This window comes from Streptomyces sp. NPDC088812 (assembly GCF_044750285.1).
In the GTDB taxonomy this organism is placed as follows: domain Bacteria; phylum Actinomycetota; class Actinomycetes; order Streptomycetales; family Streptomycetaceae; genus Streptomyces.
The window spans coordinates 1-114,124 of the sequence record NZ_JBIVJP010000011.1 but is presented as its reverse complement, the minus strand read 5'-3'; the positions used below and the strand labels follow the sequence as shown (position 1 = coordinate 114,124).

Genomic DNA, 114,124 nt, shown 5'->3' with positions numbered 1-114,124 from the left:
CGCTGCCCGGGCCGTGCGGCCGGCGGACGGCCCCCCGGTTGAACCGCTCGAAGACGCGGCGCCACTCCGAGCGCGGGATGCCGGGCCCCTCGTCCAGGACCTCCAGCTCCAGCGACTCCGGCAGCGGCCCGCGCCGTGCCTTCACCGTGACCCGGCCGTGCGGCGGACTGTGCTTGACCGCGTTGTCGATCAGGTTGGCGACGACCTGGTGGATGCGCTCGGGGTCCGCGTGCGCGGTGAGCTCCGGCGGCGAGACGTCCAGGTGCAGATGGACGTCGGTGCGCGTGTGACTGCCGCCCGAGCCCATGGTCGCGCGCGCGGAGGCCACCATGTTGGCCTCCTTGAGCACCCCCGACAGGTACGGCCACACCTCGAAACGCCGCTTGCGCAGCGGTACGACGCCGTTGTCCAGCCGGGACAGGTCCAGCAGCGTCTCCACCAGCCGGCCGAGCCGCTCGGTCTGTTTCAGGGCCGTGCGCATCGTCTCGGGGTCGGCCTCGGCGATGCCGTCGACCACGTTCTCCAGGACCGCGCGCAGACCCGCGATGGGGGTGCGCAGCTCGTGCGAGACATTGGCCACCAGCTCCTTGCGCTGACGGTCCTGCGCCTCCAGCTCGTCGGCCATGACGTTGATCGTCTGGGCGAGGTCGCCCAGCTCGTCCCGGCGGTTCTCGCGCACCCGGCGGGTGTAGTCGCCGTGCGAGATGGACCGGGCGACCGTGTTCATCTCGTCCAGCGGCGCGGTGAGCGAGTGCGCCACGAACTGCGTGATGAGCAGGGTGGCGATCATCGAGAAGATGGTGATGAAGCGCAGTTCGGTCGCGGTGCGCAGGGCGATCAGCACCAGCCCGGTGGTGATCAGCACCGAGATGACGACGAGCGCCCCCAGCTTGGTGTTGACCGAGAACGGTCGTACGCCGCCCCAGGGCTCCCCGGGGCCTCTCGGTGCGTCCGGCCCGCCGCTCATGGCGTCGGCGTCTCCAGCGCGTAGCCGACGCCGTGCACCGTGCGGATCCGCTCGGCGCCGATCTTCCGGCGCAGTGCCTTGATGTGGCTGTCGACGGTCCGGGTGCCGGAGGCGTCCGCCCAGTCCCACACCTCCGCCAGCAGCTGCTCACGGGAGAGCACCGCACGCGGGGTGTTCGCCAGGCAGACCAGCAGGTCGAACTCGGTGGGCGTGAGGTGCACGTCCTCGCTGCGCACCCGCACCCGGCGCTGGGCGTGGTCGATCTCCAGCTCGCCGAGGCGCAGGATGCCGGAGCGGGGCGTGGCCGCCGCGAGCGCCGCGCGCTCCACGCGGCGCAGCAGCACGTGCACGCGTGCCGCCAGCTCCCGCATCGAGAACGGCTTGGTCATGTAGTCGTCGGCGCCCACGCCGAGCCCGACCAGCATGTCGGTCTCGTCGTCGCGCGCGGTGAGCATCAGCACCGGCACCGGGCGGGCGGCCTGCACGCGACGGCAGACCTCCAGGCCGTCGAAGCCGGGCAGCATGATGTCGAGGATCAGCAGGTCGGGCTGCCAGGCCTCGGCCGTGTCGACGGCCGCCGGGCCGTCGCCCGCCGTTTGCACGAGGAATCCCTCCGCGCGCAGGCGGGCCGCGATGGCGTCGACGATCGTCGGATCGTCCTCGACCACCAGAACGCGGCGCTGTGCGCCCGGGGTCGCCGTCGTGCCGTTGTGCGAGGTGTGTGTCTGCTCCATCGCCCGCCCCTGAGGTGTGCTTTTCCGGGACCAGTGGGGTGATCCCTTGATTGCGCATGACTGCGGTTGACGCCTCAATGATCGACGTCAGGGCAGCAGCGTACGGGGAGTCACCGCGCCTTTGCTATCCGGGTACGACGGCGAGGTGCACGACGTCCGGCACGCCTCGGGCAACCGGGATCTCTTCGGTACGCACCCGTTGGAACCCGGCATTTCTCAAGGTTCCTTCGAATTCAGGCGACGGCTGGGCGGACCACACGGCCAGTACCCCTCCGGGCCTCAACACCCTTGCGCAGCCCGCGAGTCCGGCCTCCGAGTAGAGTCCGCCGTTGCCTTCGGTGACGGTCCAGTCGGGCCCGTTGTCGATGTCGAGACAGAGCGCGTCGAACGTGGCGGAAGTCTCATTGACAGTCTTTTCGACGTAGTCGAGCAGATCCGCTTCCACGATCGTCGTGCGCGGATCGGCGAGGGCGGAGCGGGAGATCGCGGCGAGCGGGCCGTCGAGGTGCCAGTCGATGACGGCGCGTTCCCGCTCCACGACCGTGACGCCTCCCCAGCGGGGGTCGGCGGCGGCGTGCGCGAGCGAGAACCCGACGCCCAGGCCGCCGATCAGCACGTCGGGTGCGGGGCGCCCGTCCAGCGCGGTCAGGGCGGCGTCGACGAGCAGCCGCTCCGAGCGGCCGTCGGAGGTGTCCATCAGGAAGCAGCCGTTGGCGATGATCTGGAGCAACTCCCCGTGCCGGCGCAGCACGACCTCGCCGTACGGGCCCTCACGACGGTCCAGGACTTCGGGTCGGCCGCCGGGTTCGGGGGACATGTCGCGGGAGAGGGGCATCGCCCCATCCTGGCACCGGAGGCGGGGGAGGGCGGGGAATTCCGCGGGGCCGGTCTTGGGCCGGCTGCGGGTTCCGGCGCCGGCCTCCGGTCCCGGCCCCGGTTTTGGCCGCGGTCCCGGTCCTGGCCGCGGTCCCGGTCCTGGCCGCGGTCCCGGTCCTGGCCTCCGATCCCGGCCCCGGTCCCGGTCCTGGCCGCGGTCCCGGTCCTGGCCGCGGTCCCGGTCCTGGCCTCCGGTCCCGGCCCCGGCCTCCGGTCCCGGCCCCGGCCTCCGGTCCCGGCCCCGGTCCTGGCCGCGGCCGCGGTCCTGGCCTCCGGCCTCCGGTCCCGGCCCCGTGGCCCCCGCCTCCCGGTCCTGGCCCCCGGCTCCCGGCCCCGGTCCCCGGTTCCGGCCCCCGGCTCCCGGCCCCGGCCCCCGGTCACGAGTCGCTGTCCCCGCCCGCCCCCAGGAACTTCGCGCTCGTCAGCGGCGCCACCGCCGTCCAGTCCAGCGACTCGTACAGCGCACGCCCCGCCGGCGTCCCCGCGAGGACGCCGGTCTCGGTGCCCTCGGCCGCAGCGGCGGCCGTGAGCGTCCGCATGACGACGCTGCCCAGGCCGCGGCGGCGGTGTCCGGGTGCGGTCTCGATCTGGTCGAAGACGGCGGTCGCGCCGGTCGGAGCCACCTGGCCCCGCGCGGCGAAGGAGCCGTCGGGCGCGGCGACCATCACGCGCGTGACGCCGCCGCGCGTCCACGCGCGCAGCCGATAACCGTCGGGCGCCCGGGCCGGCCCCGCCTCCGCCGGTCCCGGCCTCGGTCCCCCTTCCGCCGCCGTGCGCAGCGGCAGCGTCATCAGCCATCCCGGCTCCGGGTCCACCCACCAGCCGGGGCCGAGCCATTCCGCGGTCACCGCCGGGTCCTGGAAGACCTTGAGCCACACACCGGCCCCGGTCACCCCGTCCGCGACCTTGCGCACCACGCCTTCCTCGACGTCGTCCCCGATCCGGGCGAGGACGTGCCGCGACACGTGCGCGGACTGCCCCACGTCGACGGTGAACCCCCAGGGCCGCCGCACGGGCGGAGCGGCTCCGCGCGACACGACCCACCCGTCCACCCAGGCCCGCACGATCCCGTCCACACGACCTCCGTAATAGCCAGTCAGCACATTCGCCACTTACGTGAGGCGACTGTACGGTGCCACGTGCCGGACCCGGCAGACGTGATCGCTCACAGCGAACGACCACCCGGGAACATTCGACGCCGCCCGTGCATTGAGTCGGCATAACTCAACTTGACTGCCGAAGGGGAGATCATGGCTGCTGAGTCCGCAGCGTTCACACCGCTCACCCTGCCCGTACTGCCGCTCGACGACGAGGTCGTGCTGCCCGGGATGGTGGTTCCGCTGGACCTCAACGACGCCGATGTGCGCGCCGCGGTGGAAGCGGCCCAGGCCGCCGCCCGCTCGGAACCCGGGAAGCCCCGGGTACTCCTGGTGCCGCGCATCGACGGCACGTACGCGAGCACCGGCGTGCTCGGCACGGTCGAGCAGGTCGGCCGGCTGGCCGACGGCGACCCGGGCGCGCTGATCCGCGGCCGCGGCCGCGTCCGGATCGGCGCCGGCACCACCGGCCCCGGCGCGGCCCTGTGGGTCGAGGGCACGCGGCTCGACGAGAAGGTGCCCGAGCCCCTGCCCGGCCAGGTCGCCGAACTGGTCAAGGAGTACAAGGCGCTGGCCACCGCCTGGCTGCGCAAGCGCGGCGCCTGGCAGGTCGTCGACCGCGTCCAGGCCATCGACGACGTCTCCGCGCTCGCCGACAACTCCGGCTACTCGCCGTTCCTGACCACCGAGCAGAAGGTCGAGCTCCTGGAGACGGCCGACCCGGTGGCCCGTCTGAAGCTCGCCACCCAGCAACTGCGCGACCACCTCGCCGAGCAGGATGTCGCCGAGACCATCGCCAAGGACGTCCAGGAGGGCGTCGACAAGCAGCAGCGCGAGTTCCTGCTGCGCCGTCAGCTGGAGGCCGTCCGCAAGGAACTGCGCGAGCTCAACGGCGAGAGCGAGGGCGAGGAGTCCGACGACTACCGCGCCCGTGTCGAGGCCGCCGACCTGCCGGAGAAGGTCCGCGAGGCCGCCCTCAAGGAGGTCGACAAGCTGGAGCGGGCGAGCGACCAGTCGCCCGAGGGCTCCTGGATCCGCACCTGGCTCGACACCGTCCTGGAACTGCCGTGGAACGAACGGACGGAGGACGCCTACGACATCCAGGGCGCCAAGGCGGTCCTCGACGCCGAGCACGCGGGCCTGGAGGACGTGAAGGAGCGGATCACCGAGTACCTGGCGGTGCGCAAGCGCCGCAGCGACCGGGGCCTGGGCGTGGTCGGCGGACGGCGCGGCGGCGCCGTGCTGGCCCTGGTCGGCCCGCCCGGCGTCGGCAAGACCTCGCTGGGCGAGTCGGTCGCGCACGCCATGGGCCGCGCCTTCGTCCGCGTCGCCCTCGGCGGTGTCCGGGACGAGGCGGAGATCCGCGGTCACCGGCGTACGTACGTCGGCGCGCTGCCCGGCCGGATCGTCCGCGCGATCAAGGAGGCCGGTTCGATGAACCCGGTCGTCCTGCTCGACGAGATCGACAAGGTCGGGTCCGACTTCCGCGGCGACCCGGCGGCGGCCCTGCTGGAGGTCCTGGACCCGGCGCAGAACCACACCTTCCGCGACCACTACCTGGAGGTCGAGCTCGACCTGTCGGACGTCGTCTTCCTCGCCACCGCCAACGTCCTGGAGGCCATCCCCGAGGCCCTGCTCGACCGTATGGAGCTGGTCCGCCTCGACGGCTACACCGAGGACGAGAAGGTCGTCATCGCCCGTGACCACCTGCTCCCGCGCCAGCTGGAGCGGGCGGGCCTGGACAAGGAGGAGGTGACCCTCGACGAGAGCGCCCTGCGCAAGCTGGCCGGCGAGTACACGCGCGAGGCCGGCGTGCGCACCCTGGAGCGGTCCGTCGCCCGGCTGCTGCGCAAGATCGCCGCGCAGCACGAACTGGGCCGGCGGGAGCTGCCGTTCACCGTCACCGAGGCGGACCTGCGTGACCTGATCGGCCGGCCGCACCACGTGCCCGAGTCCGCCCAGGACCCGGCCGAGCGGCGCACCTCGGTGCCCGGTGTGGCGACGGGGCTCGCGGTCACGGGCGCGGGCGGCGACGTGCTGTACGTCGAGGCGTCGCTGGCCGACCCGGAGACGGGCGCGGCGGGCCTGACCCTGACCGGTCAGCTGGGCGACGTGATGAAGGAGTCGGCGCAGATCGCGCTGAGCTTCCTGCGCAGCCACGGCGCCGAGCTGGAACTGCCGGTCGCCGACCTGAAGGACCGGGGCGTGCACATCCACTTCCCGGCGGGCGCGGTCCCCAAGGACGGCCCGAGCGCGGGCATCACGATGACGACGGCCCTCGCGTCCCTGCTGTCCGGACGGCTGGTCCGTACGGACGTGGCGATGACCGGCGAGGTCTCGCTGACCGGCCGGGTCCTCCCGATCGGCGGTGTGAAGCAGAAGCTGCTCGCCGCGCACCGCGCCGGGGTGACCACCGTGATCATCCCCAAGCGCAACGAGCCCGACCTGGACGACGTCCCGGCGGAGGTCCTGGACAAGCTGGACGTCCACGCCGTCACCGACGTCCGCCAGGTCCTGGAACTGGCGCTCGCCCCCGCGACCAGCGGGGTGACGCCGGAGGTTCCGGTCGCGGCGTGACGGACGCGTCCGGAGGGGAAGGCCCGGGTCCCGTGAGGGAGGCCCGGGCCTTCGCCCGCCCGGGGCCACCGGCCACGGCGTCACGGCGTCTTGGCGTCATGGGTCATGGCGTCATGGGTCATGGCGTCATGGGGCAGGTGCATGCCACGACCCTCGGCCCGGGGTGCGGCTACGCACGTAGAATCGGCACGGAACCGGATCAGGAGCGCTGACGTGCACGAGGACGGAAACGGCGACGGACGCGGGGGCGCATCCGAGGTGTCGCGAAGAGGTGTGGACCAGGAGTTCCTGTCCCTGGAGCGGGAGCTGACGGTGCTGCTGCGCCGCGCCCGGGCCAATCAGGGCGAGATGGCCCGCGAGGTGCACCCGGACCTGGAGTCCGCGGCGTACGGCCTGCTCGTCCGGCTGGAGGAGTGCGGGCGGCAGCGGGCGACCGAACTCGCCGCCTACATCGGCGTCGGCAAGGCCACCATGTCCCGCCAGCTGCGCGCGCTGGAACAGCTCGGCCTGATCGCCCGCGCGCCGGACCCGGCGGACGGACGCGCCTGGCTCGTCGACCTGACCGAGGAGGGCCGCACCCGGGTCGGCCGGGTCCGCGAGGCCCGCCGGGCACGGTACGTCAGCCAGCTCGCCCACTGGGACCGCGGGGAGGTGGCGGAGCTGGCCCGCCTGCTCCACGAGCTGAACCAGGGCATGGCCAAGCAGGCCTGAACCGGCGACCGGCCGATCGGGTCTGGACCGGCGACCGTTCGAGAGCAGGCCCGATGCCCGGCATGGTCCGTCAGGCCAGAACCAGCGGATGGCTCATCCCGCCCGAACCAACGCGGGGCCGAAGGCCCGGGCAGGCCCGAGCAGGCCCGACCCCCGGTGTGGTCCGTCAGGCCAGATCCGGTGGATGGCTCATCCCGCCCGAACCAACGCGGGGCCGAAAGGCCCGAGCCAGCCCGAGCCAGCCCGAGCAGGCCTGAGCCGGCCCGACCCCGGCGTGGCACAGCCCGCCCGAACCAGTGCGCGGCCCAGGTCCCGGCCCCACCTCACAGCTCCACGAAGACCGCCGTCGCGTCGTCGTGCCGTTTGGCGCGGCCCAGGAACTCCCGCTCGGTGTCCGCCCGCTCCAGCTTCCGCACGCGCTCCACCAGCGTGCGAGGGCCCTCCTTGCGGACGCGGCCGAACAGGTCCGTCCAGTCGCCCTCGCGGAACGTGTCCACCCACCGCGTCACCCCGTCGCTGAGGGCCGCGAGGGCGGCCACCTCGGTGCGCGGGACGGCGCCGGTGACCGCGCGGGCCGCCACCGCCGGGTCCGCGGCAGCGGTGAAGAAGCCGCCCTCCTTGTTGCGGACCCGCGTGTCGCAGACCTCCGCGCTCGCCAGCAGCGCCGGCGGGACGAGCGTCAGACGGTCGTCCAGGACGGGGGTGACCGTGCCGTCGGGGGAGGCCAGGAGGAGCGCCGAGTCGGACAGGACCAGGTACTCCACCGAGTCCGGGGACCAGCGGGCGAGAACCACCGTCGCCTGCGGCGTACGCGGGTGAGAAAGGTCACAGGTGCCGGAGTGGGCGTCGGCGGTACGCGCCAGAGCGAGGGAGAGCGCCTCGGCCAGCGGAACATCCGGGAGTGAAACGGTCAGTTCGGTCAGGGCGCCGCCCAGCCGCGCCGTGTACCAGGGGACCGAATGGAGACAGCCCGTGCCGCTCCGGGGCGGCGTCACGCCGTCCAGCAGGACGAGTGAACCGCCCTGACCGGAGGCGGGAAGTCCGACGCTCGCGAAGTCCTCGTTGGGGTAGGCCCGATCACCGGGCTCCGACACAAGTTCCGTGCGCATCCCGCCAGTCTGCACGACCCCTTCACACCCTTCGCGAAAGGCTGGCAACACTCCTCGGGTGGGCGCACCGTCGCAGGTCAGGCGCCTGTTTTGGGAGGGAATAACGCACTCCGGGAAGGCGTGGCGGCGAATATTGCCAAAGCCCGCCGCCCACGTCCAACCGGCGCCCCGTGCAAAGGCCTCGCAGGTGCCGGAGTGACTTGCCCCTCAACTCTCCTCCGATGTTCACTCCTTCGGGTGGCGGGGCAGTCGATGCGCGACCCCTGCCCACCGGCACTGGGAGGGTCGGGGACCGTACCGGACGTACGCACCCGTTGACGGAGCGTCATCCGGCCCATGGGTAACACGAGTCAGGAATGCGAGCACCGGTGCAGAAGACGCGGCCTCGGCGCACAGGCAGCAAGACGGCCTCCGAGGGGGGCGCGGAGCGCACCCCTGTAGGGAAGGGCCGTCCGACCCACGTACGCAACCGGCTGATCGTCGCGGTGGCCGTGGTGGCCGCCGCCGTCGCGGGCGCCGGAGCCCCCTCCGTCCTCGACGCCTCCGGGCAGTTGAAGGACGCACAGGATCTGGTGACCCTCGCCGAGCGGACCCAGGACGCGCTGGTCCTCGCGCAGTCGATCGCCGACGAACGGGACGAGGTCACCGTCTACGTCGCGGCTGGCCGTACCAAGGCCTCGGCGCCCTCGACGCAGAGCAGTACCCGTGTGGACCGGCAGGTGCGGGAGCTGACCGCCGACGCCGACACGCCCGCCGGGCTCCGTGCGGAGCTCGACGGCCTCGCCTCCGTCCGGCAGACGGCCCTCACCGGCAAGAGCACGGCGCTCGAGGCGCACCAGGCCTACTCCGCCGCCATCACCGCGCTGCACGGTCTCGCCGAGCGGCTCGCGGAGCAGATGCCGCCCCGCGCGGGCTCCGGCGCCCACGCCCTCGCCGACCTCGACACCGCCGTCCAGCAGGCCGACGCGGCCCGCGGACTGCTGCTGGCCGCGCTGAACGTGCCGACGTCCACGGAGAGCGTCTACGACCCGGTCACCGGCCTGTCGTCCACCGAGACGGTCTCCTCCGGCGGCGACGCCAAGCGGCGGGACGCCCTCACGGCCGCCGCCCAGCAGGCCCGGCTGCGCTCCGACGCGGCCCTGACCGCCTTCCGGGAGAACGCCCCGCAGCAGGCCGTCGACTCCTACGACTCCACCGTCACCGGCGGTGACGTGGAGGCCGCCGAGAAGTACCTGGCGGCCCTCACCGACCAGCCGGAACTCACCGACGACGAGCTCGACACCAGCCTCAAGAAGCTGGACGCCGCGCTCTCCGCCCGGGTCGACCTGATGCGCGGCGCCGAGTCGTCGCTCTACGACCGCCGCACCAAGGACCTCGCCCAGCTGCGCGACGACGACGTCACCGCGCTGGAGATCCGCATCGCCCTGCTCGGCGCCCTGGTACTGCTCGCCATAGGCATCGCCACCGCCATGGCCCGCAGCCTCACCCGCCCGCTGGCCGTGCTGCGCCTCGGCTCGAAGCGGCTGGCCGACGCCGAGAACCCGGCGGCCGAGGAGCCGCTGCGGTTCACCGGCCGCAACGACGAGTTCGCCCAGGTCGTCCGCTCCGTCAACGCCCTGCACGAGCACGCCGTCGCCCTCCACGAGCGCGTCACCACCCTGGAGTCCGACCGCAAGCACCTTGTCGGCCAGCGCCAGAAGATGGCCGACGCCCGCGAGGGACTGCGCGCCGAACTCGCCGACGCCGCCGCCCGCCTGGAGCGGCTGCGGTCCAGCATCAGCGGCACCTTCGTCAACCTCTCCCTGCGCACCCTGGGCCTGGTCGAGCGCCAGCTCGCGGTCATCGAGGGCCTGGAGGAGCGCGAGCAGGACCCCGACCGCCTGGCCACGCTGTTCAAGCTCGACCACTTCGCCACGGTCATGCGCCGGCACAGCGAGAACCTGCTGGTGCTGGCGGGCACCGAGCACGTCCAGCAGCACGCCGGCCCGATCCCGCTGGTGGACGTGGTCCGCGCCGCGGTCAGCGAGATCGAACGCTACGAACGCGTCCGCATCTCCGCGCTCCCGCCGCACGCGCACGTGGCCGGCTTCGCCGCCGACGACCTCAGCCACCTGCTGGCCGAACTCATGGAGAACGCCACCTCGTTCACCCCGCCGGACCTGCCCGTCGAGGTCTCCGGCTGGCTCCTGGAGAACGGCGAGGTCATGCTCTCCGTCCAGGACGAGGGCATCGGCATGACCGAGGAGCGCCTGACCCGCCTCAACAGCCGCCTCACCGAGTTCGACCCGGAGACCCCCTACGACCAGGAGGGCGAGGAGGGACTCGGCCTCGGCCTCTACGTCGTGGCCCGCCTCGCCCACCGGCACGGGGTGCGGGTGCAGCTGCGCGAGCAGAAGAAGGGCGGTGTCGCCGCGGTCGTCGTCGTCCCGACGCCGCTGCTGGCCACCGCCCCGGCCGCCGCGGTCCAGGCGTCCTCACCGGCGTCCGCCGCGGGCCAGTCGTTCTCCCTCCCCGGCGCGGACGCCGAGGCCAACTCCAACGTCCTCCCGGGCCGGGCCAAGGAGAACGGCGACAGCGGCGACCCCCTGGTCGCCCTGGCCGAGAAGGCGGTCCGCGAGGCCGAGTCGTCCACCGGCGACCAGGTCCCGGACCGGTCCCCGGCCGCCCCGCCCGCCGAAGCGCAGGTCCCGGCCCAGCCCCCGGCCGAGTCCCGCACCGATGAGCGGACCGATGAGCGGACCGATGCGCGGACCGATGCGCGGACCGACGCGCGGACCGTGCCGGAGCCGCACTCCCGGGCCGAGACCACGATGGAACTCCTGCTGCCGAACCCGCCCGGGGAAGCGGACGGCACGCCGGAGGGACACCACCCCGCCGCACCGGCCACCCCGCGACCCGGAGCCGCCGACGGCGAGAACGCCCCACAGGGATCACCCGCCACCGACCCGGTCACCTCACCAGGTGCACCCGCCGCAGGCCAGGACGCCCCCCAGGGACGGCCCGCCCCCGGCGGCGGCGCGGACGGCACGGACGGGAACGGGCCCGACCCGGGCGAGGCCGAGGCGGAACGCACCCGCACCCCCGACGCCCCGGAAGAGCTCCTCACCGACAAGGGCCTGCCCAAGCGCACTCCCAGGATCACCGCACCCACCACGGCCCCCCGCCAGCGGACCGGCTCCGTCGACGCCGACGCCCTCCGCCGCCGGCTGGGCGGCTTCCGTCGGGGGGCGGAGGCCGGATACCGCGACGTCGAGGCGGAGATCGCCGAACAGACGGGGCAGAACACGGCACCGTCACCTCAAGCAGCACCCGCACACGCCGAAGAAGACACGGGGGGCACAGTCGAGGAGGCAAGCAGTTGACCGCGCCCAGTACCTTCGGACTGAGCAGTGAAGCCCGTAACCTGCACTGGCTGTTGACCAACCTCGTGGAGGAAGTGCCGGGGATCCAGTCCGTCGCGGTCGTCTCCTCCGACGGCCTGCTCCTGCTCTCCTCCGACCCGGGGCTCCCCCACGCTCGGACGAGCTCGCGCGGGGGGACCCCCACCGACGCGGCCCGTCAGGTCCAGGAGGCGAAACCGGCGGGCCCGCGCGGGTCCGCCGCCGACCTCGCCACCATCGTCTCCGGCATCGGCAGCCTCACCATCGGGGCCGCCAAGCTCATGGACTCCGGCCCGGTGAAGCACACCATGGTCGCCATGGAGGAGGGCAGCCTCTTCGTGATGTCGATCAGCGACGGCTCGCTGCTCGGCGTCCACGGCTCCGCCGACTGCGACATGAGCGTGGTGGCGTACCACATGGCCCTCTTCGTGGGCCGCGCCGGCCACGTCCTGACCCCGGAGCTCCGCAGCGAGCTACGGCAGTCCCTGGAGACCGCGACGGCGGGGAGTACCCGATGAGCAGCTCTCCGAAGAAGGCCGCCGCGCTCCCGGTCCGCGGCGGCGACCGCAAGCCCGCCCGGGTACGCCCCTACTCGCTCACCGGCGGCCGCACCCGCTTCGGCCACGTCCTCCTCGTCGAGACGTTCGTGGCGACCACGGCCGAACTCGAGGCGCCCGAGGAGCGCAGGGAGCTGACGAACGGTTCCCTCACCACCCGGGTGATGCCGGAGCTGCGGGCCATCGTCGAACTGTGTGGCCGTATGCGTACGGTGGCGGAGATCGCCGCGCTGCTGAAGATGCCGCTCGGCGTGGTCCGCGTGCTCCTCAGCGACCTCGCGGACCAGGGAAAGATCCGTGTGTACGGCACCGGGACCGGTCACGGTACGGGCCGTCCCGACCGCGCTCTGCTGGAAAGGGTGCTGAGTGGACTCCGTCGTCTCTGACGCCGCTCGTGGCGTCTCCCCGTTCGTCGAGGCCGCGCCCGACGAGCCGTTGCAGCCCTGGCAGACGGACCGCACCCGGGCCCCCATCGCCACGAAGATCGTGGTGGCCGGCGGCTTCGGTGCCGGAAAGACCACCCTGGTCGGCACCGTCTCGGAGATCGAGCCCCTCCAGACGGAGGCGCTGATGACCGAGGCCAGCGAGGCCACCGACGACCTCACCGGTACCCCGGAGAAGGTCACCACCACGGTGGCCATGGACTACGGCCGCCTCACGCTCGACGACGACCTGGTGCTGTACCTCTTCGGCACGCCGGGCCAGCAGCGGTTCTGGTTCATGTGGGACGACCTGGTGCGCGGTGCGATCGGCGCCGTCGTCCTCGCCGACACCCGCCGTCTGAAGGACTGCTTCCCGGCCCTCGACTACTTCGAGAGCTGCGGACTGCCGTACGTCGTCGCCGTCAACCACTTCGACCACAGCGAGCGGTTCGATCCGGAGGACGTGCGGGAGGCATTGACGATTCCGCCGCACATACCTGTAATGATCATGGATGCGCGCCGCCGGATCTCGGTGATCGAGACCCTCCTGGCCCTCGTCGGCCACGCGCTCGACGAAACCCCCGAGTAAGGCCCCCGGGCCACCTAGGAGACACCCCCGCATGCGGAAGATACTCGTCGTCGGAGCCGGTCAGTCCGGTCTTCAGCTCGCCCTCGGCCTCCAGTCGCACGGGTACGAGGTCACCCTGATGTCCAACCGGACCGCGGACGAGATCCGGTCCGGCCGGGTGATGTCGACGCAGTGCATGTTCCACACCGCCCTCCAGCACGAGCGCGACCTCCAGCTGAACTTCTGGGAGTCCCAGGCCCCGAAGATCGAGGGTGCCGGTGTCTCGGTGGCGGCCCCCGGCTCGCACGACCCGGGCCCGACCCAGCGCGTGATCGACTGGGTCGGCAAGCTCGACGGGTACGCCCAGTCGGTCGACCAGCGGGTGAAGATGGCCGGCTGGATGGAGACGTTCGCCCAGCGCGGCGGCCAGCTGGTGATCCACGGCGCGGCGGTCTCCGACCTCGACTACTTCGCCCGGGCCTACGACCTCGTGCTGGTCTCGGCGGGCAAGGGCGAACTCGTGCAGATGTTCGGCCGCGACGCGTCCCGCTCCCCCTACAGCGAGCCGCAGCGCGCCCTCGCCGTGTCCTACGTCCACGGTCTGGGCCCGCGCCCGGAGCACCCGGAGTTCGACGCGGTCCGCTGCAACCTGGTGCCCGGCGTCGGTGAGCTGTTCATCATGCCGACCCTGACCCTCTCCGGCCGCGCGGACATCCTGTTCTGGGAGGGCATACCCGGCGGCCCGCTCGACGTCTTCAAGGGCGTCAAGGACCCGGCGGAGCACCTCTCCCTGACCCTGGACCTCATGAAGAAGTTCACGCCCTGGGAGTACGCGCGGGCCACCGAGGTCGAACTGACCGACGCCGGCGGCACCCTCGCCGGCCGGTACGCGCCCACGGTCCGCAACCCGATCGGCCGCCTCCCCGGCGGCGGCCTGGTGCTCGGTGTCGCCGACGTGGTCGTCGCCAACGACCCGATCACCGGACAGGGCTCCAACTCGGCGTCCAAGTGCGCGGCCGCCTATCTCGCCTCGATCCTCGAACGCGGCGAGAAGGAGTTCGACGAGGAGTGGATGCAGGCGACGTTCGACCGGTACTGGGAGACCGCCCAGCACGTCACCAAGTGGACCAACGCGATGCTGGCCCCGCCGCCGGAGCACATCCTCAACCTCATCGGCGCGGCCGGTCAGCTCCAGCCCGTGGCGAATCGATTCGCCAATGGGTTCAACAACCCGGCGGACTTCGAGAACTTCTTCTACGACCCGAAGAAGACCGAGGGCTACCTGATGGAGGTCTCGGGCGCCGCGGGCGCGTGAGACCTCGACGGAGCGTCCCGGTCGGGCCGCCGACCCCGGCCGACGCCCTCGGGCCGCCGACCCCGGCCGACGCCCTCGGGCCGCCGACCCCGGCCGACGCCCTCGGGCCGCCGACCCCGGCCGACGCCCTCGGGCCGCCGGCTTCGGCCGACGGGCCGTTCGACCACTGCCGCTGTTCGACCACTGCCGCCGTTCGGCGACCGTCCCGGGTCGGCGACCGTCCCAGGTCGGTGTGCCGTGCCCGGTCGGCCACCGCCGCCAGGTCGGTGTGCCGAACCCCTGCCGCCGGGGCGGCGGGCAGCTCCGCCACCACCCCTCACCGTCGGGTCACGGGGTCTCCGTTCGCGGTCCGGGCGTGGGGCGGTGTGTCAGCTGGGCTTGGCCGTTCGGTCGCCGGGCCGGTCGACTGCTGCCCCGGCCTGGCGGGTGAAGCCGCGTCGTCAGGGCGGCGGAGAGCTTCGCCACCACCCCCGGCCGTCGGGTCACAGCGCCTCCGTCCCCGGTCGGCCGTCGGGTCACAGCGCCTCCGTCCCCGGTCGGCCGTCGGGTCACAGCGCCTCCGTCCTCGGTCGGCCGTCGGGTGGCACGGCCTCCGTCCCCGGTCGGCCGTCGGGCCGTACGGCGGCCCCGGTCTCCGGTCGGCCGCCGGGAAGTACGGCCTCGGTCACCGGTCGGCCGTCGGGAAGTACGGCCTCGGTCTCCGGTCGGCCGTCGGGAAGTACGGCCTCGGTCTCCGGTCGGCCGTCGGGAAGTGCGGGCTCGGTCTCCGGCCGTCCGTCGGGTGGCACGGCTGCCGTTCCCGGCGGGGTGTCGGGCCGGACGGCCCCTGTCCCCGGCTCGCTGTCGGGGTCGGCCCCCGCCCAGGCGTCGGGTCGTACGGCTCCCAGGACCGGGTTGGCGGCGAGCGGTGAGACCTTGACGCGGCCGCCGGGGCGCGGGGCCTGGACCACGCGGCCCTTGCCCAGGTACATCGCCACGTGCGTGGCCTCGGGAAAGTAGATCACCAGGTCGCCGGGGCGCAGCTCGTCCAGCGGGACCCTGGGCAGCCGCGCCCACTGCTCCTGGCTGGTGCGGGGGATCGGTGCCCCGGCGGCCCGCCACGCCTCGGACGTCAGGCCCGAGCAGTCGTAGGACGCCGGACCCTCCGCGCCCCACTCGTACGGCTTGCCTAGTTGCCGCACGGCGTAGCGCACCGCGCGGCCGCCCTCCTCGGAGGGGGTGCGGTCGTCGCTCAGCGCACCCGACGCCATGAGCGTCTTCTGGGCCTTGGCGACGCCGTCGCGCTCCAGCTCGGCGAGGGCGGTGAGCTGGGCGGCGGTGAGGGAGGCGAGCAGTTTCTCCACGGCGTGCAGGCGGCGGCGCACGTCGTCGCGTTCCTTCTTCCGGCGTTCGGTGAGGGTGAGCTGGGCGTCGAGGGCCGCGCGCGCCCGGCGGGCCAGCCCGTCGGCCTTGCGTTCGCTGCCCTCCAGCCGCCCCACCGTCTCGGCCCGCTCCCGCGCCAACTGGCCGATCACATGCCCCTGGTCGAGGGCGTGCTGCGGATCGCGGGCCAGCAGCAGTCGTACGTAGGGGGAGATGTCGGTGGTGTTCTGGTACTGCTGCCGGGCCAGGCGTCCGGCGGCGCCCCGGCTGTCCAGCAGCGTCAGACGGGTCCTCGCCAGTTCGTCGCGGAGCCGGTCGGCCTCGGCGCGCCGTTCCTTCAGTTTCTCCTCGGTGGCGTTGTAGGCCTCGGTGGCCTGCTCGGCCTCCCGGTACAGCCGCTGAAGGTCCGTCAGCAGCCCGGCCACCGACCGCTCGGCGGGCTCCGGGGGCCGGGGAACGGCCGTGGCGGCCTCGGGGATCAGCAGGCTCTGCGCGGCCAGCGCCGCCGTGCAGACCGTTCCCGCCAGACGAGGCATCCTTCCTGACACGTCATCATCACCTCCGGCGGGGCGGCCCCTCCACCCCGCAGGGTGAGCATCAGGGGTGCGTGGGCGGGTCGCGTGGCAGGTCTGCGCGGTTCGGCCCAACGGGTTCACCCGTCGGCGTCACCCCGCTTGCGGTCCGGGGCGGTGCCGGGCTTGGACCACGGCCACCTCGGCCGGCCGGCCGCCCGTCCCTCGGGGTCGTACTCGTACTTCCAGCCGCGCGGCAGTCCGAGCCGGCCGCCGTGCCCGCGGGGCACCCGCCGGTAGACGAGGACGGTCGGCGGACCGCCCGCCGCGTCGGGGACGGGGATGCGGTACGTCTTCGGCGGCTGCCCGGTGGGACCCAGCAGCACGGGGAGGACGCGGCCGTCCATGGGCCCGCCCTCGAAGGGGGTGTCTTCGCTCTTCACGGCACCAGTGTCGATCAGGTCCCCGCCGCGAGCGCACCGTGCACCACGTCGGCGGTCTGCGCGTCCCGGGCCGCGGTCACCGTCAGGACGGCCACGAACTGGTCCACCAGCCAGTCCCGCAGCTCCTCGGCGGGCGGCTGCTTGTCCTCGTCGAGCCAGATGAGCGAGGCCGCCTCGACGGCGGTGATCCACATCCGGACGGTCATCCGCAGCCGGGGGCCGGGAGCGGCCACCCCGAGGTGGCTGTAGATGTGCTCGGCCGCGGCCCGCCGCACGCCGTCCACGAGGGCGGTCGTACGGGAGGTCTCGACGACGCTGCCGCCCTGGAGGAGGGCGCTGAACCCGGCGTCGTGCTGGTCGACGAAGGCGAGATAGCGGTCCAGGGCGCGGGCGAGGCGGGGGAGGAGGGGGCCGTCCTGGGGTTCGTCGAAGCAGTGCTGGAGCACTTCGGCGGCGGACCGCAGCGCGGCCTCGTACAGCTGCTGCTTGCCGCCGGGGAAGTACCGGTACACCAGGGGCCGGGAGACTCCGGCCGCCTCCGCCACGTCGTCCAGCGAGACGTCCTCGGGGGCGCGGTGCGCGAAGAGGGAGAGCGCGGCGTCGAGCAGCTGACTGCGGCGCTCCTCGACGCTGAGCCTGCGGTAGGCGGGGGCGGCGGGGGTCATGACGTGCAGCGTAATCGCCCGCCCCCGCCGGGCGCCCGGCCAGGTGGCCAGGAAAGCGAGGTCAGGCCAACAGTCCCGACGACCGCCACAGCCGCCGTCCCACTCCGCGCAGCACGCCGATGTCGTCCAGGAAGTCGGTCAGCTTCCTCGCCCCGTTCTGCATCACCTCGCGGCGGTGGCCGCTGGCCTTGACCTGGGCCATCGCCTCCCGCCTGTCGAGGCCGACGTTGGTGTAGACCTCGGGGTTGACGAAGGCGACGGAGAACACGCGGGCGAACTCCCCGGAGGTCACGCGCGTGAACTCCTGGGACCACTTGGGCGCGGTCATCATCTGGCGGCGCAGCTCCTCACGGGCGTACCGCACGTGCCGGGCCTCCTCCACCACATGGATGCGGGTGACGCCCCGGATCAGGGTCTGGACCCGCTCGTCGGGGAAGGTCAGCCGCTGCATCCAGTCGAGGACCTCCTCGCCGAGCAGGGTCGCGGTGAACGACCCGGGCGTGGTGGAGATCGTCTTGAACAGGCGGCCGAGGTTCTGGTGGACACGGCTCACCGGGTACCACGGGGTGCCGCCCTGCGCGATCAGCCGGGCGAACATCTTCGAGTGCCGGCACTCGTCCTCGATCTCGGTGAGCGCGTACCGCACGTGCGCGCTCGTGGCCGACTTGTCGTAGATGTGCCGGCACAGCAGCTGCATCAGGATGATCTCGAACCAGATGCCGAGCGAGGCGAGCGCGGCCGCCTCGTGCTGGGAGAGCAGGATCCGCTGCTCCTCGCTCATCCGTTTCCACATCGGCGTGTCGTACAGCGACACCAGCTCCGGCGGCCAGAACCACTTGCCCTCCTCGAAGGGCGCGTCCCAGTCCAGCTCCTTGTCCGGGTCGAACGAGTGCTTGGCGGAGGAGGCGAGGAGCCGCTCGGCCACCTGCTCCCGGTCCTTGAGCAGCCCGAGCGCATCGCGCAGCCCGTCGAGCGCGTCGGCTTCCGTGAGGGTCGTCATGGCTCTTATGAGACTGCTTGTCAGCAAGGCCGTCAATCCCTCGCGCAGGACTTGTTGACTTGGCGTCTACCCGGTCGCGCTCGCGGCAACGGACGAGCGGATCGGAGCATCCGCCCGTCGTCAACGGGACGGCCTACGGTCACTCGATCGAGCGCGGGATTGGCGTTCCCCCTGGGTAGGCTGGTCATGTCTGCCACGCTCCGCCCCATGGGAGTGATCATGAGCGCCGCACGCGAGTACGGGCTGGATGAGGACTACGAGTGGGCCCGTCCGCCGGCCGGCGGCTGGACGGCGGACGACCTCGACCGGCTCCCGAACCTGCCTGCGCACACGGAGCTGATCGACGGGAGCCTGGTTCTCGTGAGTCCGCGGACGTTCTTCCACGCGCGCACGCTGCGCCTGCTGGAGAACGCGTTGCTGGACCAGGCGCCGGACGGGCTGGACGCCATCCGGGAGATGACGGTCAAGCTCGACAAGTCGAACCGGCCCGAGCCGGATGTCCTGGTGTACCGGGCCGACGGCGACGCCGACACCGGTCCCGGACAGACCTGGTTCCGCCCCGAGGACGTCGTCCTCGCCGTCGAAGTCGTCTCGGCGGACTCGGTGGACCGGGACCGTGAGGCCAAACCCCGCAAGTACGCCGCCGCGGGCATCCGGCACTACTGGCGGGTGGAGGAGGAGAAGGGCCTGCCCGTCGTGTACGTCTACGAGCTCGACCCCGCCACCCGGGCGTACGTCCCCAACGGGGTCCACCGCGAGCGCCTCAAGCTGACGGTCCCGTACGACATCGACATCGACCTGACGGCGCTCGCACCGCGCGGCCGCTGACCGTGGGCGGGACGCCGGTGCCGGCTCCGGCGCCCCCGTCCGTCTTCCCTAGGCCGAGCAGCCCAGCCCCTCCGGCACCTCGAACGCGACCGGCTGCGCCCCCTGGGCCGGGAACGACGTGCGCAGGGTGAAGGCGTACGGCGTCGGGCCGTGCGCGCGCAGGTGCAGCAGGCGGGCCTCCGCCTCCGCGACCGTCGGGCGGTGGCCGGCCGGGACCCACCACAGGGTCGTCATCGCCTCCTGGACCCGCCCAAACCACTCGCGGCGCCGGGAGAGCATCTCGCGGTGCCGGCCCTGGTACATGTAGGCGGTCAGGGCGTCGGTGTCCCGCCACACCGACATGTTGACGATCAGCCAGTCGTCGCCGAAGACCGGGATGTCGGTGGCGTCGCCGGCCTCCGACTGGAGCCGCCACACGAAGCCGGCCGCCGCGTCCGCGTCGGCGTTGACGGGATCGAGGGCGTCGACGAAGTCCTTCAGTTCGGGCGAGTCCAGCGGGAACTTGAGCCGGGCGAGGTTGACTTGGGCGAGCTCGAATGCGATGGCGTCGGTCATGACCGAACGGTAGGACGCACCTGTTCGGTCCGGAACCCCCCCGTCTCACGAGGTGAGCACCGCCTCCATCACCGCCCGCGCGATCGGCGCCGCCAGCCCGCCCCCGGTGATGTCCCGCCGGTTCGCCGCCGAGTCCTCCACCACCACCGCGACCGCCACCTTCGGCTCCGGGTCCCGGTCGCCCTGCGCCCAGGACACGAACCAGGCGTACGGCGTGCCCGCGTTGCCGATGCCGTGCTGGGCGGTGCCGGTCTTGCCGCCGACGGTCGCCCCGGGGATCGCGGCGTTGGTGCCGGTGCCCTCCCGCACCACGTCCGTCATCAGCTGCCGCAGCCGCCGCGCGGTCGACGGGTACATCACCTGCCGGGCCGGGCGCGAGCCGGCCGTGGCGACCGTCGTCCCGCCCCGCCGGGTGGTGCGTTCCACCAGGTACGGCGTCCGCATCTGCCCCCCGTTGGCGACGGCCGCCGCGACCATCGCCATCTGGAGCGGAGTGGCCCGCGTGTTGTACTGCCCGATCGAGGACAGCGCCAGCTGCGCCCGGTCCACCGAGGTGTCGAACGTGCTCGGCGCCACGGAGAACGGGATGCGCACTCCCCCGGAGGAGGTTCCCCCGGGCGCGTCGAACCCGAACGCCTCCGCCGTGGCCGCCATGTTCGCCACCCCCACATCCACGCCCAGCTTCGCGAACACCGTGTTGCACGACCACATGAACGCGTCCCGCAGCGAGGCGTCCTCACACCCCCTGGACGCGTTCGCCAGCCGGGTCGTCGTCCCGGGCAGGGTGTAGGGGGCGGGGGAGTCGGTCGGTGCGTCGAGGTCCCGGATCACGCCCGCGTCCAGCGCCGCCGCCGCGGTCACCACCTTGAACGTCGATCCCGGCGGATACGTCTGCCGCACCGCCCGGTTCAGCATCGGCCGGTCCGGGTCGGCGTTCAGCCGGGTCCACTCCCGTTCCACCGCGGGCCCGTTGCCCGACAGCACGGCCGGGTCGTACGACGGCGCCGAGAACAGCGCGAGGATCCGTCCCGTCGCCGGCTCCACCGCCGCCACCGCGCCCTTGCGCCCGGCCAGCCCTTGGTACGCCGCCCGCTGTGCCCCCGCGTTCAGGGTCGTCACGACGTTCCCGCCGGCGGGCCGCGACCGGGTGACGTCGTTCCACAGCGGGAACGGCCGCAGCAGCGGGTCCGCGCCGGAGAGGACGCCGTCCTCGGTGTGCTCCAGGAACGTCGTCCCGTACACCTGCGAGGCGAACCCGGTCACCGGCGCCCACAACGGCCCGTTCGTGTACGTCCGTTCGTACCGCAACTGCTCCCCGCTGTCCCGGGAGCCGGTGACCGGCTCGCCGCCGACCAGGATGTCGCCGCGGGGCTGGCCGTAACGGGCGATGGAGGCACGCCGGTTGGCCGGGTTGTCCTCGTAGGAGGTGGACCGGACGACCTGGACGCGGGCCGCGTTGACGAGCAGGGCCACCAGGAGCAGGACGCAGAAGACGGCGGCGTGCCGGATGTGGCGGCTCACGGTGCCGCCTGCCCGTCGTACTGCCGCCGTGCCGAGTCGCTGATCCTGATCAGCAGCGCCACGATCGCCCAGTTGGTGACGACCGACGAGCCGCCCTGGGCCAGGAACGGCATCGCCATGCCGGTCAGCGGGATCAGCCCGGTCACCCCGCCGGCGATCACGAAGACCTGGAGCGCCACGATCGAGGCGAGGCCGATCGCGAGGAGCCGGCCGAAGGGGTCGCGCAGGGCGAGGCCGGCCCGGTAGCCGCGCTCCACCAGCAGGCCGTACAGGAGGAAGAGGGCGGAGAGGCCGGCCAGGCCCAGTTCCTCGCCGGCCGTCGCCAGGATGAAGTCGGACTTCGTGGCGAAGCCGATCAGGGTGGAGTGGCCGAGGCCCAGGCCGGTGCCGAGCATGCCGCCGGCCGCGAAGGAGAACAGCGACTGGGCGAGCTGGTTGGGGCCCTGGCCGGCCTCGATCGACGCGAACGGGTGCAGCCAGTCCTCGATCCGGCTGTGCACGTGCGGCTCCAGCCGGCCGACGGCGACCGCGCCGAGCGAGGCCAGCAGCAGCCCGACCGTGATCCAGCCGGTGCGGCCGGTGGCGACGTAGAGCATGACGACGAACAGGCCGAAGAAGAGCAGCGAGGTGCCGAGGTCGCGTTCGAGGACCAGGACGCCCACGCTGAGCAGCCAGATCGCGACGATCGGACCGAGGACGCGGCCGGTGGGCAGCTGCATCCACCAGATCTTCCGGCCCGCGTACGCCAGCGCCGTGCGGTTGGCCGCCAGGTACGCGGCGAAGAACACGGCGAGCAGCACCTTCGCGAACTCGCCCGGCTGGATGGAGAAGCCCGCGACGCGGATCCAGATGCGGGCGCCGTTGACCGCGGGGAAGAGGATCGGCAGCGCCAGCAGGCCGAGCGCGGCGACCACGCTGACGTACGCGTACCGCTGGAGCAGCCGGTGGTCGCGCAGCGCGGCCACCACGAAGGCGAACAGGGACACGCCCAGCGTGGACCAGACCAGCTGGGTGGGCGCCGCCAGGTCGCCGGGGGTCTCCAGGTCCAGCCGGTAGATCAGCACCAGTCCGATCCCGTTGAGCAGCACCGCGATGGGGAGCAGCAGGGGATCGGCGTACGGGGCGCGCAGCCGTACCGCCAGGTGCGCCAGGAGCGCGAGCACGCCGAGTCCGGCGCCGTAGCCGGCGGCGCCGGGCGGGACGGTGCCGTTCCGGGCGACCCCGACGGCGCAGTACCCGTACACCGACAGCAGGACGGCCAGGAGGATGAGGGAGAGTTCGATGCCGCGGCGCCGGGGGAGGCGCGCGGCGGGTGCCGGCGTCTCGACCGCCCTGGCGATGGCTTCGGCTCCGGCTCGCGTCATGTCCGGAACCTACCCAAATGAGGCTCCTTGTGAGCCCTGGTGTGAGCCCTGGTGTGAGCTTCGGTGTGGGGTTCGGTAGGGGCTTCGGTGGGTGCTCTCGTGCGAGTCCCGGCTCCCGGGTTCCGGGCGGTGGGCGGGCACGGCCGGGCGGGTGCGGGCGGCGGAGCCCGGGCGCATGGTCACCTCCACGCGGGCGCACACGGAACCGATCTGACTGTTCGCCACATTAGGTGCGATGTGTGCGGGGCGCCCGTCGCACTGGGCCATCGGAGGGCATGCGGGGAGAAACGATTACTCGGTCAGCTCCTCCAGCAGCCGGGCCGTCGGCAGGCCCGCCCTCAGGTAGGCGACGAACAACTCGTTGTGCAGGGCCCAGGGTGAGCGCCGCGACCGGATCAGGCGGATCGCCTCCTCCGCCGCGAGGCCCCGGCGGACCAGGGTGTGGGCGACGACCAGCCCCGAGCGGTTGTAGCCGTGCCAGCAGCGGACCAGGACCGTGCGCCCCTCGTCGAGCGCCTCGCCCGCCGCCTGGGCCAGCCGTATCACCCCCGCGAGCTGGGTGCCGTCCAGCGGTCCGTCGGGGATCGGCCACACCTGGTGCCGGACACCCCGGTCGGGCCCGTGACCCGGCACCCGCAACAGGGTCTGGACCAGATCGAACTCGTCCCGGACGACGGCGGACTCCCGCTGCCCGGTGCGACCGCGGAACTCATGGCCGCCCATCCACAGACCGGGCGTGATCTCGTTCCACGGAGCGTCCGGAGCCGGTACGTCGGGTTGCTTCCTGCGGGTCCGCAACGGCGCCTCCCCCACCACGTCCCTGACGGCATTCCCAGCTCTTCCCCCGGGCAACCGCCTTCTTGCCCCTGGAGCGCCCCACCTGTTCCCATGGTCATAGGGGTGATGGTGCATGACCGGACTGCGCGTCGTACCGACCTGGCGCCACGGCCGGGAACGGCTCTACGTCTGCCTGACCGACGGCCGGAACATCGCCTGGTACGACCGGGAGGCCGGCCGGGTCAACGTCCTCGCCGACGACCGCAGGGCCGACGTCCTGGAGGCCCTCGGCCCCTTCCTGACCGGCCCCGTCACCGTCGGCCCGCCCCCGGTGCCCACCCCCGCGGAGCTGGCCCGCCTCGCCCTCCACCCGGACGACGACCTGGCCCCCAACCGCCCCGGTGAGGCCCTGCTGGTCGCCCTGGAGCGCGACCCCGGCCCCGCGCACCGGCTGCGTCCCGACCCGCGCCGCCGCGCGCTCGCGGCCGAGCAGGCCGTCGGCGAGGTCCTGGACCGGCTCGACGGCGCCGGCTGGCACACCCTGCACTCCGTCCCGCTGCCCGGCGGCGACCGCATCCACCACCTGGTCATCGGCCCCGGCGGCCTGTTCGCCGTCCACGCGCTGTACGCCCGCCGGCAGCGGGTCCTGGTGGCCGACCCGGAGGTCGCCCTGGGCCGCCACGACCCGTCCGCCCTGCTGCGCCGCGTCCGCGCCGACGCGGACCGCGCCTCCTACGTCCTGACCGCCGAGGTCCGACCGGTCCTCGCCCTGGTGGCCCCGGCGGACGTCCGGATCACCGCGCCGCCGCGCGAGGTCCGCGTCCTGCGGGACACGGAACTGGCCGCGCTGGCGCGCGCGGGCGGCGTGCTGAAGCCGGCCGACGTGGAGGCTCTGCACGCCATGGCCCGGGACCGCGGGACGTGGAGCGCCGCCGGCTGACACGGCGGCGCCGGGACCCGTCGCCGCGGCTGACACGGCGGCGCCGGGACCCGTCGCCGCGGCTGACACGGTGGCGCCGGGACCCGTCGCCGGTGTGACGGGCGGCCCGGCCGTGGCGGTGGGGTGGCTTCGCCGGTCTGCCGGTGTGATGGGCGGCCTGGTCGCAGCCATGGGGGCGTGCCTCGCCGGTGCCGGCCGCGGCCGCTGACCGGAACGCTCAGGTCACCTCGCCGGCGGCACGGTCGTCGAACAACTGGTCGAGCAGGTCTCCGTGGTCGTGGACGCGCGCGATCACGTCCTGCGCGCGGAACGCCAACTGCTCCGGTGCCCCGCACTCCTCGACCTCCTCCCAGGTGACGGGCGCCGACACCGTGGGCTCCGGCCGGGCCCGCAGGGTGTAGGGCGTGGCGGTGGTCTTGCGCGCCGCGTTCTGGCTCCAGTCGACGAAGACCTTGCCCGGGCGGAGGCTGCGCGTCATCCGGTGGACGACCAGGCGGGGCATGGTCCGCTCCGCCTCGACCGCGAGCCGTTTGGCGTAGTCCGTGACCCGTTCGGAGGATGCCCCGCGCACCGCCGCCAGCAGGTGCAGTCCCTTCGCCCCGGAGGTCTTGGCGTATGCGGTGATCCCGTCCGCCGCCAGCCGCTCCCGCAGCCACAGCGCGACCTCGCAGCACTCGACGACGGTCGCGGGCGCGCCGGGGTCGAGGTCGAGGACGAGCCGGTCGGCCTCCTCGGCGTTCCGGATCACCCACTGGGGCGTATGGAACTCGGTGACCAGGTTCGCCGCCCACATCAGGCTGGCCAGGTCCTGCACGAGCACCATCCGGGAGGGCCCCTCCGCGCGCGGCACCTCGGCGGTGGTCACCCACCCGGGCGTGCCGGGCGGCACGTTCTTGGCGAAGAAGAGCTGTCCGTCCGGCCCGTCCGGGTAGCGCAGGAAGGACAGCGGCCGGTCCCGCAGATGGGGCAGCAGGGCGTCCGCGACCATCGCGTAGTAGTGCAGCGTCTCGCCCTTGGTGAAGCCGGTCGCCGGATACAGCACCTTGTCCAGATTGCTCAGCGCGAGCCGCCGCCCCTCCACCTCGGTAATCGGCGTCATACGATGAGAATCACACGAATCGCCGGAAATATTCTCTCGTATCGCATTCCTCACTGAATGCCGGGAAAGGTGCCGCACGTGCGATCCATATGGAACGGTGCGATCTCCTTCGGCCTCGTCAGCATCCCGATCAAGCTGGTGAACGCCACCGAGAATCACGCGATCTCCTTCCGCCAGATCCACACCGAGGACGGCGGCCGCATCCGCTACCGCAAGGTGTGCGAGCTGGAGGACCGCGAGGTGAGCCAGGCGGAGATCGGCAAGGGGTACGAGGACGCCGACGGCACGATCGTCCCGATCACCGACGAGGACCTGTCCCACCTGCCGCTGCCCACCGCGAAGACGATCGAGATCGTCGCCTTCGTGCCGGCCGACCGCATCGACCCGCTCCAGATGGACGCCGCGTACTACCTCCAGGCGGGGGGCGCCCCGGCGGCGAAGCCGTACACCCTGCTGCGGGAGGCGCTGAAGCGCAGCAACAAGGTCGCCATCGCCAAGTACGCGCTGCGCGGGCGGGAGCGGCTGGGCATGCTCCGCGTGGTCGGCGACGCGATCGCGATGCACGGTCTGCTCTGGCCGGACGAGGTGCGCGCCCCCGAGGGCGTCGCCCCGGACACCTCCGTCAGCGTCCGCGACAAGGAACTCGACCTCGCCGACGCCCTGATGGACACCCTCGGTGAGGTCGACCTCGACGACCTCCACGACGAGTACCGCGAGGCCGTGGAGGAGGTCGTCGCCGCGAAGGCGGCCGGCGAGACACCCCCGGAGACCGCCGCGCCCGAGGCCGGCGGCAAGGTGCTGGACCTGATGGCGGCCCTGGAGAAGAGCGTGCGGGCGGCGAAGGAGTCGCGCGGCGAGGAGCCGGCGGCGCAACCGGAGCAGGCGGCGGAACCGGAGCAGGCGGAGGTCAGACGCCTTCCGCAGCGGCAGTCGGCCCGTACGGCGCCGAAGGAGACGGGCGGCAAGAAGTCGACGTCGACCGCGAGGAAGACCGCCTCCTCCTCGACGAGGAAGTCGACGGCCTCCAAGAGCACCGCGAGCACGGCCAAGGGCGCGACGAAGAGCACGGCGAAGAGCACGGCGAAGAGCACGGCGGCCGGCCGGGGCGCGTCCGCGAAGAAGACGGCGGCGAAGACCGCCGGGAAGAAGACGGCGGACAAGACGGCGGAGAAGGCGGCGGAGAAGGCGGCGGAGAAGGCGGCGCCGGAGAAGGAGGCGCCGGAGAAGGAGGCGGCGGGGAAGGCGGCGGAGAAGAAGACGGCCGGCCGCAGGCGTTCGGCCTGACCTTGACCTCGGCGCGTGGATGGTCTGAACTTGTGATCACTACCGACGGGGGGCGTCCGGTGGGACGTGCAGCGGCCGGCCGGGCCGCGGTCGGCGCCCCCGCCCGCCGCCTTCCCGCCCAGGAGTGACCGCCCCCCATGCCGCCGCCGCGCTTCGACCGACGAGTCCGCACACTGGTCGAGGTCCGGGGCGGGCCCGACGACTGGGAGGAGGCGGAGCAGCGCTTCCAGGCCCACGGCTGGCCGGTCCGCGGCTCCTCCCCGGCCGGGCAGGAGCCGTACGGCGCGGGCCTGGACCCCGACCCCGGGGCGCGGGTCTTCGACGTCGAGGTGCGCCTGTTCGGCAAGGCGGCGGGATGCGAGCGCGGGGCGGCGGCCAGGGTGCGCAAGGCCCTGCGCGGCGCCGGCCTCGAAGCCTACGTCCGGTTCGCCCAACTCCTGCGCCGCGACCGCGAGATGTACACGCAGTGGCGGATCGTCGACTCCGCCGCCCGGCGGTCCGCCCCGCCGCACTCCTGGCGTCGCCGCGCCGCCCGGCTCGCCACCCGCTGCGGCCGCCATGACGCCGGCGGCGTCGTCACCGGGCAGCCGGGGCACGCCCTGCGCGTCGCCAGGGCGCACACGCCCGGCGTGCCGCAGACGGGGGTCCGCCCGCTCGACGGGCGCTGGCGGGTCCCGGGGAGCTACTGGCCGGAGGAGGAGACGGAACGCCGGCTGACCCACGTGGTGGCCTGGTCGCTGTGCACGGCCGCCGCCCTCGTCTTCGCGGACGGCCGCACCGGGTTCGCCCGGTGGTTCTGGCTCGGCGCGGCACTGGCCGGCGCGGTCTGTGCCGGACGGGCGGGCGCGCGGCTCTCCCAGTTGGGCTGGCGGCACGGCACCGTGACCGCCCTGGTGCTGTGCGCGTTCCTCTCCGCGATCGGCCTGGGCCTCCTCGACGGCGAGGGCCGGGGCTGGACCCCCACGCAGATCCTCATGACCGCGCTGGTCGGCGGTGTGGTGGGCGGCCTGTGGCTGCTCGTACGGCAGTGGACCTGGGGCGAGTGGGTGGCCTGGGCGGTCCCCCTGGCCGTGACGCTGGCCCTGTCCTCCTTCCTGGCCGCGGGGTCCGTGCTGCACACCCTCTACGCCGACGGGCTGTCCTTCACGCCGGGCGACTTCGAGGTGCCGGCGGTCTGGCAGGTGCTCGCGGCGGTCAAACTGCTCACCCTCCTCAGCCCGGTCCTCGCGGTCCCCGCCTGGTGGGGGATCGCACGGCACCGTCACCACTTCTACGCGATGCCGGCCGACCGCATGAACGTCGCCCTGAACGTCTGCGTGTTCGTCTTCGTGCTGCTCGGCGGGGCCCTGCTGGCCCTGCGCTCGGCCGAGACCGCGGTGGACCGGACGGTCGCCGCCGCGGAGCGGTACGACCCGCCGCCCTCCTACTTCGGCGTGGAACCGGAGTGGACGTGCGTCCAGCCCGTCGTCCCGCCGGCCCGTCTGTCGGGCGAGGGCGACCCCCTGGACCCCGCCCGTCCGTACCTGTCCTTCGGGGTCTCCGGCGGCACCGCCGTCCTCTGGGACCCGAGGACCAAGGAGCCACTCACACTCCGGGCGTCCCAGGTACGGCTCGTCCCGGACGAGACGCCGGCCGAGCCCTGCCCGACGGAGTGAGCGGAGGGGCAGGCCACGGCACCGCTGCCCTTCGACCTCAGGCGGCCTCCTCCACCTGACGCCCCTCTCCAGGACCCTCGGCCGCGGCCGCCCCACCCGTGTCCCCCGGAGAGGCCGGCGGGCCCCCGCCCGCCCGTCCCCCGAACAGCAGCAGCCCCGCCCCCACCGCCAGCCCCACCGCGGCCGCGACGGGAAACCGGCCGCCGTCGGTGAACCCGTGCCCGGCGAAGAACGCCAGCGCCCCGGCGCTCACCCCCACACCGGCCCACATCCGCCACGCCCGAGCTCCCCGCAGCCCGGCCTCGGGCCGCACCCGCCCGGCCCATGCCGACAACGCCCGCTCCAGCGGCCGCAGCACCCGTAGGACCCCCACCAGGACGACCGCGAGCACCACCAGCCACGGCACCCGCATCCCCCACCAGGCCGCCGAACCGTAGCCGGGCTCGGGGGCGAGGCCGGTCAGGTAGAAGGCCGCGGCGACCACGAGCACCGGCAGCATGTGCCACAGGTAGAGGGTCATGCTGACGGCCCCCAGACCCCGCACCGCGCGCCACACCCGCTCCCGCTCCAACAGCCGCCGCACCGCGGGCGCCACGAGCAGACACACCCCGACCTGCGCGACCGCCCACGCCAGCATGGCCGCCGACGGAGGGTCCGTGTTGCTGGGCTCCTGGCCGGTCACCAGGATCAGGCTGACCGGGAAGGGCCCGAACCCCACCAGCGCGGCGAACCCGGCCCCGCCGCCCACCGCGAGGACGAGCGGCAGCGACCGCCGCCCGTCCAGCCGGCCGTCCAGCCGCCCGTCCAGCCGGCCGTCCCGCCAGCAGAAGCCCAGCTGGTAGACCACGCCCCACACCAGTACGTAGTCGAGCGCCCCGACGTACGGCGCGTCCGCCGCCACGTCCAGGACGCCGACGACGAGGGCGGCGGCGGCCAGCCCCGCCGGGACGCGCAGCCGCCACCGCCGGTGCAGGGCGTGCAGTGCCGGGGTCAGCGCGCTGAGCAGCAGGTAGACCGGCAGGAACCAGAACTGCATGGCCATCGCCCACCCCACCAGCGCCAGCGTGACCGGGTCCACGCCGAGCGCCGAGCACACCCCGACGGCCACCAGGACGAGCCCGCTGTAGACACCGGCCGGCAGCAGCAGCCGTACCGCCCGCCGCCCGACCCACCCGGCGGCCGTCCCCCCGTCGGCCCGCGCCCGCGCCCAGGACCCCGCCGCCGCGTGCCCTCCGGCGAGGAAGAACAGCGGCATGATCTGGAAGCCCAGCGTCAGCCACTGCGTCCAGGGAACCGCCACCAGCAGCTCCGGCGCGCCGATCGTCCCGTCCGGATGCCGCACCAGCCCGGTGATCAGCCAGTGCCCGAGCACCACCAGCAGGATCGCCCACGCCCGCAGGAGATCGACGTACCGTTCCCGTCCCATGTCCGGCATGCTCCCGCACCCCCGACTCTCCTACGCCACCCGTCACTTGTCGCAACCGATCCGTGGCCGTCACGACATCTGCCGATACCGCTCAGGGGCGCGGAGAGGGCCACTTCGCGACGCTGCGGACGGTCCGCCACGGTCACGTGACGGTCCCTCAGGTATCTCGCCACTCCTTCCTTCCCGTCCCTTCGCAGGGGATCTTGACGCCCCGAATGTTACCGGTAACATCACCTGGCGTCGGAGTTCGTCATTGGCCGCCCACGCCGTCGTGGGCCTTCCCCTGGAGCCCGCGTGACCGACCGGACGACACAGCGTCGCGCCCCCGCCACCACCCCGGCCTTCACCCCCACCGCCGTCGTCGCGTCCTGTGCCGGCTTCGTCCTCATCGGCGCCCTCCAGGCCTTCTACGGCCCTGCGATCCCGGCGCTGCGCGAGGAGTTCGGCCTCGCTCCCTCGGCCGCCGGTCTCGCCCTGAGCGCCCACTTCATCGGCGGGGTCGTCGGCGTCCTGCTCTTCGACCGTCTGTACGGCCGGACCGGCAACCGCCGGATCCTCGGCGCCTCCTACCTGCTGATGGCGCTCGGCGCGGCGGGCTTCGCGCTCGCGCCCACCTGGCCCCTGGCCCTCACCGCGGCCCTCCTCGCGGGCCTCGGATTCGGCGGCATCGACTACGGCCTGAACCAGCTGTTCGCCGTCGGCTTCGGCCATCGGTCCGCCGCCCTGCTCAACATCCTCAACGCCCATTTCGGCGTCGGGGCGATCCTCGGCCCGGCCCTGATCGGCGCGGTCGGCGCCGACCGCCACGAGGTGGTCTTCCTGGCCTTCGCCCTGGCCAACCTGCCTCTGCTGCTGTGCCTGAAGGGCGTACGCGACCGAGCTCCCCGACCGGGCGAGGCCGATGCCGACGCCGACGCCGAGTCCGCGGCCGTCCCCGGGTCCCCGGCAGTGGCCCGCAGCCTGGCCTCCGTCCTGGCCGTCTTCGTCGCCCTCTACGTCCTGCACGTCGGCATCGAGGCCGGCGTCGGCGGCTGGGAACCCACCCACCTGGAAGCCGTCGGCTACGGCGCCGGCATCGCCGCCACCGCCACCTCCGTCTACTGGCTGATGATGACCGCCGGCCGCTTCCTGGTCGCCCCGCTGGCCCTGCGCTTCTCGGCGCCGGCCATCGTCACCGTCTCCTGCGCCGGCATGACCGCCTGCCTCCTCCTGGCCGCCGTACCCGGCCTGGCCCCCTACGCCTACGCGGGCGTCGGCCTCTTCATCGCGCCGATCTTCCCCACCGGCCTCCCCTGGCTGCACCGGGCGGCTCCCCGGGCCCGGCGGGCCGGCGCCGTCGTCATCGCGGCGTCCATGGTGGGCGGCGTGGCGGCCGGCCCGGCCCTCGGCAAGGTCATCGAGTGGTCCGGCACCCAGGCCGTACCCCTCCTCCTCGCCACCTTCTCGGCCACCTGCCTGGCCGCCACACTGTGGCTGACCCGGGCGACCCGCCCGGCAGCCCCGTAGCGGGTCGCGGGCCCGATGCTCCCGCACCACCCCCTTCGGCGGGCCCCGGCACTCCCGCAGCGGCCCTCCGCCCGGGTCCTCCGCCCGGGTCCTCCGCCCGGGTCCTCCGCCCGGGTCCTCCGCCCGGGCCCTCCGCCCGGCACCCGCCCCCAGCCGCCCCTTCACCCGGCCCTTCCCTCAGATCCCTTCCGCAAGCCCCCTGAGCCTCCTGAGCCCTGAGCCCTGAGCCCCCGGACCTCACCCAGCAGGCAGCCCCCGAACGCACTCACGAAGGAAAGGCCCGCCATGCCCGCCCTCACCACCACCCAGGACGGCTTCCTCCTCCACGGCCGGCCCCTGAGGATCATCTCCGGCGCCCTGCACTACTTCCGTGTCCACCCCGACCAGTGGCCCGACCGCCTGCGCAAGGCCCGCCTCATGGGCCTGAACACGGTGGAGACGTACATCCCCTGGAACCTCCACCAGCCCGAACCCGGCACCCTCGCCCTCGACGGCCTCCTCGACCTCCCCCGCTTCCTCCGCCTGGCCGCCACCGAGGGCCTGCATGTCCTGCTCCGCCCCGGTCCGTTCATCTGCGCCGAGTGGGACGGCGGCGGCCTGCCCCACTGGCTCACCGCGGACCCGGACATCCGCCTGCGCAGCAGCGACCCCCGCTTCACGGACGCGGTGGACCGTTACCTCGATCTCCTCCTCCCCCCGCTCCTGCCGCACATGGCCGCGTCCGGCGGCCCCGTGATCGCCGTACAGGTGGAGAACGAGTACGGCGCCTACGGCGACGACACCGCCTACCTCAAGCACCTGGAGGACGCCTTCCGCGTCCGCGGGGTGGAGGAACTCCTCTTCACCTGCGACCAGGCCGATCCGACGCACCTCGCCAAGGGCGGCCTCCCCGGCGTGCTCACCACGGCCACCTTCGGCAGCCGCGTCGACCGCTCCCTGGCGCGCCTGCGCGAGCACCAGCCCGAAGGCCCGCTGATGTGCGCGGAGTTCTGGATCGGCTGGTTCGACCACTGGGGCGGCCCGCACCACGGCCGGGACGCGGCCGATGCGGCCGCCGACCTGGACCGCCTGCTCGCCGCCGGCGCCTCCGTCAACGTCTACATGTTCCACGGCGGCACCAACTTCGGCTTCACCAACGGCGCCGACCACCACCACGCCTACGTGCCCACCGTCACGTCGTACGACTACGACGCCCCGCTCACCGAGAGCGGCGACCCGGGTCCGAAGTACCACGCCTTCCGAGAGGTGATCGCCCGCCACGCCCCGGTCCCGGACGAACCGGTGCCCGCCCCCTCCCCCAAGCTCCCGCCGGTCACGGTGGAGTTGACCCGCCGCGCACCGCTCCTCCCGCCCCCCGACGGCCCGGCCGACGCCCCGCACCCCTTCTTCGCCGGACGCCCCACCCACGCCCCGGACCCCGTGTCCGCCGACGTCCTGGGGCTTCGTGCCGGGTACGTCCTCTACCGCACGACCGTCCCGGTGGAGGGGACCGGTCTGCTGCACTTCACCGGCGGCGTGGGCGACCGCGCCCAGGTCTTCCTGGACGGCGCTCCCGCGGGCGTCGTCGAACGCGAGCGCCACGAGGAGGCCCTCCCCGTCCGCAGCCCCCGCCCGGGTGCCGTCCTGGACGTCCTCGTCGAGAACACGGGCCGGGTCAACTACGGCCCCCGCATCGGCACCCACAAGGGCCTGGCGGGCCCGGTCACCTTCGACGGCACACCCCTGCTCGACTGGTCCTGCCACCCGCTCCCCCTGGACGACGTCCCCGCCCCGGACGCCCTCCCGCCCGCCCCCACCCCGACGTCCGCTCTCGCCGAACCCGCCTTCCACCACGGAACCTTCGACGTCACGACCCCCGCCGACACCTTCCTGTCCCTCCCGGGCTGGACCAAGGGCCAGGCGTGGATCAACGGCTTCCCCCTCGGCCGCTACTGGAACCGCGGCCCCCAGCGCACGCTCTACGTCCCCGCCCCCGTCCTGCGCCCCGGCACCAACGACCTGCTCCTCCTCGAACTCCACGCCACCACCACCCCCCGAGCCCACCTCACGGACACCCCCGACCTCGGCCACCGGCAAGAGTGACCCAGCCCCCGGGGGACGGGTGCCGGCCCCTCCGCCCGCCCGCCTCGCCCGCCCCTCCTCCCGCCCCGCCCGGCCTATCCTGTGGTCTGCCGGAACCGGGGCGGCGCAGGGCCGGCCGGCCCCCCGCAGAAGAAGAAAGAGCCCCTCGATGACCAGCCCCGACGCCGACCCCGGCGCACTCGTCGCTACGGCCGCGGCAGCTGCCGACGACGGTGGCGGCGGCCCGGCCGACAAGGAACAGGAACCCGGCAAGGGCCAGGGCCAGGGCCAGGGACAGGAACAGGAACCCGGCAAGGGCCAGGGCCAGGGCCAGGGCCAGGGCCAGGGCCAGGGCCAGGGCCAGGGCCAGGGACCCGGCAAGGGCAAGGGACAGGGCCAGGGGCGCAGCCGGCGCAACTTCGCGGGCGCGCGTCCCGTGATGGGCGACGTGGCGAAGCTGGCCGGCGTCTCCAAGCAGACGGTCTCGCGGGTGCTGAACGACCACCCGGCCGTCCGGCCGGAGACCCGCGAGGCGGTCCTCGCGGCGATGCGCACGCTCGGCTACCGCCCGAGCCGCAGCGCCCGCTCGCTGGCCAGCGGCCGCACCCGGATGCTCGGAGTGATCTCCTTCGACGCGGCCCGGTACGGCCCCGCCTCGACCCTGACGGCCGTCAACACGGCGGCGCAGGAAGCCGGTTACCTGGTCAGTTCGATCGCCCTGGACACGGCCGACCGCGACACGGTCGTCCGGGCGGTGGACCGGCTGTCGGCGGAGGGCGCGGACGGCGTGATCGCGATCGCGCCGCAGCTGTGGGTGGCGAGGGGGCTGGCCGAGGCCCGGCTGGACACCCCGCTCGTCGTCCTGGACAACGACCTCGGCGACGGCACTCCCGTGGTCACCTCGGACGCCGTCTCCGGCGCCCGCAAGGCGACCGGACACCTCCTCGCCCTCGGCCACGCCACGGTCTGGCACGTGGCGGGCCCGTCCGGCTGGACGTCGGCGGACCGCCGCGCGGACGGCTGGCGGGCCGTCCTGGAGGCGCACGGCGCCGAGGTGCCCGCTCCCCTCACCGGCGACTGGAGCGCCGACTCCGGCTACGAACGGGGACGCGAACTGGCGAAGAACCCCCAGGTCACCGCCGTATTCGTGTCGAACGACCAGATGGCCCTGGGGGTCCTGCGGGCCCTGCACGAGGCGGGCCGCCGCGTCCCCGGCGACGTCAGCGTGGTCGGCTACGACGACATCCCCGAGGCCGCCCACTTCCTGCCGCCCCTGACCACGGTCCGCACGGACTTCTCGGACATCGGCACCCGCTCCCTGCACGTCCTGCTGGACCGCATCGAGGCGCCGGAGACGCCGCCGCCCCCGCTGACGGTCGTCCCGGTGGAGCTCCGCGTCCGCGCCAGCACGACCGAGCGGGCCCGCGCACCCCGCTGACGGCCGTGGTCGTGGTCGCGTGGCCGCTGTCCGCCGGTCACTTCCGGTAGCCGAGGATGGTCATCATGCCGGACTCGGCGTGGTACTGGTTGTGGCAGTGCAGCATCCACAGTCCCGGGTTGTCGGCGTTGAAGTCGATGACGAGCTTGCGGTGCGGCAGCACCAGCGCGGTGTCCTTGCGGGCTCCGGCCGAGTCGATGCCGGCGAGGGCGAAGGTGTGGCCGTGCAGGTGCATCGGGTGCCACATGTCGGTGGCGTTGACGAGGGTCACGCGGACCCGTTCCCCTTCCTCGATCGGGAAGCGCTGTTCGATGTCGTAGGGCCGGTGGTCGAAGGACCAGTTGAACTTCTCCATGGTGCCGGTCATCCGGAAGCGGAGTTCGCGGTCCGGGGCGCGGTCGTGGAACGCCACGGACTCGTCGGGCACCATCCGTCTCGCCGGTACGAGCCGGCCGTCGAGTTCCCGGGGACGCACGGAGGGCCCGGGCAGCTTCCCGCCGCTCGTCCGCAGGACCGCCAGGGCCCGTCCCTTCTTCCCCTCGGCGAGAGCGACCAGCGGGAACACGCCGTCCTTGACGGTGACCAGCACGTCGTAGCGTTCGCCCATGCCCAGGATCAGCGCGTCCGTCCGGGTGTGCTCGACGGGGTAGCCGTCGGTGTGGGTCACGGTCATCCGGTGGCCGCCGAGCGCGACCCGGAAGGGCGTGTCGCCCCCGGCGTTGATCAGCCGGATCCGGATCCGGTCGCCGGGCCGCGCCCGGAACACCGAGGGCGCCCGCGACAGCCGGCCGTTGGCCAGGTAGTACGGGTAGTCGACATGCCCGCCGTCGCTCTTCAGGATGCTGCTCCGCACCCCGTGCAGGATGCGGGAGGGGCCGGTGGCCTTTCCGCCTCCCGGCCGGTCGGTGCCGGAGGACCCGCCGTGTCCGGACCCCGTGTGCAGGTCGTCCTCGCCCATGTCCATCGGCGCGCGCCGGCCCTTGCTCAGCTGCGTGAGCACGCCGTCCGGGGTGGAGCCGTCCACACCGTCCACCCAGTCGTCCAGGACGACGACCCACTCCTTGTCGTACGACAGCGGCTCCTTGGGGTCCTCGACGATCAGCGGGGCGTACAGACCGCGGTCGAGCTGCATGCCCGAGTGCGAGTGCAGCCAGTACGTGCCCGGGTGCGCCACGGCGAAGCGGTAGGTGAAGTCCGCGCCGGGCCTGATCGAGTGCTGGGTGAGGCCGGGGACGCCGTCCATGTCGCAGCGCAGACGGATACCGTGCGAGTGGAGCGTCGTCGCTTCCGGCAGGTGGTTGGCGAGCGTCATCTCGAGGATGTCGCCCGTCGACACCCGCACCTCCTTGCCGGGCAGCGAGTCGCCGTACGCCCATGACCTGACGGTCCGTCCGCCCAGGTCCAGGGTGGTCTCGGTGGCGGTCAGCCGGAACCTGCGCACGGGCCCCTTCCCGCGCGCCTCCTCGGCGGCGACGACCTCGGGGTCGGACGGGTTCACGTATCCCTCGGGTCCCTTGGGCACGAAGCCGCCACCGTCGTGACCGTCGGTCCTGCCCGCCGAGTGGGGTTCGAGCCCCGAAGGCGATCCGGACGCCGAGTGAGGGCCGGGCCCCGCACCCGCGCTCGTCCCGGACTCCGGCCGACGCTCGGCCCCCGGACGCGAGCCGGAACCGGAACACGAGGTCAGGGCTCCCGATCCGACGGCCGCGATCGAGGCACCGAGCAGGCTACGCCGCGTATGAGTGTGCATAACCACATAACACCTGTCTTATGGGCGTATCCGGGCGAACCGGAACGGCGCGTCTCATGAATCCCGTGCCCCGCCCACCCGATCGATGGCCATGACCTCACGGAGCGAGGTGGTCCGGGGTGGGCGCCCCACCCGCTCCGGAGCCCGCTCCGGAGCCCGCTCCGGAGCCCGTCCCGGAGCCGGTCCCGGAGCCCATCCCGGAGAGTGGAACTTTCCCGCCCCGACAGCGGCCGGCCTGTCGGAAATCCGGCGTCGACGGCCACCGGCTCGCCTCGCGGTCCGGAGGCGCCGCATAGTTCCCAGGTCGTTCGACGGTCGCTCGACGGTCGCTCGACGCTCGTGCGACCGAAGGCAGCCCGCACACGGTCACGAAGGAGCCCGAAGTGAGTGCAGCAGTGATGGGGGAACCGAGGGAGGAACGCCGCGACCGGCGTACGGCGACGCTGGTCATGGCCTGTCTGGGGGTCTTCGTCGGCTACTTCCCCGTGACGACGGTCGCGGTGAGCCTGCCGGTGATCCAGCAGGCGCTGGACGCGTCGACGGCCGACCTGTCGTGGGTGTCCGACGCGTTCGTCCTGCCGGTCGCCGCGCTGATCCTCACCGCCGGCGTGTTCGGCGACGTCCACGGACGCAAGAAGGTCTTCCAGACGGGCCTGGCATTCTGCGCGCTGGGCGCCGCGGTCGGCCTGTCCGCGCAGTCCGTCGAGATGGTGTGGATCGGCCAGGCGCTGGCGGGCGTGGGCGCCGCCGCGCTGCTGCCGATGACGCTCGCACTGATCAGCCACGCCGTCCCGGACCCCCGGGAACGCGGCAAGTACATCGGCCTGTGGACGACGTCGATGATGGGTTCCCTGGCCGTCGGCCCGATCGTCGCCGGCGTCATCGTCGAGCACGCCGCCTGGCGCTGGATCTACCTGCTGCCCCTTCCCCTGTCGTTGGTCACCATGGTCGTCGCGGCGTTCGTCCTGACCGAGTCCCGCTCCCCGGTCGAGCGGAAGCTGGACTGGCCGGGCCAGATCACCGCCACCCTGGCGATCGTCGCCCTGGTGTACGGCGTCATCGAGGGCGGGGCCACCTCGTTCGCCGCGGCCCGGGTCGTCGCGGCCCTGGTGGTGGCGGTGTGCTCCGCCGTGGCGTTCGTCCTGATCGAACGGCGCGGCCCGAGCCCGATGCTGGACCTGTCGCTGTTCCGCAGCCCCGCCTTCACCGGGTCGACGCTGGTCGTGATGATCAGCTTTCTGGGACTGCTCGGCTTCTTCTTCGTCCTCAGCCTCTACCTGGGCATGGTGCAGCAGCTCAGCACCCTGGAGGCCGGCCTGCGGCTGCTGATGACCACCGCGCCGCCCATGATCCTGGGCACCGCGGTCGGCCGGCTGATGCGCCACCTGTCACCGCGCACGCTGATCACGGGCGGACTCGCCCTCACCGCCGTGGCGCTGTTCTCCCTGATGAACGTCGGCGCCGACACCTCCTTCGCCTCCCTGGCCTGGCGCCTGGCTCTCCTCGGCCTGGGCCTGGGCCTGGCCTTCCCCTGCATCACCGCGACCGCCGTCTCCTCGGTGCCGCACCACCAGGCGGCCATGGCGGCGGCCGGCAACAACGCCTTCCGCCAGGTCGGCGGCGCTCTCGGCCCCGCGATCCTCGGCGCTCTGCTGACCGGCAAGGCGGTCGCCGCCCTGCCCGGTCACCTCGCCGCGGCCGGCCTGACGGACGCGACCAGCCGCCGGATACAGGACGCCGTGGAAGCCGACGGCCTCGGAGCCGTCGCCACCCTCCCCCTGGGCCGCGACACCGCCCCCGCCCTGCACGCCCTCTCCCGGTCCTTCCTGGACGGACTCCAGCTGTGCCTGCTCGTCTCCGGCATCATCATGCTGTTCGGCGCCGCACTGGCAGCCTGGCTGCTCCGCCCCCGCGCCGACACCCCTCCCGCGGGCCGCATCACCGCCCAGCGCGGCGAACGCACCCCCACCACCCCGACCACCCCCACCACCCCCACCACCGCCACCCCGGCGGCCGACTTCCGCTAGCGGCGGAACGGCCGCAGCCCAGAAGCCGCGCACGCCACCGGACCGGAGACGTGCCGCGGCCCCTGCGGCCCTCAGGCGGGGGTGGCCGACGGCGGTTCTCCCCGTCGCCGGCTCTCAGGCGGGGGTGGCCGACGGCGGTTCTCCCCGTCGCCGGCTCTCAGGCGGGGCCGGCCGACGGCGGTTCTCCCCGTGGCCGGCTCTCAGGCGGGGGTGGCCGACGGCGGTTCCCCGCGTGGCCGGCTCTCAGGCGGGGGTGGCCGACGGCGGTTCCCCGCGTGGCCGGCTCTCAGGCGGGGGTGGCCGACGGCGGTTCTCCCCGTCGCCGGCCCTCAGGCCGGGCCGGCCGACGGCAGCGCCACCCGCCGCCCCATGCCGAACTCCTCGGCGTCGTCGTGGCTGACGACCGCGAACGCCCCGGCGGGAACCCCGGGCAGCAGCGCCACACGGGACGCCACCGCCAGCAGCTCCTCCTCACCGGCCCCGGTGACGAAGAAGACGTAGGCGTCCTCGAACTGCTCCCCGTCGTCGAAGACCTCCACGTCGCCTTCGTCCTCGACATCGACCAGGAATTCCTCGACCTGGTCGATCCAGGGGCAGGGGCAGGCGCCGTCCGGCAGGTTCGGCGCCGGCGACAACGGCACATGGATCTCGACGATCACGGTGGACACTCGGCCCATTCTGCCGCCCACGCCCCGTTCCCCCACAGCCAGGACCACGACCGGGGTCAGAAGCCGCGGGCCGCGAGGGCATGAGGGCACGAGGGCACGAGGCCGCGAGGGCATGAGGGCATGAGGCCGCGAGGGCATGAGGGCATGAGGTGCGGCGGCCGCCGCACACGCGAGGGCCGCGAGAGCTAGGATCCGGGCCATGTCCCTGACCATGGACGACGTGGACCGCTTCGAGGCGTCGAGGCCCCGCCTGGAGGCCATCGCCTACCGCCTCCTCGGCTCCGCGAGCGAGGCCGAGGACGCCGTGCAGGACACCTTCCTGCGCTGGCAGGCCGCCGACGTCGACCACGTCGAGGTCCCCGAGGCCTGGCTGACGAAGGTCCTCACCAACCTGTGCCTCAACCAGCTCACCTCGGCCCGCGCGCGGCGCGAGACCTACGTGGGCCAATGGCTCCCCGAGCCGCTGCTCGCCGGAGACCCGATGCTCGGCCCGGCCGACACCGCCGAACAGCGCGAATCGGTCTCGTACGCGGTCCTCGCCCTCCTGGAGCGTCTCTCGCCCAACGAGCGGGCGGTGTACGTGCTGCGGGAGGCCTTCGACTACCCGCACCGGGAGGTCGCCGCGATCCTCGGCATCACCGAGGCCGCCAGCCAGCAGATCTTCCACCGCGCCAAGAAGCACGTCGCGGACGGCAGGACCCGCACCGAGTCCGACGGGGCCACGGTCCGCCGGATCGTCGACGAGTTCCTCGCGGCGGCCACCAGCGGCCGGACCGAGCCCCTCGTACAGCTGCTCACCCAGGACGCCATCTTGATCGGGGACGGCGGAGGGAAGGTCCCGGCCCGCGCCAAGGCGTTCGAGGGCGCGCTCGCGGTCGCGAAGTTCATGCGGGGCCTGTTCACCCCCGGCAAGGCCAAGCGTGCCCTGGTCGGCGGCTCACCCGAGATGTACACCACGACCGCCAACGGCGGCCCCGCCGTGGTGGCGGTCGTCGACGGCCGCGTCATCGGCGTCATGTGCCTGGAGATCACCGCCGACGGCATCGCCGCGTTCCGCAACCAGGTCAACCCCGACAAGCTCGAACGCGCGACCCGGCGGTGGTCGGCCACCGACCACGGCGAACCCCTGCTGGTCACCTTCTGACCACGCGGTGAGGCACCGTGGAGTGCTGTGACGTGCTTCACACTCCACTTCTGTCAGGAAACGGGAGGCCACCCGGTTCAAGTGGCGAACCCGCCCCAGACAGGAGTCAGGAGTACGGACATGCAGCACCGCATCGTGGTCCTCGGAGCCGGATACACGGGAGCCATCGCCGCCGGCCGCCTCGCCAAGCGGCTCCACCGCGACGACGTCGCCATCACCCTCGTCAACGCCGAGCCCGACTTCGTCGAGCGCGTACGGATGCACCAGCTCGCGGCCGGCCAGGACCTCACGCCTCGCCCCTTCAGCGAGATGTTCGCGGGCACCGGCGTCGAACTGAGGCTCGGGAAGGTCACCGCCGTGGACGCCGACCGCAAGACCGTCGCCGTCCAGACCGCGACCGGCACCGAGGAACTGACGTACGACACCCTCGTGTACGCCCTCGGCAGCGGCTGGACCGACCAGGGCGTCCCCGGCGTCGCCGAGCACGCCCACGAGATCGCCGGTCGCCCCGGAGCGCTGCGGCTGCGCGAGCGCCTGGCCCGGCTGGACGCCGGACAGCCCGTGGTCGTGGTCGGCGGCGGCCTCACCGGCCTGGAGGTCGCGACCGAGATCGCCGACGCCCGCCCGGACCTCGCGGTCGCCCTCACCGCCCGGGGCGGCCTCGGCGACTGGCTCTCCGCCAAGGGCCGCCGGCACCTGCGGAAGGTCTTCGACGAGCTCGGCATCACCGTCCACGAGCACACCGCCGTCACCGCCGTCGGGGCCGACCACGTCACCACCGCCGACGGCACGCCCGTCCCGGCCGCGGTCACCGTGTGGACGACGGGCTTCGCGGCCCACCCGATCGCGCGGGCCACCACCCTCAAGACCACCGAAGGAGGCCGGATCGTGGTCGACGACACCATGCGCTCAATCTCGCACCCGGACGTGTACGCCATCGGCGACGCGGCCCTGGCGACGGGCGCCGGCGACAAGCCCCTGCGCATGTCGTGCGCCTCGGGCGTCCCCACCGCCTGGCAGGCCGCCGACGCCATCGCGGCCCGCCTGACCGGCGCCAAGCTCCCGAACGTGCCGCTCCGCTACTTCAACCAGTGCATCTCACTGGGCCGCAGGGAAGGCCTGATCCAGTACGTCACCGCCGACGACCGCGCCGTCGACGCGACCCTCACCGGCAGGCTCGCCGCCCTCTACAAGGAACTGATCTGCAAGGGCGCGGCCTGGGCCGTCGCCAACCCGACCCTCGCCCTCCCGACCCGGCGCCGCCACGCCGCACCGCAGCCGCCCCGCACGGCCCCCGCCCCCAAGCCCCCGGCGGCAGGCGACCGGCGCGCCGCACAGGCCACCGACGGTGTGCTTTCCCGGCGGATCGCCGGACCGGACCGGCGGGCGGACGTACGCTGACGGCCGTACCAGCAGGGCCGGAATCCGGGTGGGGGAGTGTCGTGGACGGCCTTACGGAGGCGAACCTCAGGGCGCTGGCCGGTGCCCGTTCCTTCGAGCGGGGGCTCGGATACCTCGACGCGGTGTCCGGGGTCGACGTCGGTGACACCCGGGTCACCGCGACCGTCCACGGCACGGAACGGTACGAGGCGGAGCTGTCTTCGGACGGGCCCCGGGGCCTGGCCGGCGCGTGCGACTGCCCGTACGGCCTGGAGGGCAACTTCTGCAAGCACCTGGTCGCGCTCGGCCTGACCGTGCTCGCCCAGGGGGACAGCCTGCCGAGGCAGCGGAAGGCGGCTCGGGAACGTGCAGAGGGCCTCGACGCCTGGCTGTCCGGCCTGTCGAAGGATGAACTGCTCGCCCTCCTACGGGACCAGATCGCCGAGGACCGGCAGCTGCGCCGCCGCCTGGAACTGCGGGCCGCGACCGCCCGAGGGGACCTGCCCGCGGTCCGGGCCCGCGTCCGCGAGCTGCTGGACATCGGTCCGTTCGCACGGTTCGGGTACGTCGAGTACGCCGACGCCCGCGCCTACGCCGACCGGGCCGGGCAGGCCCTGTCCGCGCTCAGGGCACTGACCGGCTCGGGCCGGGCCGCCGACGCGATGGTCCTGGCGCGGGAGGCGATGCGCCTGCTGGCCGGGGCGGTGGAGAGCGTCGACGACTCCGACGGACGGCTCGGGCAGATCGGAGCCGACCTCGCCGACGCCCACCACGACGCCTGCCGTGCGGCGCGCCCCGACCCGGAGGAGCTCGCGCGCTGGCTGGCCGGCCACGTACTCGGCGAGGCCGACGACCTCACCGACATCGATCCGCTCGACTACGAGGACGTCCTCGGCGAACCGGGGATGACCGTCCTGCGGAAACTGGCGGTCGAGGCGTGGCGGGGCAACCGCACCGGCTGGGCCGAGAAGTACCTGATGGAACGGGTGGCCGCGGCGGGAGGCGATGTCGACGCGCTGATCGCCGTGCACGCGGCCGACCTCGCACCGAACGGCCACACCCACCTGGTCATCGCCCGGGAACTGGACGGTGCGGGGCGCCCTGACGAGGCCCTGCGCTGGGCGGAACGCGGCATCAGGGAAATCGAGGACCTCGCCGCCGTCGACACCGCCCTCATCGACCACCTCTCCGACCGCTACACGCAGGCGAACCGGCTCCCCGAAGCCGTAACCCTGCGCCGCGACCACTTCGGCGCGCGCCGCACCCTGCTCACCTACAGGCAACTGCGCGCGGCCGCGCAGGCCGCCGACCGCTGGCAGGCCGAGCGCGAAGAGGCACTCGCCCTGCTCCGCGCCGACGCGAGACGGCGGCAGCGGAGCCGATACGACGGCCCTGTCCTCATCGACGCGCTGCTCGACGACGGGGACGTCGACGCCGCCTGGCGAGCCGCCACCGAAACCGGCGCCGACGAGCGCCAATGGCTCACCCTCGCCGACCAGTCCCGCGTCGACCGCCCCGCCGACGCGCTCGACGTCTACCTGCGCCTGGCCGAACCGCTCACCAGACAGACCGGCAACGCGGCCTACGAGCAACTCGTCAGCCTCCTCCTGAACATCCGCGACTGCCACCGCCACCTGGGCACACCGAACGAGTTCACCCCGTACGTCACTGCCCTGCGCACAGCCCAGAGGCGCAAGCGGAACCTGTTGCGGATGATGGACGAACGGGGCCTGTGAGCCGCGGGGAGCGGCCGGCAGTCCCTGCCGCACCCACGGCGGGAAGACCGCGACGGAGTACCGCACCGTCCGCTCCGAGAAGATCTCCACCCGGGTGAAGACCCGGCCGACGCTGCACGGGAGAGGCACTGAAGCCGGCCGGAAGACCCTGGAGGGCCAGGTCACCGCCACGGCGAAGAGCAACCACAGCGGGCGGCCGAAGGCCATCGACGACGGCATGCTCCTCTTCGCCCGACCGGCGCTGAAGGATGGTCAGTGGTGGTCGGCGGTGGCGAAGTCGGGCAGCTCGGTGGAGAGCAGGTGGTCGGCGGCACCGTCGAGGAGCCGGGCCGCCTCCGTGGAACGGGGAAGCATGGTCTTCTCATAGGCGTGGACGGCTTGGCCGATGGTGTTGTGGTGGGCGAGGGCGAGGGCGAGTTCGCAGGCGTCCAGCAGGGCGAGGTTGACGCCGACGCCCAGCGGGGGCATGAGGTGGGCTGCGTCACCGAGCAGGGTCACCGTGGGGTTGTGCTCCCAGGTGTGGGGGACGGGCAGGGCGAAGATCGGACGGTCGACGTAGAGGCCGTCGTTGTCGGTGATCAGCCGGCGCAGGCGGGGTGACCAGTCGCGGTAGCGCTCCAGGAGGTGGGCGCGGATGCCGCTGGTGTCCTCGGGGGTGAGGCCGCCGGCGGTGATCCAGTCGGCCGGTACGCGCTGGATGATGTAGACGCGGATGTGGTCGCCGCTGTTGCGCTGCGCGAACAGACCGCGGTCGCCGTCGGCTGCGGCGGCGCCGCCCTGGCCGACGAGCTCGGCGATGTCGGGGTGCCGGGTCGCGACGTCGTGGAACCAGGCTTCCAGGAAGCTCACGCCGCTGTACTGGGGCGTGGCCCGGGAGACGGCGCGGCGGACCTGGGACCATGCGCCGTCGGCGCCGATGACGAGGTCGCATTCGATGGTGGTGCCGTCGGCGAAGTGCAGCTGTCGAGGGCCCTCGGCGGGGCCGCTGATGGTCCGCAGGGTGCGGCCCCAGCGCACGGTGCCGGGCTGAAGCGAGTCGAGCAGCAGGTCGCGCAGCCGGCCGCGGTCGATTTCCGGCTTGAACCGCTCGTCCTGCTCGGGGACGTGGTGAAAGAGGATCGTGCCGGCCGGGTCCATCTGACGCATCTCCTGTCCCTCGGGGCGGGCCAGTCGGAAGAACTCCTCCAGGAGGCCGGCTTCGCGCAGGGCGATCTGGCCGTTGTCGGCGTGCAGGTCGAGGGTGCCGCCCTGGTCACGGGCGTCGGGGCCGGCGTCGCGGTCGTAGACGGCGGCGGTGATGCCGTGCTGCTGGAGGATGCGGGCACAGGTCAAACCGCCGGGTCCGGCGCCGATGATGGCGATGCGGGGTGTGGGAGTGGTGTTCATGATGTGCTCCGTTCGCTGTGTAGCGGTGGCCTGACTGCCGTGACTGCCGTGACTGCCGTGACTGCCGTGACGTGACCGATGTGACCGCCGTGATCGCCGTGACCGCTGAGCCGGCGGGATGGCGGGGTCGCGTCGAGAAGAAGCGGGGCCGGGCAGTGCCTCGCAGCCGCCACTCCAGAAAAACACACCAACTCAATAAGTGCAACGACTCAACTTTTAAAGTTGGTCAACCAGAGAGGTAAGGTGTCGGTATGCCCAGCACGCCGACCGACACCGCGGCAGATTCCTCTCCTGCGCCGATGGGGCGCCGCGAGCGCAAGAAGGCCGCCACCCGCCAGGCCATCGCCGACGCCGCACTGCACCTGTTCCTGAAACGCGGATACGACGCGGTCGGCATTCGCGAGATCGCGGACGCCGCCGACGTGTCCACCACCACGCTGTTCAAGCACTTCCCGGTCAAGGAAGCCCTCGTCTTCGACGAGGACGCCGAGCAGGAGACCCGCCTGCTCGCCGCCGTCCGCGAGCGGCCCGAGGGGCAGTCCATCCCCGCCGCACTACGCGAACACGCCCTGACCACCCGGGTGGCCTCCGCCGACGGCGACGCCCGCTTCACCGCCTTCACCGACCTGGTGACCGGCACCCCCGCGCTGCGCGACTACGCCCAGAACATGTGGCTGCGCCACACCACCGCACTCGCCCAGGCCATCGCCGAGGAGAGCGGCCTCGCCGCAGGCGACCCCGCCTGCACCGCCCTGGCCCACTTCGCCCTCGAAGCCCCCCGCGCGGCCTACGCCCACGACGACCCCCGTCAGGCCATCACCCGGGCCTTCGATCTCCTGGAACACGGCTGGAGCGCACTCGCCCGGACGGAAGCGTGAGCAAGCGCATCGCAGCGCAATGGTTCGCGATCCGGGCCCTCATCCGCCCGAGGCGGGCTTACTCGTCGTCGGTGGCGTCCGCGTCGGGGGAACTGCTGTTCGCGTTCTCTCGCACAGGCTTCGGCGGCCTGGTAAGTGTCCCTGTCGCGGTTCGCTCGCGAGGACGGTGGCCGTGGGTGGGGCGTATCAGCTTTTAGGTCGTGCCTCTGCCGGTGGGACGGGCACGGAGAGCGCGCGCAGATCGTCGAAGGCCTGGAGGAGATGTGCGTCCAGGCTCTGTGAGGGGTCGTCGATCCAGGCTTGGGCCGCGTGGTGGAAGGCGGCCCAGCCGGTCTGAGCGGCCAGGCCGGCCAGCCGGTCGGCGACATCGCGCCGACGCAGCGCCTCCGCTACGGCGTCGGTGAGCGACGCGGCCTTGGCCAAGTCGCGTTCGCGGAGCGCGGGTGTCTTGGCGATGACTTCAAGTCGTGGTTCCGAGAAGGGGCGGTTGTCCTCGAGGATCCGTCCGGCTTTCCGGAAGGCGTAGAGCAGTATCCCGAGCGGTTGGAGACCCTCGGGCGCTTCGGCCACCTCCCGCGTCAGCGCGGCGCGCAGGTCGGCTTCGCCGTCGAAGAGCACCTCACGCTTGTCCGGGAAGTGCCGGAAGAACGTGCGCTCGTTGACGCCGGCCCGGGCGGCGATCTCAGCCGTGGTGGTCTGGTCGAACCCTCGTTCCCGGTACAGCTCCAGGGCCGCCTGCTGAAGGCGGCGGCGCGCTTCTGCTCCGCTCCGTGGCACCCCGCGACGATACCGCACACGTCAGTGACCGGCACTACTTGACGCCAGTGACTGGCGCTACCGTAGAGTCAGTGACTGGCGCTAAGTAGCGCCAGTCACTGACATGTGGGGAGAACGTTCCATGCGTGTATTCGTCACTGGTGGTTCCGGCCTGACCGGTCCCGCCGTCGTCGCCGAGCTCATCGCGGCCGGCCACACCGTCACCGCTTTGGCGCGCTCGGACGCCGCCGCCGCCCGGCTGGAGTCGCTGGGCGCCACACCGCACCGCGGCTCCCTGGACGACCTCGACAGCCTGCGCCGCGGCGCCGAGGCCGCCGACGGAGTCCTGCACATGGCCTACGGCGGCGACTTCTCCGACCTCGACGACATGATGCGGCGGGACCGGGCCGCCATCGAGGCGCTCGGCCGGCCGTTGGAACACTCGGGCAGGCCGTTGGTCTCCACCTCGGGCACGCTCGTCATGCCCGCCGGCCGGGAGAGCACCGAGAGGGACGAGCCCGACACGGCCGGGATCGCCGCCTTCCGCATCGCGGGCGAGCGAGCCTGTCTGGGATTCACCGCCCGGGGAGTACGCGCAAGCGTGGTCCGGCTCGCTCCTACCGTCCACGGCCCCGGCGACCACGGCTTCATCGGCATGCTCATCGCCACCGCACGACAGACCGGCGTCTCGGCCTACGTCGGCGACGGCGGCAACCGGTGGCCCGCGGTACACCGGCTCGACGCGGCGGTCCTGTTCCGTCTGGCCTTGGAGAAGGCTCCGGCAGGCAGCGTGCTGCACGGAGCGGCCGAAAGCGGCGTCACCCTGAAGAGCATCGCGGAGACGATCGCCCGGCGCCTGGATCTGCCCGCGGTCTCGCTGACCCCCGCCCAGGCTGCCGCGCACTTCCCGAGCCCCTTCATGGCCACTGTCTACGGTTTCGATGCGCCCGTCTCCAGCTCGTACACCCAGGAACTGCTCGGCTGGTCGCCCACGCACCCGACCCTGCTCGAAGACCTGGAGCACGGCGACTACCTGCCCCCGCCGACCTCCTGACCCCACCTCACCCGCTGTCGGACCGGGGTCATGGCGAACACCTCCCCCGGTCTGCTCCGGCCGGCAACGGCGAGGGCCCATCACTGTTCAGACGTCCTGGACGAGTTGCTCCGGCAGGGTTTCGGAGCGCTGGACGATCTGTTCGCAGTCCGGCTACGAGCGGGCGAGCGGCCGGCGGCTGGGGGCCTTCTTCGGATGCCTCTTCTCGGCGGCATCCACCTGCACATACGCGAAGACCCCGACCTCAGCGTTCTCGCTGATGGCGGGGTCTTTAGGCACCTAATCCAAGGTGCCCCCGGCAGGATTCGAACCTGCGCACACGGCTCCGGAGGCCGTTGCTCTATCCCCTGAGCTACGGGGGCGTGCCCCCGAACTTCAGGGGCTGTCTGGCGTTGAGCTGCTCGCTCGCGGCGACGGGTAGAACACTACCAGCTCTGTCGGGGTGGTCAGGAACGGGTTTCCGTGAGTCGGGGGAGCGCAGGTCCCGAGGTCGGCGCGCCGGAGTCGCGGGGTCGGTGGGGCCTGGGGCCCCCGCACGGGGTGGAAGTGGGGAAAACCCGGACGCGGTGGCCGGTCTCGACCTACTCTCGAGTTGTGTCAGGCGCGTCCGGCCGGGTGCTTGTTGTGGACGACAACAAGGTCATCCGGCAGCTGATCAGGGTCAATCTCGAGCTGGAGGGCCTCGAGGTCGTGACCGCGTCCGATGGTGCCGAGTGTCTTGATGTCGTTCATCAGGTGCGGCCCGATCTTGTGACCCTCGATGTCGTCATGCCCCGGTTGGACGGGCTGCGGACGGCGGCACGGCTGCGTGCCGATCCGCTCACCCGTGATCTTCCTCTCGCGATCATCAGCGCCTGCACCCGGTACGAGGTCGAGGCCGGCCTCGAAGCGGGCGTCGACGCCTTCCTTCCCAAGCCCTTCGAGCCCGCCGAACTCGTGGCCCTCGTACGCAGCCTGCTGGAGGGGAAGCGTGGAGAGAGCGGCGGGGGAGTGGAGGGTGGCGTGGGGGCGGGGACGGGAACAGGAACAGGGGCAGGGGCGGGGAGTGTGACGGGGAACCTGTCCGGCTCCGAGTAGGGCGGGCCCCCGGCCACCGTCCACATCCCGGACCCTCCCCAAACCGGCTCGCCTACCCACCCCCCTCCTCCCCTACGCTTGTCCCGTGACCCCCGTCGAGCTGTCCCGTACCGTGCTGCACGCGGTGCGTCGTGCTGTCGATGCCGGGGAGCTGGGGGTGGCCGTGCCGTCGCGGGCCGTGGTCGGGCCCCCCGGGCCCGGGGGGAGCGGGGACTACGCCACCAACATCGCCCTCCAGCTCGCGCGTCCCGCCGGGCAGCCGCCGTTGCGGGTCGCGGAGGTGCTGCGGGCCCATCTGGCGGGCGAGGCCGGTGTCACCGGGGTCGAGATCACCGGGCCGGGGTTCCTCAACATCAGGGTCGATCACACGGCCGCCGCCGTCGCGCTCGTCGAGCGGATACGGGAAGAGGGGGGCCGCTACGGGCACGGCGACACCCTCGCCGGGCGCGTCGTCGAGCTGCGGGTGCCCTTCGACGTGCGCGCCGAGGTCCTCGCCGACGCGCTCGCCCGGATCGTCGGCTCGCAGGGCGGGCGCGTCGAGGTCGGGCATCGCGAGCCGGTCAACCTGCGACCCGTCCCCGCCCCGGAGGACCCCGCTCCGCTCGGGCCCGACGCCGTTCAGTGGGCTCTGCTCCACCCCGCCCCGCACGACCGGCCCCGCGTCAGCGCCGACCATCTGGTCCAGCGGGAGGGCAATCCGCTCTTCCGCGTCCGGTACGCCCACGCCCGCACCCGCGCCCTCGCTCGCAACGCCGCCGACCTGGGGTTCACCGCCGAGCCCGGCGACCCAGGCGACCCCGACGGTCACGACGGTCACGACGGTCACGACGACCTCGGCGCGGCGTCCGTCCGGGAACTCGTCGCCCTGCTCGCCGACCACCCCAGGGTCCTCGCCACCGTCGCCGCCCTTCCGCACCCGGACGGCATCGCCACGCCCTCCCGCCTCACCCGGCACCTGGTCGCCCTCGCGGACGCCACCCTCGTCCTGCTGCCCACCGTCCTGCCCCGCGGTGAGGAGAAACCCTCGGCCGCCCACCGCGCCCGGCTCGCGCTCGCCGAAGCCGCCGGGACGGTGCTGGCCGGCGGCCTGACCCTGCTCGGCATCGACGCACCCGATCACCTCTGAAAGAGCACGTTCACGATGAGCCGTTCCGCACACCCCGCCGGGCCCCGTCACGCCGACGTCCTCCCCGAAGGGCACCACGCGGCCCCGCCCGCCGACCTCAACACCCTCGACCCCAAGGTGTGGGCGCAGACCGTCACCCGCACCGCCGACGGCGTCGTCACCGTCGGCGGGGTCGACGTCAAGACGCTCGCCGAGCAGCACGGCACGCCGGCGTACATCCTCGACGAGGCCGATTTCAGGGCGCGGGCACGGGCGTGGCGCGTCGCCTTCGGGGGCGACGCCGACGTCTTCTACGCCGGGAAGGCCTTCCTGTCCCGCGCCGTCGTGCGGTGGCTGCACGAGGAGGGGCTCAACCTCGACGTCTGCTCCGGCGGCGAGCTGGCCACCGCCCTCTCCGCGGGCATGCCCGCGGACCGCATCGCCTTCCACGGCAACAACAAGTCGGTGGCGGAGATCCGCCGCGCGGTGGAGGCGGGTGTCGGGCGGATCGTGCTCGACTCCTTCCAGGAGATCGTGCGGGTGGCGCACATCGCCCAGTCGCTGGGCAGGCGGCAGCGGGTGCAGATCCGGATCACCGTCGGGGTGGAAGCCCACACCCACGAGTTCATCGCCACCGCCCACGAGGACCAGAAGTTCGGCATCCCGCTGGCCGGCGGGCAGGCCGCCGAGGCCGTACGGCGTGCTCTCCAGCTCGACGGGCTGGAGCTGATCGGCATCCACAGCCACATCGGGTCGCAGATCTTCGACATGTCCGGCTTCGAGGTCGCCGCCCACCGGGTCGTCGGCCTGCTGAAGGACGTCCGCGACGAGCACGGGGTGGAACTGCCGGAGATCGACCTCGGCGGCGGGCTCGGGATCGCGTACACCAGCGACGACGACCCCCGCGAGCCGCACGAGATCGCCAAGGCGCTCACCGAGATCGTGACGCGCGAGTGCGAGGCCGCCCGCCTGCGCACGCCGCGGATCTCCGTCGAGCCGGGGCGCGCCATCGTCGGCCCGACCGCCTTCACGCTGTACGAGGTCGGCACCATCAAGCCCCTCGACGGGCTGCGCACCTACGTCTCCGTCGACGGCGGCATGTCCGACAACATCCGTACCGCGCTCTACGACGCCGAATACAGCGTCGCCCTGGTCTCCCGGACCTCCGACGCCGAGCCGATGCTGGTCCGCGTGGTCGGCAAGCACTGCGAGAGCGGGGACATCGTCGTGAAGGACGCCTTCCTGCCGGGTGACCTGGCACCGGGTGACCTGATCGCGGTGCCCGCCACGGGGGCGTACTGCCGGTCCATGGCGAGCAACTACAACCACGTCCTGCGTCCGCCCGTCGTCGCCGTGCACGGCGGCGAGGCGCGGGTCGTCGTCCGGCGCGAGACCGAGGAGGACCTGCTGCGGCTCGACGTCGGATGAGGCGGGGGACGCCGGGAGGGCGGGAGAATTCCCGTGGACGCCGGGGCGGAAGATCTCCTGTCTGCCGCCCCTGTGGAAATGAAATCAATGTCTCACGATCCGGACCGAGGACAGAAACTGCGGTCCGGTGAGTGAGACTGGAGCAACCGTAGACGGTATGAGGAAACGAGGTCGGATGATGCGTACGCGTCCGCTGAAGGTGGCGCTGCTGGGCTGTGGAGTGGTCGGCTCAGAGGTGGCGCGCATCATGACGACGCACGCCGACGACCTCGCCGCGAGGATCGGCGCCCCCGTCGAACTGGCGGGCGTCGCGGTGCGGCGGCCCTCCCGGGTGCGCGAGGGCATCGACCCGTCCCTGGTCACCACCGACGCCACCGCGCTCGTCAAGCGCGGCGACATCGACGTCGTCGTCGAGGTCATCGGGGGCATCGAACCCGCCCGCACCCTCATCACCACCGCGTTTGAGTACGGCGCCTCCGTCGTCTCCGCGAACAAGGCGCTGCTCGCCCAGGACGGCGCCGCCCTGCACGCGGCCGCGGACGAGCACGGCGAGGACCTCTACTACGAGGCCGCCGTCGCCGGCGCCATCCCGCTGATCCGGCCGCTGCGCGAGTCCCTCGCCGGCGACAAGATCAACCGGGTGATGGGCATCGTCAACGGCACGACCAACTTCATCCTCGACAAGATGGACAGCACGGGGGCGGGGTACCAGGAGGCGCTGGACGAGGCCACCGCCCTCGGGTACGCGGAGGCCGATCCGACCGCCGACGTCGAGGGCTTCGACGCCGCCGCCAAGGCCGCCATCCTCGCCGGGATCGCCTTCCACACGCGCGTGCGCCTCGACGACGTCTACCGCGAGGGCATGACCGAGGTCACCGCGGCCGACTTCGTCTCCGCCCGGGAGATGGGCTGCACCATCAAGCTGCTCGCCATCTGCGAGCGGGCGGCCGACGGGGGGTCCGTCACCGCGCGGGTGCACCCCGCCATGATTCCGCTGACCCACCCGCTCGCCTCCGTGCGCGGCGCGTACAACGCCGTGTTCGTGGAGTCGGACGCGGCGGGACAGCTGATGTTCTACGGCCCCGGCGCGGGCGGTGCGCCCACCGCCTCCGCCGTGCTCGGCGACCTCGTCGCCGTGTGCCGCAACCGGCTCAGCGGGGCGACGGGGCCCGGCGAGTCGGCGTACGCCGCCCTGCCCGTCTCGCCGATGGGAGATGTGGTCACCCGCTACCACATCAGCCTCGACGTGGCGGACAAACCGGGCGTTCTCGCCCAGGTGGCCACCGTGTTCGCCGAGCACGGCGTATCCATCGATACGGTGCGCCAGCAAGGACGACAGGACGGGGGCGACGACGCCTCCCTCGTCGTCGTCACCCACCGCGCGTCCGACGCCTCCCTGACCGGGACCGTCGAGGCGCTGCGCAAGCTCGACACCGTGCGGGGTGTCGCCAGCATCATGCGGGTTGAAGGAGAGTAACCAGCAATGACCCACCAGTGGCGCGGAATCATCGAGGAGTACCGGGACCGGCTGCCGGTATCCGACAGCACGCCCGTCGTGACGCTCCGCGAGGGCGGCACGCCCCTCGTGCCCGCGCAGGTGCTCTCCGAGCGCACCGGCTGCGAGGTCCATCTCAAGGTCGAGGGCGCGAACCCGACGGGGTCCTTCAAGGACCGCGGCATGACCATGGCCATCACCCGGGCCAAGGAGGAGGGTGCGAAGGCGGTCATCTGCGCCTCCACCGGCAACACCTCCGCCTCCGCCGCCGCGTACGCGGTACGCGCCGGCATGGTCTCGGCCGTCCTGGTCCCGCAGGGCAAGATCGCCCTGGGCAAGATGGGGCAGGCCCTCGTGCACGGCGCGAAGATCCTCCAGGTCGACGGCAACTTCGACGACTGCCTCACGCTGGCCCGCGAGCTGAGCGACAACTACCCCGTGGCGCTGGTCAATTCGGTCAACCCGGTGCGGATCGAGGGCCAGAAGACGGCCGCGTTCGAGATCGTGGACATGCTCGGCGACGCGCCGGACATCCATGTCCTGCCGGTCGGCAACGCGGGCAACATCACCGCGTACTGGAAGGGGTACCGGGAGTACGCCGCCGACGGCGTGGCCGCGAAGACCCCCCGGATGTGGGGCTTCCAGGCGTCCGGCAGCGCCCCGATCGTGCGCGGCGAGGTGGTCAAGGACCCGTCGACCATCGCCACCGCGATCCGGATCGGCAACCCCGCCTCCTGGCAGTACGCGCTGGCGGCGCGGGACGACTCCGGCGGCCTCATCGACGAGGTGACGGACCGTGAGATCCTGCGCGCCTACCGGCTGTTGGCCGCGCAGGAGGGCGTCTTCGTGGAGCCCGCGTCCGCCGCGTCCGTGGCCGGTCTGCTCAAGGCCGCCGAGCAGGGCAAGGTGGACCCGGGGCAGACGATCGTGTGCACCGTCACCGGCAACGGCCTGAAGGACCCCGACTGGGCCGTCGCCGGCGCACCGCAGCCGGTCACCGTCCCCGTCGACGCGGTGACCGCGGCCGCGCGCCTCGGCCTCGCCTGACGAGCCTCGCCCGACCGGCCTCGCCTGACGGGCCGGGCCTGACGGGCCGGGCCCGACGAGCCGGGCACCCCTTCGGGGGCACCCCCACCGGGGTGTCCTCGTCAGGGGTGCACGGGGGGCTTGCGACACGCATCGTGCGCCGCCTGTGCGCCCTATGTCGCCACAGAACCTTCCTTCGATAGGCTGTACCGAACCCGCCCCGCATATGCCCGTGCATAGCGCGCGGCCGGTGACGGGGCCGCGCCGCCGTACACGGCGGCCCGCGGGTCCTCGTACGTCATCGAATGTCATTCGACCATCACGCAGCTCAAGGAGAGTCAACGAGCGATGGCCGGTCCAGCGTTCCGCGCCGCCGCCGTCCGGGTGCGCGTCCCCGCCACCAGCGCCAACCTCGGTCCGGGCTTCGACGCCCTGGGCCTCGCGCTGGGGCTCTACGACGACGTCGTCGTCCGGGTGGCCGACTCCGGGCTGCACATCGACATCGCGGGTGAGGGCAGCGAGACGCTGCCGCGCGACGAGAAGCACCTCCTCGTCCGCTCCCTGCGCACCGCCTTCGACGCCCTGGGCGGCCAGCCGCGCGGCCTGGAGATCGTCTGTGCCAACCGCATCCCGCACGGCCGCGGCCTCGGCTCCTCCTCCGCCGCCATCTGCGCCGGCATCGTCGCCGCCCGCGCCGTGGCCATAGGCGGCGAGTCCAAGCTCGACGACACCGCCCTGCTGGAGCTCGCCACCGAGATCGAGGGCCACCCCGACAACGTCGCGGCCTGTCTGCTCGGCGGCTTCACCCTCTCCTGGATGGAGGCGGGCGCCGCGCGGGCCATCAGGATGGAGCCCTCCGATTCCATCGTTCCGGTGGTTTTCGTGCCCGGTAAGCCGGTTCTGACCGAGACCGCCCGCGGTCTGCTCCCGCGCACCGTGCCGCACGTCGACGCCGCCACCAACGCGGGCCGCGCCGCCCTGCTCGTCGAGGCCCTGACCCGGCGCCCCGAGCTGCTGCTGCCCGCCACCGAGGACCGCCTCCACCAGGAGTACCGCGCGCCCGCCATGCCGGAGAGCGCGGCGCTGGTGGAGCGGCTGCGCGCCGACGGGATCCCCGCGGTGATCTCCGGCGCCGGCCCCACCGTGATGGCGCTGGCCGACGCGGGCACGGCCGACAAGGTCGAAGCCCTGGCCGGCGAGGACTGGGCCGCCAACCGGCTGAGCCTGGACCTGCGGGGCGCGAGCGTGCTCCCGCTCGCGCCCTGACACACGGTTGCCGGATTTCGAGAGGGGGAATGTTTGTTGGATCCGGTAGTGTTAACCTCAAGTCTGCACCCGACCCCACCATGGCGAGGTGCTTCGTGTCCCCGTCCGGGACAGACATTCTTCCGGGAGCTCCCCAAGCCGCACTGTGTTCCGTACGTCGTACCTGGGCAGTACGCCGTACAGCGACGCTGAGCGGTCTGCCGGGCACGCTCCGGAATCGGTGCGACCGCGCCACGTGACACCGGGTGTCACGGCTCGTCGAGGAAGCGCCATCACCAGAAATCTCTTCCGCCGCTTTGGCGGACCACCGCCCCGGCTTCGCCACAGCAAGGACCGAAGTCGGACAGCACAACCGGTCGCCGAGCCAGACAGGCCGACGTCCGCTCCAGGGAAGGACCCTTCGTGAGCGACACCACCGATCTGATGGGCGCACGTGTCGAGGAGACCGCTGCCGCGCCCGCCACGGACGCCTCCGCGCCTGCCACCGGTGCCGGCTCCCGGCGGCGCCGCGGTACCGGCCTCGAGGGCATGGTGCTGGCCGAGCTGCAGCAGGTCGCATCCGGCCTCGGCATCAGGGGCACCGCGCGCATGCGCAAGAGCCAGCTGATCGAGGTCATCAAGGAGGCGCAGGCTTCCGGTGGCGCCCCGGCCGCGAAGGCCGAAGCCCCCGCCGAGACCAAGCCGAAGCGCCGCGCCACCTCCAAGGCGCGCACGGGCGAGGACGCCGCCGAGAAGAAGGCGGACGCCGCCCCGGCCGAGGCTCCCGCCGAGAAGGCCGTGGCCCAGCAGCAGATCGAGATCCCCGGCCAGCCGGCCGGGGGGAACGACGCCCCCACCGAGCGCCGCCGTCGCCGCGCCACCGCCGAGGCGGGCAGCCCCGAGACCGTCACGGCCGAGGCGAAGAGCGCCCCCAAGGCCGAGACCCCGGTCCAGGCCGAGCAGGCCGCCCAGCCGCAGGCCGACGGCAAGACCGACGCCGACGGCGCCGAGGGCCGCCGCCGCGACCGCCGCGAGCGCGGCCGTGACCGCGACCGCGACCGCCGCGGCAAGGGCGACGACCAGCAGGGCCAGGGCGGTCAGCGCCAGCAGCAGAGCCAGCAGCAGGGCGGCGGCCGCCAGGACCGGAACGCCGGTCCGCAGGACGACGACGACTTCGAGGGCGGCCGCCGGGGCCGTCGCGGCCGCTACCGCGACCGCCGTGGCCGCCGTGGCCGCGACGAGATCGGCACCGTCGAGCCGCAGATCGCCGACGACGACGTCCTGATCCCCGTCGCGGGCATCCTGGACATCCTCGACAACTACGCCTTCATCCGTACGTCGGGCTACCTGCCGGGCCCCAACGACGTGTACGTCTCCCTCGCCCAGGTCCGCAAGAACGGCCTGCGCAAGGGCGACCACCTCACCGGCGCGGTCCGTCAGCCGAAGGAAGGCGAGCGGCGCGAGAAGTTCAACGCGCTGGTGCGCCTGGACTCCGTCAACGGCATGGCGCCCGAACACGGCCGCGGCCGACCGGAGTTCAACAAGCTCACCCCGCTCTACCCGCAGGACCGCCTCCGCCTGGAGACCGACCCGGGTGTGCTGACGACCCGGATCATCGACCTCGTGTCGCCGATCGGCAAGGGCCAGCGCGGTCTGATCGTGGCCCCGCCGAAGACCGGCAAGACCATGATCATGCAGGCGATCGCCAACGCGATCACCCACAACAACCCCGAGTGCCACCTGATGGTCGTCCTGGTCGACGAGCGTCCGGAAGAGGTCACCGACATGCAGCGGTCGGTCAAGGGCGAGGTCATCTCCTCGACCTTCGACCGCCCCGCCGAGGACCACACCACGGTCGCCGAGCTCGCCATCGAGCGCGCCAAGCGCCTGGTGGAGCTGGGCCACGACGTCGTCGTGCTGCTCGACTCCATCACCCGCCTGGGCCGTGCCTACAACCTGGCCGCGCCCGCCTCCGGCCGCATCCTGTCCGGTGGTGTCGACTCGACCGCGCTGTACCCGCCGAAGCGGTTCTTCGGCGCCGCGCGCAACATCGAGGACGGCGGCTCGCTCACCATCCTGGCCACGGCGCTCGTCGACACCGGCTCCCGCATGGACGAGGTGATCTTCGAGGAGTTCAAGGGCACCGGCAACATGGAGCTCAAGCTCGACCGGAAGCTCGCCGACAAGCGCATCTTCCCGGCGGTGGACGTCGACGCGTCCGGCACCCGCAAGGAGGAGATCCTGCTCGGTGCCGAGGAGCTCGGCATCGTCTGGAAGCTGCGCCGGGTGCTGCACGCGCTCGACCAGCAGCAGGCGATCGAGCTGCTGCTCGACAAGATGAAGCAGACGAAGTCGAACGTCGAGTTCCTGATGCAGATCCAGAAGACGACGCCGACGCCGGGCAACGGCGACTAGTCGCTCCGCTCGGAGAGCCGGAGGGCGTCGCACAGGCGATGCAGTTCCGCGCCCCCTTCGGGCGCGTCAGGGCCGTCCCCCTCGGGGGGCGGCCCTTTCGCTGTTCAGCGGCAGGGTACGATCACGCCCTTCGGTCATGTATTCGACCGTGTACTCCGTGAACATCTGATCCCGAGGGGGGACTTGTGGGCACACCCACGCCCGGGGGCAACCGGCACAGACGCCGGATACGGATCGCCCTGCCCGTCGCCGCGACCGCGGTCGCCGCCGCCGTCGCCGGCGCGCTGTTCCTGTCGACCGCCCAGGCGGCGGAGGCCCCGCCGGCGCCCGCCCGTGGCACGGGGCTGTCGTCCGAGGCGCTCCAGGAGCTCGCCGCCGTCGCCGTCGCCGGTGACGACACCCCCGGAGAGACCTCCAAGGCGTCCCTGAGCGCCGGCAGCAGCGAGAGCAGCACCGAGAGCACCGAGAGCAGCAGCGAGAGCAGCAGCACCGGCAGCGTCGACGCGAAGATCATCGGCGGCACCACGACGACCCTCACCACCGCGCCGTGGATGGCCCAGCTCTGGTACGGCGACGACCGGGGCACCACCAGCACCAGCGACGACATCGGCTTCTTCTGCGGCGGCACGGTCGTCGCCCCGACGAAGATCCTCACCGCCGCGCACTGCGTCAAGGGCTACGACTGGCACGCCAACGGGTTCGTCGTCACCGGCACCGCGCAGCTGATCTCCGCGGACGGCGACCTGCACGGCGGCACCGCCATGGGCGTCTGGCGCCAGTGGAACCACCCGTCGTACAGCGCGACGACCATCGACAACGACGTCGCCGTCCTGACGCTGCCCGCCCCGGTCAAGGCCACGCCGATCCGGATGACGACGAACCTGGACTCCGCGTCCTACGCGGCGGGCACCACGGCCACGGTCTACGGCTGGGGCCGCACCAGCTCCGCCACGCAGGACATCTCCGAGACCCTGAAGGCCGCCGAGCTGCCGATCCAGTCCAACGCCGCCTGCACGGCCGCCTACGGCGCCGACTACATCAAGGGCCACATGGTGTGCGCGGGCGAGCCCGCCACCGGCAGCGACACCGGCACCACCTCCGCCTGCAACGGCGACTCCGGCGGCCCGCTCGTCGTCAAGAACGCCGCCGGCGAGGACAGGATCGTCGGCGTCGTCTCCTGGGGCGTGAAGGACTGCGTCGAGAGCGGCGCCTACAGCGTCTTCGCCAAGATGTCCACGTACGTCATCCCGGTCTATCCGCGCGTCGACGACACCAACCTCAGCGGCGACCACCTGGCCGACCTGTGGGTGCGCAACTCCTCCACGAAGACCGGGTACGAGATCGACTCCAAGGGCACCTCGCTGGCCGCCCGCGAGTCCTGGGGCACCTGGAGCGGCTACAACCTCGTCCTCCAGACCGACCTCGACCGGGACGGCTACCAGGACCTGATGCTGCGCCGCGCCTCCGACGGCGATGTCTTCTGGAAGCACTACGTGCCCTCCAGCGGCACCTGGGCCACCAAGCTGATCGGCGACAACTGGAAGACCCGCCGGACGATCGTCACCCCCGGTGACGTCACCGGCGACTACCTGCCGGACATGCTCGCCGTCGACGCCTCCGGCATCCTGTGGATCTACCCCGGCAAGGGCACCGGCGCCTTCTCCGCGCCCGTGAAGGTCGGCAGCGGCTGGAGCCAGTACGACGTCGTGCGCGGCCACGGCGACTTCACGGGCGACGGCAAGACCGATCTGATCGCCCGCAACTCCAGCACCGGCGCGGTGTACCTGTACCCGGGCACCGGCACCGCCGGCACCACCGCGTTCGGCGCGCGGATCAAGGTGACGACCTGGACCAAGACGACGTACAACGCCTTCGACGCCGTCGGTGACGTCAGCGGCGACGGCATCGCCGACTTCCTGGCCCGGACCCCCGCCGGCACGCTCTACCTGTACAAGGGCACCGGCAAGGCGAGCACCGCGGCCTTCGCCGCGCGGATCTCGCTCGGTACGTCGTTCAAGCAGTACGACCTCTTCGCCTGACGTCGCCTGACGTCGTCCGAGGTCGTCCGAGGTCGTCTGACGTCGTTCACGTCGCCGGTGAGAGCGGGGTGCGCCCCGCTCCGCCCCGCCGCCGTCCGTCCGACCGCGTTCCCGCGCCCGGCCTCCTCCAGGCCGGGCGCGGTCCGTTGCGCGGCCCTTCGAATGTCGCCCCGGGTGGGGCGGAGGGACGATGGTGCGGAAGGGGCCGCACCCCCCGGCGGGGAGCAGGCCTGACCCGACCCCCCGCGGGTAACCGACCGGAAAGGGCGACCGTTCGACGGAGCGACGACGGAGCGACGATCCGACAGACGTCGAGACGCGAGGAGACCATGCCGGCCGAGAGCACGCACAAGCCCGGCGGCGCGCCGGGCCGGCGCCGCTGGGCCCTGACGGCCGCGGCATGGACGGCGGCGGGCATCGTCGCCCTCGGCGGCACCGGGACGGGCTACCTCTACGTCCGGCTCAACGGCAACATCGCCAGCGTCGACATCGACCGCCTGCTGGGCGCCGACCGCCCCGCCAAGGCCGACAACGGCTCCGAGAACATCCTCGTCCTCGGCTCGGACACCCGCTCCGGCCCCAACGGGAAGCTCGGCGGCGGCACCGACGACGGCAGCGCCCGCTCCGACACAGCGATGATCGTCCACGTGTACGAGGGCCGCACGGAGGCCGGCGTGGTCTCCCTCCCGCGCGACACCCTCGTCGACCGCCCGGCGTGCACCGACGCCGAGGGCGCCACCCACCCCGCCGCGACGGACGTCATGCTCAACTCGGCGTACACCACCGGCGGCGCGGCCTGCGCGGTGAAGACCGTCGAGTCGCTCACCGGGCTGCGCATGGACCACTACCTGGAGGTCGACTTCGCCGGCTTCCGCACGCTGGTCGACGAGCTCGGCGGGGTCGAGGTCACCACCACCCAGGACATCCGGGACCCCGACAGCCACCTGGACCTGAAGGCCGGCACGCACCGGCTGGACGGCGAGCGGGCCCTCGCCCTGGTCCGCACCCGGCACGGCGTCGGCGACGGCTCCGACCTCGGCCGCATCCAGCTCCAGCAGGCCTTCCTCAAGGCCCTGGCCGAGCAGGTCGGGAGGATCGGCCTGTTCACCGGCGGCACCCGGCTCTACGACCTCGCCGACACCGCCACCAAGACCCTCACCACCGACTCCGGCCTCGGCTCCCTCAACGCCCTGATGTCCTTCGCGAACGGCCTCCGGGACATCGGCGCGTCCCGCATGACGATGGTCACCCTGCCCGTCCGGTACGACCCGGCCGACCCCAACCGGGTCGTCGTCCGGGAGCAGCAGGCCCGGCAGGTCTGGACGGCCCTCCGGGACGACCGGCCCATCCCCGGGACGGCCACCCGGGGCACGGCCACCGGCGAGGCGCAGGACGTGGTCGGCGCCCCGTGAGGGGTGCGGGGCGGTTTCGGAGCGGTTCCGGGGCCCCGGGGAATAGACGACGGCGGCCCCCGGTTTTGGGGGATGGCGCCAGTCCTGGCAGACTGGTACGTCGGCTCCGGTTCACGCTGTCGCATCCCGCGACCGCGACCCGGCGCCCTCCCGAAACCTAGGAGACACCTTGAAGCGCGACATCCACCCCGAGTACGTCGAGACGCAGGTCAGCTGCACCTGCGGCGCGTCGTTCACCACCCGTAGCACCATCGAGTCCGGCACCATCCGGGCCGACGTCTGCTCCGAGTGCCACCCGTTCTACACGGGCAAGCAGAAGATCCTCGACACCGGTGGCCGTGTGGCCCGCTTCGAGGCCCGCTTCGGCAAGGCCGCCGGCTCCAAGAAGTAGCGAGCCCCCGGGGCCGAAAGGTCCTGTCGCCGGTCCACGGCCGCACCCCGTCCGGGGAGCGCCGGGACCGGCGTTTTTGGTCGCCCGCCTTCCCTTCCGTACGCAGCACAGGAGCCAGAGATGTTCGAGGCCGTCGAGGAACTCGTCGGTGAGCACGCCGACCTGGAGACGAAGCTCGCCGACCCGTCGGTCCACGCCGACCAGGCCAACGCGCGCAGGCTGAACAAGCGCTACGCCGAGCTCACCCCGATCGTCGCCACGTTCCGCTCCTGGAAGCAGACCGGTGACGACATCGACACCGCGCGCGAGTTCGCCGCCGCCGACCCGGACTTCGCCGCCGAGGTCAAGGAGCTGGAGAAGCAGCGCGAGGAGCTGACGGAGAAGCTCCGCCTGCTGCTGGTGCCGAGGGACCCGAGCGACGACAAGGACGTCATCCTGGAGATCAAGGCGGGCGCCGGCGGCGACGAGTCCGCGCTCTTCGCGGGCGACCTGCTGCGCATGTACCTGCGCTACGCCGAGCGCGTCGGCTGGAAGACCGAGATCATCGACGCCACCGAGTCCGAGCTGGGCGGCTACAAGGACGTCCAGGTCGCCGTGAAGACCAAGGGCGGCCAGGGCGCCACCGAGCCCGGCCAGGGCGTCTGGGCGCGGCTGAAGTACGAGGGCGGGGTGCACCGGGTGCAGCGCGTCCCGGCGACCGAGTCCCAGGGCCGGATCCACACCTCCGCGGCCGGTGTGCTCGTCACGCCCGAGGCCGAGGAGGTCGACGTCGAGATCAACGCCAACGACCTGCGCATCGACGTCTACCGCTCCTCCGGGCCCGGCGGCCAGTCCGTCAACACCACCGACTCCGCCGTGCGCATCACGCACCTTCCCACCGGAGTCGTCGCCTCCTGCCAGAACGAGAAGAGCCAGTTGCAGAACAAGGAGCAGGCGATGCGTATCCTGCGCTCCAGGCTCCTCGCGGCGGCGCAGGAGGAAGCGGAGCGGGAGGCGGCGGACGCCCGGCGCAGCCAGGTCCGCACCGTCGACCGCTCCGAGAAGATCCGCACCTACAACTTCCCGGAGAACCGCATCTCCGACCACCGGGTCGGCTTCAAGGCCTACAACCTGGACCAGGTCCTGGACGGCGACCTCGACGCGGTGATCCAGGCCTGCGTCGACGCGGACTCGGCGGCGAAGCTCGCCGCCGCGTAAGGCGCACGTACGCACGACGAGTACGACACGGAGGACTTGCGTGAACCTGCTGCTCGCGGAGGTGGCCCAGGCCACCCAGCGGCTGGCCGACGCCGGCGTGCCCTCGCCGCGCAACGACGCGGAGGAGCTCGCCGCGTTCGTGCACGGCGTGAAGCGCGGCGAACTCCACTCCGTGAAGGACTCCGACTTCGACGCCCGGTACTGGGAGGTCATCGCCCGGCGCGAGCAGCGCGAGCCGCTCCAGCACATCACCGGGCGGGCCTACTTCCGCTACCTGGAGCTCCAGGTCGGGCCGGGCGTCTTCGTGCCGCGGCCGGAGACCGAGTCCGTGGTCGGCTGGGCCATAGACGCCGTCCGGGCGATGGACGTCGTCGAGCCGTGCATCGTCGACCTGTGCAGCGGCTCCGGCGCCATCGCGCTGGCCCTCGCCCAGGAGGTGCCGCGCTCGCGCGTGCACGCCGTGGAGCTGTCCGAGGACGCCCTGGTGTGGACCCGCAAGAACGTGGAGGGGTCCAGGGTCGACCTGCGCCAGGGCGACGCCCTGACGGCCTTCCCGGACCTCGACGGCCAGGTCGACCTGGTCATCTCCAACCCGCCGTACATCCCGCTCACCGAGTGGGAGTACGTCGCCCCCGAGGCGCGGGACTACGACCCCGACATGGCCCTGTTCTCCGGCGAGGACGGCCTCGACCTCATCCGCGGTCTGGAACGGACCGCACACCGGCTCCTGCGCCCCGGCGGCGTCGTCGTGATCGAGCACGCCGACACCCAGGGCGGCCAGGTGCCGTGGATCTTCACCGAGGAGCGGGGCTGGGCCGACGCGGCCGACCACCCCGACCTCAACAACCGCCCGCGCTTCGCGACGGCCCGCAAGGCACTGCCGTGAGCGCCACCCCGCATTCCCACCCCCAGCAGTACGTGCACGAGGAGGCCCGCTAGACATGGCTCGGCGATACGACACCAATGACGCGACCGACCGCGTGACGGGTCTGCGCGAGGCCGCGTCCGCCGTCCGCCGCGGCGAGCTGGTGGTCCTCCCCACCGACACGGTCTACGGCATCGGCGCCGACGCGTTCTCCAAGGAGGCCGTGGGCGACCTGCTCGAGGCCAAGGGCCGGGGCCGCAACATGCCCACCCCCGTCCTGATCGGCTCCCCGAACACGCTCCACGGTCTCGTCACCGACTTCTCGGAGCTGGCCTGGGAGCTGGTCGACGCCTTCTGGCCGGGCGCGCTCACCCTCGTCGCCCGGCACCAGCCGTCCCTCCAGTGGGACCTGGGCGACACCCGGGGCACGGTGGCGGTGCGCATGCCGCTGCACCCGGTCGCCATCGAGCTGCTGACCGAGGTCGGCCCCATGGCCGTCTCCTCGGCGAACCTCACGGGCCACCCCGCGCCGGAGAACTGCGACGCCGCCCAGGGGATGCTCGGCGACTCCGTCTCCGTCTACCTCGACGGCGGTCCCACCCCCGGCAACGTCCCGTCCTCCATCGTCGACGTCAGCGGCGACGTGCCCCTGCTGCTGCGCGCGGGCGCCATCGGCGAGGACGAGCTGCGGAAGGTCGTACCCGACCTCGAGGTGGCGAATTGACAGCCCCTGACGCGGGGCGTGGCATAGGCAGCGGAGTTCGCGCTGCGGAAGAGACGACGACGTTCGGGTTCCCGCGCGACACCTTCCGCATCCTCCACGTCAGCACCGGCAACGTCTGCCGCTCGCCGATCACCGAGCGGCTGACCCGGCATTTCGTGTCGCAGCGGCTCGGGATCCTGGGCGGCGGGCTGATCGTGGAGAGCGCGGGCACCTGGGGCCACGAGGGGGCGCCCATGGAGGCCAACGCGGAGACCGTGCTGGCCGACTTCGGTGCCGACGCCTCCGGCTTCACCGGCCGCGAGCTCCTCGACGACCACGTCATCCGGGCCGACCTCGTCCTGACCGCCACCCGCGACCACCGCGCCCAGGTCATCTCCATGGGGCACTCGGCGGGGCTGCGCACCTTCACCCTGAAGGAGTTCACCCGTCTGGTCGACGCGATCGACCCCGCCACGCTGCCCCCGCTGGAGGACGGTGTGGTGATGCGCGCCCGCGCCCTGGTCCGCGCGGCGGCGGCACTGCGCGGCTGGCTGCTGGCGCCGACGGCGGAGGCGGACGAGGTGTACGACCCGTACGGGGCGCCGCTGCCGTTCTTCCGGTCGATCGGCGACGAGATACACCAGGCGCTGGACCCCGTCGTCACGGCGCTCACCGGGGTGCCGGCGCGGATGTAGCACCACCCGCCCGGCACCACCCCGCACCGGCCCCCACCGACGCCCGCCTCCGCGCGACGCCCGCCTCGCGCGGCACCGAGTCGCAGTGATGCCTGCCTCGCCCGGCACCGACTCCGAGCGGCGCCCGCCTCGCGCGGCGTCCGTCCCGTACGGCGCTCGGTCCTCCGGTCCTCCGGTCCTCCGGTCCTCCGGTCCTCCGGTCCCCTCCGGTCCTCCGGGGCCTGTCCTGCCTGTGTCCGCCCTGCGGGGGCCCGGCCCCTCCGGTGTCTGCGCCGCGGTGTGCCCGCCTCGTACGGTGCTCGGCCCCTCCGGTGCCTGTCCCGCGTGGGCCCACTCGCACGGAGCCCGGTTCCTACGGCACCCGACTGTCGGCGTCCGTCCCCCCAGGTGCCCGGTCCTCCGGCGCCCGCCCACCGGTACGGTGTCGGCGCCGCCCGGGGCCCGGTCCTGCGGCGTCCGTCCCCGCGCGGCGGGAGGTACTTCGGCGTCGGTTCCGCGCGGCGCGAGGTTCTTCGGCGTCCGTCCCGCCAGGGGCCCGGTCCGCCGGCCGCCCGCCCACCGGTACGGTGTCGGCCCCGCGCGGTGCCCGGTCCTGCGGCGTCCGTCCCGCGCGGCCCCCGGCCCGCCGGTGTCCGCCCACCGGTACGGTGTCGGCCCCGCCCGGGGCCCGGTCCTGCGGCGTCCGTCCCGCGCGGCGGGAGGTACTTCGGCGTCCGTCCCGCGCGGCCCCCCGCCCGCCGGTGTCCGCCCCCGTACCGTCGTCCCCCTTTCAGGTCGGTCCGTGCGCCACGACTTCCTTGCGATCGCCGACACCGGGCGTCCCCGGCCTCCCCGGCCTACATTGGACCTACGTCACCGTCGCCGCCCCGGAGTCCAGCGGAGTCCACCATGCCGGTCACCCATGCCCCAGAGGCCGACGTCCTGCAACGGCAGGACCCCGAGCTCGCCGGGATCCTGCTCGGGGAGCGGGAGCGGCAGGCGTCGTCGCTGCAACTGATCGCCGCCGAGAACTTCACCTCGCCGGCCGTGCTGGCGGCACTCGGCTCCCCCCTGGCCAACAAGTACGCCGAGGGCTACCCGGGGGCCCGGCACCACGGGGGCTGCGAGATCGTCGACGTGGCCGAGCGCCTTGCCGTGGAACGGGCCAGGGCGCTGTTCCACGCCGACCACGCCAATGTGCAGTCCCACTCCGGGTCGTCGGCGGTGCTGGCCGCCTACGCCGCGCTGCTGCGCCCCGGGGACACCGTCCTCGCCCTCGGGCTGCCCGACGGCGGCCACCTCACGCACGGGTCCCGCACCAACTTCTCCGGCCGCTGGTTCGACTTCGTGCCCTACGGGGTGGACGCCGAGACCGGGCTGATCGACCACGAGCAGGTGCGGACGCTGGCCCGCAGCCACCGGCCCAAGGCGATCGTGTGCGGGTCCATCTCCTACCCCCGCCACATCGACCACGCCTTCTTCCGGGAGGTCGCCGACGAGGTCGGCGCCTACCTCATCGCCGACGCCGCCCACCCGATCGGGCTCGTCGCCGGGGGAGCGGCACCCTCCCCGGTGCCGTACGCGGACGTCGTCTGCGCCACCACGCACAAGGTGCTGCGCGGGCCGCGCGGCGGGATGATCCTGTGCGGCGCGGAGCTGGCGGAGCGGGTGGACCGGGCCGTGTTCCCCTTCACCCAGGGCGGGGCGCAGATGCACACGATCGCCGCGAAGGCGGTCGCGTTCGGCGAGGCGGCAACACCGGCGTTCGCCGCGTACGCCCATCAGGTGGTCGCCAACGCGAGGGTTCTCGCGGCCGGGCTGGCGGCCGAGGGGTTCGCCGTCACCACCGGGGGGACGGACACCCACCTCGTCACCGCCGACCCGGCGCCCCTCGGCGCCGACGGACGCACCGCGCGGGGCCGGCTGGCGGCGGCCGGGATGGTGCTGGACTGCTGCGCCCTGCCGCACGGCGCGGCCGTCGGGGGCACGGCCGCCGCCCGCGGCCTGCGGCTGGGCACGGCCGCGGTGACCACGCAGGGCATGGGCGAGGAGGAGATGACCCGGATCGCGAAGCTGATGGCGGGGGTGCTGCGGGACGACGTCGAGGTGAGGGCGGTGCGTGAGGAGGTGCGGGAACTGGCCCGGGCCTTCCCGCCGTATCCCGGCTGAACCGGGGTAGCCGCGCATCCGTACAGCCATCCGTGCAACCATCGTGGCTACCCGGAAGTCCCCAACCATATGCGGCCGTCGCTAGGGTGTGGGGCTGAGATGGCCGGCGAGACCTGTGGGGAAGCCCGTGCGTGAATACCTGCTGACGCTCTGCATCACGGCCGCGGTGACGTATCTGCTGACAGGGCCGGTACGGAAATTCGCGATCGTGGCCGGGGCGATGCCGGAGATCAGGGCCCGTGACGTGCACCGGGAACCCACTCCGCGGCTCGGCGGGATCGCCATGTTCTTCGGACTGTGCACGGGCCTGCTGGTCGCCGACCACCTCACCAACCTCAACCAGGTCTTCGAGACGTCGAACGAGCCGCGCGCCCTGCTCTCCGGGGCGGCGCTGATCTGGCTGATCGGCGTCCTGGACGACAAGTTCGACATCGACGCCCTGATCAAGCTGGGCGCGCAGATGATCGCCGCCGGCGTCATGGTCATGCAGGGTCTGACGATCCTGTGGCTGCCGATCCCCGGCGTCGGCACGGTCGCGCTGACCCAGTGGCAGGGCACCCTGCTGACGGTGGCGCTGGTCGTCATCACCATCAACGCCGTCAACTTCGTCGACGGCCTGGACGGCCTGGCCGCCGGCATGGTGTGCATCGCCTCGGCGGCGTTCTTCATGTACGCCTACCGCATCTGGTACTCGTACGGCATCGAGGCCGCCGCCCCCGCGACCCTGTTCGCGGCGATCCTGATGGGCATGTGCCTGGGCTTCCTGCCGCACAACATGCACCCGGCGCGGATCTTCATGGGCGACTCCGGATCGATGCTGATCGGGCTGGTCCTGGCCGCGGGCGCGATCTCCGTCACCGGGCAGGTCGACCCGGACGTGATGAACCTGTTCTCCGGTTCGGAGCGCAACACCGTGCACCAGACGGTGCCCGTCTACATCCCGCTGCTGCTGCCGCTGACGATCATCGCGATTCCCGCCGCCGACCTGATCCTGGCCATCGTGCGCCGCGCCTGGCGCGGCCAGTCGCCGTTCGCGGCGGACCGCGGGCACCTGCACCACCGGCTGCTGGAGATCGGCCACTCGCACAGCCGCTCGGTGCTGATCATGTACTTCTGGTCGGCGCTGATCGCGTTCGGCGCGCTGACCTACTCGGTCAACTCGGCGTCCATGTGGATCGTCCTGGGCGTCGTGATCCTCAGCGCGATCGGGCTGGTGCTGCTCCTGCTGCCGCGCTTCACGCCGCGTGCCCCGCGCTGGGCCGAGGCCTTCGTGCCGCCGCGCTACCGGCGCCGCAAGGTCCTGCCCGAGACGGCGGCGGCGGTCGTGGACGAGGGCAACGGCCCGGCGGAAGAGGAGCGGGCCGAGGAGCCGGCGGAGCCGCGTACGCCGGTCGCCGTCGGCGTCTCCGGGGTCAACGGGGCGACCGCCGTGGGACCTCGTTCGCGTACCGCCTCACGCACCACAAGGTAAGAATCTGACGAGAGCATTGCCAACTCGTGGGGAAGTCACGGGGCGGCAAAGCGCCCTAATACCAGACAAGTGGGCGCTGTATCTGCACAGACGCGCACTGTCACTCTCATGTGTGACAGCAAGCACACCATCCAGGTAAAGACCTCATCAAATAGTTTGTGATACGGTTCACGAGAACCCGGGATAGAGCCGAAGGACCGTAGTGCGACGGTCCAAAGGTGTGAGGTCTTCACCCCCTCGGACCGGGACTACGCTCGTCCATGACGACACCCCTGCCCCCTTTGAAAGCGGAGTTGCCGCCATGCCGTCCAACGACGTCCGGATCCTGGCCCAGGCCGCCGTGCCCACGGCTGCCGTCGGCGCGATTGCCGCCGTCGTCAGCGGTGTGGTCGCGGGCGGCAAGGGAGCCGTGGGCGCCGTCGTCGCGACGGTGGTGGTCATCCTGTTCATGGGGCTCGGTCTCTACGTCCTGCAGCGCACTGCCAAATCGCTTCCGCACCTTTTCCAGGCCATGGGGCTGATGCTGTACGCGGCGCAGATCCTGCTGCTGTTCATCTTCCTGGCCGCGTTCAAGAACACGACGCTGTTCCACCCCCGGGCCTTCGCCGTCTCGCTCGTCGCCGGCACCCTCGTGTGGATCGCCGCGCAGACGCGGGCCCACATGAAGGCCAAGATCCTCTACGTCGAGCCCGACTCGACCGCCTCCACGAAGGGCGACCGGCCCGAGAAGTCGGGGCGCTCGTCGTGAGGGGTAGGGCCGGGATAAAGACGTCTGAGAGATCCTGCTATCGTCCGGTGCCAACTGCGGCATCGCGGGCGCGGGCATCCGAGCTGACGCCTGCTCATACGCGAGGCGAGATGCCCCCACGCCGCCCCCACATCCGTAACACCAGTCCCGTGCCGAATCGCGGCCGCATGCCGCGCCGACACAACGAGGTTGCCGTACCTATGCGCCACGATGAAGGAGCCCGCGGTGAGTGCTGACCCGACGCAGGTGCTCGCCTTCGAGACCGACTGCCACCTGTTCGACGGTTGTGGCTTCCCGGCTCCGGGCCTGCACTCGTTCCTGTTCGAGCCGCTCTGGGGCGACGCGGACGGCAACGGCCTGTACTTCAACAAGCCGATGCTGCTGGCCCTGCTCGGCTCCATCATCGTCGTGGGCTTCTTCTGGGCCGCGTTCGCCAAGCCCAAGCTCGTGCCGGGCAAGCTCCAGATGGTCGCCGAGGCGGGCTACGACTTCGTCCGCCGCGGCGTCGTCTACGAGACGATCGGCAAGAAGGAGGGCGAGAAGTACGTCCCGCTCGCCGTCTCCCTGTTCTTCTTCATCTGGATGATGAACCTCTGGTCGATCATCCCGGTCGCCGCCTTCCCGGTGACGTCGATCATCGCGTACCCGGCGATCCTGGCCCTGATCGTCTACGTCACCTGGGTCTCCCTGACGTTCAAGCGGCACGGCTTCGTCGGCGCCTTCAAGAACTTCACCGGCTACGACAAGTCGCTGGGCCCGGTGCTCCCGCTCGCCATGACCATCGAGTTCTTCTCGAACCTGCTGGTCCGCCCGTTCACGCACGCCGTGCGACTCTTCGCGAACATGTTCGCCGGCCACACGCTGCTGCTGCTGTTCACGATCGCCAGCTGGTACATGCTGAACGGCATCGGCATCGCCTACTCCGCCGTCTCGTTCGTGATGGTCATCGTGATGACGGCCTTCGAGCTCTTCATCCAGGCTGTTCAGGCGTATGTCTTCGTCCTCCTGACCTGCACCTTCATTCAGGGCGCGCTCGCCGAGCACCACTGAGCACCCCTGCTTCGAACCCCCCTAGTCGTCCGGTGGCCAACCCCCACCGGTCCGTAAAGAGAAGGAAGAATCGGCATGTCCAACCTTGCTGCTGTCACCGGTGACCTCGGTTCCGTCGGTTACGGTCTTGCGGCCATCGGCCCCGGCGTCGGCGTTGGCATCATCTTCGGCAACGGCACCCAGGCCCTCGCCCGCCAGCCCGAGGCGGCCGGTCTGATCCGCGCCAACCAGATCCTCGGCTTCGCCTTCTGTGAGGCGCTGGCCCTCATCGGTCTCGTCATGCCGTTCGTCTACTAAGACGAGCCCTGACGACCGACCCTTTCGACGAAAGGCACTGATGTGACATCCGCCCTGGTTTTCCTGGCGGCTGAGGGTGAGAAGGAGAACCCCCTCATCCCGCCGTGGCCGGAAGTTGTCATCGGCCTCATCGCTTTCGTCATCGTCTTCGGCTTCCTCGCCAAGAAGCTCCTTCCGACCATCAACAAGGTCCTGGAAGAGCGTCGCGAGGCCATCGAGGGCGGTATCGAGAAGGCCGAGGCCGCGCAGACCGAGGCCCAGAGCGTCCTCGAGCAGTACAAGGCCCAGCTCGCCGAGGCCCGGCACGAGGCCGCGCGTCTGCGCCAGGAGGCGCAGGAGCAGGGCGCCACGCTCATCGCCGAGATGCGCGCGGAAGGCCAGCGGCAGCGCGAGGACATCGTCGCCGCCGGTCACGCCCAGATCGAGGCCGACCGCAAGGCCGCTGCCTCCGCGCTGCGCCAGGACGTCGGCAAGCTGGCCACCGAGCTGGCCGGCAAGCTGGTCGGCGAGTCCCTCGAGGACCACGCCCGCCAGAGCCGCGTCATCGACCGCTTCCTCGACGAGCTCGAGGAGAAGGCCGAGGCGTCGCGATGAACGGAGCGAGCCGCGAGGCCCTGGCAGCCGCACGCGAGCGTCTCGACGCGCTGACGGACTCCACGTCCGTGGACGCGGCGCAGCTCGCCGCCGAGCTGGCGGCCGTCACCGCGCTGCTCGACCGCGAGGTGTCGCTGCGTCGGGTCCTGACCGACCCGGCGCAGGACGGCGAGGCCAAGGCCGGGCTGGCCCAGCGCCTGCTCGGCGGCCAGATCAGCGGGACCACCGCCGACCTGGTGGCCGGCCTGGTGCGCTCCCGCTGGTCGCAGTCGCGCGACTTGGTGGACGCGCTGGAGCAGCTGGCGGACACCGCCGACCTCACCGCCGCGCAGAAGGCCGGCGCGCTCGACGACGTCGAGGACGAGCTGTTCCGCTTCGGGCGGATCGTCTCCTCGAACACCGAGCTGCGCGCCGCGCTGACGAACCGGAAGGCCACCGCCTCGGCCAAGGGCGAGCTGCTGCGCAGCCTGCTCGGAGGCCGGGCCGACGCGGCCACCGAGCGTCTGGTGACGCGCCTCGTGACCGCGCCGCGAGGCCGTAGCCTGGAAGCGGGACTCGAGTCCCTCTCCAAGCTCGCCGCCGAGCGCCGCGACCGCGTCGTGGCCGTCGTCACCTCCGCGGTGCCGCTGAGCGACGGGCAGAAGCAGCGCCTCGGCGCCGCCCTGGCCAAGCTCTACGGCCGCCAGATGCACCTCAACCTCGACGTGGACCCCGAGGTCCTCGGCGGAATCCGGGTGCAGGTCGGCGACGAGGTCATCAACGGCTCCCTCGCGGACCGGATCGAGGACGCCGCCCGCCGCATGGCGAGCTAGCAGCAACGCAACAACCGCAGTACGTACGCAAGCGGCCCTGGTTGGGCCGTGCAGAGGATTCACCTCTTTCAGGGGGGAGTCCCCATCCCCCCAAAGTGAAACTTCGGGCCCAACAAGGAGAGCAGGGAACCCAGATGGCGGAGCTCACGATCCGGCCGGAGGAGATCCGGGACGCGCTGGAGAACTTCGTCCAGTCGTACAAGCCGGACGCGGCCTCGCGCGAGGAGGTCGGTACGGTCACCCTTGCCGGCGACGGCATCGCGAAGGTCGAGGGTCTGCCCTCGGCCATGGCCAACGAACTGCTGAAGTTCGAGGACGGCACCCTCGGCCTCGCCCTCAACCTCGAGGAGCGCGAGATCGGTGCCATCGTCCTCGGTGAGTTCAGCGGCATCGAGGAGGGGCAGCCGGTCACCCGCACCGGCGAGGTGCTCTCCGTGGCCGTCGGCGAGGGCTACCTCGGCCGCGTCGTCGACCCGCTCGGCAACCCGATCGACGGCCTCGGCGAGATCGAGACGTCCGGCCGCCGCGCCCTCGAGCTGCAGGCCCCCACGGTCATGCAGCGCAAGTCGGTGCACGAGCCGATGGAGACCGGCTACAAGGCCGTCGACGCGATGACCCCGATCGGCCGTGGTCAGCGTCAGCTGATCATCGGTGACCGCCAGACCGGCAAGACCGCCCTGGCCGTCGACACGATCATCAACCAGCGCGACAACTGGCGCTCGGGCGACGTGAACAAGCAGGTCCGCTGCATCTACGTCGCCATCGGCCAGAAGGGCTCGACCATCGCGTCGGTCCGCCGCTCGCTGGAGGAGAACGGCGCGCTGGAGTACACGACCATCGTCGCCGCCCCGGCCTCCGACCCGGCCGGCTTCAAGTACCTCGCCCCGTACACCGGCTCGGCCATCGGCCAGCAGTGGATGTACGAGGGCAAGCACGTCCTGATCATCTTCGACGACCTGTCGAAGCAGGCCGACGCCTACCGCGCCGTGTCGCTGCTGCTGCGCCGCCCGCCGGGCCGCGAGGCCTACCCGGGTGACGTCTTCTACCTGCACTCCCGTCTGCTGGAGCGTTGCGCCAAGCTCTCCGACGACATGGGTGCCGGCTCGATGACCGGTCTGCCGATCGTCGAGACCAAGGCCAACGACGTCTCGGCGTTCATCCCGACCAACGTCATCTCCATCACCGACGGCCAGTGCTTCCTGGAGTCGGACCTGTTCAACGCCGGTCAGCGCCCCGCGCTGAACGTGGGTATCTCCGTCTCCCGAGTCGGTGGTTCCGCGCAGCACAAGGCGATGAAGCAGGTCTCCGGCCGTCTGCGCGTCGACCTCGCCCAGTTCCGTGAGCTGGAGGCGTTCGCCGCCTTCGGTTCCGACCTGGACGCCGCGTCGAAGGCGCAGCTGGAGCGCGGTCAGCGCATGGTCGAGCTGCTGAAGCAGGCCCAGTACCAGCCGATGTCGACCGAGAACCAGGTCGTCTCGGTGTGGGCCGGCACCACCGGCAAGATGGACGACGTCCCCGTAGCCGACATCCGCCGCTTCGAGAAGGAGCTGCTGGAGTACCTGCACCGCAGCGAGCAGGGCCTCATGACCTCCATCCGTGAGGGCGGCAAGCTGTCCGACGACACGCTGACGGCCGTGGCCGACGCGATCGCCGACTTCAAGAAGCAGTTCGAGACCTCGGACGGCAAGCTGCTCGGCGAGGACGCCGCGTCCGTCGCCAAGTGACGTAAGGAAGGGACCTGACTCATGGGAGCCCAGCTCCGGGTCTACAAGCGTCGCATCCGATCCGTCACCGCGACCAAGAAGATCACCAAGGCGATGGAGATGATCGCCGCCTCGCGCGTCGTCAAGGCGCAGCGCAAGGTGGCGGCCTCCACGCCCTACGCGACCGAGCTCACCCGCGCGGTCACGGCGGTCGGAACCGGCTCGAACACGAAGCACCCGCTGACCACGCAGGCCGAGAAGGTCACGCGGTCCGCGGTGCTGCTCCTGACGAGCGACCGTGGTCTCGCCGGCGCCTTCAACTCCAACGCCATCAAGGCCGCGGAGCAGCTGACGTCGGGCCTCGAGGCCGAGGGCAAGCAGGTCGACACCTACATCGTCGGCCGGCGCGGTCTCGCCCACTACAACTTCCGTGAGCGCAAGGTCGCGGAGTCGTGGACGGGCTTCACCGACGAGCCGACCTACGCGGACGCCAAGAAGGTCGCGGCCCCCCTGATCGAGGCCATCGAGAAGGAGACGGCCGACGGCGGCGTGGACGAGATCCACATCGTCTTCACCGAGTTCGTCTCGATGATGACGCAGACGGCGCTCGGCGACCGTCTGCTGCCGCTCAGCCTCGAAGCGGTGGCCGAGGAGTCGACGGCGAAGGACGAGCTCCTTCCGCTGTACGACTTCGAGCCCTCGGCGGAGGACGTCCTCGACGCCCTGCTGCCGCGCTACGTGGAGAGCCGCGTCTACAACGCACTGCTCCAGTCGGCCGCCTCCAAGCACGCCGCCACGCGGCGCGCGATGAAGTCGGCCACCGACAACGCCGGAGAGCTCATCGAGACGCTCTCCCGGCTTGCCAACGCGGCCCGCCAGGCCGAAATCACCCAGGAAATCAGCGAGATCGTCGGTGGCGCGAGCGCCCTGGCCGACGCGACCGCGGGGAGTGACCGCTAATGACCACCACTGTTGAGACCGCGACGGCCACGGGCCGCGTCGCCCGGGTCATCGGCCCGGTCGTCGACGTGGAGTTCCCCGTCGACGCGATGCCGGACATCTACAACGCCCTCCACGTCGAGGTCGCCGACCCGGCGAACGCCGGCGAGAAGAAGATCCTGACCCTGGAGGTCGCCCAGCACCTGGGTGACGGCCTGGTCCGCACCATCTCCATGCAGCCCACCGACGGTCTGGTCCGCCAGGCCTCCGTCACCGACACCGGCACGGGCATCAGCGTCCCGGTCGGCGACTTCACCAAGGGCAAGGTGTTCAACACCCTCGGCGAGGTGCTGAACGTCGACGAGTCCTACGACGGCGAGCGCTGGTCCATCCACCGCAAGGCCCCGAACTTCGACGAGCTCGAGTCGAAGACCGAGATGTTCGAGACCGGCGTCAAGGTCATCGACCTTCTCACCCCGTACGTCAAGGGTGGAAAGATCGGTCTGTTCGGTGGTGCCGGCGTCGGCAAGACGGTGCTCATCCAGGAGATGATCTACCGCGTCGCCAACAACCACGACGGTGTCTCCGTGTTCGCCGGTGTCGGTGAGCGCACCCGTGAGGGCAACGACCTCATCGAGGAGATGTCGGACTCGGGCGTCATCGACAAGACCGCGCTGGTCTTCGGTCAGATGGACGAGCCCCCGGGCACCCGTCTGCGCGTCGCGCTGGCCGGCCTGACCATGGCCGAGTACTTCCGTGACGTCCAGAAGCAGGACGTGCTGTTCTTCATCGACAACATCTTCCGCTTCACGCAGGCCGGTTCCGAGGTGTCGACCCTGCTCGGCCGTATGCCCTCCGCGGTGGGCTACCAGCCGAACCTGGCCGACGAGATGGGTCTCCTCCAGGAGCGCATCACCTCGACCCGTGGTCACTCGATCACCTCGATGCAGGCGATCTACGTCCCCGCGGACGACCTGACCGACCCGGCCCCGGCCACCACGTTCGCCCACCTCGACGCGACGACGGTTCTCTCCCGTCCGATCTCCGAGAAGGGCATCTACCCGGCCGTGGACCCGCTGGACTCCACGTCCCGCATCCTGGACCCGCGCTACATCGCGCAGGAGCACTACGACGCCGCCATGCGCGTCAAGACGATCCTGCAGAAGTACAAGGACCTCCAGGACATCATCGCGATCCTCGGTATCGACGAGCTCGGCGAGGAGGACAAGCTCGTCGTCCACCGTGCCCGTCGCGTGGAGCGCTTCCTGTCCCAGAACACCCACGTCGCCAAGCAGTTCACCGGCGTGGACGGTTCGGACGTGCCGCTGGACGAGTCGATCGCCGCGTTCAACGCGATCTGCGACGGCGAGTACGACCACTTCCCGGAGCAGGCGTTCTTCATGTGCGGTGGTCTTGAGGACCTCAAGAACAACGCCAAGGAGCTGGGCGTCTCCTGAGCCCCGTGCTCGGTGGAGGGGGCGGGCGCGTCCCGCCCCCTCTCTCACGCCCACTAGACTTGTAACCAACACCCGGCAGACCCGCCGGGTGGTGACCCGAGGAGCCACCTTGGCTGCTGAGCTGCACGTCGCGCTGGTCGCGGCCGACCGAGAGGTCTGGTCCGGCGAGGCCACCCTGGTCGTCGCGCGCACCACGTCCGGCGACATCGGCGTCATGCCCGGTCACCAGCCGCTGCTCGGTGTGCTGGAGTCGGGCCCGGTGACCATCCGTACGAGTGATGGTGGAACGGTCGTCGCCGCGGTGCACGGCGGTTTCATCTCGTTCGCGGACAACAAGCTGTCGCTGCTGGCCGAGATCGCCGAGCTGTCGGACGAGATCGACGTCCAGCGCGCGGAGCGGGAGCTCGAGCGTGCGAAGGCGGCGGGCGATGCCACCGCCGAGCGGCGCGCGGACGTACGACTGCGCGCGGCGGCGGCGAGCTGACCCAGCCCGCCGTGTGATGTCACTCAGCCGCGGCCGGCACCGGAGCGATCCGGAGCCGGCCGCGGCTGAGGCAGATCTGGATGTTTTTTCCGTTCCGTTACCTATTTCGGTACCTAGGAGACGAGGAGGTCGGTGTCGATGGTCCTCGCTCTGACTGTGTGCGGAATCGTCGTGGCCCTGGTGGTGCTGGGCCTGTTCGTCTTCGGTCTGCGGCGCCGGCTCATCCAGCGGTCCGGCGGCACCTTCGACTGCTCCCTGCGCTGGGACGTCCCCGAGAAACCGGACACCAGCGGCAAGGGCTGGAGCTACGGCGTCGCCCGCTACAACGGCGACCGCATCGAGTGGTACCGCGTCTTCTCCTACGCCTACCGTCCCCGCCGGGTCCTGGAGCGCGCCTCGATCGAGGTGGCCGGCCGCCGTCTCCCCGAGGGTGAGGAGGAGCTGGCGCTGCTGTCCGACGCGGTGATCCTCGCCTGTACGCACCAGGGGACGCGGCTCGAACTGGCGATGAGCGAGGACGCGCTGACCGGTTTCCTCGCGTGGCTGGAGGCGGCCCCGCCGGGTCAGCGCGTCAACGTCGCTTAGGTTGCCGGGTCCGTCTACGACAGACCGCTGTTGATGGCGCTCACCAGCTCGCCGCTGGTGGTGTCGCCGCTGAACTCCCAGAAGAACGCGCCGCCCAGGCCCTGGTTCTTGGCCCAGGTCATCTTTCCGGCGATCGTCGACGGGGTGTCGTAGGACCACCACTGGGTGCCGCAGTAGGCGTACGCCGTGCCCGCGACGGTGCCGGTGGCCGGGCAGGAGTTCTTCAGGACCTTGTAGTCCTCGATGCCCGCCTCGTACGTGCCGGGTGCCGCGCCGGTCGCCGTGCCGCCGGGGGCGGACTGGGTGACGCCGGTCCAGCCGCGGCCGTAGAAGCCGATGCCGAGCAGCAGTTTGGCCGAGGGGACGCCCTTGGCCTTCAGCTTGGCGATCGCGTCGGCGGAGTCGAAGCCGGCGGTCGGGATGCCGGAGTACGACGTCAGCGGCGAGTGCGGGGCGGTCGGACCGGTGGTCGCCCAGGCGCCGAAGTAGTCGTACGTCATCACGTTGTACCAGTCGAGGTACTGGGCGGCGCCGCCGTAGTCGGCCGCGTCGATCTTGCCCCCGGACGAGCCGTCGGCCGTGATGGCGGCGGTGATCAGGTAGTTCGAGCCGAACTCGGTGCGCAGGGCGGACACCAGGTTCTTGAAGGCGGCCGGCCCGCTGGTGTCGCAGGTGAGGCCGCAGGCGTTCGGGTACTCCCAGTCGATGTCGATGCCGTCGAAGACGTCGGCCCAGCGCGGGTCCTCCACGACGGCCTTGCAGGAGGCGGCGAAGGCCGCCGGGTTGGCCGCGGCCTGCCCGAAGCCGCCCGAGTAGGTCCAGCCGCCGAACGAGTACAGCACCTTGATGTTCGGGTACTTGGCCTTCAGCTGGCGCAGCTGGTTGAAGTTGCCGCGCAGTGCCTGGTCCCAGGTGTCGGCGGTGCCGCTGACGGACTGGTCGGCGGTGTAGGCCTTGTCGTAGGCGGCGTAGGTGTCGTCGACGACGCACTGGCCGTTCTTGACGTTGCCGAACGCGTAGTTGATGTGGGTGATCTTCGACGCGGAGCCGGAGGTCACCAGGTTCTTGACGTGATAGTTGCGGCCGTAGACGCCCCACTCGGTGAAGTAGCCGAGCTTGACCTTGTCGCCGGTGGCCGGGGGCTGCGTGGTGGTGCCGGTGGTGTGCACGGCGACGGCGCCGCTGGCCGGGCCGGTCTGGTCGGCGGTGTCCCGGGCCTGGACGGTGTAGGAGTAGTCGGTCCCGGCGGTCAGGCCGCTGTCCGTGTACGAGGTGGTCGTCACGGTGGCGATCTTCGCACCGCCGCGCAGGACGTCGTAGTTCTTGATGCCCTTGTCGTCGGTGGCGGCGGTCCACGCCAGCTTCACCGAGGTGTCGGTGATGCCGGAGGCGGTGGGGGTGCCCGGCGCGGAGGGGGCCGCGTCGCCCGGGACGGAGGTGCCGTCGCAGCTGCCGCCGTTGAGCTTGCAGTTGGCGGGCGAGCCGGAGCCGGTGCCGTTGAAGCCGAAGGAGACGGACGCGCCGGGGGCGAGGGTGCCGTTCCAGGTCTTGTTCTTGGCGGTCCAGTGGGTGCCGGAGGAGGTGACGTCGGCGTCCCAGGCGGTGGTGACGGAGGTGCCGGAGGGGAAGTCCCACTCCACGGTCCAGGAGGTGAGGGTGGTGGTGCCGGTGTTCTTCACCGTCCACTTGCCCTCGAAGCCGGTGCCCCAGTCCTGGGGCTTGGAGTAGGTGGCGGTGGCGGATGTCGCGGCCTCGGCGGGGCTCGCGAGGCCGACCAGACCGGCGAAGGGGAGGAGCAGGGTCGCGAGTCCTGCCGCGGCTCGGTGTCTGAAGCGCATGGTGCGCCTCCTCGGGGGGAGTCGGGGGGCATGACTGAGCCTTCACACCCACGGTGCCGCGAGAATAGAAAGGTCTGGACCACGGGTCAATAGGTCTGGACCACCCTGCGGTGTATCGCTCTAGATCCCCAACTCCTGTGCCAGGACGGCCGCTTGCACCCGGCTGCGCAGCTCCAGCTTCGCCAGCAGACGGCTGACGTGCGTCTTCACCGTCGCCTCGGCCATGTCCAGACGCTCGGCGATCCCCGCGTTGGACAGGCCCTCGCCGAGACACGCCAGGACCTCGCGCTCACGCCGGGTCAGCGACTCCACCACCGCCGGGTCCGCCCTCGGCTGCCGGGCCGGCCGGGCCGCGAACTCGGCGATGAGGCGCCGTGTGACGGCCGGCGCGACGACGCCCTCGCCCCGCGCGACGGTCCGCACCGCCGCGATGAGGTCCCGGGCCTCGGTGTTCTTCAGCAGGAACCCGGCGGCCCCGGCGCGCAGCGCCCCGAACACATAGGCGTCGAGGTCGAAGGTGGTCAGCACGAGCACGTCCGCGAGCCCCTCCCCGACCACCGCCCGGGTCGCCGCCACCCCGTCCAGACGCGGCATCTGCACGTCCATCAGCACCAGGTCCGGCCGCAGCTCCCGGGCCAGCGCCACCGCCCGCTCCCCGTCCGCCGCCTCGCCGACCACCTCGATGTCCGGCGCGCTGCGCAGGATGAGGACCAGCCCGGCCCGGACGGCGGACTGGTCCTCGGCGACCAGGACGCGGATCATGCGAGGTCTCCTTCGGTGAGGGGGAACGCGGCGCGCACCGTCCACCGGGCGCCGTCGGGCCCGGCCGCGAAGCTGCCGCCGAGCAGCGCCGCCCGCTCCCGCATGCCGACCAGCCCGGTGCCGGAGCCGGGCGCGCGCGGGTCGTCGTCCCGACGGCCGTAGGAGCTGGTCACCCGTACGTCGAGCACCCCGTCCCGCTGCGCGAGCGCGACGGCGACCGGGCCGGGGGCGGCGTGCTTGAGCGCGTTGGTCAGCGACTCCTGGACGATGCGGTAGGCGGCGAGGCCGACGGGGGCGGGGACGCGCATGGCGGGGGCGTCGAGGGTGACGTCGAGACCGTTGGCCCGGGCGCCCGCCACGAGCGCGCCGAGACCGTCCAGGGTGGGAGCGGGCGCCGGTTCCGGGTCGCCGCCGGTGCTGTTCCGCAGGATGCCGATCAGCCGCCGCATCTCCGCCAGCCCGTCCACGCTGTTCTCCCGGATGACGCCGAGGGCCTGACGGGAGGTCTCCGGGTCGTCGAGGGAGAGCGCCGCCGTGGAGTGGATCGCGATCGCCGACAGGTGGTTGGCGACCATGTCGTGCAACTCCCGTGCCATCCGCGCCCGTTCGGCCGTCACCGCCTGGGCGCGGTCCATCTCGGCGAGCAGCGCGGTCTGTTCGGCGCGCAGCCGGGCGGCCTCGGCCGTCTCCCGGTGGTTGCGGACGATCCAGCCGGTGGCGGCCGGCATCAGCGCCACCAGACCGGTGACCACCCCGGCCAGCAGGGCCTCCGGCACCCGCCGGACCGCGACGGGCACCACGGTGGCGGCCACCGTGAGCAGCCCCGTGATCCACGGGATGCGGCGGGCGGTGGCGGGCGGGCCGTACACCACGGCCGCGTACACCAGGTCGGTGAACATCACGACCGTGACCAGGTTGCCCCGGGTGACGGTGTCCAGGGCCAGCGCGCCCACGCCCACCAGCAGCGCCGTACGCGGCCGGACACGGCGCAGCGCCTCGCAGCCGGCCGTCACCGCGAGCGGCAGCAGGACCGGCCAGCGCCCGTCGAGGAGCACGATCGGATCGTCCGCCGGACGGGTGCCCAGACCGACGCCCCACAGCAGCAGCCCGCCGAGCAGCCCGGCCAGCGCGGCGCCCACGTCGAAGCGGTGCGGTCGGGGCAGTCGTACGGCCATGTCCCCATCCAACACGGCGGCCGCGTCGCCCGCCTGATGCCCGGGGAGGGTTCCGCACTGCATCCTTCGATGTACCGCGCTTTCGTCACCGGCGACGACGACCGCGGACGTTTCGCCCGGGAGCCTGAAAGGGTGACCGAGAGGAGCGAACCGTGATCGTCGCCCTGATCGCCGTGTGCGAGATCGGATTCTGGGTGCTGCTGGCCGCCGGCCTGGCCGCCCGCTACCTGCTGAGGATGGATCGCACGGGCATCGCGCTGCTGCTGTGCGAGCCGCTCCTGGAAGTGGTCCTGCTGGCCGTCACCGCGCTGGACCTGAAGCACGGCGCCGAACCGAACTGGACGCACGGCCTGGCCGCGCTCTACATCGGCTACACGGCCGGCCACGGCCACCGCACCGTGCAGTGGCTCGACGGCCACGCCGCCCACCGGCTGGCCGGCGCGCCCAGGCCCGCCGGACCCCCGCGGTACGGCATGGCCCGCGCCCGGCACGAGGGCAGGGTCTGGCTGGGCACGCTGACGGCCGCCGTCGTCGCGACCGTGCTGCTCCAGATCGCCGCCTGGTACGTGGACGACCCCGGCCGCACCGGCCCCCTGGAGAGCTGGCGCTGGGTGGCCTGGCGGGCGGCGGGCATCCACGGCCTGATCGCGCTGACGTACGTGATCTGGCCGAAGAGGGCGCCGGAGGGACCGCCGGCGGACCCGGTCCCCGGCGACAGGCAGAGGGAGGGCTCCCGGCGCTGAGACGGGCGCCGCGGTGTCCTCGGGGGTGCCTAGGCCCGTTCCCCGCCGGGCACCCACAGGACGTCGCCCACGGTCCGGTTGGCCGTCCGGGCGAGGATGAACAGCAGGTCCGACAGCCGGTTGAGGTAGGTCGCCGTCAGCGGGTTCATCACCTCGCCGTGCACCTCCAGCGCCGCCCACGTCGAGCGCTCGGCCCGCCGGACCACCGTGCACGCCTGGTGCAGCAGCGCCGCGCCGGGCGTGCCGCCCGGAAGGATGAAGGACCGCAGCTTCTCCAGCTCGGCGTTGAAGCGGTCGCAGTCGGCCTCCAGCCGGTCGACGTAGGACTGCTCGACCCGCAGCGGCGGGAACTCCGGGTTCTCCACCACCGGGGTCGACAGGTCCGCGCCCACGTCGAACAGGTCGTTCTGGACGCGGGTGAGGACCGTGACGACCGGCTCGTCCAGGCCGCCCAGCGCGAGCGCCGTGCCGATCACCGCGTTCGCCTCGTTCGCGTCCGCGTACGCGGCGATCCGCAGGTCGGTCTTGGCCACCCGGCTCATGTCGCCGAGGGCGGTGGTGCCCCGGTCGCCGGTCCTGGTGTAGATGCGCGTCAGATTGACCATGCGGCCAATCTAGACGGTCCTCGGGAATCCGTTCCGTTCCCTTCGTCACGGCCGCTCCGTACGGTGCCAATCGGTGCGAATCCGACAGGAATTGACGACGTGACCGGCGTCTCACGGCCTGAGACGTGAAACGCGTTACTAACCGGTCACACAGCCCCTCACGCCCGCTAGTGTCCGGCCGAGAGCCATGGGGAGGGCGACCGATACGCCGGATGGCTGATGCCGGTGAGATCGGCCGCACGAGTGGGCAGGGCTTCTCCAGGCACTGCTTCCGCACCGGCCCCAGGGGCCTCACCCTTGCGGGTGAATTCGGTATCGGTTCGCTCACAGACGGCAACCTCCGACCGCTTCGTGCAGTCAGAGGAGGCAACACCGGACACCACACCGCGGAGCACGAGACGCACGCTTAGGGGAGTGCTATGTACATCAGGGGCGACCACACCGAGCTGGTCGTCGGGGGCCGCCTCGACGTCCGCAGCGCGGCGGACGCCCGTACGGTCCTGCACACGGCGGTGGACGACGGCGCCGGAGACCTGGTGCTCGACCTGTCCGAGCTGGACTCCTGGGACGCCACCGGACTCGGCGTCATCATGGGCGTCCACCGCCGGGCCGGCCGCTGCGGCCGCCGTCTGGTCCTGCGCGACGTACCGCCCCAGATGCAGCGCCTGCTGGTGGCCACCCGCCTGCACCGCATCCTCGCCATCGAGGGCGGCATCGGCGTGGAGTCGCTCCCGCAGGTGTAGGACCCGGCAGCGGGGCACCCGGCACACCACGGCACGCGCGGGCGGCATCACGCGACACCCGCGGGCGACACCTCGTGGCGCCCACGGGTGTCGCGTGGCGAACCGCGTGCGGCGCGCGCAATCCTCACGAGACCGTGACGTCTCGGGCGGCGCGGCACCCCGGGCTGTCGTGGATACTGTGCGAAGGTTTACGGTTCGTCTGCCCGCCGCCCGCAGCCCTCGAGCGGGCACCGGACCAGAAGCGACAGCGCAGTGTGCAGCAAGGCCGGGAGGGGCTACCGCCACACGACGCTTTTGGGGGGCTTTGACCTATGGACCCGACGCACCGGGGAGCCGAGGAGTACGGCCACGACGGAGGCACCTCCCCGTCGGACGCATTCGATGCATTCGAGACCGCATTCGAGACCGGGGGAGTCCCCGCGTCCCGCCCGCGGCCCGCCAGGGACCCGCTGGCGCCCGACCTCGGCCAGCACGCCCCGGCCCTCGCCCGCACCGCACGCATCGTCTCGGGGGACCACCTCCTCACGGTCAACCCCGTCGACGGCAGCGAGATCGAGCTGTGCCCGCCCACCAGGCGGCCCCAGCGGCCCGCCCGGCGCACCCCCGAGGCGCGCGCCGAGGCCGACCGCGCGGCCAGGCCGCCCGTGCCGGCCGGCCCCGCCCAGACCCCGCAGCCGCTCCTGGGCCGCCAGGACGAGCGCGAGGAACTGGTCCGGCTGCTCGCCCGCGGCCGCTCCGTCCGCCTCACCGGCCCCGCCGGCTCCGGCCGCACCAGCCTGCTCCACCTCGTCGCCGAGGACTGCGCCGACCTCGCCCCCGACGGCGTCGTCCGCCTCACCGGCCACCGCCGCACCGCGCACGACCTGCTGCACGACCTCTTCCACGGCGTGTACGACGCCCCCCACCACCGCCCCGAGGACGACGAACTGCGTGCCCTCGTCGGCGAGATCGGCGCCGTCGTCCTGATCGACGACCTGGAGTTGGGCGGTGCCGCCCTCGACGAGCTGCTGGACGCCACCCCGGAGTGCGCCTTCCTGCTCGCCACGGCCCCCGACACCCCCGCACCCTCCGCCGACTCCGCCGTCGAGGAGGTCGCCCTCAGCGGCCTGCGCCGTGCGGGGGGCGTCGAGGTGATCGAGCGTGCCGTCGGCCGCTCCCTCACCGAGGAGGAGGCCAACTGGGCCGGCGACCTCTGGTTCGAGTCCGAGGGCCTGCCGCTGAGGTTCGTCCAGGCCGGGGCCCTGCTGCTCCAGCGGGACACACTGCGCGCCACCGCCGGCGCCGTCGACGAGTTCGGCGTCTTCGAGGACGCCCGCCCGCTCGCCGACCCCGTGGACGCCGACGCAGCCCGGGCCGAGGAGATACCCCTGCCCTCGCTGGGCGAGGCCGCCGCGCCCGCCCCGCTGCTCGCCGCGCGCCTGAGTTCCTCCGCCCGCGCCACCCTGCGCTTCGCCGTCGCCCTCGGCGGCGAGGTCCCGCACCAGGCCCACCTGCCCGCACTGGTCGGTGACACCCACGCCGACGCGGCCCTCGGCGAACTCGTCGGCTGCGGCCTCGTCTCCCCGGTCGGCACCCGCTACCGGCTCGCCGTCGGCGTCCAGGCCCAGCTGGAGGCCGCCGGATACGACGACGACGTCGCCGACCGCGCCCACACCGCCGCCCGGCACTACGCCTGGTGGGCCGGACACCCCTCGGTCACGCCCGAGCGGGTCTGCGCCGAGGCCGACGCCGTCCTGGCCGCCCTCCTCGTCACCGTCCCCGCCACCGAGCCGCCCACCGGGGACGAGGAGGCCACCGCCGTCCAGCTGGCCCGCGCCGCGGCACCCGCGTTCGCCGCAGGACTGCACTGGGGTGCCTGGGAACAGGCCCTGCACGAGGGCGCCGAGGCCGCGCGCCTGGCCGGGCAGCCCGCCGACCGCGCCTACTTCCACCACGAACTGGGCGTCCTCGCGCTGTGCGCCGGACAGCTCGACCGGGCCCGCTCCGAGCTGGAGGCCTCCCTCGGCCTGCGCGGCGCCCTCACCGACAAGCGGGGCACCGTCGCCGGCCGCCGCGCCCTCGCCCTGGTCTCCGACCGCTCCGGCGACATCCCCGGCCTGATGGCGCCGGCGGTCGCCGAGGAGGAGCCCGGCGTGCGCCGCGAGGAGCCGGCGTCCCCGCCCCGCGGCTTCCCCGCCGTGTTCCCGTCGTCCCCGCCCACCGGTCCCACCCTGGTCTCCGCCCAGCCGTCCGCCGAGCCGCCCGCCCGGACGCCGGCCCCCGCCCACCGCGGCCGGGGCGGCCTGCGCGGCCTCGCCCGGCGCAACCTCGTCGCGGCCGGCGCGGGCGCCCTGCTCGTCGCCGTGCTCGGCACGGTCGTCACGCTCGGCGCGACCTCCAGCAACGACGCCACCGACCCCTCCGACCGGGTCGGCGTCAACCCCTCCGCCGACACCGCCACGGGCGACGAAGGCCTCGGCGAGGACACCTCGGGCGAGGACACCGGCACCGGTTCCGGGGACACCGGGGAGGCGGCCGACGCGCCCGTGGACCCGGGGCCGGACGGAACGCCGGGAACCGCGGACGACCCGACGCCGACGGGATCGGCGGAGCCGACGCCGGGGGCGAGCGGCTCGCAGGACGAGCAGGACCCGGACGACGACGGATCGTCGCCGACGCCGAGCAGATCCACGTCGTCCAGCCCCGAGTCCTCGCCGTCGTCGTCCGCGTCGTCGTCGCCCGCCGAATCGCCGAGCACGCCGGCGGACCCCGATCCGGAGGAGTCGCCGTCGGACCCGTCCGACACGCCGAGCTCCCCGGCCACGGAGAGCAACACGGTCTCCTCCGCCCCCGTGAGCCCGTCCGGCGTGCTGCAGAGCAGCGCCGGGGGCACCCCGGCCGGGGACTCCTCGGCGTCGGTCATCTGACCCCGGCGGACGCGCCGAGGGCCGGGTCCGTCACCGGACCCGGCCCTCGGGCGCTTCTGACGGATCTCCGCGGCGTCGCGACGCCCGGCACGCTCCCCTACTGCCTGAACAGCGTGGGCGGTACCCCCACTCACCGCACGGTGTGCAGGGTCAGGTGGCTCCGCCGGATAACCCTGCACACCGCACGCCGAGGGCACGCACCGAACGCCGCTCCTTCTCCCACGGAGACCCGTCAGAAGCGCCCTGGTCGTCGTACGGCCGTACCGTCGCCGCTCGTGGCTCAGAACAGCCGCAGCTTGTCGTCCTCGATGCCGCGCAGGGCGTCGTAGTCCAGCACCTGGCAGCCGATGCCGCGGTCGGTGGCCAGGACGCGGGCCTGGGGCTTGATCTCCTGGGCGGCGAAGACGCCGCGCACCGGCGCCAGCAGGGGGTCGCGGTTGAGCAGGTCCAGGTAGCGGGTGAGCTGTTCCACACCGTCGATCTCGCCGCGCCGCTTGATCTCGACCGCGACGGTCCGGCCCTCGGCGTCCCGGCAGAGGATGTCGACCGGGCCGATGGCGGTCATGTACTCGCGGCGGATGAGGGTGTAGCCCTCGCCGAGCGTCTCGATGCGGTCGGCGAGCAGTTCCTGGAGGTGCGCTTCCACGCCGTCCTTGATCAGGCCGGGATCGACACCGAGCTCGTGCGAGGAGTCGTGGAGGATTTCCTCCATGGTGATGATCAGCTTCTCGCCCGCCTTGTTGACGACGGTCCAGACGCCTTCCTCGTCGCCGGTTCCCTCCTTCAGCGTGCAGGGCGGCGACATCCAGTTCAGGGGCTTGTAGGCCCGGTCGTCCGCGTGGATGGAGACGCTGCCGTCCGCCTTCACCAGGATGAGACGGGGGGCGGAGGGGAGGTGGGCGGTGAGCCGGCCCGCGTAGTCCACGGAGCACCGGGCGATGACGAGACGCATGGTCGGCAACGCTACTCGAAGCCCCCCGGGCCACGCGATTCGCCCACCCGTCGCCCGCCACCACCTGTCACCGTGGTCCCGGCAGCCGCACCTTTTCACCTGGAAAACGTGAGTTCCAGGGTGGCCGATACTGCGCCCAACCATCGCTTCCTAGTTGCTCATTCTCCTGGTGCGGTCACGGTCGGTTGCCTACGGTAGAGAACGGGAGGGTCGCGGTGCGTGTACTCAGCGTGCTCGGTGTTGGCTGCATGGCGGACTCCCTTTCCCTGTCCGGCAACCCCTGCGCGCTTCGGGGGTGCGAGAGGAGAACCCATGTCGCTCGACGTCTCACCGGCCCTACTCGAACAGGCCGAGCGAGGCGAGGTCGACGAAGCAGAATTCGTCGACTGCGTCCGGACCTCCCTGCCCTACGCATGGGAGATGATCAGCTCCCTGGTGGCCCAGCTGAAGGTGGACGGCGGTCAGTTCGCCGACAACCAGACGCCCCCGCCGGACGAGCAGGCACGTGGGCAGTTGCTGCGCGCGCTGGCGAGTGACGCGATTCGCGGCGCGCTGCAGCGGCACTTCGGCGTGCGGCTGGCCTTCCAGAACTGCCACCGGGTGGCGGTGTTCCCGGTGGACACCTCGGTGGACGGGTCGCTGGCCCGTTTCACGTCGGTCCGCAGCCAGGTGCTCAACCAGTCCCCGGAGTTCCGGGACTGCTGAGGCCGCGTGTGCCCCGCTTGCCGCTCCCCGTGGGGGAGGTGCGTCACCGGAGCGGCAAGCTTCCCGGCCGGAAAGGCCGTTCAGCGGAGGTGGGGGAGGACCTCCGCGCCCAGCCGCCGTACGTTCTCCTCGGTGGCCGCCAGGTCGCCGGAGCCCTCCACGAGCAGCACGAAGCGCGAGATGCCGGTTCGCTCACCGGTCGCCGTGAGGCGGTCGACGCACAGCCGCGGGGTGCCCACCGGGTGGAGCCCGCAGAGCAGTTCGGTGTACGCCACCGGGTCCCGCATGCCGCGGGCGCGGCCGTCGACCGTCACATGGGCGTCGAGGCCCTGCTTCAGCCAGCCCGGCATCGCCTTCACCAGCGTCTCGACGGCGTCGGTGCGCCGGTCCGCGATCTGGCAGACGCCCGCCGAGACGTGGCCCGCGGCCCGGATCTCGTCCGCCGGCCGTCCGGCCACGCGCGCGTGCTGCCGCCACAGGGCGACCATCTCGGCCTTCTCCTCGTCCCCGACGTGCATCCCGAGCAGCATCGGCAGTCCGCGTTCGGCGGCCAGCCGCACACTGGCGGGGGAGGTGCAGGCGACGACCACCTCCGGGCCCGCCGCGTCCGTCAGCGCCTCCGACGGCCGTGGGACGACGGGCACTTCGCGGAAGCGGTACCGCTCGCCGTCGGCCCCGACGGACGGTTCGCGCAGCCAGCGCACCAGCAGATCGAGTGATTCCGGGAACCCCTTCTCGTACGCCTTCAGTCCCGAGCCGAACACCTCCAGGTCGACCCAGGGGCCGCCACGTCCCACGCCCAGCGTGAAGCGGCCGCCGCTGGTCAGGTGCAGCAGCGCGGTCTGTTCGCCGAGGGCGACGGGGTGGACGGTGGGCAGTACGCTGACCGCCGTGCCGACCCGGATGCGCCGGGTGCGGCCCAGCAGCAGGGCGGCCAGGGTGACGGCGGACGGACAGGTGCCGTACGGCACGAAGTGGTGCTCGGCCAGCCAGACCGAGTCCAGGCCCGCCTCCTCGGCGACCTCGGCGGAGCGGACCGCGCGGTGCAGTGCCTCCCCGTGACCCTGTCCCGGGAACCGGGCCGCCAACACGAAACTTCCAACACGCATGGGACTTTCCTGCTTCCTTGGCTCCGACACGGAGCTCCCCCGCCCGGCATAACCGTCTGACACGTGCCGAGGACACGGTGGGGCGGGGAGATTTGCGGATTGTCTGCAGAATCGGGCATTTCGAAGGGAGACTTGTGGGGGTTGGTGCCCTACGGGTACCCCCACGGCCTCCGCGTAGGCTGGACGCGAACCCTGCTTCCTGTATAGCCCCGTGAGGTGTCCCGTGTCCCCGCGTCGCAACCGACCGAAGGGTGACGGCTCGTCCGGCCGGAGCGCCGAGGACGACCGGTCGAGCCGCTACGGCGGCTGGCAGTCCAGCGCGGACTGGCAGGGGGAGGAGTGGAGCGTACGGCATGTGGCCGGGGCCAGCGCGCAGGGCAAGTCGTACCGTTGCCCCGGCTGTGACCAGATGATCCCCGACGGGGTGCCGCACGTCGTCGCCTGGCCGGAGCACGCGGGCGTGGACGACCGCCGCCACTGGCACAAGGCCTGCTGGAACGCGCGGGACCGCCGCACCCCCGGGGTGCAGCGGTCCCGTAACGGGCCGAGGTTCTGACGACCTCCTCGACGGTGCCTACACGTCCCGCTTCTCCAGCAGCGCGAAGGCGCCGGCGAACACGACGGCGGTGACGCCGAGCGCGATCCACAGCGGCTCCCAGCCGGACGGGCCGGTCTCGGTCAGCGAGGAGGAGTAGAAGACGCTGAGCTGGTTGGGGATCGAGTACTCGAACAGCGCCTCGCGCAGGTCCACCAGGGACTCCGAGAACATGAACAGCGCGATCACCAGCGGGGCCAGCACGAGGCCGATCATGAGGGTGATGGCGCCCGCCGAGTGCCGGATGACCGAGCCGGCGGCCAGCGAGAGCAGCCCGAGCAGGGCGATGTAGAGGGACACCCCGAACGTGGCCTTCAGCCATTCGCCGCCCGACGGCTCACGGGCCTCGGAGAGCAGGGCCACGTCCACCATCGCGACGAAGACCGTCGACACCAGCGTCACCACGAACGCGACCAGGAAGAAGACGACCGCCTTCGCCGCGAGCACCCGGCCGCGGGACGGGCAGGCCACCATCGTGGTCCGGACCATGCCGGTGCCGTAGTCCGAGGCGGTGGTCAGCACGCCGAGCGTGATGATGCACATGCTGCCCAGGAGCAGTCCGAAGAAGCCGAGCGACAGCGCGTTCTCGCCGGACATGTCGCTGGTGCTGGCGGAGACGATGAAGCCGGTCAGCAGGCCGATGCCGACGACGAGCAGCACGAACACGCCCAGCGTCCACATCGTGGAACGCACCGAGCGGAGCTTCGTCCACTCGGAGGCGATGGCGTGCCCGAGGTGGGCGCGCACGACCGGGATCGGCGAGGTGTAGGAGGGGTACGCGGACCCGGGCGCCGCCTGCCAGGCGGGCGCGGCCTGCGGGGTCGGGGGCTGCGGCGTGCTCATCGGGCGTCCTCGGTCGTGGTCGTGGTCGGGGCGGGGGCGGCGGGGTGCGCCTGCTCCGGCGGCGCGGCGGCGGCCGGAGCAGCCGCGGGGGCCGCGGGGGCCACAGGGGCCGCGGGGGCCGCGGGGGCCGCAGGAGCGCCCGGTGCCGCCGGGGGACGGTCCTGCGGTGCGGCGGCCGGTGCGGGGACCTGGGGCGGTACGGGTGCCTGTGCCGGGGCGGGCGCCTGCGGCGGCTGCGCGTACGGGTTGGCTCCCGCCGGTCCCACGGCTCCCGGGTGCCCTGCCGGGCCGCCCGGAGCCCCCGGACCGCCGGGCACGCCCGGCATGCCGTACGGCGCCGGAGCGGGCCCCTGGGCGGGCTGCGGCGGCGCCCAGCCCTGCTGCGGGGGCGGCGGGGCGTACCAGCCCGGCTGGCCCTGGCCCGGCACCGGCACGGGCGGCAGCGCCCCCGGCGGCAGGGGCTGCTGGAGGCCGGCCTTCTGGTCGATGGTCGACCGGTAGTCGACGGCCCCCTGCGTCAGGCGCATGTACGCCTCCTCCAGCGAGGCCTGGTGCGGCGACAGCTCCCACAGCCGTACGCCGGCGTCGTGGGCGAGGTCGCTGATGCGGGGCAGCGGCAGACCGGTGACGCGCAGGGCGCCGTCCTGCTCCGGCAGCACATGGCCGCCCGCCTCGGTGAGCGCGGCGGCCAGCTTCTCGCGCAGCTGCGGCTCGGTGAGCGGGGTGCGGACGCGCGCGAAGTCGGCGGAGTTGGCCGAGATGAAGTCCTTCACGCTCATGTCGGCGAGGAGCTGGCCCCGGCCGATGACGACCAGGTGGTCGGCGGTCAGCGCCATCTCGCTCATCAGGTGCGAGGAGACGAACACGGTCCGCCCCTCCGCCGCGAGGGACTTCATCAGGTTGCGCACCCAGAGGATGCCCTCGGGGTCGAGGCCGTTGACCGGCTCGTCGAAGAGCAGCACCTGGGGGTCGCCGAGGAGCGCGGCGGCGATGCCCAGCCGCTGGCCCATGCCGAGCGAGAAGCCCTTGGAGCGCTTCCTCGCCACGTCCTGGAGGCCGACCACGCCCAGCACCTCGTCCACCCGCCGGGCCGGGATGCCCGAGAGCTGGGCCAGGCAGAGCAGGTGGTTGCGGGCGCTGCGCCCGCCGTGCACGGCCTTGGCGTCCAGCAGCGCGCCGACCTGGCGGGGGGCGTTCGGCAGCTTGCGGTAGGGGTAGCCGCCGATCGTCACCGTCCCCGAGGTGGGGTTGTCGAGCCCGAGGATCATCCGCATCGTCGTCGACTTGCCCGAGCCGTTCGGCCCGAGGAAACCCGTGACGGTACCCGGTCGCACCTGGAAGGAAAGGTTGTACACAGCGGTCTTGTCGCCGTAGCGCTTGGTCAGGCCGACTGCTTCGATCATGCTCCGCACCCATCGACAGGTTCAGGACAGCGGGGCGCACGCCCCCCATAAGGGTTAGGAGGATATCGAGGCGCTGACGGTTCCGCTCAAGAGCAAGCAAAGACCAAAGGTTCACGCATCGCGTCTGCGCAGCAGCAGGTACCCGCCCGCCAGAGCCGCCACCGTCCACACCGCCATGATCGCCAGCCCGCCCCAGGGGCCGTACGGCGTGTCGTCGCCGACCGGGGTGACCACCTGCATGACCCTGCTGCCGGCCTGGTCGGGCAGGTACCGGCCCACCTTCTCCGTCGCCTCGACGTTGCCGAGGACGGTGGAGATCAGGAAGAAGAACGGCATCAGGATGCCCAGCGAGAGCATCGGCGAGCGCAGCATCGCGGCCACGCCCATCGAGAACACCGCGATGAGCGTCATGTAGAGGCCGCCGCCGATCACCGCCCGCAGCACGCCCTGGTCGCCGATCGACGCCCGGTGCTCGCCGAGCATGGCCTGCCCGAGGAAGAACGCGGCGAAGCTCGTGGCCGTCCCGACGACGAGGGCGAGCCCCGCGGCCACCGCGATCTTGCTGAACAGGAAGGTCCCGCGCTGCGGCACGGCCGCCAGCGAGGTGCGGATCATGCCGGTGCTGTACTCGTTCGACACGACGAGCACCCCGAACACGATCATCGCGAGCTGGCCGAGGCTCATGCCCGCGAAGCTGATGAACGTCGGGTCGAAGGAGACCCGGGTGCCGCGGTCCATGCCGTCGAACTCGTTCCTCGACAGCGCGGAGATCAGCATGCCGAGGGCGATCGTGACCACCACGGCGAGGGAGAGCGTCCAGACGGTGGACGCGACCGAGCGGATCTTCGTCCACTCCGAACGGATGACCTGGGTCGCCGTCATGCTCAGCCCTTCCTCCAGCCGTCGCCCCACGCCTGCGCGGGAGCCCGGCCGGTGTGCGCGTGGTACTCGACCGACCCCGCGGTCAGCTGCATGAACGCCTCCTCCAGGGAGGCCTGCCGGAGGCTCAGCTCGTGCAGCACGAGCTGGTGCCGGGCCGCCAGCTCCCCGATGACCTCGGACTTGCCGCCGTCGACCTCCAGGGAGCCGTCGCCGGTCTCCACGACGGTGATCCCGGCACTGTGCAGCACGTCGAGCAGCCGCTCCCGCTGCGGGGTGCGGATCCGCACGTAGGCCCGTGAGTTGCGGGCGATGAAGTCGGCCATGGAGGTGTCGGCGAGCAGCCGCCCCTGGCCGATGACGACGAGGTGGTCGGCGGTCAGCGCCATCTCGCTCATCAGGTGACTGGACACGAACACGGTCCGCCCCTGCGCCGCCAGTGATTTCATGAGATTGCGGATCCAGTGGATCCCCTCGGGGTCGAGACCCTTGACCGGTTCGTCGAACATCAGGATGCGCGGATCACCGAGGAGCGCGGCGGCGATCCCCAGCCGCTGCCCCATGCCCAGCGAGAACCCCTTGGCCTTCTTCCCGGCGACCCCCGTCAGTCCCACCGCGTCCAGTACCTCGTGCACCCGCCGCCGGGGAATGCCGTTGCTCTGCGCCAGGCACAGCAGGTGGTGGTAGGCGCTGCGGCCCGGGTGCGTGCCCTTGGCCTCCAGCAGGGCCCCGATGTACGTCAGCGGGTCCTTCAGCCGGTCGTAGTGCGTGCCGTCGATCCGGACGTCCCCGGCGGTGGGCCGGTCCAGACCGAGGATCATCCGCATGGTGGTGGACTTGCCGGCGCCGTTGGGACCGAGGAAGCCCGTGACGATGCCCGGTGCGACGGTGAAGGTCAGGTGGTCGACCGCCACCTTCTCGCCGTACCGCTTGGTCAGCCCGTCGAGCTCGATCATGCGGCCACGCTATGACCGGGCAGGGGCGGGTGCCACCCGGCGGGGAGCGGCCGGTCCCGCCGCGGGGTGCCCGTCGCGCGTCCGCTGACGCCCTCCACCCCGCCGCGTTATGCTCCAGCCGCCTTGATCACGAGGCGGCGCCGGGGGGCGCCGGAGAACTCAACACCCATGGGGGGAAACATGGTTGCAGACAGCAGACCGCTCACGGGCGGGCGACTGGCGCGGGCCGCGCTGGCGGTCGTCGCGGCGGGGGCGGCGGCCGGGCTCGCGGTGGAGTTCCACCTGCTCGGCTGGACGTCCGTCCCGGGCAACGGGTGCGGCGGCCGGTACAGCCCCTGCCCGGACGGCACCACGCCCACCCTCGTGCTGGCGTTCGTCCTCACCTTCGCCGGCTACATAGCGCTCCTGATCACCATCGGGAGGCTCACCGACCGCCGTCCCGGCAAGGTCCTGCCCGCCGTGCTGGCCACGACGGGCGTCGTGCTCGCGCTCTGGCCCGGCTGGCAGGCGTACCTGTGGATGCGCGGACCGGTCCTCGACACCGTCTGGAAGGCCGGGCACGACCGGCCCTCCACCGTGCTGGGCGAGGGGGTGTGGGTCGTCGGCACGGACGACCCGGCCGTGGTCCGGGTGCGCACCGACGCCCTGGTCGCCTACGACGCACACGACGGCGGCCGCCGCTGGGCGCTGAAGGCCCCGACCCGCACCACCGTGTGCGGGATGAGCGACACCGTCGTCGACGGCATCGGTCTGGTCGCCTTCGGCCGCGACGGCAAGCCCTGCGACACGCTGTGGGGCGTCGACCCGTCCACCGGCCGCACGGTGTGGAAGCGCACCCTCGACGAGGCGGTCCCGTACCCCGGCGGCGACGGCGGTCTGCTCGCGGCCGACCGAGGGGTGGCCGTCGCGCTGACCCAGGAGGCCGTCCAGGGGTACGGGCTCACCGACGGAGCACCGCGCTGGACCGCCGAACTGACCGGTAAGGGCGGCGACGAGAGCTGCTCGCCCGACGTCGTCTCCGCGGCCGGCGGCACCACCCGGGTCGTGGTCACGTGCACGGAGGACGGGGCGACCCGCGCGAAGCTGGTCGTCCTGGACACCGCCACCGGCGAACAGCGCGGCAGTCGGCCGCTGCCCGTGGAGAGCGCGCTCGACACCGCCACGGTGGTCTCCGCCGAGCCGTTCACCCTCCTGCTGAAGGAGAGCGACGAACGCGGGGTCGCGGCCGTGCTGTCCTACCCCGAGGACGGCGCCGACCCGGTGGAGATCCCGCTCACCGCCGACGAGGAGGACCTCGTCGTCACCCCGGGGACCGGCGGAGAGTTCGAGGCGCGGCCGACGCTGTGGGCCGCGGTGGAAGGGGACGTCCTCGTCGTCGCGGCCAAGAAGCCGGGCGCGAACTACCCCGCGCGGGTCTCCGGCTACTCCCTGCGCGACGGACGGCGCACGTGGCACACGGACCTCGGGAGCGGCAACGACATCGCGGCGCTGGCCCCGGAGGGCCGCGACCAGGGCGGGGTGGCCGTGCTCGGGGAGAGCGGCCGTCTGTTCACGCTCGACGCGGCCGACGGGAGCCGGGTCGGCGAGGAGGACGGCACCGGCGTACGCGGACTCGACTTCAGCACCGTCTACGGCAGACAACTGGTGCGCGCGGGCGACACCTGGGTCCTGGTCAACGCCAACGGCGGCGGCTACCCGCCCGCCCTCGGCATCCGGTAGCCCACGCGAAAGGGGCGGTGGGACCAGGCCCACCGCCCCTCACGCACACCGGTGACTACCGGGTCTGCTGGGCCGGAACCCCACGGGAGATCGGCTCGTCGTCGGTCGACGTGCCGGCGGCGGCCACCGCGGCGCCGGTCAGCGTGGCGAGCATCTCGCGGACGTTCGTCAGCTGGGCGTTGATCGAGTCGCGGCGGTTGGTGAGAGCCGCGAGCTCGCGCTCGGATTCCGAACGGATCCGGTCGGCCTTGGCGTTGGCGTCGGCCACGATGTCCTCGGCCTGGCGCTGCGCCGTCTCGACGGTCTGGCGGGCGCGGCGCTCGGCGTCGGTGCGCAGCTTCTCCGCCTCCAGGCGCAGCTGCTCCGCGCGGTGCTCGATCTCCGCGAGCCGCTTCTCCGCCTTCTGCTGACGGGACGCCAGGTCGCGCTCCGACTGCTCGCGGCGCTTGGCGAGGTTCGTCTCGAAGTCGGCGGCGGCCTGCGCGGCCTTGGCGCGGGTCTCCTCGAAGAGGGCGTCCGCCTCCTCGCGCTTGGACTGCGCGTCCTTCTGGGCCTCGGAGCGCAGCTGCGAGGCGTCGCTCTTGGCCTTCTCGACGATCCGGACGCCCTCGTCCTCCGCCTTGGCCTTGCGCTCCGCGGCGAACGACTCCGCGTCGCTGCGGACCTGCGCGGCCGCCGACTCGGCGAGTTCGCGGTGCTGCTCGGCCGCGCGTCGGGCCTCCTCACGCAGATCCGCGGCCTCCTCCTCCGCCAGACGGAGGATCTTCTCGACACGCGCGCCGAGACCGGCGTACGACGGCTCGGCGTCGCTGACGGCGGCCTGGGCGTTCTGCGTCTCGAGGTGGAGTTCCTCGATGCGCTTTTCCAGAGCGGTGATGCGGGCAAGAGCGCTGTCACGGTCGGAGACGAGCTTGGAGATCCGTTCGTCCACCTGAGCGCGGTCGTACCCACGCCGCACAAGCTCGAAGCCGTAGGGGGAAGTGTCGCTCATGGGGTTCCTGTCGAATGAGACCGGTGAGGTGATAGGTGGAATCCTAGGGGCCGAAGCGCTGTGTCATCGAGTGGATACGTGTTTGATCTGAGGAATGACACCCCTTTTGGGTGGCCGACCCCAGGACGGCTTGCTACAAACCTGCTCAAACACCTCAGATTTCAACGGAATTCTCACATTCCGCTAGCTATCTGACGACTTGCCACCCGAACGGGGGGCTCCGACCGTCGCACCCGCCTTGACGCCACCGTCCTTGCCCGACGACGGCGCTTCGAACGACTCGAGCGCCTCCAGCACGTCCTGGACCCGCGAGATCTCCGCGTTGATGTCCTCGCGCCGGCGGACCAGCACCTCCAGCTCGCGCTTGCCCTCCTCGACCGTGCGCCGGGCCTCGCGGATCGCCTCGGCCTTGAGCTCCTCGGCCTCCCTGACCAACGTGGCCTTCTTCTGCTCGGCCTCCTTGAGCAGCCCCTCGGCCTTCTTCACCGCGGCGATGCGGACCTTGCCCGCCTCCGAGTTCGCCTCCGACACCAGCTCCTTGGCCTTGGCCTGAGCCTTGGCGAGCTGCTCCTCGGCGGCCTTGATGAGCGCGTCGCAGCGGTCGCCGGTCGACTTCATCGTCTCGGCGGCCTCACGGCGGGCCCGCTCGTGCAGCTCCTCGATCTCGGAGGTGATGCGGTCGCGCAGCTCCTCGGCCCGCTCCCTGATGGCGGTCGCGTCCCGGCGGGCGCCGACGAGCAGCTCGTCCGCGTCCGTACGGGCCTTCTCCACCCGCCCGTTGCCCTCGACCGTCGCCTCCGAGACGAGCCGCGCGGCCTCCTGGCGGGCCGCGCCGACCATGGTGTCGGCCTGCGCCTCCGCCTCCGCGGTCGTCTTCAGCGCCTGCTGCTGCGCCTCGGTGAGCAGCTTGTCCGCCTCGGCGGCGGTCTCCGTGATCAGCGTGTCGACCTGCTCGGCCGCCTCCGAACGCCGCTTGTTGGCCTCCTGGCGGGCCTCGTCCAGCGTCCGGTCGGCCTCGTCGCGCGCCACGCTCATCATCCGGTCGGCCTCCGCGGCCGCCTCCGCCTTGACACGCTCGGCCTCGACCCGGACCCGCTCGGCGTGCTGCCGCGCGGAGCCGACCGTCGCGGCGGCCTCGGCGCGCAGCCGCTCCGCCTCGTCGGTGGCGTCCCCGACCAGCTTCTCCGCCCGGGCGACCGACTCGGCCCGCAGCCGCTCGGCCTCGTCGACCGCCTCGGTGCGCACCCGGTCGGCCTCCGCGGCCGTCTCGGTCGTCAGCCGCTCGGCCTCGGCGATGGTCTCCGTCTGGAGGCGCTCCGCCTCGGAACGGGCCTCCGTGATGAGGGTGTCCGCCTGCGTCGCCGCGTCCGAACGGATGCGGTTGGCGTCCTCGCGGGCGTCGGCCCGGGTGCGGGCCGCGGCCTGGTCGGCCTCCGCGAGGGCGTCCGACGCCTCCGTACGCACCCGCTGGGCGTGCGCGGAGGCCTCCGACCGCAGGCGCTCCGCCTCCGCGATCGCCTCGCCGACGGTCCGCTCGGCCAGCGCCCGCGCCGCCTCCGACTCCTCGCTCGCCTCGCGCCGGACCCGGCCGGCGTCCTCGGCGGCCCGCTCCCGCTCGGCGTAGGCGTCGCCGCGGACCCGGTCCGCCTCCTCCTCGGCCTCCCGCCGTGTGCGGTCCGCCGCGTGCTCGGCGGCACTGCGCAGCCCGGCGATCTCCTCCTGGGCCTGCTCGTGCAGCCCGGCCACGGAGTCCCGCACCTGCTGGGCGTGCTGTTCCGCCGCCGCGACCATCTCGCCGGCGCGCCGGTCGGCCTCCTCCACCAGGCGTACGGCCTCGGCCTGCGCGTCCTCCACGCGCTTGCGCGCCGACGCCAGCAGCTCCTCGCTCTGCTCGCGGGCCCGCTCACGCTCCTGGCCGGCCTCCTGGCGGGCCGAGCCGAGGAGTTCCTCGGCCTCGCGGCGGCGCCGGGCGGCCTCCTCCTGGGCGGCGGCCAGCGTCTCGGACGCCTCGGCCGCCAGCCGCTCGGCGGCGGCCTGCGCCTCCGCGCGCACCCGGTCCGCGGTGTCCTGCGCCTCCGACTTCAGCCGCTCCGCCTCGGCCGCGGCCTCCGACCGCAGCCGTACGGCGACGGCCTCGCCCTCGGCCCGCGAGGCGGACGCGTCGGCGGCGGCCTCGGTGCGCAGCCGGTCGGCCTCCTCGGCCGCCTGCCGCTGGAGCGCCCGGATCCGCTCCGCGGCCTCCGACCGCAGCCGTTCGCTCTCCTCGGCGGCCTCGCGACGGATGCGCGCGGCTTCCTCCCGGGCGTCGGCCAGCGCCTGCTCGGCGGCGGCGAGCCGCTGCTCGGCCTCCGACTGCAGCCGGGTCAGTTCCTCGGCGGCCTCGGCCTGCCGGGCCTGGACGGCCCGTTCGGTCTCCTCGCGCAGTTCGCCCGCGGCCCGCTCGGCGTCCGCCGTGAGGGCCGCGGCCCGCTCGGTGGCCTCCTCGCGGAGCCGGTCGGCCTCCTGGCGGGTGCGCTGGAGGGTCTCCTCGGCCTGCCGGCGCAGCGTCGTCGCCCGCTCGATGGCCTCGGTGCGGACCTTCTCGCTGTCCGTGGTGGCCTTCTGACGCAGCTCGTCCGCGTCGGCCTTCGCCTTGGACAGCAGTTCCTCGGCGGTCTTGGCCGCCTCCTCGATCTGCTGGACGGCCTCCTTGCGGGCCTCCGCGCGGATCTTCTCGCCCTCGGCGACCGCGTCGGCGCGCAGCTGCTCGGCCTCGCCGCGCAGCCGGCGGGCCTCCTCCTGGAGCTCGACCGTCTTGGCGCGGTACTCCTTGGTGTCGTCCTTCGCCGCGCCCTTGAGCTGCTCGGCGATGTCGTGCGCCTCGGCACGCAGCCGGTCCGCCTCGGCCTCGGCCTCCCGGCGGATGCGCTCGGCCTCCTCGGTGGCGGCCTTGGTGGTGCGCTGCGCGTCCTCCTGCGCCTTGTTGAGGACGTCCTCGGCGGTCTTGGCCGCCTTGGACAGCTGGGTCGCGCTCTCCTCGGCGGTGATCGTGCGGGCCTTCTCGGCCGCCTCGGCGAGGAGCTTCTCCGCCTCGGCGCGGGCGTCGGCGACGATCTGCTCGGCGTCCGTCCTGGTGGCCTCGGCCTCCTTGGTGGCCTCGCTGACCAGCCGGGCGACCTGCTCCTTCGCCGTACGGGTGCGCTGCTCGTTGGCCGACTCCGCGGTCTGCAGCGCCTTCTCGGCGGCCGCCTTGGCCTCGGCGACGAGCTTCTCCGCCTCCGTGCGGGCCTCGCGCAGCGCCGTGTCGGCCTCCGCGATGCGCTGCTCGGCGGTCCGGCTCAGCTCCTGTGCCTGACGGCGGGCCGCGTCCGACTCGGACGCGGTGGACGACCGCAGCTGCTCGGCGTGGTCGGTGGCCTCCTGGGCCTGCGCCGACGCGGCGTTCAGCAGGCGCTCGGCGTCCGCGCGGGCGCGGCGCAGGAGCTGCTCGGCCTCCGCGCGGGCGCCCTCGGCCTCGCTCTGGAGCCGCTGGCGGGCCTCGGCGGTCAGCCGTTCGGCCTCGGCGCGCGCGGCCGCCATCGCCTGCTCGGCCTCGGCGCGCGACTCGTCGAGGAGACGGCGGGCCTGGGACTCGGTGCGGGCGCGCAGCTGTTCGGCCCACGCCACGTTCTCGTTGACGTGCGACTCGACGGTCTGCCGGCGCTCGGCCAGCTCCTGGTCGAGCTGCTGCCGGCGGGTCACCGCCTCCGCGTGCAGCTCCGCCTGGAGCCGGGCCGCCTGCTCGGCGTGCTCCTGGAGGATGCGCTGGGTCTGCGCCCGCGCCTGGCTCAGCTCGCGCTCGGCGTCGGCGCGCAGCTGGTCGGCCTGCACCTGCGCGTTGCGCAGCAACTGTTCGGCCTGATAGCCGAGGTCACCGCCGTCGAAGGCGGGCCGGGACATGATGGTGCGCCGCGCCTCGTGCAACTTGGCGCGCAGCACCTCGACCTGGTAGCCGAGGTCCTCGGCGTGCTGGATCGCCTTTTCCCGCTCAGTCTTCAGCCGTTTCATCTCGGCTTCGAACCGAGTGAGGTGGTCGACGTCAGCCGCCGGCTCCCGCTCCTGGCTCTCGTAGCCCCGCACTGCGCGGTCCCATCCGTCCCCTGGTCGCAAGCTTGTGAACCGAGCTCCGTCCATCCGCCGAACGGGGCCCCCGGGGAATGGTGTCAGATCGACGGCGGAGCACGGGCTGCTGCCCCGACCCTCGCCCCCCGAAACCCGGACCCCGGCTGGTCCTGCCGCCGGGACGGCAGGACAACGGTCGCCCGTGATGAGCGGCGACCGCCCCCAACCCTACCGGCCCCTATGTACGAGGGTCAGTGCTCAGGTGACTCAACAGGCGCCGAAGTGACCAGTTCTGTCAGTACGCCATGGCAATCCTTTGGGTGCAGGAAGGTGATTCGTGACCCCATGGAGCCGCGTCGGGGCTCTTCGTACAGAACGCGTACGCCCTTGGCGCGGATGTCCGTGGCGTCGCCGTCCACATCCGCCGTACCGAAGGCGATGTGGTGGACGCCCTCGCCGTTCTTCGCCAGCCACTTGGCGACCGTGGAGTCCTCCCGGACGGGCTCCAGCAGTTGGAGGTACGAGGCGCCGCCGTCGGACGTATCGTTGATCTTGAGCATGGCCTCGCGCACGCCCTGCTCCTCGTTGACCTCGGTGTGGAAGACCTCGAAGCCGTACGTGGAGCGGTAGAACTCGACGGTCGCGTCGAGGTCGTGGCAGGCGATCCCGATGTGGTCGATTCGCGTCAGCATGGACTCAGTGCAACGCTCCGGAGGTGGTTACGCAACGTGCGCGCGATCACACCGACGGCCGGGTGACGGTGAGGGCCGCCCCTCAGTACATTCGAAGTAAACCCTCGTTCACTCCTCGGCCCGTGCAGGCCGGTAAGGGGATCGCAGCTCATGACCGCAACGAACAGCACGACCTCCGTGATCGTCGCGGGCGCGCGGACGCCCATGGGCCGCTTGCTCGGCTCGCTGAAGTCCTTCTCCGGAGCCGACCTCGGCGGCTTCGCCATCAAGGCCGCCCTCGACCGTGCGGGGATCGGGGGCGACCAGGTGCAGTACGTGATCATGGGCCAGGTGCTCCAGGCCGGCGCGGGGCAGATCCCGGCCCGCCAGGCGGCGGTCAAGGCCGGCATCCCGATGCACGTGCCGGCGCTCACGATCAACAAGGTGTGCCTGTCCGGCCTGGACGCGATCGCGCTGGCCGACCAGCTGATCCGCGCCGGTGAGTTCGACGTGGTCGTCGCGGGTGGCCAGGAGTCCATGACGAACGCCCCCCACCTGCTGCCGAAGTCCCGCGAGGGCTTCAAGTACGGCGCGATCGAGATGCTCGACGCGATGGCCTACGACGGGCTGACCGACTCCTTCGAGGGCGTCGCCATGGGCGAGTCCACGGAGAAGCACAACACGCGTCTGGGCATCGCCCGGCCCGAGCAGGACGAGATCGCCGCCCTCTCCCACCGGCGGGCCGCCGCCGCGCAGAAGAACGGCCTGTTCGAGGCCGAGATCACCCCGGTCGAGATCCCGCAGCGCAAGGGCGAGCCGGTCGTCTTCAGCAAGGACGAGGGCATCCGCCCGGAGACCACCGCCGAGTCGCTCGGCAAGCTCCGTCCGGCCTTCGCCAAGGACGGCACGATCACCGCGGGGTCGGCCTCGCAGATCTCCGACGGCGCGGCGGCCGTGGTCGTGATGAGCAAGGCCAAGGCGCAGGAGCTGGGCCTGGAGTGGATCGCCGAGATCGGTGCCCACGGCAATGTGGCCGGACCGGACAACTCTTTGCAGTCGCAGCCGTCCAACGCCATCCTGCACGCCCTGAAGAAGGAGGGCCTGGAGGTCGCCGACCTCGACCTCGTCGAGATCAACGAGGCCTTCGCCGCCGTCGCGGTCCAGTCAATGAAGGACCTCGGGGTTTCCACGGAAAAGGTGAACGTCAACGGCGGTGCCATCGCCCTCGGTCACCCGATCGGCATGTCCGGCGCCCGGCTCGTGCTGCACCTGGCCCTGGAGCTGAAGCGGCGGGGCGGCGGGGTCGGCGCGGCCGCGCTGTGCGGCGGCGGCGGCCAGGGTGACGCGCTGATCGTGCGGGTACCCAAGGCCTGAGCCCTGTCGTAGTGCCGTGACCGGAAAGGCGAGCCGGCGGACCTTTCCGGCCCGGGCACCGGCCACCGGTACGCCCCTTCGTCCCGAACGGAGCTGTGATGCAGGACGTCTCCTCGCTGGTCGCCCTGGCCAGGGAAGGCCGGCCCCGGGCCGTGGCCCGGCTGATCTCCCTGGTGGAGGGGGCGTCCCCGCAGCTCAGGGAGGTCATGGCGACCCTGGCGCCGCTGACCGGCAACGCCTATGTGGTGGGCCTGACCGGCTCACCGGGCGTGGGCAAGTCGACATCCTGCTCGGCGCTGGTGACGGCGTACCGCAAGCGGGGCCGGCGGGTCGGCGTCCTGGCCGTCGACCCGTCGTCGCCGTTCTCCGGCGGGGCCCTGCTCGGCGACCGGGTCCGGATGGCGGAACACGCCTGCGACCCGGGCGTCTACATCCGCTCCATGGCGACCCGCGGCCACCTCGGCGGCCTGGCCTGGGCGGCCCCGCAGGCGATCCGCGTCCTGGACGCGGCGGGCTGCGAGGTGATCCTGGTCGAGACGGTCGGCGTCGGCCAGTCGGAGGTCGAGATCGCCTCCCAGGCGGACACGTCCGTGGTCCTGCTGGCCCCCGGCATGGGGGACGGCATCCAGGCCGCCAAGGCCGGGATCCTGGAGATCGGCGACGTCTACGTCGTCAACAAGGCCGACCGGGACGGCGCCGACGCCACCGCCCGCGAACTCAACCACATGCTCGGTCTCGGCGAGGCCCGCGGTCCCGGCGACTGGCGGCCGCCGATCGTCAAGACGGTGGCCGCCCGCGCCGAGGGCCTCGACGAGGTCGTCGAGGCCCTGGAGAAGCACCGCGCCTGGATGGAGGAGCGCGGCGTCCTCGCCGAGCGCCGCCGCGCCCGCGCCGCCCGCGAGGTCGAGACGATCGCCGTCACCGCCCTGCGCGAACGGATCGGCGACCTGCACGGCGACCGGCGGCTCAGCACCCTGGCGGAGCGGATCGTCGCCGGGGAGCTGGACCCGTACCGGGCGGCCGACGAACTGGTGGCAGGGCTCACCGAGGGGTGAACCCCGCCCGCTCACCTCAGCGCGTGCACGCGCGGACGACGCTCTCGCTCGCACCCGACTCGGTCCACAGCTTCACCGAGGTGACGCCGCCGGTCCTGCTCGTGGTGAAGAGGAACGAGCCGTGCGCCTGCCCCTCGTCGGCGGTGAGGTCCCTGCCGCCGACGTAGGTGCTGCCCGCGTACGCCTGGACGAACGCCTTGGTCGGGCGCAGCCAGGTCCCGTCGTCCCACACCGTGAGGTTCACCGTGGCGGACCGGTTCGTCCACGAGACGGTCGCGCGAGCCCCGCTCTTGGGGCCGCCGACCGAGCAGGTCGTCGTGTGCGCGGGCCGCACCGACTCCCGCGTCGCCGACAGCGCCGGGCCGGCGGCCGTGGTGGCGAGGACCGCCGCCACCGTCGCCGCGCCCACCGCGCACCTGATCCGCATGCTGTTTTCGGGCATGGACATGCCTCCGTTCACTGCTCGGATGGAAGGGACGGCGGGCCCCGGGATCCGTCACCCAAAGTGCTGATCCGGCCCGCCGACACCACCGTGCCCGCCGCCGGACCGGCAGGCTAGACCCGGCGCGTACCCCATCCAGGGAACGCCGGAATACAGGCTCTGAGCTGGGGGAACACGGTGCATGAGGAGACGGCGGCGGAGGACTTCGCGGAGGCGGTGCGGCGGCTCCGCCGTGAGCGGGGGCTGTCACTCTCCGAGCTCGCCGAGCGGGTGAACTACAGCAAGAGCCACCTGTCGAACGTCGAGCACGGCCGCAAGCGCCCGAACCGCGAGCTCGCCGCGAAACTGGACGCGGCGCTCGACTCCGGCAGGACCCTGCGACGCCTGTGCGAGACACCGGGCGCCCTGCCCGGGCAGCGCGCGACCCCGTGCCCGTACCGCGGCCTCGACCACTACGGCAGCGACGACGCCCGCTGGTTCTTCGGCCGGGAGAGGGCGACGACCGCGCTGGTGGACCGGGTCGCCGAAGCCGTCCGCACCGGCGGCGGGCCCGTCGTCGTGTTCGGTGCCTCGGGGTCCGGCAAGTCCTCGCTGCTGAGGGCCGGACTGCTGCCCGCCGTGGCCGAGGGAGCGCTCCCCGGGCCGGACGGCCGGCCGTGGCACGGCGTCGTCATGACGCCCACCGCCCGTCCGGTCGACGCCCTGGCCCGGGCCCTCGCCGGGCACCTCGACACCGGCGAGGGCGCTCTCGCCGGGCGGATCCGCGCCGGGACGGCGCCGGGGGAGGCGCGCGGACTGCTGCTGGTCGTGGACCAGTTCGAGGAGGCGTTCACGCTCTGCGCCGATCCTGCCGAGCGGGCCGCCTTCGTCGACGCCCTGTGCGCGCTGCCGCTCGTCGTGATCGCCGTGCGCGCCGACTTCTTCGACCGGTGCCTCGCCCACCCGGCGCTCGTCGGCGCCGTCCAGCGCCGGCCGATGGCGCTGGGCGCGATGAGCCGCGACGAACTCGCCGCGTGCGTGACCCGGCCCGCCGAACTGGCGGGGCTGGACATCGAACCCGGCCTCCTCGACGTCCTGCTGCACGACCTCGACCCGGCCGGCCGCGGTCACGAACCCGGAACGCTGCCCCTGCTGTCGTACGCCCTGCTGGCCACCTGGCGGCAGCGCACCGGCCGGCGGATCACGGTGGCCGGATACCGCCGGACCGGCGGGATCCAGGGGGCGATCGCCGCCACCGCGGAGCGGACGTACCTCGATCTGTCCCCCGTGCAGCGGGACGTGGCACGGCAGCTGACGCTGCAACTGGTCCGGGTCGGGGAGGAGGGCGCGGACAGCAGACGGCACATGGAGCGGGACCGGCTGGTGGCCGGGGCCCAGGAGGTGCTGGAGGCGTTCACGAGGGCGCGGCTGTTCACCGTCGACGGCGACCGGGTCGAGATCACCCACGAGGCGCTGCTGCGGGCCTGGCCGCGGCTGGCCGGCTGGATCGACGCCGACCGGGCGGGGCTGCGCACGCACCAGCGGCTCACCGAGGCCGCCCGCGCCTGGGCCGACGCCGGCCGTGCGCCCTCACTGCTGCTTCAGGGCGCCGCGTTGGCGGTGGCCGAGCAGTGGGCGGCCGATCATCCCCGGCGGCTCACCGCGGCCGAGCGCGCGTTCCTGGCGGCCGGCCGCCGGGAGGCCGACCGCGGGCTGCGCCGGCTGCGGCGGGCGCTGGCCGCCCTCGCCGGGCTGCTGGGGCTGCTGCTGATCGTCGCCTCGGTGGCGTTCGAGAACGGGCAGGAGGCGCGCCGGCAGGGCGACCTGGCGACGCGTCAGGCGCGGGAGGCCGAGGCGGTCGCCCTGACCGAGCGGATCAGCGCCCTGCGCACCGCCGACCCGGCCCTCGCCGCCACCCTCTCCGTCGCCGCCCACCGCCGGGCCCCGGGCCTGCCGGCCGCCCGCGGCGCGCTGCTCAGCAGCACGGGCCTGCCCCACCCCACGCCACTGCCGGGCAACGACGCCACCGTCTCGGCGTTCGCCTTCGGCCGGGGCGGGACCACGGCCGTCGGCACCCGCCAGGGAGTGGTACGGCTGTGGCGCGGGGCACGGATGACGGGCGAGGTGCGGCTCGGGGCGCGGCACGCCGTGTGGGGGCTCGCGTTCGCGGCGGACGGGCGGAGTCTCGTCGTGGCGGACACGGTGGAGACCCGGGTGTGGCGGGTCGACGGGCGGTCCGCCCGGCCCGGCGGGGTGGTGTGGGCGGACGGCGGAGCGCGTGACGCCCGGTTCGCGCCCGACGGGCGGACCCTCGCCGTGGCCGGCGCGGACGGGGCGCTGCGGCTGTGGGACCTGACGGATCCGGACCGGCCGCGCGGACCGGTCGTCCACCGGGTCTCCGCCCGCGCCCTGTACTCCGTGTCGTTCAGCCGGGACGGCTCCCGGCTCGCCACCGGGGGCGAGGACGGGCGGGCCACGGTGTGGGCGCGCGGCACGCGCCGCCTCGCGTACGAGACGGCCGGCAGCGTGTCCTTCACGGGCGCCTCGGTCGGCGAGGCCGCGCTCAGCCCCGACGGCCGGCACCTCGCCGTCGGACTGTCCGACCGCGACGTGTGGATGTGCGCCCTGGACCGCGGCGGCCGCTGCACCGCCAGGACCCGGACGGGACAGCGCGCGGAGGGCTACACGACCGGGATGGCCTACAGCCCCGACGGCTCCCTGCTCGCGGTCGCCGGGGAGGCCGGGGGCCTGCAACTGCGCCACCCGCACACCGGGTTGCCGCTGACCACCCTCGCCCACCCGAACGGGTTGCAGTCCGTGGCCTGGGGGCCCGGCGGCCGCGAACTGTACGCGGGGGCGACCGCCGGCGGCACCGCCTCCGTCTGGCGGCTGCCGCTGCCGCTGCTCCTCGGCCACGCCGGCCAGGTCTACGCCGTCGCCCTCGACGACGCGCACGCCCGTGCCGCCACCGCCGCCCTCGACGGCACCGCCGCGCTGTGGGACGTACGCGATCCGGCCCGCCCCCGGCGCCTGGCCGTCCTGCCGCACCCCGCGTGGGTGTCCGCCGTCGCCTTCGACCCGACCGGCACCCGGCTCGTCACCGGCGCCTGGGACGGACGCATCACCCTGTGGGACGTACGGCGCCCGGAGGCCGCCCGTGTGCTCGACCACGCCACCGGCCACCGGCAGGCCGTCAACGACGTGGCCTTCGGTCCGGACGGCGGGCAACTGGCCAGCGGCGGCCGCGAGACGGGGGCACGGCTCTGGGACGTCTCCACCGGCGGCCGCCTCACCGAACGCGCCCGCCTGGACGGTGCCAAGGGCGTCCAGGCGGTCGCCTTCGGGCTCGGCGGGAAGGTGCTCGCGACGGCGGAGGCCGACCACGCCGTACGGCTCTGGGACACCCGGGGACGGGGGCGGCCCCGGCCGCTGTGGGCGCGGGGGCGCCACACCGCGATGGTCACCGATGTGGCCTTCGCCGAACGGGGCGCACTGCTCGCCTCCGGCGGCCGGGACGGGGCGGTCCTGCTGTGGCGGCTCGACCCCGACGGGGCCGAGCACCGGCCGGCCGGCGACCCGCGGCCGCTGCTCGGCCACACCCGCCACATCGCCGCGCTGGCCTTCGCCCGGCGCACGGGCGCGCTGCTCACGGCCGGCGAGGACGGAGCGGTGCTGCTGTGGGACGTCGACCGTCCCGAGCCCGTCCTGCGGGAACGGCTGGACAGTCCCGGTGAGCCGTTCGGCGACGCGGCCGTGAGCGCGGACGGACGGACCGTCGTCACGGCGGCGGGCTACACGGCACGGGTGTGGACCACGGGCACCGAGGAGGCCGAGCGGCGGGTGTGCGCGGCGGCGGGGGCGCCGCTGACGGAGGCCGAGTGGCGGGTGCGGGTGCCCGGGATCGGTTATCGGCGCACGTGCACGGAGCGGGACTGAGCGGAGCGGGACCGAGGGGGCGGGACCGAGGGGGCGGGACCGAGGGGGGGCGCGGGCGGCGTGCGGGGCGCGGGCCCGCGTGTTCCCTCTCCTGACGTCGGGTCAGTCGTCGTGCTCGTCGTGCTCGTCGTGGTCGTCGTGGTCGTCGTGGTCGTCGTGCTCGTCGTGCTCGTCGTGGTCGTCGTGCTCGTCGTGGTCGTGCTGGTCGTCGGTGGTGCCGCTGCCGTCCGTGTCGTGGCGGCCCACTCCGAAACGGTTCGTCCGGCTCGACGCCGCGCGCAGCCGCGACGACGGCGGGGCGGGGCGGCGGCCGGCCATCGCCCGCGACGTGGCCGTACGGCACGGCGGCACGCTCACGGTCCGGCGGGCGCCGGCGGGCGGAGTCCTGTTCGAGCTCCGCCCGCCGGCCGCCGGGTAGCCGGACCCGAGGGGCGTGAGGGTCCCGAGGGCCGCTAGGGGCGTCCCCGCTGGGTGCGCAGATGGTCCGCGACGGGCTTCAGGGACGTGTCCAGTTCCACGAGCGCCTCGGGGGAGAGCAGGTCGATGAAGTGCCGCCGCACGGACGCCACGTGATGGGGCGCCACCTTCCTCATCGTCTCCAGACCGTGGTCGGTGAGGACCGCGTACAGACCGCGGCGGTCCGACTCGCAGTTCTCCCGGCGCACCAGGTCGGAGTTCTCCATCCGGGTGATCTGGTGCGAGAGGCGGCTCTTGGACTGGAGGGTGGCGGACGCCAGGTCGCTCATCCGCATCCGGGCGCCCTCCGCCTCGGAGAGGTTCACCAGGATCTCGTAGTCGTTCATCGTCAGGCCGAACGGCTGCAGATCCTTCTCGAGCTGGTACGTCAACAGCCTGTTGACCTCCAGGTGGGTGCGCCAGGCGCACTGCTCCGCATCGGTCAGCCAGCGCGTGGCCGTGTCGGTCTCCATGATTGAAGTCTACCTAAGAAGTTGAAAAGCTAACTAGTGAGGGCGGTGTGACGGTGCGCACGCGTTCGATGTCACACTCCGCAGACTACCGCTCACAGACCGAAGCGACGCTGGAGGTCCCCGAGCTGTCCGGGAAGGCGCGGTGCGCCGCTCTGCGCGCCGTGCCCGCCCGGCCGTCCGCCGCCGCCGGGCACCCCGGGCTCCGCCGGCACCGCCCCGGTGGCCTGCTCGGCCATCAGGGCCTCGCTCGACTGGAGCAGCACCGTACCGGCCCCCACGAACTCGAACTGGTGCTCCTCGCCGGAGACCCCGCCCAGGCCCGTCAGCGCACGTAGACCGCCCATCACGCCCGTCATGTACCCGTGGTCGTAGTGGTGGCACGGGGACGGGCAGTCGGCCCAGCCGACGAGCGCCTGCGGGTCCACCCGGATGGGCGGTTCCATGAACACCACGGGACCGTTGGACGCGGCCACGAACTTCCCGGTTCCGATCAGCGTGAGGAAGCCCGGGACGATCGACTGCTTCAGTGACAGACTTGGCTGAAAAGCGAGGAGATTGCCCGAGCGAATGGTCAGATTGCCGTCGTCCAGGTCGTACGAGTTGACGTCGAAGGCCCGGTCGGCGAGGAGCATCTTGCCGGAGCCCTCCGCCACGACCCACTCGCTCGCGTGCAGTGGCGAATGGAACGACGTGCGCACCAGGCGGTCCAGTCGGCCGTGCCCGATGCCGTTGAAGTCGATCGAGCCGTAGTAGGCGATCATCTTGCCCTTCTGCAGGAACCACTGGCTCCCCTTGAGCTCCACGCAGAAGGTGTACGCGTTGACGTTGTCGTCGACGGGCAGGGTCGCCGGATCGAGGACGGTGGGGCCGGTCCCCGGGTAGGTGGTCACAGCTTCTCCTCCGACGCCTGGACGTACACCGCACCACTGCCGCTGAGCTCCAGCTGGAACGCCTCGCCGGAGCCGCGGCCCACCATGTCCCGCCAGCCGAGCGCCGTCGACAGCTTGTTGCGGACGTCGCCGTGGTGGGCGACGTAGGCCTGCGGGTCGACGTGGACCGGGCGCTGCGGGGTGATCGGGATCTCGAAGACGCCGCCGTGGGCCATCACGGCGACCGCGCCGTGGCCCTTGAGCGTCGTGGTGAACAGGCCCTGGCCGCTGATCTGGCCGCGGACCATGCCCATGACGCCGCCCTGGGAGCCCATGAACATCGTGCCCTGCCGGAGCGTGCCCTCGAAGGCGAGCAGACGGTCCGCCTCCACGTACAGCGTGTCGCCGGTGAGCTGGATGACCTGGACGTGGTGGCCGCCGTGCCCGAAGAGGACGGTGCCGCTGCCCTCGACGGTCATCAGGGGGGTGTCCTCGTCGGCGAGCCGCCGGCCGATCATCGACATGACGCCGCCCTGGCCGCCCTGCATGTTGGGCGTGAAGGACACCTCGCCCTGGTACGCGAGCATCGCGCCGCGCTGACTGAACAGCCGCTGACCGGGCAGGACGGTCGCCTCGACCATCCTGGAGTTGATCTCACGGAAGGGCATCTCAGACGTCCCCCGCGATCGTGTTGCGCTCGCTGGGCTGTACGTACACCAGGCCGTCCCCCTCGAAGCGGATCTGGAAGGCCTCGCCGCCGCCCTCCCCCAGGAACGTGCGGAACGTCACACCGGACTGGAAGGACTGCCGGACGTTCCCCTGGTGCGCGATGTACGCACCGGGGTCGACGGTCAGCGGGTACTGCGGGCTCACCCTGAGCACCACCGCCGGTCCGTCCGAGGTGATCGCCGCCCGGCCGTGGCCCTCGACGGTGGTCGTGAACAGGCCGTTGCCCTGGGAGGCGCCGCGCAGGCCGGTGAAGCTCGTCCCCGTCCGCAGTCCGGAGTCCGTCGCCAGCAGGTTGCTCGACTCGACGTACAGCGTGTCCCCCCGGAGATCGACGAGGTTGATCTCGGAGGCCCGGTCCGCGAACCAGCACGTCCCCCGCCCTTTCACCTCCATCACGGTCATCTGCTCGCCGGTGAGCCGCCGCGTCACCATCCCGCGCAGCCCCTCACCACCGCCGCTCAGCTTCTTGAAATCCATCTGCCCGTCGTACGCGACCATCGAGCCGTTCTTCGCCTTCACGGCGTCCCCGGTCATGTCGACGGCGAGCACCTTGCTGCCTTGGAGTCGGAACATCGCCACGCAGCGAAGGTAGCCGCCGGGCGGCTCCGCCGACAGGTCCCACGGGTGGACTTCGCCCCTGATCGTCCCCTGATGGCCCCCGGAGGGGAAGGAGGCACCACCCCCTGACCGGGGCGACTCCCCCGACGGGGAGGGCGACCCCCCGCCCCGCCCCGCGCCGTCCGTTTGCCACAATGGGCGGACCCTTGTGCGTGCGTTCACAAACGGCCCAGCTCATCGACACCTAAGGTGACCCGTGGACCTCAAGACAGCCTCCGCCCTCCGCCGACTGCGCCTGGTCTCCGCCCCGGAGGCCATCTCCTTCCTCCTGCTCCTCGTCTGCTCGGTGCTGAAGCGGACCACGGACTTCAACGCGGTGCCGGTCATGGGCGCGGTGCACGGCGTGCTCTTCGTCCTGTACGTGATCTTCTGGGCGGACGCCTGGAACCGCGCGAAGTGGTCCCTGGGGACCGCGGCCCTCTACCTCGTCCTGTCGGTCCTGCCGACCGGCGGTTTCTTCGCCGACCGCAGGCTCCGCCGTGAGGCCGAGGACGCGGTCATCGCCTCCCGCGCCCGCAAGGAAGGGGTGGTGAACGCGTGATCGTCGCCTTCTCCGTCACCCCTCTCGGCGTCGGCGAGGACGTGGGGGAGTACGTCGCCGAAGCCGTCCGCGTGGTCCGCGCCTCCGGGCTGCCGAACCGCACCGACGCCATGTTCACGTCCATCGAGGGCGAGTGGGACGAGGTCATGGACGTCGTCCGGCGGGCCGTCGCCGCCGTCGAGGAACGGGCGCCGCGCGTGTCCCTGGTCCTCAAGGCGGACATCCGTCCCGGCGTGACGGACGGACTCACGTCGAAGGTGGAGACGGTCGAGCGGCACCTGCACCTGGCGCACGAGGGGGATTGACTTGCACCTCGGGCTGAAGCCCGAGGATTCCGGCCTTCTCGACTGCTGCTGTGCCGTTACGCGGCACGGGGTCCGGTCGGGGATCCGTGGCTTCCTGTGAATGAAATCCGGTAGCGGCGCGGGCGCCGGCGCCCGCCGTGCGCTCACCACCCCCGCCGTGCGCTCACTGCCCCAGGCCGCCCCACGCCGTGTGCTCACCGCCCCAGGCCGGCGCCCGCCGTGTGCTCACCGCCCCCCGCCGGACCCGCCGCGGTGTCGGGCTCACCGTTTCGCCGAAGCGCGCCGCAGGTGCTGCCGCACCGCCCGCCGGCCCACCGGCCCCAGCTCCTCGACGGACCAGGCCGTCACCCGGTCCGACAGCGGACGCAGGAGCAGCCGGTCGGCGAGCGCCCGGAAGATCCCCGGGCGGGGCCGGTGGTCGTAGCAGGAGAGGAAGCGGATCCCGTCGCCGTCGGGGACGTGGCGCCAGGAGCCGCGGCCCTCGACGAGCGGGGGGAACGGGTGCGGGGAGGTGAAGCGCACGGCGGAGGTGCGGCTGCCGTCCGGGTGTTTCCGCTCACCCGCCGGGACACCCGTTCCGGCGATCGTCAGGCCCGGCAGCACGCGTGTGGCGTAGCACAAGCGCCGCGGCTCGCCGTTGCCCCGGGGGAGGTACTCGATCCCGGTGAAGCGCAGGTCCCGGCGCCGGTGCCGGGCCGGGTCCCGCGTGTACGTCCACACCTCGTCCAGATCGGCGCGGATCCGCGTCCCGATGGCGGAAACCATGCGAACTCCCCAGCTCGGAACGGCGTTTGAGCGCCCGCTCAAACACCCGGGAGAGGGCGGTACACCCGTTTGAGCGATCGCTCAAACGGGTGGTATCCCACATGGTTTTCAGCCCGCGTCCGAGGGCTAACCTCTCCGAGAATCGATCGAGTTCCGTCCGATGGGCGGACCTTCGGGCGGAGGCGAAGTGACAGGTCGTCACGGGCCGCAACTGGCGGGCAGGGTCGTCGCGGCGGTGGTACTGGCGGTGTCGGTGGCAGTGGTGGGCGGCGGCGACGAACCCACGCGCGCGGGCGGCGAGGCGTCCACCCGCGCGGGCGGCGGCTGCGTCCTCGGGCGTGGCGCGCTGACCCCGGACGACCTGCCCGCCGGGTCCTCGGTGCTCGACTGCGCGGCCGTCGGACGCCTCGTCACCCACGCGGGCGCCGGGGTCACGGTTCCCGAACCCGGCACGAAGGTCACCGTGGACGCCCTGTCGGTGGACGGCACGCGGCACGGCTTCACCCTGGAGGTCGCCGCCGACGGCACGGTCTCCTACGACTACGACCTGGAGGCCGGGGCGGGCGAGGCGGGTGAGGCCGGTGAGGCGGCCCCCGCCGCTCCGGCGTCGGAGGCCGGCTCCGAGGAGCACACCCGTGCCGCGGCCCCGGCCGCCCGCGCCGCCCGCCGCGCCCCCTGCGCCGACAGCGCGTACGCCGTCGCCGATCACAAGGAGTACGGCACCTACGACTGGTGGCTCGGCGACGACTCCCTGCCCGGCAATCTCTCCGCCGCGGAGGCCCGCCGCGCCTTCGAGGACGCCCTCACCGCGATCACCGGCACCCGCAACGACTGCGGGTTCGGGGACGCGGTGGGGGCCAGGACCCTCTTCCACGGCCGCACCCATCACGAGGCGGACATCGACCAGCAGGCCCGCTGCGCGGCGCGGGACGGCGTGAGCGTCTGGGACGCCGGGAACCTCAGCGGCGGGGTCGTCGCCACGACCTGCTCGTGGAGCCGTCCGATGTCCGGCCGGCCGGACTGGCTCAAGGAGGCCGACGTCCGCTTCAACACCAGCCACTACACCTTCACGAACAACCCCACCGGCGACTGCACCGACGCCTACGACATCCGCAGCGTCGCCACGCACGAGGCGGGCCATGTGTTCGGCCTGGCCCACGTCGGCCCCGGTCACGAGGGGCAGACCATGTTCACGAACTCCTTCGCCTGCACCACGGACGCCCGCACCCTCGGCCGGGGCGACGTCCTCGGACTGCGCAACCTCTACTGAGGAACGTCCGAGGAACGTCGGGGGCGGGCGGTGCGGCCGGGAGACCGAAAACCGAGACGGGGCTGACCGCGATATGACCGGCGGGTAGGGTCTGATGCCGTGCCCAAGCCGCTCAGCCTTCCCTTCGACCCCATCGCCCGCGCCGACGAGCTCTGGAAGCAGCGCTGGGGAAACGTGCCGTCCATGGCCGCGATCACCTCGATCATGCGTGCCCACCAGATCCTGCTCGCCGAGGTGGACGCGGTGGTCAAGCCGTACGGGCTGACCTTCGCGCGCTACGAGGCGCTGGTGCTGCTCACCTTCTCCAAGGAGGGCGAGCTCACCATGTCGAAGATCGGCGAGCGGCTCATGGTGCACCCCACGTCCGTGACGAACACCGTCGACCGCCTGGTGAAGTCGGGGCTGGTGGCCAAGCGGCCCAACCCCAACGACGGCCGCGGCACCCTCGCCACCATCACCGACAAGGGCCGCGAGGTCGTCGAGGCCGCCACCCGCGACCTGATGGCGATGGACTTCGGGCTCGGCGTGTACGACGCCGAGGAGTGCGCGGAGCTCTTCGCGATGCTGCGGCCCCTGCGGGTCGCGGCGCACGACTTCGACGAGGAGTGACGGCCGCCCCCCGTGGTGACGGCCGCCCCGTTATGTTTTTCGCGGTCCTGCAAGAGGGCCGCTGGCCTCCGGGCCCGGCATGACTGTTGCCCCCTGTCGAAGGCATGACCTGGGGGGTG

General features: G+C 72.6%; 98 protein-coding genes, 1 tRNA gene and 2 pseudogenes (1 of these 101 cut by a window edge). 60 read left to right on the top strand and 41 right to left on the bottom strand.

All coding sequences use genetic code 11. The features are described 5' to 3' along the window. From ACIP67_RS20635 to ACIP67_RS20620, 4 genes are all read right to left on the bottom strand, one after another. Positions 1-967, bottom strand: partial view of a sensor histidine kinase gene (locus ACIP67_RS20635; protein ID WP_401693405.1) — the 5' portion only. 137 nt of this gene lie to the left of the window's left edge; 967 of the gene's 1,104 nt are visible here — the first part of the coding sequence; its start codon is at positions 965-967; its stop codon lies off the left edge, out of view. Then, a complete protein-coding gene (locus ACIP67_RS20630; protein ID WP_058923261.1) occupies positions 964-1,701 on the bottom strand; it encodes a response regulator transcription factor in 738 nt (245 codons plus the stop codon). Before ACIP67_RS20630 ends, ACIP67_RS20635 begins: the two co-directional genes overlap by 4 nt. 124 nt (positions 1,702-1,825) lie before the next feature. Further along, positions 1,826-2,536 carry a spermidine synthase gene (locus tag ACIP67_RS20625; protein ID WP_401693404.1) on the bottom strand — a complete coding sequence of 237 codons (711 nt, stop codon included), beginning with the start codon at positions 2,534-2,536 and terminating at the stop codon, positions 1,826-1,828. Positions 2,537-2,954: 418 nt separating this feature from the next. Next, positions 2,955-3,653: a GNAT family N-acetyltransferase gene (locus ACIP67_RS20620; protein WP_401693403.1), complete on the bottom strand. Its 699-nt coding sequence runs from the start codon at positions 3,651-3,653 to the stop codon at positions 2,955-2,957. A gap of 174 nt (positions 3,654-3,827) precedes the next feature. Here ACIP67_RS20620 and lon point away from each other — a divergent pair, with 174 nt between their 5' ends. Beyond that, complete coding sequence (gene lon, locus ACIP67_RS20615; RefSeq protein ID WP_401693402.1) at positions 3,828-6,251, top strand: endopeptidase La; 2,424 nt, start codon at positions 3,828-3,830, stop codon at positions 6,249-6,251. A 213-nt stretch (positions 6,252-6,464) separates the two neighbouring features. Beyond that, positions 6,465-6,962 (top strand): MarR family winged helix-turn-helix transcriptional regulator, encoded by a 498-nt coding sequence (locus ACIP67_RS20610; protein ID WP_385061764.1) that lies wholly within the window; start codon positions 6,465-6,467, stop codon positions 6,960-6,962. 323 nt (positions 6,963-7,285) lie between these two features. On the opposite strand, the gene ACIP67_RS20605 is transcribed toward ACIP67_RS20610, so the two are convergent. Next, positions 7,286-8,071 (bottom strand): hypothetical protein, encoded by a 786-nt coding sequence (locus ACIP67_RS20605; RefSeq protein WP_401693401.1) that lies wholly within the window; start codon positions 8,069-8,071, stop codon positions 7,286-7,288. A 368-nt stretch (positions 8,072-8,439) separates the two neighbouring features. Here ACIP67_RS20605 and ACIP67_RS20600 point away from each other — a divergent pair, with 368 nt between their 5' ends. From ACIP67_RS20600 to ACIP67_RS20580, 5 genes are read left to right on the top strand one after another with little or no spacing between them, the layout of a single operon-like run. Next, positions 8,440-11,433 (top strand): nitrate- and nitrite sensing domain-containing protein, encoded by a 2,994-nt coding sequence (locus ACIP67_RS20600; RefSeq protein ID WP_401693399.1) that lies wholly within the window; start codon positions 8,440-8,442, stop codon positions 11,431-11,433. Next, positions 11,430-11,969, top strand: coding sequence for a roadblock/LC7 domain-containing protein (locus tag ACIP67_RS20595; RefSeq protein WP_401693397.1), 540 nt, complete (start codon positions 11,430-11,432; stop codon positions 11,967-11,969). Before ACIP67_RS20600 ends, ACIP67_RS20595 begins: the two co-directional genes overlap by 4 nt. Beyond that, on the top strand, positions 11,966-12,394 hold the full coding sequence (locus ACIP67_RS20590) for a DUF742 domain-containing protein (protein ID WP_401693396.1): 429 nt from the start codon (positions 11,966-11,968) through the stop codon (positions 12,392-12,394). Before ACIP67_RS20595 ends, ACIP67_RS20590 begins: the two co-directional genes overlap by 4 nt. Continuing rightward, positions 12,375-13,019 (top strand): GTP-binding protein, encoded by a 645-nt coding sequence (locus ACIP67_RS20585; RefSeq protein WP_401693395.1) that lies wholly within the window; start codon positions 12,375-12,377, stop codon positions 13,017-13,019. The genes ACIP67_RS20590 and ACIP67_RS20585 overlap by 20 nt, the downstream gene beginning before the upstream one ends. A gap of 31 nt (positions 13,020-13,050) precedes the next feature. Continuing rightward, the gene (locus ACIP67_RS20580; RefSeq protein WP_401693393.1) at positions 13,051-14,313 is read left to right on the top strand and encodes a styrene monooxygenase/indole monooxygenase family protein; all 1,263 of its coding nucleotides are present in this window, start codon (positions 13,051-13,053) and stop codon (positions 14,311-14,313) included. A gap of 548 nt (positions 14,314-14,861) precedes the next feature. Here the strand turns inward: ACIP67_RS20580 and ACIP67_RS20575 are convergent. From ACIP67_RS20575 to ACIP67_RS20560, 4 genes are all read right to left on the bottom strand, one after another. Then, positions 14,862-16,211, bottom strand: coding sequence for an NlpC/P60 family protein (locus tag ACIP67_RS20575; RefSeq protein ID WP_401693391.1), 1,350 nt, complete (start codon positions 16,209-16,211; stop codon positions 14,862-14,864). Between the two features lie 116 nt (positions 16,212-16,327). Further along, a complete protein-coding gene (locus ACIP67_RS20570; RefSeq protein ID WP_401693390.1) occupies positions 16,328-16,630 on the bottom strand; it encodes a hypothetical protein in 303 nt (100 codons plus the stop codon). Between the two features lie 14 nt (positions 16,631-16,644). Next, entirely contained in the window at positions 16,645-17,295 is a 651-nt protein-coding gene (locus ACIP67_RS20565) for a TetR/AcrR family transcriptional regulator (protein WP_401693388.1), read from the bottom strand. A gap of 61 nt (positions 17,296-17,356) precedes the next feature. Further along, positions 17,357-18,295: a diiron oxygenase gene (locus ACIP67_RS20560; RefSeq protein WP_401693386.1), complete on the bottom strand. Its 939-nt coding sequence runs from the start codon at positions 18,293-18,295 to the stop codon at positions 17,357-17,359. Between the two features lie 219 nt (positions 18,296-18,514). Here ACIP67_RS20560 and ACIP67_RS20555 point away from each other — a divergent pair, with 219 nt between their 5' ends. Continuing rightward, a complete protein-coding gene (locus tag ACIP67_RS20555) occupies positions 18,515-19,123 on the top strand; it encodes a Uma2 family endonuclease (protein WP_401693384.1) in 609 nt (202 codons plus the stop codon). A gap of 48 nt (positions 19,124-19,171) precedes the next feature. Here the strand turns inward: ACIP67_RS20555 and ACIP67_RS20550 are convergent, their stop codons facing one another. The 4 genes from ACIP67_RS20550 to ACIP67_RS20535 form a co-directional block, all read right to left on the bottom strand. Further along, on the bottom strand, positions 19,172-19,678 hold the full coding sequence (locus ACIP67_RS20550) for a DUF3291 domain-containing protein (RefSeq protein WP_401693383.1): 507 nt from the start codon (positions 19,676-19,678) through the stop codon (positions 19,172-19,174). Between the two features lie 45 nt (positions 19,679-19,723). Continuing rightward, the gene (locus tag ACIP67_RS20545; protein ID WP_401693381.1) at positions 19,724-21,199 is read right to left on the bottom strand and encodes a peptidoglycan D,D-transpeptidase FtsI family protein; all 1,476 of its coding nucleotides are present in this window, start codon (positions 21,197-21,199) and stop codon (positions 19,724-19,726) included. Then, positions 21,196-22,563, bottom strand: coding sequence for an FtsW/RodA/SpoVE family cell cycle protein (locus ACIP67_RS20540; protein WP_401693380.1), 1,368 nt, complete (start codon positions 22,561-22,563; stop codon positions 21,196-21,198). Before ACIP67_RS20540 ends, ACIP67_RS20545 begins: the two co-directional genes overlap by 4 nt. 291 nt (positions 22,564-22,854) lie before the next feature. Continuing rightward, positions 22,855-23,361, bottom strand: a complete 507-nt coding sequence (locus ACIP67_RS20535) for a dual specificity protein phosphatase family protein (RefSeq protein WP_401693379.1) — start codon at positions 23,359-23,361, stop codon at positions 22,855-22,857. 112 nt (positions 23,362-23,473) lie between these two features. On the opposite strand from ACIP67_RS20535, the gene ACIP67_RS20530 reads away from it, so the two are divergent. Continuing rightward, positions 23,474-24,280: a nuclease-related domain-containing protein gene (locus ACIP67_RS20530; protein WP_401693377.1), complete on the top strand. Its 807-nt coding sequence runs from the start codon at positions 23,474-23,476 to the stop codon at positions 24,278-24,280. A 217-nt stretch (positions 24,281-24,497) separates the two neighbouring features. On the opposite strand, the gene ligD is transcribed toward ACIP67_RS20530, so the two are convergent. Then, positions 24,498-25,379 carry a non-homologous end-joining DNA ligase gene (gene ligD, locus ACIP67_RS20525; RefSeq protein ID WP_401693376.1) on the bottom strand — a complete coding sequence of 294 codons (882 nt, stop codon included), beginning with the start codon at positions 25,377-25,379 and terminating at the stop codon, positions 24,498-24,500. A 78-nt stretch (positions 25,380-25,457) separates the two neighbouring features. Here ligD and ACIP67_RS20520 point away from each other — a divergent pair, with 78 nt between their 5' ends. Both ACIP67_RS20520 and ACIP67_RS20515 read left to right on the top strand, forming a co-directional pair. After that, positions 25,458-26,663, top strand: a complete 1,206-nt coding sequence (locus tag ACIP67_RS20520) for a Ku protein (protein WP_401693374.1) — start codon at positions 25,458-25,460, stop codon at positions 26,661-26,663. Positions 26,664-26,800: 137 nt separating this feature from the next. Beyond that, positions 26,801-28,318, top strand: coding sequence for a hypothetical protein (locus ACIP67_RS20515; RefSeq protein ID WP_401693373.1), 1,518 nt, complete (start codon positions 26,801-26,803; stop codon positions 28,316-28,318). A 37-nt stretch (positions 28,319-28,355) separates the two neighbouring features. On the opposite strand, the gene ACIP67_RS20510 is transcribed toward ACIP67_RS20515, so the two are convergent. Next, complete coding sequence (locus ACIP67_RS20510; protein ID WP_401693372.1) at positions 28,356-29,744, bottom strand: acyltransferase; 1,389 nt, start codon at positions 29,742-29,744, stop codon at positions 28,356-28,358. Between the two features lie 294 nt (positions 29,745-30,038). Here ACIP67_RS20510 and ACIP67_RS20505 point away from each other — a divergent pair, with 294 nt between their 5' ends. The 3 genes from ACIP67_RS20505 (at position 30,039) to ACIP67_RS20495 (ending at position 34,749) form a co-directional block, all read left to right on the top strand. Beyond that, on the top strand, positions 30,039-31,250 hold the full coding sequence (locus tag ACIP67_RS20505; protein ID WP_401693371.1) for an MFS transporter: 1,212 nt from the start codon (positions 30,039-30,041) through the stop codon (positions 31,248-31,250). A gap of 285 nt (positions 31,251-31,535) precedes the next feature. After that, positions 31,536-33,332, top strand: a complete 1,797-nt coding sequence (locus tag ACIP67_RS20500) for a beta-galactosidase family protein (RefSeq protein ID WP_401693370.1) — start codon at positions 31,536-31,538, stop codon at positions 33,330-33,332. Positions 33,333-33,750: 418 nt separating this feature from the next. Next, positions 33,751-34,749, top strand: a complete 999-nt coding sequence (locus tag ACIP67_RS20495) for a LacI family DNA-binding transcriptional regulator (protein WP_401693622.1) — start codon at positions 33,751-33,753, stop codon at positions 34,747-34,749. 37 nt (positions 34,750-34,786) lie between these two features. Here the strand turns inward: ACIP67_RS20495 and ACIP67_RS20490 are convergent, their stop codons facing one another. Further along, on the bottom strand, positions 34,787-36,499 hold the full coding sequence (locus ACIP67_RS20490; protein ID WP_401693369.1) for a multicopper oxidase family protein: 1,713 nt from the start codon (positions 36,497-36,499) through the stop codon (positions 34,787-34,789). Positions 36,500-36,897: 398 nt separating this feature from the next. On the opposite strand from ACIP67_RS20490, the gene ACIP67_RS20485 reads away from it, so the two are divergent. Further along, the gene (locus tag ACIP67_RS20485) at positions 36,898-38,526 is read left to right on the top strand and encodes an MFS transporter (RefSeq protein WP_401693620.1); all 1,629 of its coding nucleotides are present in this window, start codon (positions 36,898-36,900) and stop codon (positions 38,524-38,526) included. 329 nt (positions 38,527-38,855) lie between these two features. Here the strand turns inward: ACIP67_RS20485 and ACIP67_RS20480 are convergent, their stop codons facing one another. Beyond that, entirely contained in the window at positions 38,856-39,194 is a 339-nt protein-coding gene (locus ACIP67_RS20480; protein WP_401693368.1) for a hypothetical protein, read from the bottom strand. A 199-nt stretch (positions 39,195-39,393) separates the two neighbouring features. On the opposite strand from ACIP67_RS20480, the gene sigJ reads away from it, so the two are divergent. The 3 genes from sigJ (at position 39,394) to ACIP67_RS20465 (ending at position 43,454) form a co-directional block, all read left to right on the top strand. Beyond that, positions 39,394-40,338 (top strand): RNA polymerase sigma factor SigJ, encoded by a 945-nt coding sequence (gene sigJ, locus ACIP67_RS20475; RefSeq protein WP_401693367.1) that lies wholly within the window; start codon positions 39,394-39,396, stop codon positions 40,336-40,338. 120 nt (positions 40,339-40,458) lie between these two features. Beyond that, positions 40,459-41,739, top strand: coding sequence for an NAD(P)/FAD-dependent oxidoreductase (locus tag ACIP67_RS20470; RefSeq protein ID WP_401693365.1), 1,281 nt, complete (start codon positions 40,459-40,461; stop codon positions 41,737-41,739). 41 nt (positions 41,740-41,780) lie between these two features. After that, positions 41,781-43,454, top strand: coding sequence for an SWIM zinc finger domain-containing protein (locus tag ACIP67_RS20465; protein WP_401693363.1), 1,674 nt, complete (start codon positions 41,781-41,783; stop codon positions 43,452-43,454). A 252-nt stretch (positions 43,455-43,706) separates the two neighbouring features. Here the strand turns inward: ACIP67_RS20465 and ACIP67_RS20460 are convergent, their stop codons facing one another. Beyond that, positions 43,707-44,840, bottom strand: a complete 1,134-nt coding sequence (locus tag ACIP67_RS20460; protein WP_401693362.1) for an FAD-dependent oxidoreductase — start codon at positions 44,838-44,840, stop codon at positions 43,707-43,709. A gap of 251 nt (positions 44,841-45,091) precedes the next feature. Between ACIP67_RS20460 and ACIP67_RS20455 the strand changes: the two genes are divergently transcribed. Continuing rightward, positions 45,092-45,718, top strand: a complete 627-nt coding sequence (locus ACIP67_RS20455; RefSeq protein ID WP_401693360.1) for a TetR/AcrR family transcriptional regulator — start codon at positions 45,092-45,094, stop codon at positions 45,716-45,718. A gap of 186 nt (positions 45,719-45,904) precedes the next feature. Here the strand turns inward: ACIP67_RS20455 and ACIP67_RS20450 are convergent, their stop codons facing one another. Next, complete coding sequence (locus tag ACIP67_RS20450) at positions 45,905-46,495, bottom strand: TetR family transcriptional regulator (protein ID WP_401693358.1); 591 nt, start codon at positions 46,493-46,495, stop codon at positions 45,905-45,907. 121 nt (positions 46,496-46,616) lie between these two features. Here ACIP67_RS20450 and ACIP67_RS20445 point away from each other — a divergent pair, with 121 nt between their 5' ends. Further along, positions 46,617-47,528: an SDR family oxidoreductase gene (locus ACIP67_RS20445; protein ID WP_401693356.1), complete on the top strand. Its 912-nt coding sequence runs from the start codon at positions 46,617-46,619 to the stop codon at positions 47,526-47,528. Positions 47,529-47,818: 290 nt separating this feature from the next. On the opposite strand, the gene ACIP67_RS20440 is transcribed toward ACIP67_RS20445, so the two are convergent. Then, positions 47,819-47,890: transfer RNA gene (locus tag ACIP67_RS20440), tRNA-Arg, on the bottom strand. A gap of 235 nt (positions 47,891-48,125) precedes the next feature. Further along, positions 48,126-48,260 carry a hypothetical protein gene (locus ACIP67_RS20435; protein WP_401693646.1) on the bottom strand — a complete coding sequence of 45 codons (135 nt, stop codon included), beginning with the start codon at positions 48,258-48,260 and terminating at the stop codon, positions 48,126-48,128. On the opposite strand from ACIP67_RS20435, the gene ACIP67_RS20430 reads away from it, so the two are divergent. The 26 genes from ACIP67_RS20430 (at position 48,201) to ACIP67_RS20305 (ending at position 76,909) form a co-directional block, all read left to right on the top strand. Further along, the gene (locus tag ACIP67_RS20430) at positions 48,201-48,605 is read left to right on the top strand and encodes a response regulator (RefSeq protein ID WP_401693618.1); all 405 of its coding nucleotides are present in this window, start codon (positions 48,201-48,203) and stop codon (positions 48,603-48,605) included. The two genes, ACIP67_RS20435 and ACIP67_RS20430, sit on opposite strands and share 60 nt — an antisense overlap. 85 nt (positions 48,606-48,690) lie before the next feature. Beyond that, positions 48,691-49,731, top strand: a complete 1,041-nt coding sequence (gene nrtL, locus ACIP67_RS20425) for an ArgS-related anticodon-binding protein NrtL (RefSeq protein ID WP_401693355.1) — start codon at positions 48,691-48,693, stop codon at positions 49,729-49,731. 15 nt (positions 49,732-49,746) lie between these two features. Further along, positions 49,747-51,138: a diaminopimelate decarboxylase gene (gene lysA, locus ACIP67_RS20420; RefSeq protein WP_401693354.1), complete on the top strand. Its 1,392-nt coding sequence runs from the start codon at positions 49,747-49,749 to the stop codon at positions 51,136-51,138. A gap of 178 nt (positions 51,139-51,316) precedes the next feature. Continuing rightward, positions 51,317-52,615 carry a homoserine dehydrogenase gene (locus tag ACIP67_RS20415; RefSeq protein WP_401693616.1) on the top strand — a complete coding sequence of 433 codons (1,299 nt, stop codon included), beginning with the start codon at positions 51,317-51,319 and terminating at the stop codon, positions 52,613-52,615. Between the two features lie 6 nt (positions 52,616-52,621). Beyond that, positions 52,622-53,680 carry a threonine synthase gene (gene thrC / locus ACIP67_RS20410; protein WP_389514203.1) on the top strand — a complete coding sequence of 353 codons (1,059 nt, stop codon included), beginning with the start codon at positions 52,622-52,624 and terminating at the stop codon, positions 53,678-53,680. Between the two features lie 327 nt (positions 53,681-54,007). Next, positions 54,008-54,925, top strand: coding sequence for a homoserine kinase (thrB, locus tag ACIP67_RS20405; protein WP_401693353.1), 918 nt, complete (start codon positions 54,008-54,010; stop codon positions 54,923-54,925). A gap of 402 nt (positions 54,926-55,327) precedes the next feature. Further along, positions 55,328-57,319, top strand: coding sequence for a transcription termination factor Rho (gene rho, locus ACIP67_RS20400; RefSeq protein ID WP_401693352.1), 1,992 nt, complete (start codon positions 55,328-55,330; stop codon positions 57,317-57,319). Positions 57,320-57,504: 185 nt separating this feature from the next. Beyond that, a complete protein-coding gene (locus ACIP67_RS20395) occupies positions 57,505-59,358 on the top strand; it encodes a trypsin-like serine protease (protein ID WP_401693351.1) in 1,854 nt (617 codons plus the stop codon). A 329-nt stretch (positions 59,359-59,687) separates the two neighbouring features. Next, positions 59,688-60,770, top strand: a complete 1,083-nt coding sequence (locus ACIP67_RS20390) for an LCP family protein (RefSeq protein ID WP_401693349.1) — start codon at positions 59,688-59,690, stop codon at positions 60,768-60,770. A gap of 169 nt (positions 60,771-60,939) precedes the next feature. Continuing rightward, complete coding sequence (gene rpmE / locus ACIP67_RS20385; RefSeq protein ID WP_003992975.1) at positions 60,940-61,161, top strand: 50S ribosomal protein L31; 222 nt, start codon at positions 60,940-60,942, stop codon at positions 61,159-61,161. Between the two features lie 120 nt (positions 61,162-61,281). Continuing rightward, positions 61,282-62,358 (top strand): peptide chain release factor 1, encoded by a 1,077-nt coding sequence (prfA, locus tag ACIP67_RS20380; protein ID WP_401693348.1) that lies wholly within the window; start codon positions 61,282-61,284, stop codon positions 62,356-62,358. A gap of 40 nt (positions 62,359-62,398) precedes the next feature. After that, complete coding sequence (gene prmC / locus ACIP67_RS20375; RefSeq protein WP_385061671.1) at positions 62,399-63,244, top strand: peptide chain release factor N(5)-glutamine methyltransferase; 846 nt, start codon at positions 62,399-62,401, stop codon at positions 63,242-63,244. Between the two features lie 55 nt (positions 63,245-63,299). Continuing rightward, positions 63,300-63,947 (top strand): L-threonylcarbamoyladenylate synthase, encoded by a 648-nt coding sequence (locus ACIP67_RS20370; RefSeq protein ID WP_401693347.1) that lies wholly within the window; start codon positions 63,300-63,302, stop codon positions 63,945-63,947. Continuing rightward, positions 63,944-64,621 (top strand): protein-tyrosine-phosphatase, encoded by a 678-nt coding sequence (locus tag ACIP67_RS20365; RefSeq protein ID WP_385061667.1) that lies wholly within the window; start codon positions 63,944-63,946, stop codon positions 64,619-64,621. Before ACIP67_RS20370 ends, ACIP67_RS20365 begins: the two co-directional genes overlap by 4 nt. A gap of 888 nt (positions 64,622-65,509) precedes the next feature. Beyond that, the gene (gene glyA / locus ACIP67_RS20360; RefSeq protein ID WP_401693346.1) at positions 65,510-66,769 is read left to right on the top strand and encodes a serine hydroxymethyltransferase; all 1,260 of its coding nucleotides are present in this window, start codon (positions 65,510-65,512) and stop codon (positions 66,767-66,769) included. Positions 66,770-66,896: 127 nt separating this feature from the next. After that, on the top strand, positions 66,897-68,240 hold the full coding sequence (locus ACIP67_RS20355; protein ID WP_401693344.1) for an MraY family glycosyltransferase: 1,344 nt from the start codon (positions 66,897-66,899) through the stop codon (positions 68,238-68,240). A 301-nt stretch (positions 68,241-68,541) separates the two neighbouring features. Then, complete coding sequence (locus tag ACIP67_RS20350; protein ID WP_401693343.1) at positions 68,542-68,988, top strand: hypothetical protein; 447 nt, start codon at positions 68,542-68,544, stop codon at positions 68,986-68,988. A gap of 210 nt (positions 68,989-69,198) precedes the next feature. After that, the gene (gene atpB, locus ACIP67_RS20345; protein WP_401693341.1) at positions 69,199-70,038 is read left to right on the top strand and encodes a F0F1 ATP synthase subunit A; all 840 of its coding nucleotides are present in this window, start codon (positions 69,199-69,201) and stop codon (positions 70,036-70,038) included. Positions 70,039-70,113: 75 nt separating this feature from the next. Continuing rightward, on the top strand, positions 70,114-70,335 hold the full coding sequence (atpE, locus tag ACIP67_RS20340; RefSeq protein ID WP_004925497.1) for an ATP synthase F0 subunit C: 222 nt from the start codon (positions 70,114-70,116) through the stop codon (positions 70,333-70,335). A 42-nt stretch (positions 70,336-70,377) separates the two neighbouring features. Continuing rightward, a complete protein-coding gene (locus ACIP67_RS20335) occupies positions 70,378-70,929 on the top strand; it encodes a F0F1 ATP synthase subunit B (RefSeq protein WP_385061659.1) in 552 nt (183 codons plus the stop codon). Continuing rightward, complete coding sequence (locus ACIP67_RS20330) at positions 70,926-71,741, top strand: F0F1 ATP synthase subunit delta (protein WP_401693339.1); 816 nt, start codon at positions 70,926-70,928, stop codon at positions 71,739-71,741. Before ACIP67_RS20335 ends, ACIP67_RS20330 begins: the two co-directional genes overlap by 4 nt. Positions 71,742-71,875: 134 nt before the next feature. Next, positions 71,876-73,465, top strand: a complete 1,590-nt coding sequence (gene atpA, locus ACIP67_RS20325) for a F0F1 ATP synthase subunit alpha (protein WP_401693337.1) — start codon at positions 71,876-71,878, stop codon at positions 73,463-73,465. Between the two features lie 21 nt (positions 73,466-73,486). Then, positions 73,487-74,404: a F0F1 ATP synthase subunit gamma gene (locus tag ACIP67_RS20320; RefSeq protein ID WP_401693336.1), complete on the top strand. Its 918-nt coding sequence runs from the start codon at positions 73,487-73,489 to the stop codon at positions 74,402-74,404. Continuing rightward, entirely contained in the window at positions 74,404-75,840 is a 1,437-nt protein-coding gene (gene atpD / locus ACIP67_RS20315; protein WP_401693334.1) for a F0F1 ATP synthase subunit beta, read from the top strand. The genes ACIP67_RS20320 and atpD overlap by 1 nt, the downstream gene beginning before the upstream one ends. Before the next feature lie 109 nt (positions 75,841-75,949). Further along, positions 75,950-76,324, top strand: a complete 375-nt coding sequence (locus tag ACIP67_RS20310) for a F0F1 ATP synthase subunit epsilon (protein WP_401693333.1) — start codon at positions 75,950-75,952, stop codon at positions 76,322-76,324. 138 nt (positions 76,325-76,462) lie between these two features. Then, complete coding sequence (locus tag ACIP67_RS20305) at positions 76,463-76,909, top strand: DUF2550 domain-containing protein (protein ID WP_389514229.1); 447 nt, start codon at positions 76,463-76,465, stop codon at positions 76,907-76,909. 14 nt (positions 76,910-76,923) lie between these two features. Here the strand turns inward: ACIP67_RS20305 and ACIP67_RS20300 are convergent, their stop codons facing one another. The 3 genes from ACIP67_RS20300 to ACIP67_RS20290 all read right to left on the bottom strand — a co-directional run bounded on the left by ACIP67_RS20300 (position 76,924) and on the right by ACIP67_RS20290 (position 80,684). Beyond that, on the bottom strand, positions 76,924-78,747 hold the full coding sequence (locus tag ACIP67_RS20300; RefSeq protein ID WP_401693332.1) for a glycosyl hydrolase family 18 protein: 1,824 nt from the start codon (positions 78,745-78,747) through the stop codon (positions 76,924-76,926). A 120-nt stretch (positions 78,748-78,867) separates the two neighbouring features. Further along, the gene (locus ACIP67_RS20295; protein WP_401693331.1) at positions 78,868-79,509 is read right to left on the bottom strand and encodes a response regulator; all 642 of its coding nucleotides are present in this window, start codon (positions 79,507-79,509) and stop codon (positions 78,868-78,870) included. Next, positions 79,506-80,684 carry a sensor histidine kinase gene (locus ACIP67_RS20290; protein ID WP_401693330.1) on the bottom strand — a complete coding sequence of 393 codons (1,179 nt, stop codon included), beginning with the start codon at positions 80,682-80,684 and terminating at the stop codon, positions 79,506-79,508. Before ACIP67_RS20290 ends, ACIP67_RS20295 begins: the two co-directional genes overlap by 4 nt. Before the next feature lie 152 nt (positions 80,685-80,836). Here ACIP67_RS20290 and ACIP67_RS20285 point away from each other — a divergent pair, with 152 nt between their 5' ends. Next, complete coding sequence (locus tag ACIP67_RS20285) at positions 80,837-81,427, top strand: hypothetical protein (RefSeq protein WP_401693329.1); 591 nt, start codon at positions 80,837-80,839, stop codon at positions 81,425-81,427. 29 nt (positions 81,428-81,456) lie between these two features. Here the strand turns inward: ACIP67_RS20285 and ACIP67_RS20280 are convergent, their stop codons facing one another. Beyond that, positions 81,457-82,032 (bottom strand): cob(I)yrinic acid a,c-diamide adenosyltransferase, encoded by a 576-nt coding sequence (locus ACIP67_RS20280; RefSeq protein WP_389514238.1) that lies wholly within the window; start codon positions 82,030-82,032, stop codon positions 81,457-81,459. A 419-nt stretch (positions 82,033-82,451) separates the two neighbouring features. Here ACIP67_RS20280 and ACIP67_RS20275 point away from each other — a divergent pair, with 419 nt between their 5' ends. Both ACIP67_RS20275 and ACIP67_RS20270 read left to right on the top strand, forming a co-directional pair. After that, positions 82,452-82,775 (top strand): STAS domain-containing protein, encoded by a 324-nt coding sequence (locus ACIP67_RS20275; RefSeq protein WP_385061639.1) that lies wholly within the window; start codon positions 82,452-82,454, stop codon positions 82,773-82,775. A gap of 311 nt (positions 82,776-83,086) precedes the next feature. Then, positions 83,087-85,681, top strand: a complete 2,595-nt coding sequence (locus tag ACIP67_RS20270; RefSeq protein ID WP_401693328.1) for an ATP-binding protein — start codon at positions 83,087-83,089, stop codon at positions 85,679-85,681. A gap of 280 nt (positions 85,682-85,961) precedes the next feature. On the opposite strand, the gene nucS is transcribed toward ACIP67_RS20270, so the two are convergent. After that, the gene (gene nucS / locus ACIP67_RS20265) at positions 85,962-86,633 is read right to left on the bottom strand and encodes an endonuclease NucS (RefSeq protein ID WP_401693327.1); all 672 of its coding nucleotides are present in this window, start codon (positions 86,631-86,633) and stop codon (positions 85,962-85,964) included. 312 nt (positions 86,634-86,945) lie between these two features. On the opposite strand from nucS, the gene ACIP67_RS20260 reads away from it, so the two are divergent. Continuing rightward, the gene (locus tag ACIP67_RS20260; RefSeq protein WP_401693326.1) at positions 86,946-87,338 is read left to right on the top strand and encodes an SCO5389 family protein; all 393 of its coding nucleotides are present in this window, start codon (positions 86,946-86,948) and stop codon (positions 87,336-87,338) included. 80 nt (positions 87,339-87,418) lie between these two features. On the opposite strand, the gene ACIP67_RS20255 is transcribed toward ACIP67_RS20260, so the two are convergent. Beyond that, the gene (locus tag ACIP67_RS20255; protein WP_401693324.1) at positions 87,419-88,447 is read right to left on the bottom strand and encodes an LLM class flavin-dependent oxidoreductase; all 1,029 of its coding nucleotides are present in this window, start codon (positions 88,445-88,447) and stop codon (positions 87,419-87,421) included. A gap of 223 nt (positions 88,448-88,670) precedes the next feature. Between ACIP67_RS20255 and ACIP67_RS20250 the strand changes: the two genes are divergently transcribed. Beyond that, positions 88,671-89,003, top strand: a complete 333-nt coding sequence (locus ACIP67_RS20250; RefSeq protein ID WP_401693323.1) for an ATP/GTP-binding protein — start codon at positions 88,671-88,673, stop codon at positions 89,001-89,003. Between the two features lie 18 nt (positions 89,004-89,021). On the opposite strand, the gene ACIP67_RS20245 is transcribed toward ACIP67_RS20250, so the two are convergent. The 4 genes from ACIP67_RS20245 to ACIP67_RS20230 all read right to left on the bottom strand — a co-directional run bounded on the left by ACIP67_RS20245 (position 89,022) and on the right by ACIP67_RS20230 (position 93,123). After that, positions 89,022-89,885 (bottom strand): ABC transporter permease, encoded by an 864-nt coding sequence (locus tag ACIP67_RS20245; RefSeq protein ID WP_401693322.1) that lies wholly within the window; start codon positions 89,883-89,885, stop codon positions 89,022-89,024. Further along, on the bottom strand, positions 89,882-91,288 hold the full coding sequence (locus ACIP67_RS20240) for an ABC transporter ATP-binding protein (RefSeq protein WP_401693320.1): 1,407 nt from the start codon (positions 91,286-91,288) through the stop codon (positions 89,882-89,884). Before ACIP67_RS20240 ends, ACIP67_RS20245 begins: the two co-directional genes overlap by 4 nt. Before the next feature lie 111 nt (positions 91,289-91,399). Further along, the gene (locus tag ACIP67_RS20235) at positions 91,400-92,170 is read right to left on the bottom strand and encodes an ABC transporter permease (protein WP_401693318.1); all 771 of its coding nucleotides are present in this window, start codon (positions 92,168-92,170) and stop codon (positions 91,400-91,402) included. Between the two features lie 2 nt (positions 92,171-92,172). Then, the gene (locus tag ACIP67_RS20230; protein WP_401693316.1) at positions 92,173-93,123 is read right to left on the bottom strand and encodes an ATP-binding cassette domain-containing protein; all 951 of its coding nucleotides are present in this window, start codon (positions 93,121-93,123) and stop codon (positions 92,173-92,175) included. Between the two features lie 180 nt (positions 93,124-93,303). Between ACIP67_RS20230 and ACIP67_RS20225 the strand changes: the two genes are divergently transcribed. Next, positions 93,304-94,842, top strand: a complete 1,539-nt coding sequence (locus ACIP67_RS20225; RefSeq protein ID WP_401693314.1) for a PQQ-binding-like beta-propeller repeat protein — start codon at positions 93,304-93,306, stop codon at positions 94,840-94,842. A 55-nt stretch (positions 94,843-94,897) separates the two neighbouring features. Here ACIP67_RS20225 and ACIP67_RS20220 read toward each other — a convergent pair whose 3' ends face one another. The 3 genes from ACIP67_RS20220 to mce all read right to left on the bottom strand — a co-directional run bounded on the left by ACIP67_RS20220 (position 94,898) and on the right by mce (position 100,605). Further along, complete coding sequence (locus ACIP67_RS20220) at positions 94,898-95,833, bottom strand: cellulose-binding protein (protein WP_389514256.1); 936 nt, start codon at positions 95,831-95,833, stop codon at positions 94,898-94,900. A gap of 183 nt (positions 95,834-96,016) precedes the next feature. Then, positions 96,017-99,931, bottom strand: a complete 3,915-nt coding sequence (scy, locus tag ACIP67_RS20215; protein WP_401693312.1) for a polarized growth protein Scy — start codon at positions 99,929-99,931, stop codon at positions 96,017-96,019. A gap of 233 nt (positions 99,932-100,164) precedes the next feature. Next, positions 100,165-100,605, bottom strand: a complete 441-nt coding sequence (gene mce / locus ACIP67_RS20210; protein WP_401693310.1) for a methylmalonyl-CoA epimerase — start codon at positions 100,603-100,605, stop codon at positions 100,165-100,167. 150 nt (positions 100,606-100,755) lie between these two features. On the opposite strand from mce, the gene ACIP67_RS20205 reads away from it, so the two are divergent. Continuing rightward, the gene (locus ACIP67_RS20205; protein WP_401693309.1) at positions 100,756-101,958 is read left to right on the top strand and encodes an acetyl-CoA C-acetyltransferase; all 1,203 of its coding nucleotides are present in this window, start codon (positions 100,756-100,758) and stop codon (positions 101,956-101,958) included. Positions 101,959-102,056: 98 nt separating this feature from the next. Next, complete coding sequence (gene meaB / locus ACIP67_RS20200; RefSeq protein WP_401693307.1) at positions 102,057-103,013, top strand: methylmalonyl Co-A mutase-associated GTPase MeaB; 957 nt, start codon at positions 102,057-102,059, stop codon at positions 103,011-103,013. Positions 103,014-103,029: 16 nt separating this feature from the next. On the opposite strand, the gene ACIP67_RS20195 is transcribed toward meaB, so the two are convergent. Continuing rightward, positions 103,030-103,455: a hypothetical protein gene (locus ACIP67_RS20195; protein WP_401693306.1), complete on the bottom strand. Its 426-nt coding sequence runs from the start codon at positions 103,453-103,455 to the stop codon at positions 103,030-103,032. A 177-nt stretch (positions 103,456-103,632) separates the two neighbouring features. Between ACIP67_RS20195 and ACIP67_RS20190 the strand changes: the two genes are divergently transcribed. Beyond that, positions 103,633-107,370, top strand: a complete 3,738-nt coding sequence (locus ACIP67_RS20190; protein WP_401693304.1) for a helix-turn-helix domain-containing protein — start codon at positions 103,633-103,635, stop codon at positions 107,368-107,370. A gap of 102 nt (positions 107,371-107,472) precedes the next feature. Here ACIP67_RS20190 and ACIP67_RS20185 read toward each other — a convergent pair whose 3' ends face one another. Further along, on the bottom strand, positions 107,473-107,616 hold the full coding sequence (locus tag ACIP67_RS20185) for a hypothetical protein (protein WP_401693303.1): 144 nt from the start codon (positions 107,614-107,616) through the stop codon (positions 107,473-107,475). A 4-nt stretch (positions 107,617-107,620) separates the two neighbouring features. On the opposite strand from ACIP67_RS20185, the pseudogene ACIP67_RS20180 reads away from it, so the two are divergent. Beyond that, positions 107,621-107,788 (top strand): annotated as a pseudogene (locus ACIP67_RS20180) (two-component sensor histidine kinase); the annotation flags it as partial. Between the two features lie 34 nt (positions 107,789-107,822). Here the strand turns inward: ACIP67_RS20180 and ACIP67_RS20175 are convergent. The 4 genes from ACIP67_RS20175 to ACIP67_RS20160 form a co-directional block, all read right to left on the bottom strand. After that, the gene (locus ACIP67_RS20175) at positions 107,823-108,299 is read right to left on the bottom strand and encodes a MarR family winged helix-turn-helix transcriptional regulator (RefSeq protein ID WP_401693302.1); all 477 of its coding nucleotides are present in this window, start codon (positions 108,297-108,299) and stop codon (positions 107,823-107,825) included. 92 nt (positions 108,300-108,391) lie between these two features. Beyond that, complete coding sequence (locus tag ACIP67_RS20170) at positions 108,392-109,189, bottom strand: AIM24 family protein (RefSeq protein ID WP_401693301.1); 798 nt, start codon at positions 109,187-109,189, stop codon at positions 108,392-108,394. Further along, a complete protein-coding gene (locus ACIP67_RS20165) occupies positions 109,186-109,836 on the bottom strand; it encodes an AIM24 family protein (protein WP_401693300.1) in 651 nt (216 codons plus the stop codon). The genes ACIP67_RS20170 and ACIP67_RS20165 overlap by 4 nt, the downstream gene beginning before the upstream one ends. A 1-nt stretch (position 109,837) precedes the next feature. Then, on the bottom strand, positions 109,838-110,470 hold the full coding sequence (locus ACIP67_RS20160) for an AIM24 family protein (protein WP_401693615.1): 633 nt from the start codon (positions 110,468-110,470) through the stop codon (positions 109,838-109,840). A 241-nt stretch (positions 110,471-110,711) separates the two neighbouring features. On the opposite strand from ACIP67_RS20160, the gene ACIP67_RS20155 reads away from it, so the two are divergent. Continuing rightward, positions 110,712-111,056 (top strand): DUF3817 domain-containing protein, encoded by a 345-nt coding sequence (locus ACIP67_RS20155; RefSeq protein WP_401693299.1) that lies wholly within the window; start codon positions 110,712-110,714, stop codon positions 111,054-111,056. Beyond that, the gene (locus tag ACIP67_RS20150) at positions 111,053-111,361 is read left to right on the top strand and encodes an MTH1187 family thiamine-binding protein (protein WP_401693297.1); all 309 of its coding nucleotides are present in this window, start codon (positions 111,053-111,055) and stop codon (positions 111,359-111,361) included. The genes ACIP67_RS20155 and ACIP67_RS20150 overlap by 4 nt, the downstream gene beginning before the upstream one ends. Positions 111,362-111,682: 321 nt before the next feature. Here ACIP67_RS20150 and ACIP67_RS20145 read toward each other — a convergent pair. Further along, positions 111,683-112,126: pseudogene (locus tag ACIP67_RS20145) on the bottom strand (hypothetical protein); the annotation flags it as partial. A 187-nt stretch (positions 112,127-112,313) separates the two neighbouring features. Here ACIP67_RS20145 and ACIP67_RS20140 point away from each other — a divergent pair. Next, positions 112,314-113,396 carry a matrixin family metalloprotease gene (locus tag ACIP67_RS20140; protein WP_401693295.1) on the top strand — a complete coding sequence of 361 codons (1,083 nt, stop codon included), beginning with the start codon at positions 112,314-112,316 and terminating at the stop codon, positions 113,394-113,396. Positions 113,397-113,495: 99 nt separating this feature from the next. Continuing rightward, complete coding sequence (locus ACIP67_RS20135; RefSeq protein ID WP_385061590.1) at positions 113,496-114,005, top strand: MarR family winged helix-turn-helix transcriptional regulator; 510 nt, start codon at positions 113,496-113,498, stop codon at positions 114,003-114,005. Positions 114,006-114,124 lie beyond the last annotated feature (119 nt).

Excerpts from the sequence above, each read along its gene's own strand:
- ACIP67_RS20630 (WP_058923261.1), bottom strand. The coding sequence starts at position 1,701 with ATGGAGCAGACACACACCTCGCACAACGGCACGACGGCGACCCCGGGC.
- ACIP67_RS20625 (WP_401693404.1), bottom strand. The coding sequence starts at position 2,536 with ATGCCCCTCTCCCGCGACATGTCCCCCGAACCCGGCGGCCGACCCGAA.
- lon (WP_401693402.1), top strand. The coding sequence starts at position 3,828 with ATGGCTGCTGAGTCCGCAGCGTTCACACCGCTCACCCTGCCCGTACTG.
- ACIP67_RS20605 (WP_401693401.1), bottom strand. The coding sequence starts at position 8,071 with ATGCGCACGGAACTTGTGTCGGAGCCCGGTGATCGGGCCTACCCCAAC.
- ACIP67_RS20590 (WP_401693396.1), top strand. The coding sequence starts at position 11,966 with ATGAGCAGCTCTCCGAAGAAGGCCGCCGCGCTCCCGGTCCGCGGCGGC.
- ACIP67_RS20580 (WP_401693393.1), top strand. The coding sequence starts at position 13,051 with ATGCGGAAGATACTCGTCGTCGGAGCCGGTCAGTCCGGTCTTCAGCTC.
- ACIP67_RS20575 (WP_401693391.1), bottom strand. The coding sequence starts at position 16,211 with ATGCCTCGTCTGGCGGGAACGGTCTGCACGGCGGCGCTGGCCGCGCAG.
- ACIP67_RS20565 (WP_401693388.1), bottom strand. The coding sequence starts at position 17,295 with ATGACCCCCGCCGCCCCCGCCTACCGCAGGCTCAGCGTCGAGGAGCGC.
- ACIP67_RS20560 (WP_401693386.1), bottom strand. The coding sequence starts at position 18,295 with ATGACGACCCTCACGGAAGCCGACGCGCTCGACGGGCTGCGCGATGCG.
- ACIP67_RS20555 (WP_401693384.1), top strand. The coding sequence starts at position 18,515 with ATGAGCGCCGCACGCGAGTACGGGCTGGATGAGGACTACGAGTGGGCC.
- ACIP67_RS20550 (WP_401693383.1), bottom strand. The coding sequence starts at position 19,678 with ATGACCGACGCCATCGCATTCGAGCTCGCCCAAGTCAACCTCGCCCGG.
- ACIP67_RS20540 (WP_401693380.1), bottom strand. The coding sequence starts at position 22,563 with ATGACGCGAGCCGGAGCCGAAGCCATCGCCAGGGCGGTCGAGACGCCG.
- ACIP67_RS20530 (WP_401693377.1), top strand. The coding sequence starts at position 23,474 with ATGACCGGACTGCGCGTCGTACCGACCTGGCGCCACGGCCGGGAACGG.
- ligD (WP_401693376.1), bottom strand. The coding sequence starts at position 25,379 with ATGACGCCGATTACCGAGGTGGAGGGGCGGCGGCTCGCGCTGAGCAAT.
- ACIP67_RS20515 (WP_401693373.1), top strand. The coding sequence starts at position 26,801 with ATGCCGCCGCCGCGCTTCGACCGACGAGTCCGCACACTGGTCGAGGTC.
- ACIP67_RS20510 (WP_401693372.1), bottom strand. The coding sequence starts at position 29,744 with ATGGGACGGGAACGGTACGTCGATCTCCTGCGGGCGTGGGCGATCCTG.
- ACIP67_RS20500 (WP_401693370.1), top strand. The coding sequence starts at position 31,536 with ATGCCCGCCCTCACCACCACCCAGGACGGCTTCCTCCTCCACGGCCGG.
- ACIP67_RS20495 (WP_401693622.1), top strand. The coding sequence starts at position 33,751 with ATGGGCGACGTGGCGAAGCTGGCCGGCGTCTCCAAGCAGACGGTCTCG.
- ACIP67_RS20490 (WP_401693369.1), bottom strand. The coding sequence starts at position 36,499 with ATGCACACTCATACGCGGCGTAGCCTGCTCGGTGCCTCGATCGCGGCC.
- ACIP67_RS20485 (WP_401693620.1), top strand. The coding sequence starts at position 36,898 with ATGGGGGAACCGAGGGAGGAACGCCGCGACCGGCGTACGGCGACGCTG.
- sigJ (WP_401693367.1), top strand. The coding sequence starts at position 39,394 with ATGTCCCTGACCATGGACGACGTGGACCGCTTCGAGGCGTCGAGGCCC.
- ACIP67_RS20470 (WP_401693365.1), top strand. The coding sequence starts at position 40,459 with ATGCAGCACCGCATCGTGGTCCTCGGAGCCGGATACACGGGAGCCATC.
- ACIP67_RS20460 (WP_401693362.1), bottom strand. The coding sequence starts at position 44,840 with ATGAACACCACTCCCACACCCCGCATCGCCATCATCGGCGCCGGACCC.
- ACIP67_RS20455 (WP_401693360.1), top strand. The coding sequence starts at position 45,092 with ATGCCCAGCACGCCGACCGACACCGCGGCAGATTCCTCTCCTGCGCCG.
- ACIP67_RS20445 (WP_401693356.1), top strand. The coding sequence starts at position 46,617 with ATGCGTGTATTCGTCACTGGTGGTTCCGGCCTGACCGGTCCCGCCGTC.
- ACIP67_RS20435 (WP_401693646.1), bottom strand. The coding sequence starts at position 48,260 with ATGAACGACATCAAGACACTCGGCACCATCGGACGCGGTCACGACCTC.
- lysA (WP_401693354.1), top strand. The coding sequence starts at position 49,747 with ATGAGCCGTTCCGCACACCCCGCCGGGCCCCGTCACGCCGACGTCCTC.
- ACIP67_RS20415 (WP_401693616.1), top strand. The coding sequence starts at position 51,317 with ATGCGTACGCGTCCGCTGAAGGTGGCGCTGCTGGGCTGTGGAGTGGTC.
- thrC (WP_389514203.1), top strand. The coding sequence starts at position 52,622 with ATGACCCACCAGTGGCGCGGAATCATCGAGGAGTACCGGGACCGGCTG.
- thrB (WP_401693353.1), top strand. The coding sequence starts at position 54,008 with ATGGCCGGTCCAGCGTTCCGCGCCGCCGCCGTCCGGGTGCGCGTCCCC.
- ACIP67_RS20390 (WP_401693349.1), top strand. The coding sequence starts at position 59,688 with ATGCCGGCCGAGAGCACGCACAAGCCCGGCGGCGCGCCGGGCCGGCGC.
- prfA (WP_401693348.1), top strand. The coding sequence starts at position 61,282 with ATGTTCGAGGCCGTCGAGGAACTCGTCGGTGAGCACGCCGACCTGGAG.
- ACIP67_RS20370 (WP_401693347.1), top strand. The coding sequence starts at position 63,300 with ATGGCTCGGCGATACGACACCAATGACGCGACCGACCGCGTGACGGGT.
- glyA (WP_401693346.1), top strand. The coding sequence starts at position 65,510 with ATGCCGGTCACCCATGCCCCAGAGGCCGACGTCCTGCAACGGCAGGAC.
- ACIP67_RS20350 (WP_401693343.1), top strand. The coding sequence starts at position 68,542 with ATGCCGTCCAACGACGTCCGGATCCTGGCCCAGGCCGCCGTGCCCACG.
- atpB (WP_401693341.1), top strand. The coding sequence starts at position 69,199 with ATGAAGGAGCCCGCGGTGAGTGCTGACCCGACGCAGGTGCTCGCCTTC.
- atpE (WP_004925497.1), top strand. The coding sequence starts at position 70,114 with ATGTCCAACCTTGCTGCTGTCACCGGTGACCTCGGTTCCGTCGGTTAC.
- ACIP67_RS20330 (WP_401693339.1), top strand. The coding sequence starts at position 70,926 with ATGAACGGAGCGAGCCGCGAGGCCCTGGCAGCCGCACGCGAGCGTCTC.
- atpA (WP_401693337.1), top strand. The coding sequence starts at position 71,876 with ATGGCGGAGCTCACGATCCGGCCGGAGGAGATCCGGGACGCGCTGGAG.
- ACIP67_RS20320 (WP_401693336.1), top strand. The coding sequence starts at position 73,487 with ATGGGAGCCCAGCTCCGGGTCTACAAGCGTCGCATCCGATCCGTCACC.
- atpD (WP_401693334.1), top strand. The coding sequence starts at position 74,404 with ATGACCACCACTGTTGAGACCGCGACGGCCACGGGCCGCGTCGCCCGG.
- ACIP67_RS20305 (WP_389514229.1), top strand. The coding sequence starts at position 76,463 with ATGGTCCTCGCTCTGACTGTGTGCGGAATCGTCGTGGCCCTGGTGGTG.
- ACIP67_RS20300 (WP_401693332.1), bottom strand. The coding sequence starts at position 78,747 with ATGCGCTTCAGACACCGAGCCGCGGCAGGACTCGCGACCCTGCTCCTC.
- ACIP67_RS20295 (WP_401693331.1), bottom strand. The coding sequence starts at position 79,509 with ATGATCCGCGTCCTGGTCGCCGAGGACCAGTCCGCCGTCCGGGCCGGG.
- ACIP67_RS20290 (WP_401693330.1), bottom strand. The coding sequence starts at position 80,684 with ATGGCCGTACGACTGCCCCGACCGCACCGCTTCGACGTGGGCGCCGCG.
- ACIP67_RS20280 (WP_389514238.1), bottom strand. The coding sequence starts at position 82,032 with ATGGTCAATCTGACGCGCATCTACACCAGGACCGGCGACCGGGGCACC.
- ACIP67_RS20275 (WP_385061639.1), top strand. The coding sequence starts at position 82,452 with ATGTACATCAGGGGCGACCACACCGAGCTGGTCGTCGGGGGCCGCCTC.
- ACIP67_RS20270 (WP_401693328.1), top strand. The coding sequence starts at position 83,087 with ATGGACCCGACGCACCGGGGAGCCGAGGAGTACGGCCACGACGGAGGC.
- nucS (WP_401693327.1), bottom strand. The coding sequence starts at position 86,633 with ATGCGTCTCGTCATCGCCCGGTGCTCCGTGGACTACGCGGGCCGGCTC.
- ACIP67_RS20260 (WP_401693326.1), top strand. The coding sequence starts at position 86,946 with ATGTCGCTCGACGTCTCACCGGCCCTACTCGAACAGGCCGAGCGAGGC.
- ACIP67_RS20255 (WP_401693324.1), bottom strand. The coding sequence starts at position 88,447 with ATGCGTGTTGGAAGTTTCGTGTTGGCGGCCCGGTTCCCGGGACAGGGT.
- ACIP67_RS20245 (WP_401693322.1), bottom strand. The coding sequence starts at position 89,885 with ATGAGCACGCCGCAGCCCCCGACCCCGCAGGCCGCGCCCGCCTGGCAG.
- ACIP67_RS20240 (WP_401693320.1), bottom strand. The coding sequence starts at position 91,288 with ATGATCGAAGCAGTCGGCCTGACCAAGCGCTACGGCGACAAGACCGCT.
- ACIP67_RS20235 (WP_401693318.1), bottom strand. The coding sequence starts at position 92,170 with ATGACGGCGACCCAGGTCATCCGTTCGGAGTGGACGAAGATCCGCTCG.
- ACIP67_RS20230 (WP_401693316.1), bottom strand. The coding sequence starts at position 93,123 with ATGATCGAGCTCGACGGGCTGACCAAGCGGTACGGCGAGAAGGTGGCG.
- ACIP67_RS20225 (WP_401693314.1), top strand. The coding sequence starts at position 93,304 with ATGGTTGCAGACAGCAGACCGCTCACGGGCGGGCGACTGGCGCGGGCC.
- ACIP67_RS20220 (WP_389514256.1), bottom strand. The coding sequence starts at position 95,833 with ATGAGCGACACTTCCCCCTACGGCTTCGAGCTTGTGCGGCGTGGGTAC.
- mce (WP_401693310.1), bottom strand. The coding sequence starts at position 100,605 with ATGCTGACGCGAATCGACCACATCGGGATCGCCTGCCACGACCTCGAC.
- ACIP67_RS20205 (WP_401693309.1), top strand. The coding sequence starts at position 100,756 with ATGACCGCAACGAACAGCACGACCTCCGTGATCGTCGCGGGCGCGCGG.
- meaB (WP_401693307.1), top strand. The coding sequence starts at position 102,057 with ATGCAGGACGTCTCCTCGCTGGTCGCCCTGGCCAGGGAAGGCCGGCCC.
- ACIP67_RS20195 (WP_401693306.1), bottom strand. The coding sequence starts at position 103,455 with ATGCCCGAAAACAGCATGCGGATCAGGTGCGCGGTGGGCGCGGCGACG.
- ACIP67_RS20175 (WP_401693302.1), bottom strand. The coding sequence starts at position 108,299 with ATGGAGACCGACACGGCCACGCGCTGGCTGACCGATGCGGAGCAGTGC.
- ACIP67_RS20165 (WP_401693300.1), bottom strand. The coding sequence starts at position 109,836 with ATGCCCTTCCGTGAGATCAACTCCAGGATGGTCGAGGCGACCGTCCTG.
- ACIP67_RS20160 (WP_401693615.1), bottom strand. The coding sequence starts at position 110,470 with ATGTTCCGACTCCAAGGCAGCAAGGTGCTCGCCGTCGACATGACCGGG.